The following is a 115,343-nucleotide window of genomic DNA, read 5'->3' on the forward strand; positions in this document are numbered from 1 at the left end:
CGGGTCATTAGCTCAGTTGGTAGAGCAGTGGACTTTTAATCCATTGGTCGATGGTTCAAGTCCATCATGACCCACCACTTCTAAAAAATCTCAACTCTTCTCTTATTTTATTTAAATCAGTTTCTTATTTTTATTTATAAACAGCATGCCCAGATAGCTGTTATTTGCCCGTGTATTCTCGTATAATTTGCCGTAATTAATGCACTGTAGATGAAGTGGTCGAGAACATGAGTCTAGCTCAAACTATTATGCCTGAAGGTTATATCTTTCCTCCTAAGCCAGCGCCGTTGACTAAAGACGAGCAAGGCGAATATAAAGCACGTATTAAACAACTACTGCAAGATAAAAATGCAGTGCTGGTAGCCCATTACTACACAGATCCTGAAATTCAGGCACTTGCCGAAGAAACAGGGGGCTGTGTTGCCGACTCATTAGAAATGGCACGTTTTGGTGCTCGCCACGATGCAGACATGATCATCGTTGCAGGCGTACGTTTTATGGGTGAAACCGCTAAAATTCTAACGCCAAACAAAACAGTTGTTATGCCAACGCTAGAAGCAACTTGTTCGTTAGATATTGGTTGCCCTATTGACGAGTTTTCAGCGTTTTGCGATCAGCACCCTGATCGTAAAGTTGTAGTGTATGCAAATACCTCTACAGCGGTTAAAGCCCGTGCAGATTGGATTGTAACCTCATCGTGCGCGCTTGAAATTGTAGAGCACCTAGATGAGCAAGGTGAAAAAATTATTTGGGGCCCAGATAAACACCTTGGTAGCTACATTCAAAAAAATACTGGCGCCGATATGATCATGTGGAACGGCGCATGTATCGTACACGATGAATTTAAAACAAAAGCGCTTAAAGATATGAAAGCCCTGCACCCAGACGCGGGTGTATTGGTGCATCCAGAGTCACCTGCAGAAATAGTGGCACTAGCAGATGCGGTTGGCTCAACCAGTCAACTAATAAAAGCTGCGCAAACAATGGATAACGATAAGTTTATTGTAGCGACAGACCGCGGTATTTTTTACAAAATGCAGCAGCTATGCCCAGAAAAAGAGTTTTTTGCAGCCCCCACAGCGGGTGAAGGCGCGTCATGTAAAAGTTGTGCACATTGCCCGTGGATGGCAATGAATGGCTTAAAAGCGATTGAAGAAGCCCTGATAGACCCTCGCGGTAAAGAAGTGTTTGTAGATATGGACTTACGCGAAGGCGCGCTCAAGTCACTTAATCGCATGTTAGACTTTACAGCTAGCATGGCTAAGTAATTAGCCTAATGCATAAAAAACGGTTAAACCCTAAGGTTTAGCCGTTTTTTTATGCCTAAAGTAAATTGCTGATTGATTATTAGACACTTAACAGCACAAATTTAAAAAGACCTTGCACCTGTGTAACCTATTTCATACTATAACGCGCTGTTGCTAAGCAACACCGTGGAGGAATGGCTGAGTGGCTGAAGGCGCACGCCTGGAAAGTGTGTTTAGGTTAATCCCTAACGAGGGTTCGAATCCCTCTTCCTCCACCATTATTCTTGAACCCAGTTATTGAATATCAATAACTGGGTTTTTTAATGCCTGCTGCCCAAACCTTAGTTATACGCTAATAGGCATGTATTTAGTGGGTAATCTCAGTCGGCCCTTAAAGTCGCTCCCTTAAATACGTGACATGTTATAAGCCCCGAATTTATTGGTACTCAAATAACGCGTTTTCCCATTCTTGAATGATTATTTGGCGCTTCATCTGATCGTCTATCACTAATATTTCTATGCCAAGGGGGACGGGGCGAAGCTGACCTTCTGATATATCAAGTAAATGTTTTTGTTTAATTCTTACTTCGTTATTTATTGGCTCAAAATTAGTGAAGTTGGCCATGTCTGTTTGTCCTTGTACAGACACTAAGTAATCAATAAACAGCTGTGCACCAATTACATTTTTAGCATGTTTAGGAATAATGGCGCTGCGCATAATAACCGAGGTGTAGTCTTTAGGTTGCACCACAATAATATTAGGGTGCTGCGCCGCCCATGTGCGCGCATAAGAGCTTAATATGTTATAGCCAACAGTGAGTTCACCCGTTGAAAGTGCCTTAAGTATGTCGGCGCTGCGTCTAAATACACGCGTGCTGTGATAGCCAAACGATTCTAGCATTCGGCCATAGCTTGAGCTTTGCTCGCGGTCATGAGCCCACAGCAAATAACCTATGCCCACTTGAGTAATATCGTAAATGCCAATGCGGCCTTTAATTTGCTCACTGCGCCTACGAATTAGCTCTAATAATTCGTTGCGGCTACTTGGTGCGACCTCTTCGCCTAAAAATTCTTTATTAAATGCAATTACCGCTGTTTCATAGGTAAAGCCAAATACTTCATTTCGCCATTTAGCCCATGCAGGAAGCTTATTTGTTTGCTCAGAGCTGTAAGGTTGTGCATAACCATCGTTAACTAACTTTACTTGCAAGTTCATTGCTGAACTTAATAATACGTCGGGCGGGTTTTTAACGTCGGCTAAAAATTCGCTATACACTTCGAAAGTACTCAGCTCGTAGTAGTCAATTTGTACAAAAGGGTATTTTTTTTGAAAGGCCGATAAAAAAGGGGCAATTTCCATTTTGTCAGCGCCGCCATATATTTTAAGCACGGATTTATTTTCGCTTTGTGCCGGAAATACTAAAGGGGTTTTTGCTGCAACGAATGGCGAGCCTACAAAGCACGTAAAAACAACGGCAATATAAATCAGCGATAAAAGTTTCAATGTTCGTCCTCGGTCAGCATTAACGGAAAGTTTATTTCAAAAATAAGCCCCGACGGGGTGTTATCAAGCAGCTTAATAGCAGCGTTATGATGCTCTGCTACCTCCTTTGCAATGCTTAAGCCTAGGCCACTGCCGGCACGTGGGTCGCCTTTACTTTTGTAAAACCGCTCAAACACATGTTGTTTTTGCGCATCGGGTACACCTACGCCTTGATCAGCCACGCATAATCGGGCTATGTAACCACTGTCTGTACTGTGAAGCTCGGTAGACACATTAACTTCTTTGTTTTGCGGGCTAAATTTAATCGCGTTTTCTAAAATGTTGCGTAGCATTTGGCTAAGTGCAAACGAATCACCATTGATCATTAAATTATCATCACCTTGATATGTGATGATCACGCCGCGTTGAATCGCCGATACCGCTACATCTCTACACACAGACTTTACCAGCTCCGGCAACGAAAGCGTTATTAAAGGCTGGCTATGAAAGCGGTGCGCAAGAGTGGCTTGGTTTAACAGTTGCGTAACGGTGCTGTCGAGTAAATCTGTTGAATATAAAACACGATTTAACTGCTCTGTTCTTATTTTTTCATCGCTTTCTTCAATGGCATTTTGCGCCTGGCTTTTAAGGCCTGCTAGGGGCGTTCTTATTTGATGGGCGACTTCGCCGGTAAAGCGCTTTAAATGATTAAGCGAGACTTCTAATTGCGATATAAAATGGTTAATGGTTGAAATTAAATCGGCCATTTCTTTAGGAACCGACATATCAATAGGGCGTAGATCAGTGGGGGAGCGCCGACGTATTTTTTTATTTATGCTGTAAATAGGGCGCAAAATTTGATTTACTCCCAGTAATATAAGCACAATAGCTATTACAAACGTTAAAATAACCATTTGTATTACATTTAAATTCATTTCATAGGCGAGCTGATCGCGAGCTTGGGTGGTTTGGCCTATTAAAATATTTACATCAAACGATTCGCCCACTTCATAAAGCTTATCTGAGAGTAGAATAAAGCGGTAGTTTTCGCCTTTGTAATCACCTTCCCAAAATTGTATCAGCAGGTTATCTCGCGGGTCATATTCTGCACGTTGCCACTGAGTGTCGGCTTTTTGCAAAATGTGTTGATATAAGCCATTGTAGCCGGTTAAGTGCTCCCCTTGATTTTGTGTTATTTGATACACCAATCTGTCATTTGAGGCCATCGAGAGAGTTTCGAATGTAGCGCTGGGTAAATCAACAATAATTTCGTGGTAATCAATGTGGGTATTTTCAAAAATTTGTAAAGCAGCACTGGCAAGTAGCCTATCGTATGAAATTTGGGCGGCGTTTTTACTGTAATTATTAGCCATAAAATAGGTTATAAGTGTAATTATAACCATTAAAGCAATGGTTATTGTAAGCAGCTGTCGGCGAATTGAGGGGAGGGTTTTGCTACTCATTCGGCTCTGCTAAAAGGTAGCCTAAACCACGCAGTGTTTTTATATCAACACTGCTATTTACAAGCTTTTTACGAAGCCTTGCTACGTAGGTTTCTATGGCGTTGGGGCTAGGTGAATCATCAAACGAATATAAGTGATCGAGTAACTCATCTTTATTAAGCACTTTGCCTTGATGCGTTAAAAATATTTCTAGCAACCTAAACTCTCGTTGTTTTAAGTCAATAAGTTCTTTAGCAATAGTGACCGTGCATGATTTTCGGTCAAAATCGAGGTTGCCATAACTTATAATGTCTTTACCTAGGCCTTGGTTACGCCTAAGTAGGGCGCGGCAACGGGCTTCTAATTCGCCAAAATCAAAGGGTTTAGTGAGGTAATCGTCGGCGCCTAAGTCGAGTAATTCTATACGGTGCTCTACTTGAGCGCGTGCCGTTAAAATTAATACAGGCGTATTTGATGAGCGAGCCCTGAGCTTTTTTAATATTTGCTCACCGTTTAAATTGGGCAAGTTTAAATCAAGTAAAATAAGGTCGTACTCATGGCGTTTTAACAGCGAATTAGCCACATCACCACTGGTTACAAGGTCTATACCTTGGCCCATTTTGGTGAAGCGTTGGCAAATTGCTTCTCCTAACACTTCGTCGTCTTCAACTGCTAAAATTCTCATTAAGCACACCCGCAAAGTCGCAATTAAAAAATATAATTTTAAGTTGTGCAAGACACTAAACAATTACTGCAACGTTTACAATACGCAAATGCCTTCGTTTATAGCAAGATAAGCTATAGTTTTAATTTAATAGCCAAAAAATACAATTGCCTAAAATGTAATTATCTTGTGACAGGTTTGTGACAGGTTTGCCGTGTAAATTGCAACATGAATAAACTGATACACACTACACACAACTATAAATTTAATTAAACAAGGTAGCGGAGACAACTATGGCTCAACGGTTCTCTAAAATATTTGCAGTAACAGGCGCAGTATTAACTTGTGTTTCTATTCCTTCGTACGCTTCTTTTAATGGGCTTACAGAGCAAGACGAATTTAATATTAAGCTAAGGTCAATTTACTTTGACCGCGATTACGATAACGACGCCAGCGACGACTCAACATTTGCACAAGGCATAGAGCTCAATTATCAATCGGGCTATTTTAATGACTTAATTAGCATGGGTGTCTCTACTTATACCGTACTTAATTACAACTCAACCGGCAGCGCACAAAATAATATTTTACCCGCAGGGGATGAAAAAGGTGGCGTTGACGATAGTTTTTCTAAATTTGGTCAATATTTTATCGACGTTAAACTTGGCGACAATGGCCATGTAAAAATAGGCGGGCAAAAAACCAAAAGCATGTTGTTAAAAAGCTCAGGTAGTCGCGCAATTCCCAATACTTTTAGAGGCGTATTTGGTGACTACAAGTTTGGCAATACCAAAGTATATGGTTACGCCTACGATAAATGGAGCCGCCGCCACGACGACAAGTGGGAAGATTTTTCTACCGATCAGTCAGATAACGGCGCAATTAGTGTTATTTGGGGTGTGGGCGCAAGCTACAAAAAAGATGCGCTAAAAATAGACGCAGAGTATTTAAATTCTCATGACTACTTATCAAAGCTTGGGCTTAAAGGCAGTTACGCTATAAAGCTCGATCAAAGTAAGTTAACCCTTTCAAGTGGCATATTTACCTCACAAGACGATGGCGATTTATTTGTAACCGGCGCAGAGGGTGGTGATTTAGATGATGAAGATGCACTTGGTGCGGTTTCAGGCGTTACTAAAAGTGAAAACGATGGTTTTGCCTATTACCTAGATGCCAATTGGAAAAAAGATATTTGGACACTAGGCGCCGCATTTACCAAAGTGAACGATGCCTGGATTGAAGATAACTTTAGTGGCGATCACGGGACTAACCCGTTTCCCACGCGCTCATTAATTGGTGCCGATTTAACAAACCAAAATGAGTCAACTTGGCAGGCTCGCTTAGGTGTTGACCTAAAAGCAGTGGCACCGGGTTTAACCACAAAATTTTATTACACCAGCGGCAGCGATGCAGAAAATTCAAGCTTAGGTAAAGCAGGTGGCACAGCCGATGAAAAATACTGGGCCATTGATACACGCTACAAAGTAGCCGCTGTAAAAGGCTTAAGCCTACGTTGGTTATTTTTAGATTACACCACAGATGAAACCGGCAGTGTTGATGGTGTAAAAGGAGATAGAGCAGATCACCGTGTATATGTAGATTATACCATTAAGTTTTAAACGCCCCCTTCGATTGGCTTTTAACGCGCAGCATGAAAATGCTGCGCGTTTTTTAATGTTTAAAAGTTATTTTTTAATCAATTTTTATTTCGTGACAGGTTAGTGACAGTTTGGCTCCTTACTCTTAAAAAAAGGGCAACGTTTTGATAACGACGTTACTTGTTTTTAATTGCATTGAAAGGGCGAAACGATGAACTCAACACACGCTACACCTCAGTTAAAACCTACGCCGAGAGCCATTCACTTTCGTGCAAATAGCCACCAAACAGCCACGGCTGCTAGTGCAACAAGTAATACTAATTTTGCCCCTCAATCTTTGCAAAGTAAGCAAGAGCAAGTGCAAGAGTGCGTGGTTATTTTAAGTAATAACTAACCCGTTACTGCTCATTTAAATTGATTTAGAAGCTGGATTATTATGACTATTCAAAAAAAAATACCTTGTGTCATTATGCGCGGCGGAACGTCTCGCGGGACTTATTTTTTAGCCAACGATTTACCGAGAGAGTGGGATAAACGCAAAGAAATTTTAACTGCAGCAATGGGCTCAGGCGATCCACTGCAAGTAAACGGCGTTGGTGGAGGAAACTCACTAACCAGTAAAGCGGCCATTATCTCACGCTCAACCGACCCCGATGCAGACATTGATTACTTATTTGCGCAAGTTGCTATTGAGCAAAATGAAGTCGATATAACCCCTTCGTGTGGCAATATTTTATCTGGTGCAGCACCTCTGGCAATTGAATACGGATTGGTTACTGCAAACGACGGTGAAACAACGGTACGGGTTAAAAATGTAAATACCAATACCCTGATTGAAGTTGTGGTACAAACGCCTAACGGCTTTGTAGAGTACGAAGGCGATGCCACTATTGATGGCGTACCGGGCTCTGGTGCGCCTATTTTACTTAAGTTTTTTGATGTGTGTGGCACTAAAACCGGTGAATTACTGCCTACTGGCTCTGTACGCGATACCTTTGATGGCGTAGAAGTAAGTTGTGTAGATGCTGCCATGCCAATGGTACTAATACCTGCACCATCACTGGGTGTAAAAGGCTCTGAAACTAAACAAGAGCTTGATGCAAATACAGAGTTACTGCAAAAAATAGAAAGCATTCGCCTGCAGGCGTCACTAAAAATGGGCCTTGGCGATGCAACCGGAAAAGTCATTCCTAAAGTCGGTTTACTGTCGGTGCCGCAATTTGGCGGTACGATAACTTCGCGCTACTTTGTGCCGCAAAATTGCCATACCAGCCATTCTGTTACTGGGGCAATTTGCGTGAGTGTTAGTTGCATGTTGCCAGGCAGCGTGGCGTACGACTTAATTACCCCACAAAGCTCAGAGCAGCAAAATATAGTGGTTGAACACCCCAGTGGTAAAATAGATTTGCTACTTGAGGGGCGCTTTGAAAACGACACGCTAGATATAAAATCGGCGGGTTTAATGCGCACAGCCAGAATGTTATTTAAAGGTGAAGTACACATACCTGCAAAAGTATGGGATGAAAGCAAAATAGCTTAACTTATACCAATGGGCAAAATAGCTCACTTAATTAAGAGAATTGGTATTAAGCCTTAGTAAACCAACCGAAAATGCGATAGCAGATTGTCTGTTATCGCTTTTTTTATGCTTTAAATAAATAAAACTAAATTTATTTTTATTTAAATACAATGCCTTATAAATAATTTTAAATTAATGGATAGTTTGGCGTCGATGACAGGTAGATGACAGTTTCGGTTATTAGTCTAGCTGTTGTTAACTTCTTTTAACGAAATACTTTCATCTACGTAATAGATGCAATGACGTTATTAGGACCTATTTAAATAATTGCAGCGAATAACAGAGGTCAAATTATGAAGATTAAATTAAGTACTTTTGCACCTAATCGACTAAAAGCAATGCTTGTTGTGTTAGCAGCAAGCACTTGTATCAGCTCAGCTTATGCAAACAATAACGACGAAGTAAGCTTTGATGGTGAGCGAGTAGAGTGGGTTGTGCCTTTTAAAGAAGGCGGCGGCTCTGACACATGGGCACGTTTTTTTGGTCCGCGTTTTTCTCAGCATTTAAATGGTAAACCTGTGGTTGTGGTTAAAAACATTCCAGGTGGTGGCTCTACCAAAGGTGCTAACCGCTTTGAGCGCCGCGCTAAAGCAAATGGTTTAAATGTATTTAGTACTTCTGCCTCTACACAAATCCCTTATTTACTTGGCGATTCACGCGTTAGATACGAAGTAAAACGTTGGAACGTGATTATGGCAACACCGACTGGTGCGGTGGTATATGTGCGCCCAGAGCTGGGTATTAAAAACGCATCAGAGCTTGCCAAATTGCAGGGTCAAAAACTTAAATTTGGTAGCCAACGCGCCGCGTCAATGGACTTGGTTGGGTTATTAGCCTTCGACATGCTTGATTTAGACATTCATGCCATTTTTGGTATGAAAGGCCGTGGCAGTGCGCGTTTATCGTTTGAACGTGGCGAGGTGGATATCGACTTTCAAACTACCTCTGCCTACTTAAAAAAAGTACAGCCGCTAGTTGATGAAGGCAAAGCGATTCCGCTTATGTCGTTTGGCGTACTTAATAAAGAAGGCAAAATTGTACGCGACCCAACGTTTCCTGACTTACCACACGTAGGCGAAGTATACGAAATGATTCACGGTAAAAAGCCAACAGGCGTTGAATACAACGTATGGAAAACCTTTTTTGTAGCCGGTTTTGCCGCGCAAAAAGGACTGTTTTTACCTAAAGGCACCCCTGATGACGTTATTGCAGAGTGGCGCAATGCAGCACAACGCGTCATTGATCAAGACAACTTTAAAGAAGAGTCTGAATTAGTACTTGGCCAATACCCACAACTTGTAAACGAAGATGCAGTAAACACACTGAGCTCAGCACTGACAATTTCTGAAACTGACAAACAATGGGTAAGAAATTACCTAACCGAAAACTACAACGCGCGTTTTTAAAAACCCATGTTGATTTGTTGTACACACAGTGGCTCGCATTTAGTGAGCCACTTTTTTAATCTAAGGAGAGCAGTATGTTAGATGCATTTTTAATTGCGCTACAAACTATTCTTACCCCCACACACTTAATGTATTTATGCGGCGGCGTTTTTTTAGGCTTGCTGATTGGTATTTTTCCGGGTTTAGGCGGCATAGCGGGTTTATCGTTATTACTGCCATTTTTATATGGTATGGACCCAATTTCAGCGCTTGCTATGCTTATTGGCCTAGTGGCGGTTATTCCAACCTCTGACACCTTCACCTCTGTATTAATGGGTATTCCAGGCTCCAGTGGCTCACAAGCCACAGTGCTTGACGGCTTCCCTCTGTCTAAAAAGGGTCAAGCAGCGCGTGCGCTTTCAGCAGCGTTTGCTTCGTCATTATTTGGCGGCCTTTTTGGCGCCATTATTTTAACGCTGTTTGTACTGATTGCCCGCCCCGTTATTTTAGCGTTTGGCTCGGCCGAATTATTTATGCTTACTTTGCTAGGTTTAAGCATGGTGGGTGTATTGGCCGGTAATAGCCTAGTAAAAGGCTTAAGCGCATGTGGCTTAGGTTTATGTTTAGGCTCACTTGGCGGTGCTCCTGCAACCGGTGAATACCGCATGGTATTTGATAACGGTTACCTTATGGATGGTATTCCGTTAGTGGTTGTTGGTTTAGGTATATTTGCATTACCAGAAATTATCGATTTACTGCGTCAAAACCGCTCTATTTCAGAAGCTTCTGAGCTGGGTCGTGGGTGGTTTGAAGGCGTAAAAGATGTTGTTAAAAATAAATGGCTAGCTACGCGCTGTGCTGCCATTGGCTGTGTTGTTGGCGCACTACCTGGCCTTGGTGGCAGCGTAGTTGATTGGATCTCTTATGGTCATGCGGTACAAACCTCTAAAGACACCGAAAACTTTGGTAAAGGCGACATACGCGGTGTTATTGCCCCTGAGTCATCAAATAATGCCAAAGAAGGCGGTGGCTTAATTCCGACCTTATTATTTGGTATTCCAGGTTCCGGCAGCATGGCTGTATTTTTAGGTGGCATGGTATTAATTGGCTTAGAGCCAGGGCCTGCGATGATCACCACCGACCTTGATGTTACTTACACCATTGTATGGTCACTGGCACTTGCTAATGTAATTGGCGCGGGCGCGTGTTTACTAATTTCTAAATGGGTAGCAAAGGTAACAACTATTCCTTACACGCTCATGGCACCATTTATGGTTATGGTGATCTTTTTTGCGGCGTTTCAGGCAACCCGTGATTTAGGTGATTTAGTCGCACTTATTGGTATTGGTATTTTAGGCATATTAATGAAGCGCTTTGGATGGCCACGACCGGCATTTTTAATTGGCTTTGTACTAGCAAGCGGCATGGAAACTTACCTTTATCAAGCTATTCAGTTTGACGGCATAGAGTTTTTATTAAAACCGGGTGTGATTATTATTGGTGCATTAACCGCGCTTTCTATTTTCTTTGCAGCACGCCACTCTATTAAGGCAGCTAAAAAAGAAAAAGCCAATAAAAACAAAGCTAATGCTGAGCTAAAACCAACTAACCTTAAACCACAAATCGCGTTTTCTGGCTTTGTTTGTTTAGTGTTTGCATACGGTTTGTATGACTCGTTCCAACGCACATTCTTAGGTGGAGTATTTCCTGCCGTGGTGTGCTCGTTCATGCTAATACTCTCTGCGGTTGTGCTGATCAAGCTGCTACTTAATAAAGTAGACGATGCTGTAAATTACGATAATGAGGTCTCTGCGGGGTATGTAAACGACTCAAGCGTGACTGGCCTTTGGCATTATGTATTTTGGCTGTGTGGCTTATTATCTGGGTGTTTTTTACTGGGCTATGTGATTTCTATAGCGTTGTTTTTCATAATATTTTTACTTGTAAAAGCACGTATATCAATTGCTAGAACATTAACACTGACAGTGTGTGCGTTAGCATTTTTACTTACTTTATCGCACTTTATGGTATTGGATTTACCAAGCGGTTACCTACAAGAAGTGGCAAGCTTTACACAGCTGTAAACGCCGCCGTGCTAAGCAAAACAAGCAGCGCTTAGCACGGTTTACATTCGCTCTAAAAGGCACTGGCTTAAGAAGGATATAATTATGATTTCACCTAAGCTTATTTTAATGCCGCTTTCTACAAGTGGGCATGTAACAGAGCGCTTAAAAGGGGGCTTAGCCGTTGCTAAGTATTTTAATGCGCACCTTGATGTTTATCACACGCACTTAGACCCAAAACGCTTTTTGCCAACAGGGCAGCTTGGCTTACCAACTAAATTGGTAAAAGAGTTAGACTCTGTAGCAGGGCGCTTTGCAACAACCGAATCGGCAAATTTAAAAACCGAATTTGTTAGTTTATGTGCCCAGCAGCAAGTTAAATACACTGACGACAGCGCAGAGCATCCCACGCACCCAAGCGCTTCATGGCATATTAATATAGGTGTGCGCAGCGAAATAATCGCAGAGCAAGGCAAAGTCGCTGATTTAATTATTATTCCGCAGTCTAAAAGTGGTAAATCAACCTCAACCTTTGAGGCATCGGTAATGCGAAGTGGTAAACCTATATTATTGGTACCACGGCAAATGACCCACTTTGATATAAAAACAGTGGTGATTGGCTGGAACGCCAGCACCGAGGTATCGCGTGCGCTCACATACAGTTTACCGCTTCTAAAACAAGCTCAAAAGGTTGTTATTTGCACCAGCGCAAGCAGCGCCGATAAAATGCCAAACGGCCATGAAGTGGTTAAATATTTAGCTCAGCACGATATTAAAAGTGAGTTTGTAACATTTAATAATGGCAGGCAATCGACCGCTAAAGCGTTTATGTCGGTAGCACAAATGCATAATGCTGATTTAGTGGTGATGGGCGCATTTACTCACAGGCGAATCCATGAGCAAATTTTTGGTGGTATGACTAACTACATGCTAGCAAACACCACCTTGCCAATACTTATGGCGCGATAACACTTAAAGCTTAAAAACTAAATTTTACCCAAAAGCCGATATTTACGTTTAATATCGGCTTTTTATTAAAGCTCAATGTGATAAAACTAACCATTACAATAATAAAAGTTAATGGGTAGCAGCCTATGTATACGCTTTCGCAGTGGCAATCAAACGGGCGGTTTATTGATATAAATGCCAAGCAAATTTTTACTAAAACAGCGGGGAATGCTAATAACCCCGCTCTCCTTTTGATACACGGCTTTCCTAGTGCAAGCTGGGACTGGGAAGGTATGTGGGATGAGCTCAAAAAACACTACTTTTTAGTTACACTTGATATGCTGGGTTTTGGCCTTTCGGATAAACCAATAAATGCTGCTTATAACATTACAGAGCAAGCTGATTTATACACGCAATTTTTAAAGCGTTTAAATATTACCAATGTACACCTATTAGCCCATGATTATGGTGATACCGTGGCTCAAGAGCTATTAGCAAGGCAAGTTGCTGCTCAAAGCGACATACGCATACACAGTGTATGTTTTTTAAATGGCGGGTTATTTCCACACATACATAAACCTTTATTTATCCAAAAGCTGCTACTTTCAAAACTTGGTTGGCTAGTACCTAAGCTAATGAGCAAACAAAAGTTTGCTAAAAATTTAATCACTATTTTTGGCAAAAACACGCCACCAGCCCCTATGGTAATTGATACCCTTTGGGCGTTGTTAATTTATAACAAGGGTTTACGTGTGATGCCCAAGCTAATTAAATATATTACACAGCGAAAACAAAACGAACAGCGCTGGGTTGGGGCAATGATTAATAGCGATATACCGGTTACGTTTATTGCAGGTGAGCAAGACCCAATATCGGGTAAACACATGCTTGAGCACTATAAAAAAACAATACCTAATGCGCGCGTACAAGGGTTTGTTGAACTTGGGCACTACCCACAAATAGAAGATGCCAAGGCTATAACCGAGGCTTATTTAAAATTTAGAAAGCAGATATAAAAAACGCGGCTATTTTAGGCCGCGTTTATAAACTAAATAGCGTGATGCTGGCTACTTAGTACTTTCTTTTTTTAGGAATTTTTAACTGGCTTTCAAATTCATCAGGAAAAAGCACCGTGCCGTCGTCCTCTTCGGTAGGGAACACCGCAATCAGTAAGTCGTCTTCTTCAAGGCCGGGTGTCCAGCGGCTAAACCAATCTTTAGTCGGAATGGCTTTTGGGGTACAGCCTTCCCATTCGCCCGTGGCCCAAGCTTGTGCAAAATCGCGGGTTGGCCACACTGGTACACAGTCGTCATCTTCGTTGGCAAGCATTACGCAGCCATCATCGTCGTTTAAAATCCATACTTGTTTGTACTGTTGTACGGTTTCAAACATAAAAGCGAGTCGTTTTTTTGCCCCTAGCCCTAAAATTACGGTTTGTTCTTCAGTCGCATTTGCAGTTGTCATAATTGGCTCACTCTTTATTGCTTCAAATTTGAATTTTACTGTTACAAGTATATCGAGTTATGTGACAGTGTGTTGAAAAATTATTATTTAACCTGAACTCTGGATAATAAATCTATCACTAGCAGCTATTTTAAGCGCTAACTGCGTTGAATTTACTGAAAATCTCTGGCTAGAGAAAATAAGCTTAACTATCATCATGATAAAATATGTTAGTAAATCTCTTAACCAGAGTTCAGGTTATTTAATTTTGTAATTCAGATCTGTTTTGGTACTCCCTAAGTATATTTTGAGCGAGCATTCAAAATTGCCCTTGAATGTTGTTAAAAAGGCCGCATCTCATATGCATACTCTTAATGAAGGATTTAACAATGACCACAGATTTACTGGCCCCGTATAAATTAAACGACTCACTTGAACTTAAAAATCGCGTTTTTATGGCGCCTTTAACCCGTTGTATGGCTGATGATAATTTAGTACCCACGCAAGATATGGTCGAATATTATGCGCGCCGTGCCGATGCCGGTTTAATTATTAGCGAAGCCACTATCATTCGCCCAGATGCACAGGGCTACCCAAATACACCGGGGTTATTTACCAGCGAGCAAATTCAAGGTTGGAAAAAAGTAACCGACGCCGTACATGCAAACGGCGGTAAAATGTTTGCACAGCTTTGGCATGTTGGCCGTGTTGCTCACCCTCATTTTTTTGACGGCGAAGTATTAGCGCCATCGGCAATTGGTGTTGAAGGCTCTGTACCACGTATGCGTGAACTGACGTACATTACGCCAAAAGCGGCCACTAAAGAGGATATTAATTCACTGATAGCCGACTTTGCTAAAGCGGCCGAAAATGCCATTGAAGCTGGTTTTGATGGTGTAGAAATTCATGGCGCAAATGGTTATTTAATTGATCAGTTTTTACATTACGCTGCAAATGAGCGCACAGATGAATATGGCCAAACACCTGAAAATATGGCGCGTTTTGCAATAGAAGTGACCGATGCGGTTGTTAATGCAGTAGGTAATGAGCGTACGGCAATTAGGTTATCGCCAGGTGCTTATTTTAATATGGAAGAAGATAAGCGTGATAAAGCGGTATTTGATTATTTATTAGCGCAGCTAGATGACAAAAAACTGGCTTACATTCATGGCGGTATTTTTGATGACAGCACTCAGTTTGACTCTTTAGAAGGTAAAACAACCTCGCAGTATTTGCGCGCTAACACTAAAACCAGCCTTGTAGGGGTAGGTAGCTATAGTTTTGATGATGCAAAACAAGCAATAAACAATGACCAGTTTGATTTAATTGCGATTGGTCGTCCATTTATTGCTAATCCAGATTACATTAGTAAAGTGGCTAATAATGAAGAGCTTGTTGCTTATAGTGACGAGATGTTAGCTAAACTATTCTAATTAATTAGGGCGTGTTGACCTTTGGCGTTTGAATTTGCAGCAGTATGTTTGGTTTTTAGGCAAGGCAGAGCCTATGAAGTGTGGTTACTCCCCATAAATAGGCGATAACGCAGCATAAATGCCAAACATGCGCTGCCCTTCGGGTTCTGCCTAGGGGCGATAAACTCTTTGTTGCCTACATGGATGTAGGTAAGGGGCGTGAGCAGGACGCGGAAGCTTTACTCGGTTTTTACTTAGCCCACTAGGTTACAAACCTCGTGCCGCGATTTAATCACCCCTAGATTGAACAAATTTCAATCCGCAAAGATCAACACGCCCTAGTATTTATATATAAATCAGCCTAGGTTTTTGTGCTTAGGCTGACTTACAAATGACATAACAAAGCCATAAAAACCCCACATTTTTTTAACACCCCTGTAAATAAACTTCATTTTTGTTGTCATAATTCGAAATCATACTGTGCCCGCTTTCATAATTACTTTAGATAATTAAAACCAAACGGGATCACAATGTACGCTTTAACTAATAAATCGATTTTGAGCATGGCAATTGCTATGGCTGTATCAACGTCAGCTTATGCAAATGACAACGAAATAGAAGAAATAACCGTTACTGCAAAACCAACCAGTTACGCAAATAATGTGATTGAGCCTGCAATGCTTGATCAACAAACAACGGTTTCGAGTGTGTTATCGGTTATCGATAACTTACCTGGCATTAGCATAAACGAAGGCGATGCATTTGGTGGCGATGACTGGTCTACCACAATTACTATGCGTGGTTTTAGTATTGACTCAAACCAACAGCAATTAGGGATGACCGTTGATGGTATTCCTAACGGTGGCTCAAACTATGGTGGGGGCGCTAAAGCAAACCGTTACCTAGACACTGAAAATTTAGCCACTGTAGAAGTAGGCCAAGGCACCTCAGATATTAAATCGGCATCGCTTGAGGCACTAGGCGGTACATTTAACTTTGTAAGTAAAGCGCCAAGTCTTGATAGCAGCACCACTTTTGCTTACACCTCGGGTAGCCACGATGCGACCCGCTTTTACGTTAAGCACGAAACGGGTACTTTATTTGATAATACACAAGCGTATGTAAGTTACTCGCAAACTGATACTAGCCGCTGGATTGGCTCGGGTAGCAATGGCGGAAAAGATAACCAACACGCAGAGCTTAAATTTGTAACAACGCTTGCTGATTTAACAATTACAGGGCGTTTATCTTACGATGATGTAAGTGAGACTAACTACAACAGTGTAAGTCTTGCGCAATTTGAACAAACGCCAGAGTGGGATCAGTTAACGTGGAACTGGACAGGCGTTCCACATTACGACCAAATGTTTGCTGAGGGCTGGGGTACACTGCGTGAAAATACACTAGCGTATTTAAAGTTTGAGTATGCGCTTTCGCCAACATCGCTTATTACAGTGAGCCCTTATTATCATAAAAACTCGGGCCGTGGCGATTGGATCCCACCGTATTTAACAACTCCAGTAGATGAGAACGGCAACCCAACCACAGAGGGCGGCACTAACGCAGGCTCTTACGGTTTTGTAGATAGCGCAGGTAACGCACTGGCACCAAACGAAGGTTGTACGGCAAGTTTAAGCTGGCCGTGGGAGTCGGGCCCTGGTTTAAACCCAGCATGTTACGACGATACGGCAATACCTGTAATGTCGTATCGTCATACGCATTACAAAAAAGACCGCTTAGGGGTTACTGCCAACTACCAAGCTACATTTGGCATGCACGACATAGAAGCCGGTTTTTGGTATGAGCAAAGCGACCGTGACGAGTCTCGCGATTGGCACAAAGTAATTAATGCCAGCATTTACCACCACTTTGATAGCACGCCATACTGGACCCAGTATAAAAACACCTTTGAGACCGACACCCTTAAATGGTACGCGCAGGATTCAATGGCCCTTGGCGATTTCACGCTTAACGTAGGTGTTAAAAAGTACCTTGTTGATATTGAAAAGTACGACCATTATCAAAATGCCACAACCGCTAAAGTTAATAGTGACTCTGATGTGTTATTTAGTGGTGGTATTTTGTATCAGCTAAATAACTCAACCGAGCTATTTACCAGCTACAGCGAAAACTTTGCAGCCATAAAAGACGGTGTACTTGAGCGCGACAGCTCTGATTTATCAGCCATTGAAGCTGAAACCGCTGAAAACATCGATTTAGGTGTACGTTATCAAAATAATGCGCTAAACCTGACCGCAACAGCGTATTCAATTGAATTTGATAACCGTATTACGTTCATTGCCCCAGGTAGTGACACTGGCGGTATTGATTACACCATAGGTACAAATGGCTCTTACTTAAACGTAGGGGGTATTGAATCGCAAGGTTTAGAGCTGTCGGCAAGTTACATGCTAAGCCCACAATGGAGTGTATATAGCTCGTACACGAATAATGATTCAGAGTACAAAGGCGATGCACCTGGGTTTGAAGCTGGTGAAAAAGTAATAGACTCAGTAGATGACTTATTTGTGCTATCGACCGATTACTTTAGCGGTGATTTCCGCTTTGGTTTATCGGCTAAATACACCGGTGAGCGTGGCGAAGTTGATGGCTATACCGTGGTTGATTTAAACGCAGGTTACGCAACCGATATAAACGCAGGACCATTTAAAGCTATTGATGTTGCCTTTGTTGTTTATAACGTTACCGATAAAAGCTATTTAGCGGGTGGTACGGGCAATGGCAGCACTTACTTTATTGGTGCACCACGTACAGCAGCACTGACGTTATCGGCTACGTTTTAATAGCCATAATGTACAGTAAATAATTAAAAGCCCATCTTTGATGGGCTTTTTGTTAAATGTACACAGTAATTAGGTACACAGTAATTATGAACTCAATTATAAAAGCCACGGTATTTAGCATCATTGTATTAATCAGCAATACCGCAAGCGCAGCGCAAAATGTAGTGCTAGTGACCCTTGATGGTGTGCGCTGGCAAGAGGTGTTTAGCGGCGCAGATAAAAACCTCATTAATAATGCCGATTTTGTTAAAAACCCAACGCAATTAAATAAGCAATTTTGGGCGCCTACCGCCAATGAGCGTCAGCAGTTACTCATGCCATTTTTAACTCAGCATGTGGCTAAAAAGGGCGTAATTGTAGGTGATAGAGCAAAAGGCTCTAATATGTCGGTGAGCAACCCTTGGTATTTTTCATACCCTGGGTATAACGAAATTCTCACCGGCGAAGTAGATGAAAAAATTAATAGTAACAATAAAGTATTAAACGCAAATAAAACCATTTTAGAGCGCCTAGATGAGCGTGCAGACTTTAAAGGTAAAACCGCTTTGTTTGGGAGTTGGGATGTATTTCCTTACATTGTGAATACTCAGCGTAGTAACGTGTATGTGAATGCGGGTTTTATGCCCATAGAAAACGATTTATTTGCTGATGCTAAGCTTTTAAACGCGTTGCAAAATGAAATTCCAAGCCCATGGGAAAACGTACGCTTGGACAGTTTTACTTACCGATTTTCCAAAGGGTATATGCTGGCAAAAACGCCGCGCTTATTAGTTATTAGCTTAGGTGAAACCGATGACTTTGCGCACGATGGCCATTACGACCAGTATTTAAAATCTGCAAGGCAAAGCGATGCGTTTATAAAAGACTTATGGAGCACAATTCAAACTACACCGGGCTATAAAAACAACACAACGCTTATTGTTACCACCGACCACGGCCGCGGAAGCAGTGCAAGTGACTGGCAACATCATAGCTCTAAACGTGTGTTGGCTGAGCTGCATTTAGCGGGTAATAAATTTCCTGAGGGCATTGTCGGCTCTGAGCATATTTGGCTTGCTGCCATTGGCCCTGCAATAAAAGGGCACGGCTTAATTAAAACACAAAATGAGCTTAAACAAGCGCAGGTTGCAGCCACTGTTTTAAGCGCATTGGGTATAAACCCTAAACACCTAAATTCAAACATGGCATCGCCAATAAGTGAGATTTTAAAATGAAGCAGTTAGTAAAACCTATTACACACGCCGTATTAGCATTAGGGTTAGCGTTTAGCGCAAATACTATGGCAGCCCCTTCAAAAATTTTATTTGGCTCGTGTGGGCATCAAGATAAAGACATCCCAATATTTGACACCATTAATAAAGAGCAGGGCGATTTATTTATATTTTTAGGTGACAATATTTACGGCGACACCAACGATATGACGGTACTTGCCAATAAATACCAAAAATTAGGTGCAAAACCAGGCTTTAAAACGCTAAAAGCGAATACGCCAATCATTGCGATGTGGGACGATCACGACTTTGGTCAAAACGATATTGGTAAAGACTACCCACATAAAGAGCAGTCTCGCCAAATTATGCTCGATTTTTGGGGCGAGCCTAAAAGCTCACCTAGGCGCACCCGCACGGATGGCATTTACACGTCGTATATGTATGGCCAGGATGAGCAAACCGTACACGTTATTATGCCCGATTTACGCTGGAACCGTGATGCGCTTAACCACGTAAGCGAGCTTGAATATTACACTAAGCGTAAGCTTAATAACCAAGGCCCGTATAGCCCAACAGAAGTGAAAGGTGCCTCTATGCTAGGAGAGGCGCAGTGGCAATGGCTTGAGCAAGAGCTTAAAAAGCCTGCGGCTATAAAGCTAATTGCCTCAAGCTTGCAGTTATTACCCGATTTTACAGGGTGGGAGTCGTGGGCTAATTTCCCAGAGGATCGTAACCGTTTATTTGCGTTAATTAAAAAGCATCAAGTGAATGGGGTTATTATCATCAGTGGCGATACGCACTGGGGCGAAATATCAAAGTATCAACAAAACCTTGATTACCCTTTAATAGAAATGACCAGCTCAGGCCTCACTGAAAAGTGGAAAGACGTAAGCCCAAATAAACACCGTGTAGGTGATTACACTCACAATGTGAATTACGGCGATTTAAGCATAGATTGGCAACAAGCAGATCCGGCCATCTCACTTAAGCTTAAAGGAATAGATGGTAAAGTGATTATGCAAAGCGCATTTATCTTATCAAGCATTAGCCCTTATAAATAAAGTGACCTGAGCAATAAAACGCACAGTGATTAAAATTAACGCTGTGCGCTTAAACTCCCTGCTAACCCGCTGATTTATTAGTGCCAATTTGCTGATTGCGCTACCCCTATAAATGAAAATATCTTAAACTGGTTTTACTTCAAGTAAGGACTCCAGTTGTATGCTCAATATTATTCAATCAAACCGTATGGAAGCGCTGCAGGCTCAGTTTAATCAGCTGTTAAAAGTAAACCCGTTGCAAAGCCCATTCGATAAAGAAGTGGTATTAGTGCAGTCGCCGGGTATGTCGCAGTGGCTGAAAATTGGTTTAAGCGAAAACCTAGGGGTAGCCGCGCAGGTCGATTTTCCGCTGCCATCGAGCTTTATATGGCAGTTGTATCAGCAGTTATTGCCCAATGTGCCCAAAGAGTCGGCTTTTAATAAGCCTAACCTTGCTTGGAAATTATTTGCAATACTGCCCAGCTGTATTGATGAACCGCTTTATTTGCCCTTAAAAACCTATTTAGAAGGCGACCTAGACGGGCAAAAAACCTTTGCCCTGTGTGAAAAAATTGCCGATGTGTACGACCAATATTTAATGTACCGCCCGCATTGGATTGCCACTTGGGATAGCGGCAAAGACGAACTTGACGATGTTGATGTAAGCATTGCCCCGTGGCAAAGCGATTTATGGCGAAAGTTGGTGGCGCACAGTAAAGCGCTTGGGCAAAGCCAATTTCATCGTGCTAATATGCAAGGGCAGCTACTCGCTGCGCTTGAGAATATGGATAATAGCTTATTACCTAAGCGCATTAGTTTATTTGGTATATCGGCGATTGCGAGCTCGCAGCTTGAGGTGTTTGAAGCCTTGAGCAAAAAAACAGAGGTGTTTTTATTCTTTTTTAATCCTAGCGAGCATTATTGGGGCGATGTGGTTGATGAAAAAACAGCAGCCAAAATAAATGCCAAATACGCCAAAATGCCGCTTTTAGAAGCGCAGCAAAAAAAACAAACTAACCCTGATGAAGAGTACTACTTTATAGGTAACCCGCTTTTATCGTCATGGGGAAAACTAGGGCGCGACTACTTTGAGCAACTCGTACAACTTGATGCGCGTTGGATTGATGGCTTTATAGATGCGTTTGACGAAAGTTTACTGGGTCAAATTCAAAGCGAGATTTACCAACTGGCATTTAAAGGTGAGTCGCTTACCGATAATAAACAATGGTTTATAAATGATGAGGGTAAATTGCCCATTAGCGACAGCGACACCAGCATTACTTTAAGCGATTGCCACACACCGCTTAGAGAAGTTGAGCGCTTGCACGACTATTTACTTACTTTGTTTAATCAAAACCCGTCGCTCACTCCCAAAGACATTATTGTAATGATGCCTGATGTAGGTACGTACAGCCCGTATATTGAAGCGGTGTTTGGCGGCGCGCAAAACACCAGTCGCTTTATTCCTTATGCATTGGCCGATTTAGCCATAGAGCAAGAAAAACCGGTGCTGAGCTCGTTTGCCAGCTTAGCCAATTTGCCGTTTTCGCGTTTTGGTGTTTCGGATATTCTTGATTTACTGCAAGTAACACAAATTGCCGAAAAATTTGCGCTAGAGGCGCACGAGTACGAACAAATTCAATATTGGCTTGAGCGTGTAGGGGTTAAATGGGGTATAAATGCTGAGCACAAAAGTAGCTTTGATTTACCCGCAATAGATTTAAATACCTGGCAGCATGGTTTAAACCGTTTACTGCTAGGCATAGCCCAGCGCGATGAACAATGCCCGTTTAACGGCATTTATAGTGCCGATGAAGTAGAGGGCATGGCGCTTGATACCCTTAATAAACTGGTGCATTTTATTGATGTACTGCAGCGCTTTAAAGATGAGCTAACCCCTGATGATACTCTTAGTAATAAAGCGGATATTTTATCTGAGCTAATAAATGCTATTTATTACAATGAAGGCGACGACAGTTGGGATTTACTGGTACTGCAAAATGTTTTAGAGGAGCTTAAAAAGCACCACGATAATGGCGATTACGATAAACATGTATCGCAACGAATTGTAAGTTACCTGATAAAACAAGGCATTCAAGAAAAAGGCGTAGGGCAGCGCTTTTTAGTGGGGCAAGTTAACTTTTGTACACTAATGCCTATGCGCGCTGTGCCGTTTAAAGTGGTGTGTATGCTTGGCTTAAACGATGCCGATTACCCACGTACGGTGCAGCCAATAGGGTTTGACTTAGTGCCGTATTCTAAAAAACAAAAAGGTGACCGTTCACGTAAATTAGATGACCGCTACTTATTTTTAGAAGCCCTCCTGAGTGCCCGCGAAAATTTATACATAAGTTACATTGGCCGCTCGTGTTTTGACAATCAACCACGTATGCCCTCGACCTTAGTAAGCGAGCTTTTAGAGTACATAGGCCGCAGCTTTACGTTAGCAAATGACAGCGAAAAAACGCTGCCTGAGTGTTTAATTAATCAGCAGCACTTACAGCCTTTTAATCGTGCGTATTACACAGCAGACAGTGAAGCTGAGGCTAAGCTGAGTAATCACAGTTTTAATCCTATTTGGCTACCAAGCGAGCGCATAGACGCGCAGCCGCTAACAGCCATTGATGTAACAGCGCCCGCGGAATTAGAGCTTGATGTATTTATTCGCAGTGTGTGCAACGCTCAAGAGAGCTTTTACCAGCAAACATTAGGTTTACGCCTACCTGAATTTAACGAAGTAGCAAAAGATGAAGAGCCTTTTAGCCTAGATGCGCTGCGCCGCTACTTTTATTTAGACGAAATACTGCAAGCCAACATTAATGAGCAACCTTTAAGTACAGAGCAAATATTGCAACGGGGGGAGCTGCCACAAGCCAATGTGGGCAATTTAGTGTATGAGAGCATGGCGCACCGAGTAGATGCACTAGCAGGGCAAGTAAAAGAGCATATTAAAAGCGGCAAAACCGACCCGCTTGAGGTGTCTTTGCGCATAGAAAACACCACCATTGAGGGCTGGCTTAATCATATTTACCTTCAAAAACAAGTGTTTTATCGAAGTGCCAGTATAAAGGCCAAAGATTTAATTAAGGGCTTTATATATCATCTTGTTGCACAAAGTATGGAACAAAATGTTGAAACCCTATTACTAGGGCTTGATAAGCAAATTAGCTTTGCACCACTGAGTAAAAATGAGGCCGATGCCTTGCTCAATGATTGGTTTTCGTTATATCAAGCCTTGCGCAAAGAGCCTGTGGCATTTTATCCGGTAAGTGGCTATGAATACGTTAAAAGTGGTGGCGATATTGGTAAAGCCATTAGCAAGTTTAACCCACAATACATAGGGCGCGGCGAGGGCGAAAACCCGTATATTCGTTTAACGGTGCAATCGCTCAATGACTGCCAAGAAGAATTTATTAAGTGGAGCGAAAAATTACTCTCCCCATTACATGCACATGCAAAGGAGAGTGACCATGCAAGCGCTTAATCCGCTAACAATGCCGTTAAAAGGGCAAAGTTTAATAGAAGCCAGTGCGGGTACAGGTAAAACCTACACCATTACCGGGCTTTATTTACGTTATTTATTAGGCTTGCAAATACCAGGGGAGATAAACACCCCGTTAAGCGTTGAGCAAATACTTGTGGTTACCTTTACCGATGCTGCAACGCAAGAAATAAAAGACCGCGTACGCAGCCGTATTATTGCTGCGCGCGATGCATTACTTGGCCAAAACCCAAATGATGAATTAATAGAAGGTGTAATAGCCGCAGTAGATGATAAACATCGCGCCTTTGATTTACTCGATGCCGCCGCTAAATCTATGGACGAAGCCGCTATATTTACCATTCATGGTTTTTGCCAACGCATGTTAAAGCAGCATGCGTTTGAATCAGGCGTTGCCTTTAACCTTGAATTTATTTTAGATGAGCGCGACATACTGCTCGACACAATTAAGGATTTTTGGCGCGCCTTTGTATACCCACTTAATAAAGAACGCACTGATGCTATTTTAGAGGTGTTTGCAGCCCCTGAATCGCTATTTAGCCAAGTCAGTAGTGTGCTAAATAAAGCCAATGCGAACATAGTGCCGCAAATAAACTTAGATGACGTATTTAAAGCTCGCGATGAGTACATTGCTAAAGTACCCGCTTTTAAAAAAGCAGTGCTGGAGCAAGAGTTTATAGCTGCAATAAAGGGCTCGGGTTTAAGTGGCTCTAAAACACCCGGGCGAAAAGGCAGTTTAACGGCCCTTGAAGCATTTTGTTTAGGTGATGAGTTATTTTTTGAATTTGGCACCAATAAATACTCGTTTGAGGTGTGGAGCAGCGAAAACTTAAGTGATGCCAGTAATTATAAAAAAAATCAGCCATTATTTAGCCACCCTCTGCTTAGCCTGTTTGATGAGCTCAGTGCACTTAATACTAAAATTAATCAGGGCCTTAAAATTGCCGTTGTACAAACCGCAGCTCGGTGGGTTAAACAGGCAATTGTAAAACGCAAGCAAGAGCAAAGTGTGATCACCCCAGATGATTTACTGACTAATTTACACAGTGCTTTAAATGCCGAGCAGGGCGAGGCTTTATCGCAAAAAATAGCGCAGCTATTTCCTGTTGCCATGATTGATGAGTTTCAAGATACAGATCCGATTCAGTACGGAATTTTTAGCAAAATATATGGCCAAGAAAAAACGACGCTTGCCATGATAGGCGACCCAAAACAGGCTATTTATGGCTTTAGGGGCGCTGATATTTTTACCTATATTGGCGCAAAAGAGTCAGTAGAGCCTGAGCAGCAATTTACTTTAGGTACTAATTTTCGCTCAAGCACCGATATAGTAAGCAGTGTAAACAGTTTGTTTTCTAAACATGCCAATAGCTTTATTTATAACGATGCCATACCGTTTAACGCAGTAGCAGCAAAAGGCAAAAAAGCCGATGAAACATTTACAATAGATGGCAAACCTGCCACCGCGTTTGAATTTAATGTATTTGTAGATGAAGCTGCAGATGAAAAAAACAAACCCACCAGCAAAGGCGTCGGGCAAGGGCATTTGGCCAGCTATTTTGCCAATAAAATAGTGACATTGCTTGAGCAAGCCGAGCAAGGGCGAGCGTGCATTGGTAAGCATAAGGTGACCGCTGCCGATATTTGTATATTGGTGCGCGACCGTGTAGAAGCGCAAATAATGAAAAAAGCACTGAGCAATGCCAATATTGCTAGCGTGTATTTATCGCGCGACAGTGTTTTTAGCCAAGAGCTTAGCCACCATTTACTTAACTTTTTAACGGCATTGCATGGCCAATACAACGAGTCATTACTGCGCGGCGTATTAGCTGGGCCGTTATTTTGTTTAAGCTACAACGAAATTTACGCCCTTGCTGATGATGAAAATAAATGGCAAGAGCACTTAAACTTTTTTGCTCAACTTAGCCATATTTGGAACAAGCAAGGCGCAATGGCGATGCTTGAACGTTTGTTAAGCCATAATCAGCTGAGCGCTAAGTGGCAAGGCCTTGGCTATAACGTTGAGCGCTGGTTAACCGACTTTAGACACTTAGGTGAAATACTGCAGCAAAAGCAAATAGAGCTAGAAGGCACTTTGCGCTTGCTACGTTGGTATGCACAAAAAGTAAGCCAGCAAGATGGCGAAACCGTGCAAGTACGCCTAGAGAGTGACGCCAACTTAGTTAAAATTGTGACTATGCATGCCTCAAAAGGGCTCGAGTATCCGCTGGTATTTATGCCTTTCGCCAGTGGCTATCGCGAAACAAAAGAAGCGCTTTATCACCAAAACGGCCAGCTAGTTTACGATTTAAGTAAAAACGAAGACGCCTTAGCACAAGCCGAGCAAGAACGCCTAGCTGAAGACTTACGCTTACTTTATGTTGCCCTTACCCGCGCGGTACATTTTTGTGCACTTGGGGTGTATAACATAGGGCAAGGGCAAAGTAGCCGTTTGGCTATACAAAGTAGTGCATTAGGGCATGTGTTATTTGCAGGGCTTGAGCTTACAAGTAGCCAAACGTGGCGCACCCACTTAAGTGAATTTTGCGACGCTCACACCGAAATGCACTATCAGCAATTTACGGCTGAGCAATTGGCCGAACAAGGCCAATTAACACTTAATAGCGCAGTGCAGCAAAGCCAAGCGTTAAGAGTTAATACGGTTACAGCTAACATAGAGCGAGATTGGCGAGCAACCAGCTTTAGTGCGCTGAGCTTTAAAAAGCACACCGATCATATTGAGCCTGGGCGCAGCGATGAAGATCATGAAAAAGATGAATTTGCTAACAGCCAAGATGAAATACCATCGCCTTACAGTTTCCCCAAGGGGGCGAAGCCTGGAAGCTGTTTGCATGAAATATTTGAGCAAATAGACTTTACCAGTGCGCAAGTACACCCTACAAATCCAGAGCAAAATTTAGCAGAGGTAGTTAAACATGCACTGGATAAATACCATATTAGCGAAAGCTGGCAACACGTGACCGAGCAATGGGTGCTTGATTCGTTAACCTGCCCCTTAAACAATGAAGGATTAAGCTTAAGTCAATTAGCCCCGACAGATTGCCTAGTCGAAATGGAATTTAATTTACCTTTAGATAGTTTAAGCGCGCCTAAATTAAACGAAATACTGGTTAAGCATTTTGGTTTTACCCAAAGTAAACTCGAGTTTTCTCATGTAAAAGGTCTGTTAAAGGGATTTATAGATTTAATTTTTTGCTATCAAGGGAAGTATTATATTTTAGATTATAAGTCTAATTACTTAGGTAATACGCCCGCTGACTATGAAAGCGACCTGCTAGAGCAAGCCATGAATAGCCATCAGTATCATTTACAGTATTTAATTTATAGTGTTGCGCTGCACCGATTACTCAAACAACGCATCAGTGATTATGCAATAGAAACCCATTTAGGCGGGGTTTATTATACGTTTTTACGCGGCATGCCGGCGGGCAAAGGGGTGTATTTTAATAAGCTTAGCGCAGAGCAAATCACACTATTAGATGGCTTATTTAGCCAAGGAGCCATGTTATGAGTGACTACCCTATGCAGCAAAGCCTGTTTGATGAGCCGCCAGCACCTGCCCAACCGTTAAATACGGTGGAGCTGCTTGACTACTTATTAGATGAAAAACGCATAAGAATGGTAGATGTAAAGCTTGCCTTAATGCTGTGCTATAACCAGCAAAACGACGTGTTTTATATAGTGTTATTGCTGTGTTTAGCACAGCAAAGCCAGCATAGCTGTTTAACATTAAAAGAAGTCGACTGGCAAAACCCGTTTAATTTACGCCAAAGCGACTTTACTAAAACCGAGGGCAATGTACCAAATATTACATCGCCTTTTAACGAAGCCTTTAACTACCTCGATGCGCTTAGCTGTTTAAGTGCCCATAACAGTGTGGGCGAGGCCAAACCCTTACAGTTATTTAACGAACGGCTTTATTTTGCGCGCCTAGCTGATTATGAGCACACCTTAGCTACGCGTTTGCTTGCGATGAGTGAGCGCCATTTAAATATAAATACACAGTTACTCAGCCAGTTGTTAAATGACTACTTTGTTGATAATTCAGCGCTTGCGATTGATTGGCAAAAAGTAGCCTGCGCTATTGCCGCAACAAAAGGCTTTAGCGTTATTACGGGCGGGCCAGGGACAGGTAAAACCACCACCGTGACTAAGCTATTAGCTATTTTACAGTCGCTTTATAAAAGCGCACCTTTAAGCATTAAACTGGTGGCGCCTACAGGTAAAGCGGCAGCCCGTTTAAGTGAATCAATTTTAGGTGCAAAAGAGCAACTTAAAATTATTCCTGAGGATATAAAGGCCTTAATTCCCGATAGCGCGCAAACCATTCACCGGCTTTTAGGGGTTAAACCCTTTACTAATAAATTTAAGCATAACAGCACCAACCCGCTGCATTTAGATGTACTTATTATTGATGAAGCCAGCATGGTTGATTTATCACTCATGGCTAAATTAATAGAAGCACTGCCTGCGCATGCGCGTTTAATATTGCTTGGCGATAAAGACCAACTTGCCTCGGTAGATACCGGCAGTGTAATGAGTGATTTATGCCAAGGGTTAGCATTGGGTGAAACGCCTAATTACTCGCAAGCACGATGTGATGAGCTCAATGCTTTATGTTTTAAAGGAGAGGCTAAATTAGCGGCGCCTGGGCATAGCGAATTTAAACTAGCCGATTGCATTGCGTTTTTACAACACAGCTACCGGTTTGATGCACAAAGTGGCATTGGCCAGCTTGCGCTGGCGGTTAATACTAACCATAACGGTATTTTAAAATACGTAGAGCAGCAAAGCACACAAGGGCAATTTAACGATGTTATTTTAGATTATGACTTTGTTGCAAAACCCATAGAAAAATTAATAAACAGTGCTGCTAAGCATTACGCTCATTATTTAAATTTAATTGCACAAGGGGCAAGTGTTGCAGATGTTCACGCGGCGTTTTCTCAATATCAATTATTAGCGGCCGTGCGTGAGGGTGATTACGGTGTAAATAGCTTAAACAGCCGCATTGAGCGCGCACTTGTGCAACAAGGGTTAATATCGGTAAGCCCAAACCAGCGCCATTACAGTGGTATGCCTATTATGGTGAGCCAAAACGATTATCAACTTAAGTTGTTTAATGGTGATATTGGTATTTTAATGCCCGATGAAAGCGGGCAGTTAAAAGCGTTATTTATTGATGAGCAAAACACGGTTCGGGCGTTTTCACCTGCGCGCCTGCCTGCTCACGATAAAGTGTATGTAATGACCATACATAAATCGCAGGGCTCGGAGTTTAGTTATACGGCTATGGTTTTACCGCCGCTTAAACACGCTAGTATGGGTGTAAATAGGCAGCTGGTGTACACAGGAATAACACGTGCTAAAAACACCTTTGAGCTGGTGGCCGATAAAAAAGTACTGCAATTGGCCATGAGCAAAAGCGTATCAAGAGCCTCAGGATTGTATGAAAGACTAAAGTAGTTAACCTACTTTACTGATGATTATTTATTCTAATTACCTTTTATAATGTGGGTTAATGCTTTAAAAAATGTAGTAGTAAATTTAATGTTTCTCGGAATCAGAAAAATAGCGACTTCTGTACTTTAATCTTCATAACAGTTTGATGGGCTTAAAATCATTCAAAAATACTGTAGTAATGATTGGTTTGGTTATAAGCGCAGCTACTAACGAATTATAATTAACTTAGAAAAAAAGGGTTACGATAAATTATAACTTTGGTGATTTTTAAAAGCGAAATATGAGTTGCATCTAATAAGCTGTATAGGGAAACATCTACGGCAATATGTATAACTAACCCGCAGCACTCATTGGAGGCATCTCTAGCTGTGTAAAACTCTTATTTAGAACAAATTTTTGTCTGACTATTAACGCAATCACCCTAGCCCAGCATAGCTTACTTAATTAGCAAATTAGTATAAGTTTATACTGAACTTACTCTTTTTATAAAGCCGGTTTATTTATAAAATTTTTAAGAAAAGTTAGTTTTATACTGCTGTAAGTTTAAAGCAGAGAGAAAATTATTTTATTAATGGTTCTCAAGGTTGGTTATTGTTATGTTTATATATAATAAATAATAAGAAAAGACTCTATTGAAAGTTAATATTCATTAGGGTATATTTTTCGCTCATTTAATTTATATGGAAATTTATTCAGTTATGCTAAAAAAAATTATTATCAGTGTTTTACCCGTACTTGCTCTAGCTGGTTGTGGGTCAACACCGCCGATTCAAGCACAAGAAAAAACTATTGCATATCAAGGACAAACTTATGTGTTTGGTGGTCAGTATGATGAGAATCGCAACGAATTACAACTTACTGTAAATGGAGATCCTTTATTGAAAGGGCGCTTTCCCCCATATACTCCTACACTAAACTTAGCAAGTGACTATCAAGATGTACATATTTCTAGTTATTGTTACTTTGGCTCAGTTTTGAGTAGCAAAGGAGGGGTTTTTGGTGCAGTGGCTGGTGCAATTCAGTCATCAAACTCAAAGTCTGGCGATAAGTGTGATATTAAAATCGGTGGTGAAACAATAGAAAGCCTATATTTTTAGTTCAGCTTAAGAATTATCATCTTAGATCAAGTGTTCTGCTTGATCTCTCAACTTAGCATTTCCACTTCGATATTTCCTTCAAAATACAATTTAGATAGCTTTTATTAATGTAAGCTTCTCTTAAAAGAGTAGATTTATTAGTGACTTAGATTACTAGTAAATATTAGTCATTTTAAAAAAGAAAAATATATTTAAGTATACATTAATTCACTCACCAAAGTGTTAAAAATAGATGGTAATTCTATTATTATAGAATCGTTACAGTCCTAAATATTGCAATTATTTAAATTTAAGTAATTGAATATTCAGTCAATATAGATTTAGCAGAATTTAAATGATAATAAATTGTTGCGTTTTTGAGCGTTGTTCCTAATACTGGTCAATGCATGTGCGCCTGCACATGTGTAAATGAATACCTTAAGTACATAGGCATAAAAATAAAACACTGAACACATTAAGGATTTATATGAACAACTCTAAACGAACACACACACTTAAATATCTACTTTTTGCCAGCGCTGCGTTTTTAATGAGCTTTTCTGCACTGAGTAAAGATCACAAAATTATACTGATCCACGGCTTGCAGGTATCGCAAATAACCAATAAGTCGGGCAGCGATGTAATAAACGACGGTGAAACCTATTGGCAAACCTATTGGAATAACCGTGCTGATGAACGTATTGATTGGCCTGCCTATGAGCGCATTGAAGGTAAAATTGCGACCGATTGGGTATGGCCTAAATTAAAGCAAATATCGCGTTCTAACTTATGTGCTGATGGCTGTGTGTTAGTGACGCATTCAACAGGCGATTTAGTTGCTCGCCATATTATTGATAACCAAGCTAATTGGCTTGAAAATGCAGGCCTTACACCACTTAATATTGTAGCGACCTTTGATTTAGCGGGAGCAGGGGGCGGCAGCGAGCTTGCCGATATTGCTGTAAGTGCTTTAACTGGCGCAGCATGGAACTTTGCAGTGGATGCTGCACTCAAATGGTGGTTAGGCAGCGATGTAACAGAAGCGGTGGGCGTATTACACGATTTAAAAGTAAATAACGCACGCAAAATTTCGCCGTTTCCAGATGCGCGTACGCCGCGTTTACGTTTTGTAGCCGATGGTAATGAGTACCTAGGTTTAACGGGCGGGTTTTTAAAAGGTAATGATGATTCGGTGGTGGCATCGCATTCATCGTGTGGAGCAAGCGCGGCTAAATCGTTTGGTAGTTGTAGTAGCAGTATTGATACTAATGGCCAGTTAAAATCACAAGGCGATGCCGTTAATAGCTTTATGCCGCACCATTATCCAATGATGATGAGCGACAGTTACAGCCACAACGAGATCCATAATGCGCAGCGCAAAGGGAATGTCACAATTGCCATGAACAATATAAATGTAGATAGTCAAAATGTCGGCTTTAACACATTTGATAAAACAACGGGTACTTGGTTTTGGAAAAAACACTACCGCTATATTAAGGATTCAAACACGCAAAGCGCCTCGGCACTTATTTATAACGTGATCCCTTAATAAGTACCTAAATTTTATAAACGCGTTAGGTATTAAACGCTAGAGCGTGTAGTTATTTGCTGCACGCTTTTAAAGGATTGATGCAACATGAAAAAGTTTTACATTGGTGCCGCTGTAGTCAGTATTGCGATGTTTTTACTGTGGTTTACAAATAAAAATGAAGTTAAAACGCTTGAGCCTCCTGCTGCACTGGCAATAAAAAACAAGACAGATCCAGCAAGCCCAGATAAAAACACGGTAATAACCATTGATGTGCCAAAACAAAAACAGGTAAAAAGCCCTCCCAAAATACATTATGATCAGCACTTAGCCAGTGCTGCTGAGCATGTGGCAATGCAATACCAAAGCGCTCTAAAATACCCGCCATATTCGCAGCCTTTAAGCGCACTTGATGAAGACCGTTTAAAGCCCAATCAGTTTTACCCAGTTACAAGCCCCATTGACGATGCGGGTAATGCCCTCGTAGTTAGTTTAGATAAATATCGGTTTGTATACCCGCAAGAAATAACCGTTAATATTGCTGCGCAAAACCTAGCAGAGGTAAATGTAGCGCTAAGCAATACCGATACTAAAGCGTCAATCAGTTCAAAAACCACCACAGCTCAGCAGGGTGAAGCTACGGTTAAATTTAAAGCCCGTGAAGACTACCCGCGAAATTTACAGTTATTTGTAGAGGCAAATGTTGCAGGTAAAAAGGTACCTGCAGTAGCACAAATTCAGTATATGCCACCCAGTGCGACGCTTATTGATTTTGATAATGCCTATGCACAAAACGAAAACATGATAGCCACAGCTCATTTAAAAGTGCTTAAAAGTGGCTTATATAGAATTAGAGCTAATTTATACAGTGATACGACCCCACTTGCACATTTGGTGACTAAAAAGAAACTTTCACAAGGCAGTCAAACGGTGGATTTAAAGGCGCATTGGTCGGTATTACCACAAGGGGTGGTTAACATGCGTTTAAGTGACTTTGTGATAGAGCGCATGTCGCCAAGCCCAGGTGAGCGTAATAGTTTTGGTAGCAGTGAGATTACTGAGTTTGAAATTACAGATTTTGCCTACGATAGTTTGCAACAGTTGCCTTATCAAGCAAACGAGCAAGAGCGAATGAGTTTAGAGTTTTTAAAAGGGTTAGCTGATAAAGGCGCTTAGCAGGATTAATGAGTATAAAAAAAGGGGCGAGTAGCCCCTTAACTGTATTTTTAAAACCGTTAGCTTAGCTTAGGTTAATAGTAACCACATCAGCTTGTTGCTGTTGGTTTTCATCTTCATCGCTTACAGGCGCGTTAGGTATATCTGGTTTATCGAGTGCTATATCGCCGCCATCAATAACGTCGCCGGTTTTTAGGTTTTCAAAGTCAAATAGTTCTGTATCGGCTAAATGCGAAGGCACCACATTTTGCATTGCAGTAAAAATACTCTCAATACGCCCAGGGTGGTCTTTATTCCACTGCGCTAGCATGCTTTTAGTATGTTTACGTTGCAGGTTTTCTTGTGAGCCACATAAGTTACACGGAATAATAGGGTAGCCTTGGCTAAATGCGTATTTACTTATATCGGCTTCTTTACAATAAGCGAGCGGACGGATAACCATATGCTCGCCGTTATCGCTCATTAATTTAGCCGGCATGCTTTTAAGTTTACCGCCGTAAAACATGTTTAAAAAGAGTGTTTCGATCATGTCATCGCGGTGATGGCCAAGGGCAATTTTAGTTGCGCCCATTTCTTTGGCTGTACGGTACAAAATACCACGACGTAGGCGTGAGCAAAGCGAACACGTGGTTTTACCCTCAGGGATGATATCGGTAACAATGCTGTAGGTGTCTTCTTCTACAATTTTGTATTCAATATCTTGTTTATCAAGGTACTCAGGTAAAACGTGTTCAGGAAAGCCTGGTTGTTTTTGATCGAGATTAACAACAAATAAATCAAATTTAATAGGCGCCACACGCTTTAAATGTTTAAGCATATCAAGCATGGTGTAACTGTCTTTACCACCCGATAGGCATACCATTATACGGTCGCCTTCTTCTATCATGTTAAAGTCCATGACGGCTTGGCCAGTAAGACGGCGTAAACGCTTTTGTAGCTTATTTAAGTTGTATTGAGCTTTGGCTTGAGCTGAGTGAGACACTACGCCCCCTTATAAAACAATGCGGCAAATTATTTGCTGAAAATAAAGGGGCGTATTATATACCCAAGTACTATGGGTATTAAAGCGCTAGTTAAGGCTTTGTTTAACTTTTGGCAAGCGGGCTTACGTAGCCATCAGGTTTTAATGCCAAGACATCGCAATCTAGGCTATCAATTACGTGCTCGGCAGTGTTGCCAACCAATGCGGCACTTAGCCCCGTACGCCCTACGGTGCCAATCACCACCAGTTCGCTATTTAAGCGATTTGCTACATCGGGGATCACATCCTCCGGTAGGCCTTCTTCTATAAAGCATTGCTCCTTAGTTAAACTAAAAGTTTTAGCAAGCTCGTTGGTGGATTCTATGTGGTGTTTTTTTACAGATTCGTTATAAAGCCCAGGGTTGAATTCTGGTATCTCTATGGCAATATTAATGGGTGTAGCAGGGTAGGCATTAACTAAGTTAAGTTTAGCGTTGGCAAGTTCACATAAAAATTGTGCATCTTTAATAATGCGTTTATTAAGGGCTACATGCTCATCGTTTTCACTAACCGCATTGACCGCGGCTAAAATATTACCTTGCTCAGGCCAAGCCATTTCTTTTACAAATAACACAGGTGTGGGACATTTACGTACTAAGTGCCAGTCGGTAGGGGTAAAAATAACCGATTTTAGCGCACCATGCTGATGGGTACTTTTAACCACTAAATCGTATTCTTGTTCAATAACGGTATTAATAATGGCTTCAAAAGGGCGGTTATGCCAGACCACCTGGGCGGTGATATTTACATCTGGGTAGGAAGAAATTATATCCTTAAGCCATAATTCTCTATCGTTTATAACGGCTTTTCGCATTGCTTCGCGCTCTTCAAACGATAACATGGTGGTCATTTCGTAAGAAAAGTCGTAAACAGTCATAAAGGCGGTAATACTGGCGCCTGACTTTTTGGCTAAATCAATCGAGCGAGCTAAACCGTGATGGTCATCCTTAGTGGGATCAATAACGGCTAAAATACGTTTAATAGTGTTCATATGCTACTCCCTTTTTAACTTACTTTCAGTGTAACGTAAATACACAGCAGTTAAAGGGGTAGCACTCAAATTGTTGTTCTAAATCAAAGTTACAACACCTATTAGCTTAGCAAGGCTTAATTATTGCTGCCGTTTTGGCGAGTGCGTCGCTGTCTAAAATAGTAATAAATTTACCTTCTACCTTTATTAAGTCCGCTTTTTGAAAACGACTTAATAAGCGGCTGATGGTCTCAACGGTTAGGCCTAAGTAGTTACCTATTTCACCACGAGTCATGGTAAATCTAAACTCTTTACGCGAAAATCCGCGCTCGCCAAAGCGCTCCGAAAGGTTATAAATAAAGCTCGCTAGGCGCTCTTCTGCCGATTTTTTATTAAGAAGTAGCAGCATTTCTTGATCGTAGGTAATTTCGCTACTCATTAAACGCATAATTTGTTGGCGAAGTTTGGGTAATTTACCTGCTAACTCATCGAGTGTATCAAACGGGATTTCGCAGACCATTGATGTTTCAAGTGCTTGCGAAAAGCTCTGATGAGCCATTTTACTAATAGCATCAAAGCCGACTAAATCGCCGGCTAAGTGAAAACCGGTAATTTGCTCATCACCTTGTTCAGACAATGTGTACGATTTAAATGAGCCTGAGCGTACTGCATAAATTGCATTAAGCGCAGCACCTGATTCAAACAAGTAGTCGCCTTTGTGTAGGGGCTTTTTGCGCTCAATGATTTCGTCAAGTTTATCCATTTCTTGGCCATTTAACGAAAACGGCAAACACAATTGGCTGATGCTGCAGTTGTTACAGCTAATTGCACAATTACTTTTAGCGCGACTTTGAGAGAAATCCATAATTTAATCCGTTTTAATTTTTATACACAGCAGTGAAAATAAACCAAGTGGCTTAATACAGCTGACGATTAATGTACTAGTTTGTCGATGGCAATGATCAACAGGTACATACCATACCAAATTATAATACTGCCTAACACAATTCGCGTCCATGGGTGGTTAATAACACTATTAAGTTTTTGGGCGGCCAGGCCTAAGGTGATCATGGCCGGAAAGGTGCCAAGCGCAAAACAAAGCATCACTAAGGCACCATCAAATGCGCTAGGGCTGGTCATTGCCCATGTGAGCGCTGAATAAACCAAACCACAGGGTAGCCACCCCCACAACGCGCCGTAACCCAATGCTTTAGGCGTTGAATCTACTGGCATTAAATATTTATTAAGCTTAACAATATGCTGCCAAATAAGTGTTTTACCTATTTTTTCAAGCCATTGCAAAGTGGGGCCTAAGCGCATTATATACACGCCTACCAGCAGCATAAAAATAGCCGCAATGAATGAAAGGGTTACAGAAAAAAACGTATTTTGCTTTGCAAATTGGCTACTTATACCCGCAACGAGTGCGCCAGCTAGCATGTAGCTAAATGCTCGGCCAATGTTATAAGCAAATGAATAAATAACAGATTGGCGCTTGTTACTGGCCAATTGCAATGAGCTGGCAATACCACCGCACATGGCAAGGCAATGCCCGCTACCAATTAAGCCCATTAAAAAGGCGCTGGTGTAAAGTGGGTCAATCATTACTTTTGTTGTGCTGTTCTTTATCATCTTCAAACAAAATACTATGACCTTGTTTGTTTAAATCAGAGAATTGCTCGCTTTTAACGGCCCAAAAAAACACGCCAATGGCAATAATCACAAATAATATGGCAATCGGGATTAAAATATAAATTATGCTCATAACTTTAAAAGCCTTAGTGAATTACTAATCACAATAATTGAGCTGGCAGACATACCAATAACGGCCATCCACGGTGCAACAAGCCCAAGCGCTGCAAGCGGTAAAATAGAGGCATTATACAACAAAGACAGCGTCAGGTTTTGCTTAATGATTCGCCTGGTTTGCTTAGCAACATTGAGTAGGTGCGCAATTGAGGCTAAATCACTGTTTAACAGCACTACATCAGCACTGTTTTTAGAAATGTCGGCTCCGGTTTCCATTGCAATGGACAAATGGGCACTGGCAAATACTGGGCTGTCGTTAATGCCATCGCCTACCATGGCAACTACTTCGTTTTGTGATGACCATTGCTCCACGGCGGTTTGTTTATCTTTAGGAGACAGGGCGCTTTGGCTGCTGTTGAGCTTTAATTGTTTTGCTATTTTTTGCCCAGCATCTGATGCATCGCCTGTGAGCATATGACAGCTCAAGTTTTGTGCTTGTAAGGTACTTATAAGCTCACTGGCACCGGGTTTTACTTTATCTATAAAGTAAAAACGAGCAACTACGCGTTTATTTATAAATAGGCTTGCTTGGGCATTTGTTTTTTTACTGTCAAACCAGCCGCTTTTACCAATAGCGTAATGTTCATCTGCGCTTTGTGCACTAATGCCCATACCTGGGTGTACAGTAATGTTTGTAAGGGCAAGCTCGGTGGTGGCGTATTTATTAAATGCACTGGCTATGGGGTGCTCAGAATAACGCTCTAACTGGGCTGCAATATTAAGCGCTTGCTCTTTAGAGATTGTGTCATCGAGTATATCAATGGCATCTAAGCTAAATTTACCCTGTGTGAGGGTACCTGTTTTATCAAAGGCAAACAGCGTTAATTGCGAGAGGGTTTCAAGCACATGTGCTTGTTTAATTAGCACCCCTTTGCGGGTGAGCGTGGCTACAGCGCATGTTAATGCGGTAGGTATAGCAAGGCTAAGTGCGCAAGGGCAAGTGGCAACCAATACAGAAATAGTGATCCAAAATGCGTGCTCTGGGTCAATTTGGTACCAGCCAATGGCCGTTATAGAGGCAAAAACTAGCAAGCAGGCAATAAACCACTGGGCAACTTTATCGGTAATTTCTACCAGTTTAGGGCGCTTGGTAAGCGCAGTGTGTTGTAAGTGTATAATTTGGTTTAGTAGGGTGTTTTGGCCAATTTTATTTATTTTTATTTCTATTACGCCATCGTGATTAACACACCCGGCATACACATTGTGGCCAATAAACTTATTAACGGGCTGATGCTCACCGGTCATCATCGACTCATCAACGCTTGTTTGCCCCTTGATAAGCTCTCCGTCAGCGGGGATAGTTTCGCCAGCTTTTATGAGTACAACATCATTAAGTTTAAGCTTTTTTGCAGCAATAATATGCTCTTGGCCGTTATCATCAAGGGTGCGGGCGGTTAAAGGTAGCAGTTTTTGTAAGTTGGCAGTAAACTCGCTGGCTTTTAATCGGGCCCTAAATTCTAGGTATTTCCCTAATAATAATAAAAAGGTAAACATACATACCGATTCAAAATACACTTCGCCTACTTGCATAAATGTGGCATAACAGCTGGCGCTATACGCCCCAAAAATAGCCAGCGAAACGGGTAAGTCCATATTTAACTGTTTTGCTTTTAAGCCATTAATAGCGTTAGTTAAAAAGGGTAATGCGCTGTATAAAATAACGGGGGAGGCAAGTACTAGGCTTATCCACCTAAAGTATTGCTCAAAGTTATTATCCATACCCGAGAACATGCCAAAGTACATGGCAAAGGCAAACATCATCACTTGCATGGTCATCAGCCCTGCAACACCTAAGCGGCGTATATAGGCTTTTGCTGTTTGTTGCTTTTGTTGGGCTTCGTCATCGGCTTGAAACGGGTAAGCTTTATAGCCAATTTTGGCTAAGGAAGTAATAATTTCGCTCAGCGGGGTTTGGGTTTTATCCCATTGGATCATGGCACGGTTAGTTGAGGTATTAACATCAACGCGCTTTACCGTTTTTAAGCTAAGTAATTGCTTTTCGATAAGCCATGCACACGCGGCGCAGGTAATGCCTTCAACACTTAAAAGTACTTGGGATAAGTTATCGGTTGTGGCTATAAACTCATCTTGTATGTCTTCGTTGTCGTAGCTTTTAATAAACGCGAGTTGCTCAGGGACTAACTGCTCTACTTTACCAGCGCGTACGGTGCGGTATTTGTAATAGTCGGTCATGCCTTGGTCAACAATGTTTTGCGCAACTGCTTGGCAGCCAATACAGCACATAGGCTGTGGCGTGTTATCTATTGTTACGGTTGCGCGAAATCCATTTGGCACACTTTCAAGGCAATGAAAGCAAGAAACGCTCATAGTGGTGGCTACTTATAATTTGGGGTAACTAACAAAGGCTGCTCTGTAGGAAGAGTAATGTTTTCTTTTAACTTCCAACTACCATCCACCGGCTCTATAAAGACAGAGTAAGCACCTGGTGTGTAGTTATCTAAAAGGGCAGTAAATTCTTTATTTGCATTAGGGGTAAGCGTTGCTTCAAAGTCATGCGCTTTGATGGTGCGATGATAAAAAGACAGCTTTAAAGCGTGTACGTTACTATAATCGCCTTTGGTAAAGGCAAAACTGGCACGCTCGTTTGTAACATTAAGCTTGCCATGTAAAAACAGTGCTTTGGCTTTTTCAAACTTAGTAAGTTCTAAGTTTATTGCTTTGCCTTTTTTATAGTAATCATCAACCACCATATCTGGGCCGTTGCCCACAGCAGTAATAATTAAGGTTATGCACCCGATAATAGCCGCTAGCGGAAAAAAGATTAAAAACCAAGGCCAAAAATTTTTATACCACGGAGTAGGTTGCATAGTTGCTCTAAAATTAGTTTAGGTAGGGCTATTTTATAGCAAATATTTGTAAAAGACTAAAAAAAAGCCTCCGACTGGAGGCTTTTTTGATCTGGATTAATCTGTTGAAATAAAAAGATTAATTAATAGTTAACTCAGTGTTTATTTATCTTGCGATAAACTGTAAACATAGGCAGTTAACAGGTGAATTTTATCTTCACCTAAAATGTCTTTCCATGCTGGCATTACACCGGCGCGGCCATGGTTAAGAGTTTCTTCAACAGCGCGTTGAGAGCCACCGTATAACCAAATGTTATCTGTAAGATTTGGGGCGCCAAACGGTAAGTTATGTGCAACAGAGCCTTTACCATCTGCACCGTGACACGCGGCACACATCGCAAACTTAGCGGCACCTGCAGCGGCATCTTTTTGGTTAACAGTACGACCAGACAAGCTAAGTACGTGGGCTGTCATTTCTTTAACGCCTTGCTCACCAAGTGCTGCACTCCAAGAAGGCATTGCGGCTACACGACCATAAAGAAGCGTTTCCTTAATTTTGTCTGGTGAACCACCGTATAACCAATCTTTATCAGTTAGGTCAGGGAAGCCAGTTGCACCACGTGCATCTGAACCATGACATTGCGCACAGTTTTGCGAGAATAAACGCTGACCAATTTCAAGTGCTAACTGGCCGTCTGTTTGTTCATGCTTTTCGCCATTTTCAAGGGCTACTTGCTGCGCTGCATCACCTTCAAATTTAGAGTTAACTAAATCTAATACTGGTACTTGTGCAAGCTTGTTAAAAATAGGACCAAAGCGCTCTTGTGCTGCTTCGTATTCTTTATCAAGCTTTACATAGCGGCCTTCTTCTTTAGCATCCGCAACTGCTTTTTTAGATTCAGCTAAAGACGTAATACCCTGATTAGAGCTAGTCCATTTACCTAAGCCTTCCCAGTTACCTAAACCTGGATAAGCTGCTAAGTAATATACCGACCAAATAAATGTTGCGAAGAACATGTACGTCCACCATTTTGGTAGTGGATTATTTAGTTCGGTAATGCCGTCATATTCATGTCCGCAGTCTTCACCTTCTTTTACGCCCGCATAGTTTTTAAGGTTCCAAACTAATAAGCTAAAAATGATGATTAAGCAGGCTAGGGTTAATACAATAACCCAAATACTCCAAAAGCTAGTCATTTTTCAGACTCCTTTTCCTCGTTAGAGAGTGTGTTGTTATGTTTTTTTTCATCTTCGAAAATGGCATTAGCAGCGTCATCAAAACGATTTTTGCTACGCTTGCTGTAAGCCCATACAACAATCACAATAAACAATACTAAAATTACCAGAGTCAAAATGCCTCTGTATGTTCCGTAATCCATAATAATTACTTCAAGTGGGTGCCAAGTTGCTGTAAATACGCGATTAGGGCTTGCATTTCTGTTGCGCCTTCGCCGTTATTCATAGCGTTAACTTTATCAACATCTGCTTGTAGCTCTTCGTCGCTGCCATAACCTAAACCCGGGTGTTTAGGGTTTTCTGGGTTAATAGCAAAAGTATCACGGAAAATTTGTAGTTTTTTCAGAGTCAGGCTGGTATCAACCTTAGTCTCTGCTAACCAAGGAAAACCTGGCATGTTCGACTCAGGAACCACGGCGCGTGGGTCAACTAAGTGTGCATAATGCCAATCGTCCGAGTAACGGTTACCTACACGTGCAAGGTCAGGACCAGTACGTTTAGAACCCCATTGGAAAGGGTGATCCCATACTGATTCGCCCGCTACAGAGTAGTGACCGTAACGCTCAACTTCATCGCGAAAAGGGCGGATCATTTGTGAGTGACAGTTATAACAACCTTCACGTACATAAATGTCACGACCTTCCATTTCAAGCGCGTTAAGTGGGCGCAAACCTTCTACAGGTTTTGTTGTATCGTCTTGGAACATTAGCGGAGTAATTTCAACTAATGCACCAAAACTAATAGCAAAAACAGTCAGAATAGCCATTAGGCCAACGTTCTTTTCTACTATTTCATGTTTGTTTTGTGAATTTTTATTGCTCATCATCTCACTCCGTTATGCTAATTGTGCTTGCGCGTCTAACTTCAGTGATTCTTTCTCAGCTGAAATTGTACGCAGAACGTTGTAAGCCATAACTAACATACCTGTAACGATGAATACACCGCCTACAAAGCGCATAATGTAGAAAGGATGTGATGCTTCTAAAGACTGAACAAAGCTGTACATTAATGTACCGTCAGAGTTAACTGCACGCCACATTAGACCTTGCATAACACCTGAGATCCACATTGCAACAATGTAAAGTACAACACCTACTGTGTGTAACCAAAAGTGCGTGTTAACCAATTTAACGCTGTACATACGACCTTGTGCGAATAACGCAGGAATAAGGTGGTAAATAGCACCAATTGAAATCATCGCAACCCAACCTAGTGCACCTGAGTGTACGTGGCCGATAGTCCAATCTGTGTAGTGAGATAATGCATTTACAGATTTAATTGCCATCATTGGGCCTTCAAACGTAGACATACCGTAGAAAGACAATGAAACAACTAAGAAACGCAGTACTGGGTCGGTACGTAGCTTATGCCAAGCGCCAGAAAGCGTCATTATACCGTTAATCATACCACCCCAAGACGGTACAAATAGGATAATAGACATAACCATACCTAAACTTTGCGTCCAATCAGGAAGTGCAGTGTAGTGAAGGTGGTGAGGACCTGCCCAAATGTAAAGTGAAATAAGTGCCCAAAAGTGAACTACCGATAAACGGTAAGAGTAAACTGGGCGACCTGCTTGCTTTGGTACAAAGTAGTACATCATACCTAAGAAACCAGCCGTTAGTAGGAAACCTACAGCGTTGTGACCGTACCACCACTGAACCATTGCATCTACCGCACCTGCGTAGATTGAGTATGATTTAGTTAACGACACAGGCACTGCCATGCTGTTTACAATGTGTAGCACTGCAACAGTAATAATAAAGCCAGCGTAGAACCAGTTAGCAACGTAGATGTGCGATACTTTACGTTTGATTAGCGTACCAAAAAATACCACTGCGTAAACTATCCATACTACCGCGATTAAAATATCGATTGGCCACTCAAGCTCTGCATATTCTTTAGAGCTAGTAATACCCAGTGGTAATGTAATTACGGCTAATACAATAACAAGCTGCCAACCCCAAAAAGAAAAAGCGGCGAGTTTGTCTGAGAAAAGGCGCGTTTGACAAGTACGTTGAACGACGTAATAAGACGTCGCAAAAAGTGCACTGGTACCAAATGCGAAAATTACTGCGTTCGTGTGTAACGGACGTAGTCGAGAGTATGTTAACCATGGTGTATCAAAGTTAAGTGCTGGCCAAGCTAATTGGGCAGCAATCAGAACCCCAATACTCATGCCAACGATGCCCCAAATCACTGTCATAATAGCGAATTGGCGTACAACTTTATAGTTATACTCAGTTTGTGATGCTACTGTTTGGCTCATTTTCTGGCTTCCGCTGCAATAAATGCGTTTAGAAATGAATTACCCACCGTTTAAAGTGGGGCCTACTATTTTCCCCAAGCGTATTACCTAAAACGTTCAAAGCCTGAATGCTTCAGAAAACAAACTCGAGAAACCCTTATTTTTTGCGGGTGAAATGATAAATTTTTTGACCTAAAAAAGATAGGTCAATTACATAAAATTATGACATCAATCAAAGTTTGTGAGTTTGTTGTTTATTTTTTGATACAGATTGTACCTATATTAACCAAACATCACACTGGCTATTGTTATTTCAAAGCATGCTAATTAAGATTTGTTTTTATTTAGCGCGGATTTGTTATGCATATATATAGATTATCTTTGTTTTTAATGCTGTTTTTTGTATTAACAGGCTGTGACAATGCCAATCAAAAAGATCAAAAAGCACTGTTAAAAACAAATTGCGACACGAATCAGCGCTGTTTTTATAATACCGGTGTTAAAGTATGGTTAAGTGATAAAAATATTACCCCCGAAACCCCCTTTAGTATTTACCTTGATTTACCCGCCCACCTAAAAATAGATAACGCTAAGCTTGAAAGTATAACCATGTATATGGGTTTTATTCCGCAAAAGTTCACTAAAGAAGCAACTATTTATAAAAGTGACACTATGGTGGGCATATGCTCTGAGCAAAATATGCTGTGGCAACTGGTGCTTAATTTAAGCAATGTTCAAACTGGTGAGCAAATCACTCACTTTTATAATTTTTATGTAACGTATTAAGGCACCTTTTTCCTGCCAATCATTTTTTAGCTGGCGCATAACAAAAATCAGCTATTAATAAGGTATTACAATAATAAGCTATTCCTATAATAAGGCACTACTATTTAGCGGTACGTCTTATATATGCAGCGCTGCAATAGTAGGTGTATAAAATTGTATTTAAAGCACTAACACATATTTAAACCTCTTTGCTGCCTTGTATGCTGTAACCTTTTTTTTCATTCTCATCTGTTTTATGTTGGTGTGCTTGCTCGTTCTTGTTATGGAGTGAATTGCCTTACGGTAATAGGGGGGCTTCGTCATGTTTATAGTAAAAGCGTATTACTTGCATTACTGGGCATGTAAAAAAGTAAATCCTGCTTACTTTCATGATAACTATTTTAATAAAGCTAAACGCCCTCAAATTAAGACCCTCTAATGATTTGCTAAATCAAATAACTCCTCCCGATCCGAGCAAACGTTGAAGTCTCGCTGAACAAAAAATATTACCAAAAAAACTAAATAAATAGCTTAATAAGACTATTTAAGCGGTAAATCTGCATATTTATGGTTATTAATTTTATTACAGCTTTACGGTTTTACTAATGCGCTGTGATTAATATGTTAATTTTTCTAAAAAGGGTATATTTATCCATTAATTACATTTGATTACAATCTGCATAACTTTGATTTCAGGTGTGTTTTAATTGCTTTTCGTTTGTCTTATCTCAATGATTTTTAATTGTTTTTTTTAGTTAACACTGCAACAAGTTATAACCTTTGTACCTTTTTTGGTTGTTATTTTTTGGTGTTGTATATATAGCGATCTTCCATTAAGTTTTTGTTCAGTTAACTCAGCCTAAGTTGCCCCCCTGACTCACAATTCTTATAAAAAGTGAGCATTACCAATCAAGGTAAATTTCCAACAAGTAGGGTTTATTCATGAAAAAATCAACTCTTGGTTTAGCTGTAATCGCAGCAATCCCAATGTTCTCAAGTATGCAAATAGTAGCGGCCGAAGACGGCGCAAACGCTATTGAAAAAATTCAAGTAACGGGTTCTCGCATTAAGCGCGCAGATATGGAAACCGCTAGCCCAGTTACTTTAATCGGTGCAGATGACATTGCTGCAACCGGTGCAGTTTCGGTTGATGCCGTATTACAAAAAATGACTGCTACTGGTGGTGCAATGACCAACCCAGGTATCAATAATGGTTCTGGTGGTAATGCTTCTATCGATTTACGTGGTTTAGGTTCACAACGTACATTAGTACTTGTAAATGGCCGTCGTATGATCAACTCAGGCACAGGTGCTGCCTCTACTGTTGATTTAAACACTATTCCTGTTTCAATGATCAAGCACATTGAAGTACTTAAAGATGGTGCATCTGCAGTATACGGTACTGATGCGGTAGCAGGTGTTGTAAACATCATCTTAAAAGATGACTTTGAAGGTTTAGACTTAAATGTTAAATCTGCAATCACTACAGAAGGTGATGCTGATGAAACGTCTTTCGATATCACTATGGGTGGTAGCTTTGGTCGTGGTAACGTTGTAATTGGTCTTCAGTACACTGACCGTGGTGACGCATCTCAAGCAGATCGTAGCTTCTCTGATTGTCCATTAACTGAAGATGGCGACGGCAGTGCACCTTACTGTTCTGGTTCTTCATACACGCCAAATGGCCACGTATGGTCAGGTGATGAATCACTACAAGGTCAAGCAGACAACGGTTGGCATGACTTTGGTTCTGATGATGCGTACAACTACTCATCAGACAGCTACCTATACACGCCTATGCGTCGTTTAAACCTTACAGGTATTGGTAGCTTCGATTTAACAGATGACACGCGTTTATACTCAGAATTCACATACTCTAAGCGTTGGTCAGAGCAACAAATGGCACCACAGCCAGTATGGTTTGACTTTGATTACACTGAAGAAATGGGCGATTCACTAACAAGCCACAATATTAACTACGGTGATGAAGTTTCTTACGGTCGTCGTATGACAGACACAGGTACTCGTGATTTCTCACAAGTTGTTGACACTGTTCGTACTGTAGTAGGTGCTGCAGGTTACCTTGACAGTGGTTACGATTGGGATGTGTCTGTAATTTTTGGTCGTAACGATTCAGTTGACCGTTTAAGCAACCTTCACAACATGGGCTCTATCCAAGATGCAATCGAAGCGGGTGACTTTAACCCACTTATGCAATCTTCTTGGTCTGCTGAGAACTTAAGCGATTACGTTTACACTGAGCAAAACTCAGGTGGTAGCCAATTACTAATGTTCACTGCATCATTAGCTGGTGAAGTAATGGAACTTCCTGCAGGTTACGTAGGGTTTGCTGCTGGTGTTGAGCGCCGTGAAGAAAAAGCATGGTACATCCCAGATTCAATCACGTCACAAGGTCTTGCAAACGACCCACGTGTTGAGCCTACAAGCGGTCGTTTTGACGTAAACGAAGCGTACTTAGAGCTTGCAATTCCTTTAGTTAGCGATGCGTTCTTAGCGCAAAACGTTGAACTAAGCACTGCAATCCGTGCTTTCGATTACAGCACTTTTGGTTCTGACGAAACATGGAAACTTGGTTTAACTTGGCGTGTAAACGACGAAGTAATGCTACGTGGTGTTCGCTCTACAGCATTCCGTGCGCCAACAGTCGCTGAGCTATACTCAGGTAATTCACCTTCGTTTGAACAAGTTAGCTTCCCTGGTGCACAAGACCAAGCAGAAGTAACTGTAGGTGGTAATGACCAATTAACGCCTGAAGAAGCTGATACGCTAACAGCGGGTATTGTGTACGAGCCAGAGTGGTTTGAAGGTTTCTCAATGACGTTAGATTACTACGACATTGAAATTGAAAACGCAATTGCTACTGTTAACAACCAATACATTGTTGACTCTTGTTTAGCAACAGATGGTTCATTAGCTAACCAAAGTACTGCGTTATGTAGCTCTGCTGCGGTATCGTTTAACCAAAGCACTGGCCGTATTGCTTTTAATAACCAACTACAAAACGTAGGTTACGAGCAAACTAAAGGCTACGACTTAAACTTAAACTACACATTTGATGCAGCTGGTCTTGCGTGGAATACATCATTAGATGTTACTTACCTAGACGAGTACCTAGTAGATGTTGTTGAATCAAGCATTGATTACGCTGGTTTAATTACTTCTGGTATCGGTGGTTATGCAGATGTTAAAGCTAACTTTGAACTAACTGTGAAAGGCGATGCTTGGAACGCAAACTACAAAGCACGCTACATTGCAGGAATGGATAGCTACAGCTGTCAAGGTGATGAGTCATCATGTTATGCGCCTACAACGCCTTCAGTTGTATACCATGACATAAGCGGTGCTTACATCTTTAACGAGACTGTGTCAGTTACAGCAGGTGTTAACAACTTATTTGATAAGCAACCTCCTTACTACACAGGTAACAACGATTCTAACACTGACCCGTACACATACGATGTACTAGGTCGCCGTGTATTTGCTGGTGTAAACGTTAAGTTTTAATTAGCACATTAATCGTATTAAGGCTCAGTGTTTACTGGGCCTTTTTTATTGAACAAAATTAAGGAGACCAGTACACTTATACACTCAATAAAAGGAGAGTTGTTTGATAAAACAAGACGAAAATTTATCTTTTGTCATAGAACCAGAGTTATCCCCTCGCTCTGAGCAGCGTATCGACCTGTATTTTTCTATACCCAATGAAATGGGTATAAACGTGCAAACCCTCAGTGAAGAGTCTTATTTTAATAACCACTTTAAATCGCACTTAGCTTATAACGCTAAAAACATACACTTACCCTTAGTGCGTAGCCGCTTTGTTAGTAAAAACAAAGGTGAGCAACAAGATTACCGCCAAAACCTTAATTTGTACTGTTATCAGGTGCGTTTAGCGCTCGACGCTGATATTAAAGATGCATTAAAAATTCAAGAAGTGGATGCTTTTTATGCCCGTGCACAAGAGCTGTTTGAGCAAAGTGAAGGGCTACTAAAAAAGCTGCGCAGATATACCCCCGATGATGAAAAACTGGTGCCGTTTTACACCAATGCCGATAACTATTTAAGTTGGCATGTTGAGCAGTCGTTTTTAAAGCTATTAGATGAAGGCCCGCGCAGCAGTGACTTTGCGAAAGAGCGCAACGACTTACTGCAATTTTGTAAAAACGAAAATACATACCGGTTTGAGCAAAATTACAACTCAGAAACCACGTTGCAAGATGGTAACCGCATCACGAATAAAATGCGTTTACTGCAGCGCCTTATAGAGCACGGCGTTATTTTGCATCGCAATACGCGTTATTTAAATAGTTACTTAAAGCGTTTAGTAAAAGGCACGGTTACAGCTGTCATTATGGCATTTGTAATGGTGGTTATACTTAACGCGCGCTCAACCTTTACCGAAGTGACCGCTACCCTTATTTTAATATTAGGGGTTATTTACGGCTTGCGTGAAATATTTAAAGAAGACATTACACGGGTAATTTGGCGCGCTATTGTGCGGGGGCGTCCTAAATGGCGGTTTGTATTTAAAAACAGCATCACTAAAGACCGCGTTGCAAGTCAGTTTGTGTGGCTTGAGTATATGCGTTTTAAAAAAATCCCTAGTGAAGTAAAAACAATATTTTCAAAAAGGCGTCAGCAAAACAAGCTAGCCGCGCAGTGGCTGCATTTTGCCAGTGAAACACGTGTTTCAGCTAAAGAGTTTTTACCAGGCTACGATACTCTACAGCAAAGTATGCGTTTTAATTTGGCGCCTTTTGCACGGTATTTAAAACGCGGCGAGGGCAAGCTGTATCATCTAGATGGTAATAAAATATCAAAGCAAGCGGTTGAAAGGCGCTACCAGTTAAATTTGGTGATGGTATTAAAAGATGAGGAAAGAACCTTATACCAGCGTTACAAAATAACCCTCAATCGCAGTAAAATAGTTAATATTGAACTTATTTACTCTAAAAAATAGAAAATAAAAAAGGGATAGCAACGGCTATCCCTTAGTGTCATGTAAATTTAGCTAATTTAGCGCAGTATTACTGTGTAATACCGTGCTTAGAATAAATAGTTACCTTGTCTGAAACGAGTGTTATTTCAATGTTTTTAGACTCATCACCCCATACACAATTAGTATGTAGGGTTTTTTCTACGCAGTTATCAGCAGAGCCTAAAATAGCTTCTACTTCGGCTTTATCCATGCCAACTTCAATTTTTTCGTAGTTTTCTAGGCTTACTTTTGAACAAGCTGCCAGGCTTAGCGTTGCTGCGATGATCAGGAGTTTTTTCATTGTTATGTCCTATTGATTTAGTGTTTATACTTTCGTATTTGTACAATCATGCCCATACGAGGATGATCAAAGTAATGGATTTCACCACTAATTACACGTTTAAATTGTGAAAAGCGGGCCGATTCTATATCCCCATTAGGTAGTTTTTCGTTTACGTCAAAATCAGCGGTTATGTAAAGGTAGTGGCGTAAATGTATTTTAAATAAACCATCTAGCTCCCAATAGCTTAGGGGCTGCTCTGAGGTATCAAATAGCTGTGGCTTACTTTGTACTAAGCTAATAAAGTCGGGATTTGAATAATTAGGCGTAGTGTTAACGTCGCGTTTTATATGAACCCCAGAAATTAAATGTATGCTAGGCGCACGCGATTTACTTGCCCCTTCAAAGCGCCAGCCGGTATGTAGTAGCGGGGCTAAACCTTTTCTGTCTAAAGAGCGGCGCTGGGCAGTAAATTGTAATTGCTCTGGTGCGAGTAAATAGGGCTCATCCATCGTATCTTGTGCCGGTGCTAATGGCGTAACGGGCAACTCGTCGTAACTTTGCATAAAGTCGATACTGTTATCACACACACCCGATTGTGGGTTGGCATTAACTAAAGAATCGGTAAACGAGCGTTTTTGAAAGCGACTATCGCCATCTATACATGCCTGCATAGCTTGCTCTGTGTATAAAGGGGTGAGTAGCTCTAACGTATTTTTCGCCTTAATGGGCTCGTGCTTTAAGCTAAAGTCTTCTTGTAAATAGGGGGCAGGGCGCTGTTTAAATACCAGCACTTCTACTTCAAACCAACGTTCTGCAAATGCGGTGCTGCTAAATAAGCAACATAACACGATAAGCGATTTTTTTAGCAACATTAATGGCTAACCTTTTTTTCGAAATCTGCAATCATTGCAGTGACCATTTTTAAGCGTTCACGAGGGTTTACCTCATTAATTGCAAAGCGCAATTTATTTGCGCCATCCATTTTGTACACATGGGGTGCACTTTGTATCAAGCCTATGATGAAGCTAGGATTAACCTTCGTATTTTGGCTAAATTCAAAGTAGCCCCCTTTAGGGTTTGCCTCTATTTTTGTAATTCCTAAATCGCTAGCACGCATTTTTAGTTGCTGCATACTAAATAGGTTTTTAGTGGCATCAGGTAATAAACCAAAGCGGTCTATTAGCTCTACTTGTAATTCGTCCATATCGGCAAGGTTAGCACAACTTGCAATGCGCTTGTACATACCTAAACGCGCATTAACATCGTGTATGTAATCATCAGGTAGTAAGGCAGGTAGTTTTAAATCAACTTCAGTTTGCTGCTGAAGCAGGTTTTCAAGCGTTGGCTCTTTACCATTTTTAAGGGCATTAACCGCTTGCTCTAGCATTTCCATATACAAGCTAAAGCCAATGGTTTGCATTTGCCCTGATTGATCGTCGCCTAATAGCTCACCCGCACCACGTATTTCTAAATCATGTGTAGCAAGGGCAAAACCTGCGCCTAAATCTTCCAACGACTCAATTGCTTGTAAGCGTTTAGTGGCATCTTTAGAAAGTGCTTTAGCATCGCCTGTTAATAAATAAGCATACGCTTGGTGGTGGCTTCGCCCAACACGACCGCGTAACTGGTGTAATTGCGCAAGGCCAAGTTTATCGGCTCTGTCCATAATAATAGTATTAGCAGTAGGCACATCAATACCGGTTTCGATTATGGTGGTACATACCAGTACATTGTATTTTTGATGATAAAAGTCTGTCATTATTTGCTCAAGCTCTTGCTCGCGCATTTGCCCATGAGCAGAGGTGACACTAGCCTCTGGCACCCATTCGCTGATCTCTTGCGAGACTCGCTCAATAGTCTCAACATTGTTATGCAAAAAGTACACTTGGCCGCCGCGTTTAATTTCACGCAGTATGGCTTCGCGTATTAAGTCGCTGTCGCGTTGGCGTACAAAGGTTTTAACTGCTAAACGCTTAGCAGGTGGGGTGGCAATAATAGATAAATCACGCATGCCGCTCATCGCCATATTTAAAGTACGCGGAATAGGCGTTGCAGTAAGCGTTAATATATCTACATCAGCACGTAATGACTTTATTTTTTCTTTTTGGCGCACACCAAAGCGGTGCTCTTCATCAACAATCAGTAAACCTAAGTCGTTAAATTTAATATCTTGCTGAATTAATTTATGCGTTCCAATAACGATATCTAGTTTACCGTCGGCCATTTTTTCAAGCGTGTCTTTTTGCTCTTTAGTTGAATTAAAGCGCGACAACACTCCCACTTCGATAGGAAAATCGGCAAAGCGGTCTTTAAAGTTTTCATAATGTTGCTGAGCCAGCAGGGTGGTTGGTACTAACACGGCTACTTGTTTGTTATCGTTAACCGCTACAAACGCGGCGCGCATAGCCACTTCTGTTTTACCAAAGCCTACATCACCACACACTAAACGGTCCATAGCAAGTCTTGATTGCATATCACCAAGTACGGCTTCAATAGCATTACGCTGATCGTCGGTTTCTTCAAATGGAAAGCTGTCGCTAAATTGGCGATAGCTTTGCCCATCGAGTGCAAATTTATTACCTGGTTTTGCTTGGCGCTGTGCGTAAATATCTAACAGCTCCGCGGCTACATCACGTACTTTTTCGGCGGCCCGTTTTTTGGCTTTCTCCCAGGCATCTGAGCCAAGTTTATGAAGCGGGGCGCTTGCTTCTTCACCGCCCGAATAACGGCTTAGCATATGCAGTGCCGATACCGGCACATACAGTTTTGCTTCACCGGCATAGGTAATGGTAACAAACTCAGTGATTACGCCTGCTGCGTCAATTGTTTGCAGGCCTTGATAGCGGCCAACACCGTGGTCAAGGTGAACAATTGGCTGGCCCTCTTTAAGCTCGGCTAAGTTGCGAATTAACGCATCTTGGCTTGCTTCGTATTTATGTTTACGGCGCCTGCGTTGCGACACCTTAATACCTAACAGCTCTTGCTCGGTAATAATAGAAAGGCTAGGTTTTGTGCCCAGTACAACACTTTGCTCAAGAGGGCTTACAATTAAGCCTACATCACTTTGGCTTTGTGTAAATTTCTGTAAGCTTTCAAATTCTTTAAACTTTAAGCCGCTTGGCTTAAGCACACTTAATAAAGACTCGCGGCGACCATCAGACTCAACACTTAATAAAATACGGCTTTTCTTCTTTTTTTGTTCTGCCACATAGTTAATAAATGCGCCGTAGGGTTCGTGTTGTTTATGATCGATTCTTACTGCGGGCAGCTCGCTCACATTTAAGTTTTTATTGCCTGCTTTAGTGGGTAATTTAGCTTGCGATAAACGTATTCGTGCAAATTCACCTAAATTAGAAAACAACTCATTAATAGGTTGATACAACTCGCTGGGCGCCAGTAGTGGACGCAGGGGATCTACTTTACGGTTTTCGTAGCGTACGTTTACATCGTGCCAAAAGGTATCTGCGGCGTGTTCTAAATCACCTAGTTGCATAACCGTAGTGGTGTTTGGCAAGTAATCAAAAATGGTGGCAAGCTTTTCAAAAAACAGCGGCATGTAGTATTCAATACCGGCAGGCCAAGTACCTTTGCTTACTTGCATGTAAACAGAGTCTTGCTCTGAGCTGGCACCAAATTTATCGCGATAATTTATTCTAAAACGCTCAACGTCTGCTTCGTTGGTTGGAAATTCATGCGCGGGAAGTAACTCAATTTTCTCTACTTTTTCATCTGAGCGCTGGGTTTCTACGTCAAATAAACGAATAGAGTCGAGTTCATCGTCAAAAAAGTCGAGCCTAAATGGGTGAACACTGCCCATTGGATACAAATCAACAATAGAGCCACGTATTGCGTATTCGCCGTGCTCCATTACCTGTTGAACGTTTAAATACCCTGCTTGTTCTAAATTACTGCGCAGGTTATGGGTGTCGAGTTTATCGCCTACTTTAAAATTAAGGGTAGAGCCATAAATAAACGAAGCAGGCGCAGTACGTAGCATTAACGTAGATACAGGCACTATAAGTACGCTTTGCTGCTCGTTTTTTAAAGTGTTTAAAGTGGCTAAGCGCGCTGAAATAATATCTTGGTGGGGAGAGAAATGGTCATACGGCAAGGTTTCCCAATCAGGAAATACCATTACCGGGTTATCTGGCAATAAGTATTCGAGCTCGGTTTCAAGCCGTAATGCGCTTGGCGTATCTGGCGTAACTATAAGCACTAAATCGTTTTGCTGTTTTACACCTTCTGCAATGGCTATACTTAGTGCACTGCCAGTTAGCTGCCCCCATTGAATTTTATCTTTTTGAGATTTTACCCACGGCAAGGCTGCCCATTGCTCAAACGCCATTTAGTGCTCCATTTTTTAGTTGGCGTTTGCTCGCAAACGCCATGCAGTTATTTAGTCTCGGTAAATTTTTGTTAAGTCTTGATAGTGATCAATTCTGCGGTCGCGTAAGTACGGCCATATACGTCTTACGTTTTCAGAGGCTTTTTGATCAAGTTCTACTACTAAAATTTGCTCATCAATATTGTTCGCCTCTGAGAGCATTTCGCCCTGTGGGCCTGCAATAAACGAGTTACCCCAAAATTGTATACCTTCGCTTTGTCCGCTAGGGTCGTTTTCGTGCCCTACACGGTTACAGCTAATAACGGGGACGCCGTTCGCAACCGCATGCGCACGCTGGCTTATTACCCATGCGTCTTTTTGGCGTGTTTGCTCTGCGTTGTCATCACGTGGGTCCCAGCCTATTGCGGTTGGGTAAATTAGTACCTCTGCGCCAGCCATGGCCATTAAACGGGCCGCTTCAGGGAACCATTGATCCCAGCATACTAAAACACCTAATTTACCTACTGAGGTTTGAATTGGCTCAAAGCCTAAATCGCCTGGGGTAAAGTAAAATTTTTCGTAAAAGCCAGGGTCATCAGGAATGTGCATTTTACGGTATTTACCCGCAATGGTGCCGTCTTTTTCAAGTACCACCGCGGTATTGTGATAAAGCCCAGTGGCACGTTTTTCAAACAGTGAAGCCACAATAACGATGCCGAGCTCTTTAGCAAGCTCGCCCAGTGTATTTGTGCTTGGGCCCGGAATTGTTTCGGCTAAGTCAAATACATCCACATCTTCTGTTTGGCAAAAATACAGACTACGATGCAGCTCTTGCAAAACCGCAAGCTGTGCGCCTTTTTTAGCAGCATCACGAATGCCAGCAATCGACTTTGCCATATTTTGGCAGGCGTTATCACTGTTAGTTTGTTGCACTAAGGCAACGGTTAATTTTGCAGGGCTTGTCATTGTGCTGCTCCAGCTAAAAATCCACGAGGTAATTGCATGGTAATGCAATGTAAACTACCAAATTGTTCAATAATAGGTAGGCAATTAACGCCAATAATAGTGTGCGCTGGGTATGCTTTTTGAACTTGCGCTAGCGCCAGTGCGTCGTTGTCATCGTTATACGTCGGGACTAAAACCGTATTATTGATAATCAAGTAGTTTGCGTACGTTGCCGGTAAACGGGTGTTGTCATCATCAAACACAGGTTTTGGCCACGGTAAATCAATTAACGTATATGGGGTGTTATTTTGCGTTTTAAAGTTTTGCAGCTGTTTTTCCATCGCATCTAATGCGTTAAAATGCTCATCTTCTTTAGCATCGCACTTAACATACACAAGTGTATTATTGGGGGCAAAACGGACCAGTGTGTCGATATGGCTGTCGGTATCGTCACCGGCTAAGTAGCCATGATCTACCCATAAAAAGTCAGTTGCGCCTAGATGCGTTGTTAAAATTGACTCAATATCGCCTGATGATAAATCGGGGTTGCGATTTTTATTCAGTAAACATTCGCTGGTTGTAAGCAACACACCGTGTTCGTTAATTTCAATGCCGCCACCTTCAAGTACCACATTCAGGGCTTGGTAATCAGTGTTTGGATTACTTAGCTGGTTTACCAGTACTGCGTTAATTTTATTATCGAGGGCACTTTCGAACTTATTACCCCAGCCATTAAAGATAAAGTCGTAAATTTTAAGTTGGCGAGCGTCGTCAATATTCGCGCAGGTAATAGGGCCGTGATCCCGTGCCCAGGTATCGTTTGTTGGTGTAACAACAAAGTGCACGTGGCTTAAGTTTATATTCGCTTTTGTTAGCAAGGCAGTAATGTGGCTTTTAAGCGCCGTGTTATGGGCAACAATAACAAGCTGCTGCACGGCTGTGATATGCGTTGCAAGCTCAACATAAACAGGCTCTACGCGTTCAAGCGTATCAGCCCAGTCGGTCTGTGCATGGGGCCAGGTAAGCATAACGGCGTCTTGCTCAGCCCATTCAGGTAAAAGTCTAAAGTTCATGAAGTTTTGATACAAATTACGGTGGCGCTAGTTTAGCATTTTACATGCATATGTCAGCTATTTATCGCCGCTAGAATCATCGTCAATTTGCTCGAGTTCTTGGCGTTTTTTTAGCTGGCGTGTTTGTGCATGTAAGCTGGCTCTGACAACTAATTCTTGGTCTGTGGTTCTTATTGCAGTAAACAGTAATGTGTATTGGTAATGTTCGCTGTCTTGTTTTTCAACGGCCACAACTTCTGTATAACAGTAAACGGCTGAGGCTTCGTGGTGCAAAAATAGCTTTGTTCTAAATGCTTGGCCTATTGCGTATACATCAGGCGAAGTAAAGCGAATACCGCCTCCGCCGTAGCTATCGCACTGTATGGCGTTATCTTGAGCTTGCTCTGATGCTAAAATGTGGCTCATTATTAAATCGATTTTACGCGACTGTGCTTGTAAAAAAGCCGCCAGCTCTTGTGCTAAATCGCCTAGGTTTCTAAGGGGTCTTAAAGAGGCCTGTTCAAGCTCACTGACTTCGTTAGCTAGCTTAAATAGCGGAGGTATGTCGTCTTCAAGCGCGAGTTGAGATTGCGGCACTAACTGATTTTCTACAGCAAATAAGTTTACTCGAATGCTTTCATTTATTTGAAAGTATTCTTCAAATTCGCTTAATCTTTGACTGTTCATAATTATCTCCACTGCGTATTCATTAAATAGTAGCGTTGTGGGGAGTAAATTGCTAGCAGATAAAAATGCTAAATGGTTTGTTTATAAGCCAGTTTTTAAGAATGTTGATTAGGGCGTGTTGAACTTTGCGGATTGAAATTTGTTCAATCTAGGGGCGATTAAATTGCGGCGCGAGGTTTGTAACCTAGTGGGCATGATAACTGCTCCTGCGTTTCGCTTATTTATATGGAATAACTACACTTGATAGGCTCTGCCTTGCCTAAAAACCAAACACACTGCTGCAAATTTAACTATCAAAAATCAACACGCCCTAATAAAAAAGCGGCCAATGTCATCCTAACATCGGCCGCTTGGGTATTGATTAATTAGCGCTGGGAGTGCTTATTTAAGTAGAGCGGCTAATTCATGTAGATCTTTCACAACGTGGTCTGGTTTTTTTGCCAGTGGGTAAAGTGTTTTACCTGGGCGGGCGATAAAGGTTGTTTGTAACCCGGCTTCTTTAGCTCCTGCTACATCCCAACCGTGCGCCGCTACCATCATTGCTTCATTTGCTTTTACATTTAATTTTGTCAGCACCCACTCATAGGCACGTAAGTCTGGTTTATAAATTTTAATATCTTCAATGCTGTAACGCGCATCAAAGAACGACATTAATCCAGCGCTCTCAAACTGGGCTTTAACGCCTTTGTTTGAAGAATTTGTCAGACTTACTAACTTATAGCCCTGTGCTTTGAGTTTTGCCAGTCCTTCTTTCACATCTTTGTGAGGAGGTAGGGTTAAAAGAGGGGTGACAATGGCTGTTTTTGCTTGTTCATTAGTAATGGCTATGTTGTTATTTTTGGCAACCATGCGCAGCGATGCAACGCCAATTTGACCAAAATCGTGGTAATTGCCACTTACAGTATCAACGAGTGAATGATGCAACATGGTCGAAAACCAAAGTGGTAATAAATCCTCACGCCCGCCAAGCGCTTTACCAATAGAGGTGCGCATGGAGGTTAAATCTAACAAGGTTTCGTTTACATCAAAAATAAGTACTTTAGGTTTCGCTTGTGCCTGTGGCTCCTCAGCCATAGCGTAGCCAGAGGCAAGGCTAGTACCAACAAGAAGTGATAGGGTAAGGGTTTTTAACGATTTTAAAATAGACATTAGTGTTGCTCCGATTCAAGGGCGGCCAATACATCAGTAGGCTCTGCGCGTAGGGTATAGTCTTCGTTTAAAAAGGCATACGTAATTATGCCTTTTTGGTTAATTACATAGGTTGCTGGTAAAGGTAATGTATAACTTTTATTACCGTAGTACTTTTCAAAATCAATACCAAACTGGCTATAAAGCGCCACAATACGCTCATCTAAAGTAAACAGTAAACCAAATTGCTCGGCTACCTTGTTATTAATATCTGAAAGCACATCAAATTCAAGAGCATTTTTTTGTGCGCTAGATAACGTCTCGTCGGGTAATTGTGGCGATATCGCAACTAACTGCGCATTGTGCGTTTTAAATTCGGGTAAGTGATTATTAAGTGCTTTTAGCTCTAAATTACAATATGGACACCAGTTACCACGATAAAAGCTAATTATTACCGGGCCATTATTTAATAAATCAGCGAGCTCAACTTGCTCAGCGCTATGATTGTTTAAGCTGAAATTACTTACTTTAGCGCCTACCTGTAGCGCATTATTTTTTATATGCTGAGCAATGAGCTCTTCATTTGTCTGCGCCATAAGGGCTAATACATCGCCAGGTAGCTTCGCTTCTTTTTGCACGTTATAGGCATCAATCTGTGATTTTAAACTCATTATTAAATCTCGAATATAACTGTATGGCGATTATGGGTGTTTTAGTTATTTAAATATATATTGCAAAGCTGAAAGCTTCATTCGAAAATATTAAACACCAAAAACTGCCTAGCCAAATGTATGTATAATTTAAGTGACCTAGAAACATTTATTGCCGTCGTAGAAAATAAAGGGGTGCTTGCAGCTGCGCGTGAGCAACGTTTGTCGCCGGCAACAGTAAGCCACAGGCTAAGCAAGCTCGAGCGCGAGCTTTCAACCGTGTTAGTGTTTAGAGACAGCAGACGAGTAAGGTTATCGCCCGCCGGTGAGCTATTTTATCATCGCGTAGGGGCTATTATAGAAGCCTTGCACGATGCAGAGCACAGCATTGGCGCACGAAGCTCTTCGGTGAGCGGGTTATTACGCGTGACTATGCCACCGTGGGTTTTTTCAAAGTATGTTATGCCTAAGTTGACCGAGTTTGAAACCCAATACCCGCAACTAAAGCTCGACTTTTTAATTACTGATCATTTTGTCAATGTGGTCGATGATGCACAAGATGTGGCAATTAGAGTAGGGCAATTAACTGATTCAGGCCTGCTTTCTCGCAAAATTGTCAACAACTCCCGTATTTTATGTGCAGCACCAAGTTATATAAAGAAGCATGGTATGCCTTGTACACTAAGCGAACTGAGCACGCACTATTGGGTGTGTTTACCCTGGCAAAGGCAGTTAAAACTGTATGATGAAAATAATAAAATACACACCTTTAATGCCAAAACGCGCTTTACTATTTCTAATTCCGATAACATGACGCAAGCAGCGCTTGCCGGACATGGCATAGCCATTAAATCTAAAATAGCAATTAACGATGAGCTAAGCGCCGGAAACTTAGTAGAGGTGATGCCCAATGTAATGGCCCAAAGCGACGCGCCGGTGTGGTTTTTACGGCCTCAAAATAGTTTAACAACCCGAAAAACCGAGGTGTTTTATGAGTTTATGAAGTCTTTATTTGCCAGCTATGAATAAGCGGTAATACCCGCGCTTAATAATGAACAAGGTTACAAAGCCAATAAACTCAGCAAAAATAGCAATAATAATGGCGCAAACAAGCGCTGCTATTATGGAGTCTTTTTTTAACACTATTTGCCCTTCAAAGCGTTGCCATACTTGCTTTTTAATGGTGAGAAAGTCGCTGGTTAAAGTAAATAAATAGGGCGATTGGTTAAAGTTATTAACTGCCACTTGTAAAGAGTGCTGGCGATTATTGAGGTTTTTAATATGGGTAGCCCCCTTACCCACAATATCATCACCAATATTTTCATAGTGGGCAATTAACTTGTTTAAATCGTTGTTAAAGTAGTTTTGAGCATCTTTTTTAAAAGGGGCTAATGCGTTATTCGCTTCAATTAAATGTGCATCTAAAGCGTGCCCAAAGTCGCTTACAAAGGCCGGTATTTGTACCCCTAATAGTAAACCTGCTGCAAAAAAGCTGAGCCTTATGTAATCTAATAATTTACTCATTTGATCTCCTGTTTACTCAAAACCCACCTAAACAACGCTAAATTAACATTTGCGCTTGTTTTTATGCCAAAAACTCGTAATCTATCGGTAATAAAAATAACAATAGGCCTATGTTAAGGATGACTACCAAAGTAAATATGACATCAACGTTTGTTGATATCACTAAGCAGTTAAAACGCTTTGTGTCGCGTATTGTACAGCCCGATGACGTAGAAGACATTGTGCAAGAAACCTTTATTAAAAGCTACGAAGCTGATTTAAAACAAGATATTCAGTTTAGACGCAGTTACATGCTTAAAACTGCAAAGCACTTAGCGCTTAATCATATAGCCAAGTGGGATAACAAGTTTAATGACTCGTTAGAGCACAACGCAGAATTACCCCCGCTGCTTAAATCCTCACAACTTGAGGATGAGTACACCTCAAAAGAGCGTTTTTTACTTTTTTGCAGAGCAACGGATCAACTAAATTCTTCTATCCGTAAATGTTTTATATTTAAAAAAGTGTACGGTATGAGCCAAAAAGAAATCGCCCAGCACATGCAATTAAGTGAAAGCACAGTAGAAAAACACATTGCCAAAGGTTTATTACAAACCATGTTATACATGAAAGAACATGAACAAAATCATAACCAATCTGCGGCACATAATTCTGCTTGTAATTCGGCTCTATCAATTGAGAGGGCAGCAAAATGAGTAATGTTCATCAATTTACATCAAAAGATTTAATTTTAGAAAAAGCCTGCCAATGGATCAGCGCAATTGATAGGGGCTTAAGCGAAATTGAAAAAGAGCAATTTAAGCTTTGGATGATGCAAAGCACCGCCCATCAAGATGCCGTCTACGAACTTGCGCAGCTATGGGATGAATTGTCCGTATTAAACGAGTTAAGCAGTTTATTTCCGCATAGAAGTGTAAAACAGCCCCAGAAAAAAAGATGGGCGTTTTCTAGTGCGATTGCCGCGAGCTTATTTGCAGCATTAATGGTGTGTAGTTACTTATTAATTAACCTTGAAAACGGCTACAACGAAGAGCTGGCTAAAATAAATTACACCAAAATATATACAACGAAGGTGGGCGAACAAGCCACGTATGTTTTACCCGACGGCACCATAGTGCAATTAAACACGAATAGCCTATTAGAGGTAGCTTATAGCAAAGGGCGTCGTCAGTTATTACTGAGCAAGGGTGAAGGGCGTTTTAATGTAGCAAAAGATGCATCGCGCCCATTTAGTGTGATGGCTGGCGATAAGAGCTTTACGGCACTTGGTACTGTATTTAATGTACAACGCAATACCTCTTCTGATTTAGAGCTGGTTGTAACCGAAGGTAAAGTGATGATCACCGACCCAAGTGTTGCGGTAAGTGCCAACGATTTTAAAGACTACCAACTGGCTGATAATAACGCTAAAAAAGTACGTAAAATCAATGCCAATATTGTTATCTCTGGTGAAAAAGCAATTATAGAGCAAAGCATTACTAAACCTATCACACAGCTTTCTGTGGATGATGTACAGCGTGATTTAGCGTGGCAAAATGGCATGTTAATTTTTAATGGCGAGCATTTAAGCGATGCATTAAATGAAGTGAGCCGCTACACCTCTACCCGTTTTGAGCTTTCAAGCGATGAGCTTGCCAATATAAAAGTGGCGGGTGTATTTAAAGCTGGCGATGTTGAGGGGCTACTTGAGAGTTTACAGACTAACTTTGCAATTGAGCATGAGCGTTTAGGTGAACATATGGTGAGCCTAACACAGCAAACTAAATCATAAGAAATGTTATGCATATCAAACAAATGTTAGGTGAAGTTGCATCTTTAAATGTTATTAGTAAAAAAAAGTTTAAAAAAAAGATAAAAAACTATAGAGGAATTTTGTTTGTCAGCTGTTTATATAAATTGCGCAGTAACCAAACGCATTTATTTAGTGGTTTAAGTGTATTTGCTCCGGCTATTTTTAGCTTGAGTGTGCAAGGGGCAACACAGACCACTGGGCAAATGGTGCAATTTGATATACAAGCGCAGCGAGCAGACAAAGCCTTAATAGAATTTGCTAAACAAACAGAGCAAACCGTGGTGTTTTCTTATGAGTTGGCAAAAAATTACCAAGCAAATTCGGTTTATGGTTTTTATACCCAATTAGATGCACTGCAAGCATTATTAAGTGGGACTGAGCTCGATGCGGTTGTTGATCAAAATGGTTTACTGAGTATAAAACTCAAACAAATCAATAGGAAAGATAACAACATGATGAAGCTTTCAGGGGTTAGTGCAGCTGTATTACCAGCATTGCTTGCAGCAAATTCACACGGTGTGAATGCAGCAGAGGATGTTGCACAAGAGAAAATAGAAAAAATTGCTATTGTAGGTAGCCGCGTAGCAGGGCGCTCAGTAGAAGATTTACCCGTACCCGTTGATATTTTAAGTGCTGAAGCACTTGAAAACACAGGCCAAACCGAAGTTGGCCGTATGTTGCAATCTATTGCACCTTCATTTAACTTTTCAAGCTCGTCAATCAGTGACGGCACTGATGCCTTACGACCTGCAACACTGCGTGGTTTAGGGCCTGACCAAACACTTGTGCTTATTAATGGTAAGCGCCGCCATCAGGCAAGTATTATTCATATCAATACCTCAGTAGGGCGTGGTACCGCAGGTACCGATATGAATGCCATTCCAGCCTCAGCTATAAAACGTATAGAAGTTTTACGAGACGGCGCAGCAGCGCAATACGGCTCAGATGCAATTGCCGGTGTAATTAATATTGTACTAAAAGATGGCAGCGAAGGCGGCAAAGCAGCGGTTAATTACGGCCAATACTCAGAGGGTGATGGCGAAACAGTAAACGTTGATTTTAATAAAGGGTTTGCCCTAGGTGATAGCGGCTACTTAAATGCAACACTTAATTACCGCGACCGCTCGCCTACTAACCGCGCTGGTTTGCACGGCTCGTGTCAGTTTTATGGCTGTACAGAGCTTAGCGACGGTACTTTACTGGCAGGCGATCCGCGTGAACTGACCGCCGACAGAGACACTTTTCGTATTGGCGATGCCGACTCACAACAATTTGGCTTAACCGTTAATACAGGGTATGAGTTAGGTGATGGCGAGCTGTATGGCTTTATTACTTATTCAACGCGCGATAACGAATCAGCAGCGTTTTTCCGTCATAATGCAAATGCGGGCGGTAACCCTGTTTTACAAGACAACGACGCAACTATCCCGTTAGGCTTTTTACCTAAAATTAATACCACAATTGATGATATTTCTTACAACTTTGGTTACAAAACCGACTTTGATAACGATGCAAGTTTAGATGTATCGTATACCTACGGTGAAAACAGCATTGATTACACAACAAGTGACACAATCAATGCCTCGTACGCTAACTTTTTACGTTACGAGCAAGGTTTAAGTGCCGCTGATATTCGCAGTACTATTCCGCGTGAAGCCTATGCCTATGGCATGGAGTTATCACTGCAAACCATTAATATAGATTTTACACAAAACTTTGATGACTACTCACTGGCTATGGGTGCAGAAATTCGTACCGATGAATACCGTATTTTAGAGGGCAGCGAATATGCTTATCGTGATTACGACACCCTTGATGGGGTAAGTATTTATAGTGGTTTAAGTGGCGGTGTAGGCTCTGAAGATGCCTCTGGCGGTACGCAAGGTTTTGGTGGTTCTTCGCCGGCATCATCGGTTGATGAGTCACGCGATGTAATTTCGTTTTACCTTGATGCAGAAACCTACCTAATTGAAGATGTCATTTTATCAGGCGCACTGCGTTACGATAATTACAAAGGCTTTGGCGACACGGTAAACTTTAAGCTTGCGGGTAACTGGGCAATTACTGATGATGTGTCACTGCGTGGTGCATTAAGCTCAGGCTTTAGAGCGCCATCAATGCAGCAATTGTATTTTAACAATATCAGCACACAATTTGTTGTGGCTGAAGACGGCTCATTAGTTGCTGAAGAAGTAGGTACATTCAGAAACGATTCAACCCTTGCACAAAGTTTAGGTATTCCAAAACTTAAAGAAGAAAAATCGCAAAACCGCAGCTTAGGTATTGTCTACAACGTAACGGATAACATTAATGTTACTGTGGATTACTACTCAATTGATATTGACGACCGCATAGTAATTAGTAACCGTTTAGGTAAAGGGCTTTCTTCAAGCCTAGATGCTGCATTAATCAGCTCAGGCGCAGGTGCAGGGCAGTTTTTCTTAAATGGTGCAGATACCGAAACTTCGGGTATTGATTTTGTAGCTACTTGGAATACCGAAGGATTAGGTGGCACGCTTGATTTTACTTTAGCAGCTAACTTTACTGAAACTGAGGTGGTGTCGTTATTTACGCCATCGGGCTCAGGGCTTGAAACCGTACCTGTTGAAGATGTTTTCTCTGATCAAGAAATTTCAATTATTGAAGAGTGGCAACCAGAAGATCGCATCAACTTAAGTGCGCTTTACCAGCGTGGAGATTGGACTGTGAACCTTTCACTTAACCGCTTTGGTGAATACACAGTAGAAGATGGCGGACGCCAAACCTACGGTGCAGAAATTTTAACTGACGTTAAAGTTAATTACTTCGTGACTGAAGATTTATCTGTAAATATTGGTGCAAATAACTTATTTGACGTGTACCCAGATAAAAACACCATTGGTAACTCACGCTCGGGCACAATTGTTGATTCAAATGGCAATACGATTGTAAGCAGCGATGGGGTATTTGAATACTCTCGCCGTTCAGCGCCATTTGGCTTTAATGGTGCTTATTACTATGTAGGCGCAGAATACCGTTTTTAATAAATAACACTCCCTTATGTTATTTAAGTTCAAAGGGCCGTAAGGCCCTTTTTTTGTATTTAGGCTTTTTAGTATTTATTTCTCAACCGCGATTTTATTGTGTTGCGCCTTACCTCAGCGTTAAATTATACCAATTCGCTTAATTAAACATTATTACGGATTGGTTTAACCCCTGTATGGCTTTGATAATACTAAATGTGGCATTTTGGACTTGGCTATACATAGCAGGGTTTAAACTGGGTGTTGCAATTATTGGCTTATAGCCTTAAACCTTTTAATAATAAAAAACCCAGCGGCTAGGCTGGGTTTTAAATATATGCATTTGAAAATTAATGCTTTTGCATACGGCTCATTTCGGTGTGGCAGCTTTGCATCGTTAGCAAGGTTTTCGCTAAGGCTGCTTCACAGTCGGCTGGCTGTGGTTTATCCATCGCTGCTTTAATTTCTTCAAGGGTTTTATCTTCTACCTCTTCAAGCTCTTTAACGTATGTTTTATCGTTATGAGAACTAAATGAAGTGAGTAGGGCTGTGTAAGCTCTGCGTGCTTCTACAGCAAAAGAAGAGCCGTCCTCACGCTCACCTTTTTCGTTAACTGCATAAGGTTGTAAGCGCTCAACACTTACTTTTCGTGCGTCAATCATGCGTTGAAATAATGCGCCAATGGCTGGGTCTTCAACTTTCTCTTGCGCTTTTTGATAAAAATCAATGCCACTGTTCATTACTTGGATGATGTCAGTAATATGAGTTGCTTCTGTTCCTTGATGGGTATTCATAATGACCTCTCTTTACATGAATTTAAGTTTCACAGTAACTAAAGCAAAGGCCATTCCAATTTCATCTTAATTTTTAAGTTATTGTAATTATTGATTATTTCTTTATTTAGCAAGCTGCAAGGCTAGTTAAAATAAAATAACCTCGCAAATTTTACATGGCTTTTGTAATAAGGTTATTTAAGCTCATCCGCCACTTCGGCTACTTTTTGGCGTAACCAAATATGGCTTGCATCGCGATGCAGCAAAGGGCTCCAAATCATATCTAGTTCAAAAGGTGGTATAGGAAATGGAGGCTCTAAAATTTTAAGGCCTGCATCATCTAAGTAAATATTGGCAGCCTTTGAAGGTAAGGTCGCCACTAAATTTTGCTCTTTTGCTAAATGAATGGCTACGTGGTAATTACGGGTAAACGTGGCAATATTTCGGTGTTTACCAAAATGGGCAAGTGCTTCATCTACCCAACCTAGCTTTTGTACATCTTTAGGGTCCATACCTACGCCGACCCCAAAGCCGGTTTTACTGACCCATATATGGCGGGCTTTTAAATAGCTGTCTAGGCTAAAGTTTTCGATAATTGGGTTGTCGGCTTTTACTAAGCAGCAAAAGCTGTCTTTCCATATGCGTTTATGATGAAAAGATTGCGGAAGGTTTTCAAAGCGGTTAATTGCCATATCCACTTTACCATTTTCAACATCATGAAACGTTACATCACTAGGCGTAAGTATATCTAGGGTTGTATCGGGCGCTTCTTCATGAAGTTTACTTAAAAGCTTTGGCGCTAATGTACTGGCTGCATAGTCACTGGCCATTATTCTAAATACACGTTTACTTTGGCTGGCTTCAAATTCGCGATTAGGTGCGAGGGTTTCTTCTAGGGTCATTAATATACCGCGAATAACCGGTTGCAGCTCTATAGCACGCTCTGTGGGGACCATACCTTCACTGGTACGTACCAAAATTGGATCGTTAAACAAGTTTCTTAAACGCTTAAGGCCGTTACTCATAGCTGGTTGAGTAATACTTAACTGGTTAGCGGCGCGGGTTACGTTACACTCACGTAATAGGGTGTCGAGGTAAACCAGCAAATTTAAATCTATTTTACTTATGTTCATTGTGTGTCCTTTAACGCTTACCAGTGATGAATAAAGCGTTGTGCTGTCGGGTATGGGTATATGTGACTAACATGACCCTTTTTTATATTTTGCTGAGCTTGCTTCCAAAAACTAACATCAACAAGCTCGGGGTGTGTACTGAGCAAAAACTGTTTGTACTTTGGGTTTGGCATAACAAAGGTACAAAGTTGCTCAGGAAAAACATCTTGCGGCGCAACTGAGTAACTTTGTTCATCAGTTAAGTAATCATCATAGCTTTTGGCCTTAGGTAAGGCCCTAAAGTTCATATCTGTTAGGTATTGAACCTCATCGTAGTCGTAAAAAATAATGCGCTTGTGTTTGCTTACCCCAAAGTTTTTAAGCAGCATATCGCCTGGGAATATATTTACCGCAATCATTTCTTTAAGTGCTTGGCCGTACTCTTCTATTGCATCGGCAGCACTTTCTTCGCTGGCGTTTTCTAAAAATAAATTAAGCGGTGTCATGCGCCTTTCAATATATAAATGCTTGATAATAAGCCACGGGCCTTCAATTACCATAGATGAGCCAATGGTTTTATGTAGCTGCGCCAGTAAATTACTATCAAAGCGTGCCAAAGGAAATACGACGTTAGAGTATTCTATGGTATCGGCCATGCGGCCAACCCGATCATGGCTTTTTACCAGTTGATAGCGTTTAAGGACGGTATCGCGGCCAAACGGTTTGCTTTCGCCAAACTTATCTTTAATTACTTTAAATACATAGCCAAAAGAGGGCAGCGTAAATACCATCATAACCATGCCTGGTGTGCCCGGCGCTATAATAAAGTTATCGTCTGAGTGAGACAAGTGATGTAAAAATTCACGGTAAAACTCTGTCTTACCTTGTTTATGAAACCCAATGGCATTATAAAGCTCAGCGAGTGTTTTATTAGGCATAAGTTGATTTAAAAATCGCACCATGGCTGAGGGCGCATGGGTTTCAACCATAAAATAAGCCCGTGCAAAGCCAAAAATCACCCGCATTTGCGATGATTTGGTTAATAGCGCATCGAGGTATAAGCCTTTATTTTCATGGTGCAGTACTGCAATAATAAAAGGCTGCACACCGCTTTGAGAGACCACTCGGCCGACTATGTAAGCAGCTTTATTACGATAAAAAGGCGCGTGCAAAATATCAAAGCGCATTTGCCAAGGCTGGTGGTGTGTGTCGGGCGCTTGTTTGTAAAATGCCTTTACCAGCAAACGTATATCCCGCTCTAAATTTACAAACGGGGCTTTAAAATCAAAATGCTCAATAATACGCTTTATTGTGGGCTTTAAACCATCCACCACTGGAAAGTAGCTGCGGTACTCTGCCTCAACAGGAATGGCAGGGGCATCTTTTAATGTGGCTTGTACAAATATAAAGTCGTTATGAAAATAGCGTCTGTGGTACAAACGGCAAAATACTGAGTTATAAAATGTTTCGGCAAGTTCAGCTTGAGGATGAAAGCATAAAAAGCGTTGGTACAGTATTTTTACTTCCAGCCAAAGTTGCTCATTTAATTGCTCAGTTAACTGTGCTTGTTTTAATGCTTTAGTGGTTTCGTTTACTCTGTCATCGTAGTAACTAATACGCAGTTTACTAATTTCATTAATTTGCTGCCAATCGCGCTTTGCAAAGGCAAGCGGGGCTTGGGCGGTGGTTTTTTGAAACAGCTGATAATGCTTTTTAAAACCCGTTAAAATTAATTCAGCTATATGGCGTGGCTGCATAAACACTCCTTAAAAAAGTGTATATAACGATTTTAGTACAGCATTTATAAATGTTAGTGGTGCTGTAGTGTTATACACGTTAGAGCTTTAACTCTATAGTTGTTAAGGTTATGTTATTTTAAGTTTAAAACCAAGATAAATATTTTCAGTTTTTATACTTTTAGCTTAAAGCATAATTGAGTGTGATGGCAAAAGCCATGCTATTGGTAGGAGGCTATTTTTTTCTCTAATTTTTTAATGCGCTTTTCAATTTCGGTGGTTTGCTTTTTATGATCTTTATTTATTATTTTTAATTGCTTGGTAATATCTTTGCTAATTAACTTTTTGTCCTCGTCATCTAAGATACGGTTGAGGCGCTGTTGCTGGTTGTATTCTGCGCGGTCTTTTTTACGTTTTATAATCGCTAATTTATTAGTATTACTTCTCAGCTCTGCTTGCAGGTCAAGCACAATCCGTTCGCGCTCTAATGCGTTTAGCTCTTTTGTGTAATCTTGCGCCGGTGCAGTATTAATTCCCGATACTGTATTAATTGTGTAGGCGGTAGCGTTATCGTTACAAGGGAATTGCGAAAAGATAGTGCCGTTTTTTGTCACGCATTTATAGTAAGTTGTGGCATTTTGCGCATGCAGAGAAAGTGGGCATACCATTACTGCGCATAAAAAAAGTGTGTGTTTTTGCATTAATTTCATCCCTGAGCGTTTACTATGATTTAGTAAATATAACCTAGCTTGGTGTTATAGCAAGCTAGGTTAAGGGATAGGGCTATTGTGTGTAGGTTTTTAGCTTTTTAATACTTTGTACTAAAAACGGGATATCGAGGCTTTGCTCAATAGAAAAACCTTCAGCGGCAGATATATTTTTATAGTTACCGTCTGAATCTATTAGCGTAATTCTATCTTTTTTGTAAGCAATAACTACGCCTTGAGAGTAATTAACGCCAGTGTCCGTCTTTTTCTTATACAGGTTTTCACCTAGCATGGTTTGTTTAACCACAGACTTACAGTTTAAGTATTGGCCTACACTGGTTGCAATAATATCACTGGGTTGAATAAGTCCATCTACCTTGGCTATTCGCTTATCTGAGCTGTATAACACCGATGATGTAACTACTTCCGAGCTATTATTAGCTAAGCTAAACGCAAAAATATGGGTGTCGTCACTGCGAGGAGACGGATTATCTTCACCTTTAATGATTTTAATTGCGCTGTTTGAATGCGCTTGATCGTTTATAAAGTTTAGCTTTTCAATTCCAGCAAGCTCTATGCTTCTGCGCTGACTTTGCCACGCGGGCAAGGTTTGCTCTGATAAAATAGCCATTTTATAAAAAGAAGGTAAGCCATACACTAAACTAAACAAGCTATCGCCATGGTGTGTTGGCTGTAAAAACTGATCAGTTTTATGTAGGTTTTTATGCTTGGCAACGAAGCGTTTTAACTGCTCGTTGGTATCAAATACAAAAATATCGACTTGCTGCGCAGTGTAATCTTCACATTTTTGCATTGGCGCAGGTATTTGGTAATTAATATTTTGGTTATTAATTCTTACATTGTGAGCTTGTTTATAGCTTTCAATGTCGAGCAAATCATTTTTTGCTAATAAGCTTTTAGCGGTCGTAGGGTACGACAGCGGTAAAACGTTATCTTGCTTCGTTATATCAAACTTTAAATTTGCATCTGCCCAAATGTGAATACTGTGGCTGAGTGCAAAACATAATACTAAAAACGAGCTGGCAAAACGGGCAAACTTAAGTTGTTTTAAACGCGCTAAGTGCTGCCACGTATAGTTACTTACAACTAACTGGAAGCCTAAAATGAGTAAAACAATCCCCCCGGCTAACAATGTAGTAAGGGCGGGCGAGCTAGTTAGACGATGCCACAGTAAGGAAATGATTTCCGGTAGCGCAGAAGAGCTCAAATGATAGCCCAAATTAACGTATACATACGCATCAAGCGTTAAAATAGACGCCCCAAGCGTAGCAATAACGGCAGCCATACCTCGAATATGTCGAGGGTAGGGAAACACTAAGCTTAAAGGAAATATCGTCAGCACAAATGCTAAAAAAGCGATAAAGCTCGTATGGCTTAACCACGTCACTAACATATAGGTAATACCCATAAAGCTAGTTGGCGGTGAATCTGCAAATAAAAAGCTTAGGCTAATAAAAAGCGCTAAACCAATATTTGCAAAAGTGAACCAGTGGCCCCAACTTAATAACTGACTCGCTTTTGACGAAAACTGATTGTGCTGCGATAAATTCATATAATTTATTTAACCGACTGAGCAAGTGCTTTTGCAAAGTTCTCAGTTACGGCTTGTCTTTTCCCTGCAGATACATGCTCTTTTAGGATATGCGTGATAGAATTTCCTAAACACATAAGGCTTAAATCAACCGGCGCATTGTGTTGCGTTAGCACATCAATAAGCTGATCGACGATTTGTTCTACTTCTTCATTAGAGTATTTTGATAAGATTGGCATCAGTTGGTTCAATAAAAGAGTTATATTCTCGTATTTTAACACCAGAGGCGTGAAAAACAAAGATGACAACAGACGTTAAAAAATTAGTCGTTCATTATGTAGACAAAAAAGACGACGATACGCAAATTCACCTACGAAACGATGAAATGGTGATAAACGATAAAGTCGCTGTTTTTATCGAACAACTTCATCATGCATACAATTCAAAGCCAGGTAAAGGTTACTGTGCATTTAGTGGCGATAAAAACAGTGTTGTAGCCTCGGCAATGCAAAGCTATCGTAATGACGAGTTAGGCTTTTGGCACATGACCGAGCAGGCATCCACTGTTTTAAAAGAAGAGTTAGATAAATACGCCTTTAGCGAAACAGGCTACTTAGTATTTTGTCATTATCAGTATGTGGCTACTGATTACATGCTAATAGCTATGATCAATATTAAAGAGCACTACAGCATGACCTCTGAGCTTGATTTAGCAGCGTCTCGCCACTTAGATATATCGCGCATGCAACTAGCTGCACGTATCGATTTAACCGCGTGGGATACTCAAGCTGAGGACAATCGCTATATCTCTTTTATTAAAGGCCGAGCAGGGCGAAAAGTAGCAGACTTTTTCTTAGACTTTTTAGGTTGTGAAGAGGGCATAGACCCTAAACAACAAAGCCAAGTGATGCTTAATGCCGTTGAAGACTATTTATCGGAGCAATCATTCGATAAATCAGAAAAAGACGAGTTACGTAAGCAAGTATTTGATTACTGTAACGATTGCGTAACCACGGGTGAAGATGCAAGCGTTACTGAGCTCTCGGCTACGCTAACGAAAGGTGACGACAGCCCGTTTGATAACTTTTGCAAAGAGCAAAGCTACGATTTAGAAGACTCTTTCCCGGTCGATAAAAAAACGGTGACTAGTATGGTTAAGTTTTCGGGTTTAGGGGGCGGTGTTAGTGTTAGTTTTGAGCGTAAACATTTAGGTGAGCGCGTAACTTACAATGAAGCGACCGATACACTGGTTATTAAAGGCATCCCACCAAACTTAAAAGATCAACTACAACGCTTTATGGAAAGTGAAAGTGAGTAAACTCATTTGATCTAGTTAAAAGTCGATTTAAGAGCGCGATATTTATATCGCGCTTTTTTATTACCTTTAATTTAGTTTTATTAATGCTCTAAAGCGCAGCGCTTCTAAATCTCTTCGAGGATAAATCCTTTATTACGGGCTTTGCCCATCACGCCAACAAGCTGAGTGTACAATTTTAAATTCACTGTATGAAATTTCGCCCGTAGGCATGAAGCTTGCTCACGCGAGAATCAGCGTTTTGGTTTTTTTAATTTTTTACTAATAAAAACACTTAAAAATCTATTGCACAAAGAGAAGTGAAAGAGGAGCAAATGAGAAAATACCTTTCAGGACAAGACAGGTATTAAAACAAAAAAGCCGCGCTATTTTTACATAGCGCGGCTTTTTAATGAGGCTAAGGGTTACTCAGCGCTCATTGTTTTAGTCATGTCTGAACTAGCACGACCTGCAGGTTTAATTGACCCTGCGCGTAAGCCACTATCAGGAACTAACTCACGTTTATCGTGTGCCATGGCAACTGATGTATGCTTTACGTCGCTATCAGCAACAGGTGTCGGTTGAGCCATAGGTGCGCTTGCAGCCCCTTTGCTAATAACCGTTTTTGCATTGGCATCTTTTTGCTCAGCTACTTCAGTCTCTGCTTTAACAGGCTCAGGTTTCGCTGGTTGCTCAGCTACTTCAGGCTCTGCTTTAACAGGCTCAGGTTTCGCTGGTTGCTCAACTACTTCAGGCTCTGCTTTAACAGGTTCTGGTGTTGCTGGTTGCTCAACTACTTCAGGCTCTGCTTTAACAGGCTCAGGTTTCGCTGGTTGCTCAGCTACTTCAGGCTCTGCTTTAACAGGCTCTGGTGTCGCCGGTTGTTCAGCTACTTCAGGCTCAGCTTTAACAGGCTCTGGTGTTGCTGGTTGCTCAGCTACTTCAGGCTCTGATTTCACAGGCTCAGATGTTGTTATTGGTTGCTCAGTAACAACAACTGGCTCTTCAGCTGTTTCAGGATCAACAGTTTGTACTGCATCGTCATTGGCTGTTGGTTGCTCTGCTTTAGGAGCAGCTTCAACTTTAGCTAGGTCTTCTACAGCTAACGCTTGCTCAACATTTTCTGATGCATCGTTTGAGGTTGGCTGTTCAGCTTTTGCTTTTAGCTCTGCCTCATACTCAGCGGCAGCTTGATCTGCTACTGGCACAAATGCCGGTGCTTCATCTGCTTTTTCTTCTGTAGCTTCACCTTGTTCAGGACGACGGCGACGCTGGCCCGAAGCGCGAAGGTGACGAGGAGAACGGCGTGAACGCGTACGTGTTTGCCCTTGCTCATCTTCAGAGTTTGCTTCGTCAGTTGACGCTGCAGCTACTGGCTTTTCTTCTTGCTCAGGTTGTGCTTTAGGCGCTTGCTCTTTCACAGGTGCAGGTTTTGTTTGCTCTGACTTTTGCTCATTTGCAGTTTGCTTTGCTGCTGGCGCTTGCTCTTTAGGCTGCTCTACTTTAGCTGTTTCAGTGCTTTGCTGCGGTTGCTCAGTCGTATCAGATGCTTTTACTTGCTCAGTATTTTCATCTTGGATACGTACTTTTTTGCGAACATTACGACGTTGACGGCGAACTTTTGGCTTCTGCTCTTTAGGCTCAGTGCTTTGCTTAGCCTCAGTTTCATTCGCTTTTGCGTCTGTTTTAACTTGCTCTTTGTCGGCGGTACGATTGTCGTTATTACGGTTATCGTTACGCTTACGCGAGTTAGGACTACGACGGCGCTTATTGCGGTTCTCGTTTTTCTCTTGGCTTTCGTTCGCGGTAGATTCAGTTTTCACCTCTTCTTCAGCAGGACGTTCACCACGAGGTTTAGAGCGAGAGTTATTACGACGACGCTGGTTGTTATTGCGGCGACGGTTGTCACTGTTACCACGGCGATTGTTATTACGTGTTTGCTGTTGCTTTTCTTGCTCAGCTTTTTCTTTTGCTTGCTTTTCTTCTTCGCTTTCACCAGCAAATAACGACTTAAACCAATTACCAATAGCAGCCAATAGGCCACCTTCAACCTTAGGTACAGCAACAGGCGCTGCTGGTTTGTCTACTTTAGCTTGTGGCGCTGGCGTTGAAGGCATAACAACACCTTTAAGCATCGGCTCTTCACGAACAGGCGCAGCTGCTGGTTTAGCCATTTCGAACGATTCTGGCTCAGGTGCAACAACTTGCTCGTAACTTACTGTTTCTAGTGTTTCGTCTTTACGTAAACGCATCACTTCGTAGTGCGGTGTTTCCATGTGTTGATTAGGAATGATAACCACATCACATTTATGATGTTTTTCAATACGATGAACGCTTCTGCGCTGCTCGTTTAATAAATAAGCGGCAACCGCTACAGGCACTTGTGCATTTACTTGTGCTGTGTTGTCTTTAATTGCTTCTTCTTCAATTAAACGCAAAATAGACAAGGCGATAGACTCGTTAGAACGAATAGTACCTTGGCCACTACAACGCGGACATGGGCCTTGGCTTGCTTCACCTAGTGAAGGGCGCAAACGCTGGCGCGACATTTCAAGTAAACCAAAGCGCGAAATTTTACCAATTTGTACACGCGCACGATCTGGACGAGCGGCATCTTTTAAGCGGTTTTCTACTTCACGCTGATGGCGTGGCGGTGTCATATCGATAAAGTCGATAACAATTAAGCCACCTAAGTCGCGAAGACGTAATTGACGGGCAATTTCATCAGCCGCTTCTAAGTTAGTATTCAGTGCTGTTTCTTCGATATCTCCGCCTTTTGTTGCTTTAGACGAGTTGATATCAATAGAGGTAAGCGCTTCTGTTGGGTCAATTACAATTGAACCACCTGAAGGCAAACGTACTTCACGTTGGAACGCAGACTCAATTTGGCTTTCAATTTGGTAATGCGTAAACAATGGCGTGTCGCCTTGATAAAGCTTTACGCGGCTCATAAAGTCAGGGCGAAAACGCTCAATGTGCGCTTTAGCTTCTTCAAATACACGTGGTTTATCAATTAATATTTCACCAATATCACGACGTAAATAATCGCGAATAGCGCGGAAAATCACATTGCTTTCTTGGTGAATCAAAAACGGTGCTTTAGCACTGTCGGCTGCTTGTTGAATTGCATCCCAATGTACTAAAAGTGCTTTTAAATCGTAGTTTAATTCTTCAAACGATTTGCCAACACCTGCTGTGCGTACAATTAAGCCCATACCTTTAGGAAGTTCTAATCGGCTAAGTGCTTCTTTAAGGTCTGTACGCTCATCGCCTTCAATACGACGAGAAATACCGCCTGCACGAGGGTTGTTTGGCATTAGCACTAAGTAGCTACCCGCTACGCTGATAAAGGTAGTAAGGGCTGCACCTTTTTGGCCGCGCTCTTCTTTATCAACTTGTACAATTACTTCTTGGCCTTCTTTAATCACGTCGCGAATATTTGGGCGTCCATGAAAAGTGTAACCTTGTGGGAAGTAAGTACGGGCAATTTCTTTTAAAGGAAGGAAACCATGACGATCGGCGCCGTAATCTACGAAAGCCGCTTCTAAAGAGGGTTCAATGCGTGTGATTTTGCCTTTATAAATATTGGCTTTTTTCTGTTCGTGACCTGGGCTTTCTATATCTAAATCATATAGGCGCTGGCCGTCAACCAGTGCTACGCGCATTTCTTCTTGCTGCGTTGCATTGATTAGCATACGTTTCATATTGTTACTCTACTTATTTTTTGTCGCTGACATGACGAAACGTGTTCGCCTGTTCAGTTGTTCCTTTTTTTAGAATGTGCAGCCTCACGACTGGGTCTGTAACGGAACGCTCTGTAATGTGTATGCAGTATTTTTTAAATGCTGGCTAACAATAACGTACGCTTACGTTATTAAATTCTTTATGGTGCTAAAACTGTCGGCTCTTACGCTCTTTACAAGTTTTACCCAGAAGTTGGCCTGTCATATCAATCTTTTTAGTACGTTTATGTTAGGCGCGTAGGGCTCGTTAAGTAACTTAAATACGATGAGTATTTTCTAAGTACTTGCGAGCAAAGTTCGCTGCCGAATGTTAATAAACGCTTATTAGCTAGATTTTTAGTTCTAAATAAGCTGCTATACGGTACTACGTGTGAGCAAATGCTGAACAACGTTTTTACGTCGTCACTATCAAACAAATTATTTGTTCATTGCTTTTATTTTTACATTAAATGTAAATTCATGTTCAAACTTAACCAGTAATATATTACGCGCATTACTGTTAGTTGATCGCACGTGTTAACTGAGTAGGCATAAAAGCTTTGGAAAACTTAACTCGGATCTGTATGATCGGCTACCCAGAATGTGCATCACGAATGTTTTAATGTGTTAAAAAGCACCGTTGTTATTTGCAAATACTAAATATTTGCGCTGCTGATTATCCCACTATTATAACCGTGTTAGCAACTAAATTATTTTACTTAAATCAGTGATTAGGCAATGTCAGAAAAAACCGGCTTACAAGTAACTTTTGTCACAATCAACGAAGACCATTTAGGTCAGCGTATTGATAACTTTCTTATTACCCATTTAAAAGGGGTGCCTAAAAGCGCTGTTTATAAAATTTTACGCAAAGGCGAGGTACGCGTTAATAAAAAGCGTATTAAGCCCGTTTACAAATTACAGCTTGATGATGTAGTGCGTATTCCGCCAATTAAAGTAGCAGAGCGCGAAGAGTTTGTGCCTAAAAAGCTTGATAAAGTGAAGCAATTAGAAGACGCAATATTATTTGAAGACAAATACCTTATTGTAATTAATAAGCCCTCGGGTATGGCTGTACATGGCGGCAGTGGCTTAAGCTATGGTTTAATAGAAGCACTACGCGTATTACGCCCAGATGAGCGCAGTTTAGAGCTAGTACATAGGCTTGATAGAGACACATCGGGTTGTTTATTAATTTCAAAGCGTCGCTCGGTACTTACCGCATTGCATGAGCAGCTGCGTGAAAAAACAATGGAAAAAAATTACTGGGCGTTGGTAACAGGGCAGTGGGATTCGTCGGTTAAAAATGTAACTGAAGGGCTGCGTAAAAACACCCTCAAGTCGGGCGAGCGCGTGGTGCGTGTAGATAATAACGAAGGTAAACCTTCACATACTCGCTTTAGAGTACTTGAGCGTTTTAACGAGTGCTCGTTAGTGCAAGCCTCACCTGTGACTGGACGTACTCACCAAATTCGTGTTCATACACACTGTAAAGGCCACCCTATTGCATGCGATGATAAATACGGCGACCAAGGGTTTGATGTATCAATGCGCAAAATAGGCTTAAATCGCTTATTTTTACACGCTCACGATTTAAGCTTTTATCACCCTAAAAACGAAACTACCATGCGCGTAGAGGCGCCGCTTGATAACGCACTTAAAAGTTGTATTTTAAAATTAAGAGATGCTAAAGCGTAATGACCACCGCTGTATTAAAAAAATATAAACTGGTTATTTTTGATTGGGATGGCACTGTAATGGACTCAATTAGCAAAATTGTTAATTGTATTCGTCTCAGTGCGCTGGCGCTTAATATTGAGCCGCCGAGCGACACTGCAATTAAAAATATTATTGGTATGTCGCTTGAACTTGCTATTGAGGTGCTATTTCCTGACGAGGTAGCGCAGCATCCCGCTTTAATTAACGGCTATAAACAGCAATACCGTGTTGATACGACTGCCACTCCTGTATTTGATAATGTAGAAAATGTACTAAGTGCGTTAAAAGCACAAGGGGTTATTTTAGCGATTGCCACCGGTAAAGGTCGTGCTGGTTTAATGCGTTTATTAGAGCAAACTCAGTTAGGGCATTACTTTAGTGCCACGCGCACAAGTGATGAAGCACGCTCTAAACCTTCCCCCGATATGCTTGAACAACTATTAGTTGAATTAGCAATAAATGCCGACGAAGCACTCATGATTGGGGATACCAAAATAGATATGGCCATGGCACAGGCAGCCAACATAGATAGAATTGGCGTTACCATGGGCGTACACAGTGCAGCGCAGTTAAGTGAGTTTAGCCCCGTTGCAACCGTTGATAATTATCAGCAGCTGCAACGTATGCTACTTGGCTAAGGTTGAGCGGCGAGTATGTCGAGATTAAACTCAGCCAATAGCTGGCTGAGTTTAATAAGAGGCAAGCCTATTAAGCTATTAGGATCGTCTCCGTTTAATTTTTCAAATAAGCAAATCCCTAATCCTTCACTTTTAAAGCTCCCAGCACAGTTATAAGGCTGCTCTGCATCGCAGTAGGCTTCTATTTGCTCTATGGTGAGTGTTCTAAATACTACTGCAAAAGGCTCTATTAACGTTTTTGCTTTATCGCTAGCAATATCGTAAACACACAGGCCAGTTAAAAACGTGACAGTTTGGCCGCTAAACAAAGAAAGCTGCTTTATGGCGTTTTCTTTATTATGAGGTTTACCAAGTATTTGCCCATCAAATACGGCCACTTGGTCGGAGCCGATTGCAAGGCCTTTAACAAAATGATCGCAAGCGGCACGCGCTTTGCGCTCGCTTAGGCGCTTAACAAGTTGCTCTGGAGGTTCGTTTGGTATGGCGGTTTCGTCAATATCAGGCGAAAAAGTACTAAATGGCAGATTAAATTTTTGCAATAAAGACTGCCTAAATGGCGAGCTTGACGCTAATATAAGCGGGTGCTTCATAAATTATTATCCTAATTAAAATTAGTTTGAGTTAGGATAAATCAGATCCGTAATGAAAACACGTGAAAAACCATGTAAAAATGCTTTTTTGCTTTGACTAACCAATTAACTATCTATATGATGCAGCCCCTATGCAAAAGGTAAAAATTCCCATCACTCTTCATCCTGGGAAAGCAGCGCAACACCGTTTAACTTACGATGGTATTGTACCGCTTGAAAAACTTGCTCGTTTACGAGGTGTTGTACAGGAAGAAGTAGGTGAAATAGCGGTAAAAATTCAGTGCAAAACCGATGAGCAAGGTTTAGTTGTGATTAGTGGCAATTTGTCTACACACGTAACTGTAACTTGTCAGCGTTGTAATGATGATTTAGGGTTGGATTTGGATCAAGACTTTATGTATTCGCCTGTTGGTTTGGATGCTGAGTCAGATGATCTTCCTGAAGTCTACGATGAAGTAGCGCTTGATGAAAACGGTGAAATTAACGTGTTTGAGTTAATCGAAGACGAGCTAATTTTAGCAGTGCCATTAGTGCCTACACACAACGAAGCTTCGTGCAATTACTCATCAAAGCCTGCTAGCTTTGGTGTACTAAAGGCGGAAGATGATAAACCAAATCCATTTGATATTTTGAAACAACTTAAGAAAGATTCTTAGGAGAAGACTAATGGCTGTACAAAAAAGCAAAAAGTCTCGTGCAAGACGCGGCATGCGCCGTTCACACGATGCGATCAACGGTCCAACTTTAACAGTTGACCAAACTTCAGGTGAGACTCATCGTCGTCACCATGTAACTGCTGACGGTTACTACAAAGGCGTTCAAGTAATTTCTAACTAAGAGATTGCTTTATGCTGACTAATCTAACCATAGCGTTAGATATGATGGGGGGCGATTATGGCCCCCGTTCATCTATCCCCGCTGCCGTTTGCGCAGTAAATGCTCATGCCAATTTAACACTCATTTTATGTGGCAACGAGCAAGTAATTACTAATCAATTAGAATCCCTCGATTCACTTTCACACCCACGTTTAATTATTCGCCATTGCAGCGAAGTTGTCACTAATGCTTGCGAACCCGCTTTAGCTGTGCGTTCAAAAAAAGACTCCTCTATGCGTGTCGCCCTTGATTTAGTTAAATCGGGTGAAGCACAAGCCTGTGTAAGCTCGGGTAACACCGGCGCTTTATTTTTTATGGCTCATTACGTATTAAAAATGCTGCCTGGCGTTAAACGCCCCGCATTAATATCGGCCGTTCCTACAGAGCGAAAAAATCCAGTTTATCTGCTTGATTTAGGCGCTAATGTGCATTGTGATTCAGAAATACTTTATCAATTTGGCATTATGGGCTCGGTAGTAGCAGGCCAAGCTCTTGGCTGCGACAACCCTAAAGTGAGTTTACTTAATATTGGCTCTGAAGACATAAAAGGCCATGAAGGCATAAAGCAAGCAGCGCAGCTTATGCAGCAAAGCCCTTATATTAATTACACGGGTTACAGTGAAGGCAGTGATATTTTTTCGGGAAAAGCCGATGTTATTGTGTGTGAAGGGTTTGTCGGAAACGTTGCATTAAAAACCTGCGAAGGCATTGCTAAACTGATCATGAAAAAGTTTACAAGCGCCCTAGAAAAGCACTTAATTTACAAATGCATGGCGTTTATTTTAAGTCCTATCATAAAAAAACTCTATAATCGGGTGAACCCCGACCAGTATAACGGCGCTTCTCTGGTAGGATTGCGCGGTATTGTCGTTAAAAGCCATGGAAATGCATCAGCAAAAGCATTTCAAGCAGCAATCGATGAAGCGGTAAAAGAGGTTGAACGTCAACTTCCAGATAAAATAGCCGCTATTTTCGAAAAAACACATTCTAAAAACTCGGCGGCCGAATAACGTTTAGGTGCCGTAGTTACACTAAATTTTTGTTTAATTAAAAAGAGCAAAGTATGGCACAAAAAATTGCACTTCTATTTCCTGGTCAGGGCTCACAAAGCGTTGGCATGTTAAGCGAGCTACTAGAGAGCTCTGACATTGTAAAAGCAACCTTTAGCGAAGCGTCAAGCGCACTTGGCTACGATTTAGCAGCGCTTGTACTAAATGGCCCAGAAGAAGAACTTAATCAAACTCACCGCACTCAACCTGCTTTATTAACAGCAAGCGTGGCAATTTACCGCCACTGGTTAGCTGCAAACCCAGATGTGGATGTGGTTATGGCTGGTCACAGCTTAGGTGAATACTCTGCATTGGTATGTAGTGAGGTTATTAGCCTAGGTGAAGCGGTAAAACTTGTTGAAAACCGTGGCTTATACATGCAAGAAGCTGTGCCTGCGGGCGTAGGCTCTATGGCTGCCATTATTGGTTTAGGCGATGAGCAAATAAAAACAGCATGTGAAGAGTCTGCACAAGGCGAGGTTGTTTCACCGGTAAATTATAACTCACCAGGGCAAGTTGTTATTGCAGGGCATAAAGCTGCTGTTGATAGAGCTTCACAAGCGTGTAAAGATGCCGGCGCAAAACGTGCCTTACCACTGAGTGTAAGCGTGCCTTCACATTGTGAACTAATGAAACCAGCTGCGGAAAAACTTGCCAACGATTTAGCCGCTTTAACATTTAATACACCTAAGTGTGATGTAATTAATAATGTTGATGTAAAAGCACAAAGCTCGGCTGATGCAATTAAAGATGCATTGGTACGTCAACTATACAGCCCAGTTCGTTGGACAGAAACAGTACAGGCTTTAGTTGCTCAAGGTATTACGCAAAGCTACGAATTTGGCCCAGGTAAAGTATTAACTGGCCTTGCAAAACGAATTGATAAAGCAATGGTATGTGGCTCAGTAAATGACGCTGCTGCTATCGACGCTGCAAAATAAGAGAATATAAAATGACTAATTTATTTTCATTAGAGGGCAAAGTTGTCCTAATTACTGGCGCAAGCCGTGGTATTGGTAAAGCAATTGCAAACACTTTAGTAGCGCAAGGCGCAAAAGTAGCAGGTACTGCTACGAGTGAGTCAGGCGCAGCTAAAATTAGCGATTACTTAGGTGATAACGGTAAGGGTTATGCTTTAAACGTAACCGATCCTGCATCGATTGAGGCTACATTAGCGGCAATAAAAGCCGACTTAGGCGATGTTGACGTACTTGTAAATAACGCAGGTATTACCCGTGATAATTTATTAATGCGTATGAAAGACGGTGAGTGGGACGATATTATCGACACTAACTTAAGCTCTATCTTCCGTTTATCTAAAGCGGTATTACGCCCAATGATGAAGAAAAAGAACGGCCGTATTATTAATATTGGCTCAGTTGTGGGCGCTATGGGTAATGCAGGCCAAGCTAACTACGCGGCAGCTAAAGCGGGTGTTATTGGCTTTTCTAAATCGCTTGCACGCGAAGTTGCATCGCGCGGCATTACAGTAAATGTAGTAGCCCCTGGTTTTATTCAAACTGATATGACCGATGAGCTAACAGAAGATCAAAAAGCGGCCACCCTTGCTAATGTACCAGCAGGTCGATTAGGTCAGCCTGATGAAATAGCAGCGGCAGTGTGTTACTTAGCATCTGACGCGGCTGCGTATGTATCTGGCGAGACTTTGCATGTAAATGGCGCGATGTACATGGTTTAACCGCCATTGTTATAAGCAAATGCTAAAAATAACTTAAGTAAGTGACCTCAAAAACATTGAAATTTTTATGATCTTGCTTTAAACATACTTGAAATCGCTGTGAAAATAAGCGATAAAAGACAAAACAAACACTCAGAGGTTTGACCAGACAATTATTTATGGTCAAATCATTGAATCAGAGAATTATGCGGCGTAAACTACGCCGCAATCTGAAAATAACGCATTGGCGTTTTTAATAAAGGAAAGAAGAATGAGCGATATCCAAGAACGCGTAAAAAAAATTATCATCGAACAGCTAGGTGTTAAAGAAGAAGAAGTTAAAAACGAAGCTTCTTTCGTAGACGACCTAGGTGCAGATTCTCTTGATACTGTTGAACTAGTTATGGCTCTTGAAGAAGAGTTTGATACTGAGATCCCAGATGAAGAAGCTGAAAAGATCACTACAGTACAATCTGCAATCGATTACGTATCAGCTCACGCTGAGTAATTAATCGCATATTAAAGGCAGCATTCGCTGCCTTTAATCTATATATCCAAACCACCTCAAAGTTCATGATTCAAATTCACCCGCTTTTACTCTCTACTGCATTCATTTGTAATAGCACATCTTTAGTTGAATTTGAGACTCGCACTTTGAGGTCGCTTGGGTATGAATTCCCTTTGTAATGCCAATAGATTTAAACTTAGTGAGTTAAACGGCTTACTAAAGTAATACTATTTTAATCAATTGGTTTAAATATCCCTTATTGGAGGCAAACCGTGGCTAAACGTCGAGTCGTCGTAACTGGCTTAGGAATGTTGACGCCGCTAGGTAATGATGTGCAATCTACCTGGCAAGGCTTATTAGATGGTAAAAGTGGTATACAAAATATAACCCACTTTGATACATCAAAATTTGGTACTAAATTCGCTGGACTCATAAATGACTTTGATGCAACTGCATACATGTCAGCGAAAGATACTAAAAAAATGGACTTATTTATTCAGTACGGCATTGCAGCGGGTGTTCAAGCCTTTCAAGACTCAGGTCTTGAAGTAACTGAGCAAAACGCAACACGTATTGGTGTAGCAGTAGGTTCAGGTATTGGTGGATTGACCCTCATTGAAGAAAACCACATAAAACTGCTTAATAGTGGCCCACGTAAGCTTTCTCCATTTTATGTGCCATCAACAATTATTAATATGATCTCGGGCCATTTATCAATGATGCATGGTTTACGTGGTCCTAATATTTCTATTGTGACGGCATGTACTACAGGCCTGCACAATATTGGCCATGCAGCGCGTATGATTGCTTACGGCGATGCCGATGCGATGGTTGCCGGTGGCGCAGAAAAAGCCTGTACACCTATTGGTATGGGTGGCTTTAATGCTGCACGTGCGCTTTCTACCCGTAACGACGACCCACAAGCTGCGTCGCGTCCGTGGGACAAAGACCGCGATGGTTTTGTACTATCTGATGGTGCAGGTGTTGTTGTAGTAGAAGAGTATGAACACGCTAAAGCCCGTGGCGCTAAAATTTATGCTGAGCTTGTTGGCTTTGGTATGAGCGGTGATGCGTATCACATGACCTCGCCACCGGAAGACGGTGCAGGTGCGGCACTTGCTATGCAAAATGCATTAAACGATGCACAAGTAAATGCAGACCAAGTTGGTTACATTAACGCACACGGTACATCTACTAACGCAGGCGACAAAGCCGAAACGCAAGCTGTTAAAACTATTTTTGGCAGTGCAGCGCAAGATGTAATGGTAGGCTCGTCTAAATCGATGATGGGACACCTATTAGGTGCAGCGGGTTCTGTAGAGTCTATTATTTCTATTTTATCGCTGGCCGATCAAAAAGTATCGCCCACCATTAACCTAGACAACCCAGATGAAGGCTGTGACTTAGATTACATAGCCCACACTGCACGTGATGTAAAACTCGACTTTGCACTGTGTAACTCATTTGGTTTTGGTGGGACTAATGGCTCGTTGCTATTTAAAAAGGTATAATCCTTTTTAACAACGAACCACATTATAAGAGCTCAGTTGTTTAACTGGGCTTTTTTTATGCAAGCCATTCAATATGCAAACAATAATAACAACCGATGATACAAGTTCGATTAATACACGCGATAGAGGCCTTAACTACGGTGATGGTTTTTTTACCACAGCCAAAGTAATTGCTGGGCAGGTAGAGCATTGGCAGTACCATAAAGCACGTTTGGTAGAATGCGCAGAACGCTTAGCGTTTCCTGCAATTAACTTTACTGAGCTTGAGCAACACATTGCAAAGGCGATTACTGGCTGCCAATTAAATGTGCTTAAAATAGTGATCACCCGCGGAGAAGGTGGGCGAGGCTATGGATTGCCGCATCACACCCATTTAACCATTTTAATTACCGTGTTAGGGTTCCCACAAAGCTACCCAGCATTAGCTAAAACAGGGGTGAGTTTAGCCCTAAGCCCAATAAAATTAGCAGCCCAACCTTTATTAGCCGGTTTAAAAACACTTAACCGACTAGAACAAGTGCTGATTAAAAATGCCATGGCAAAACAACAATGTGACGATGTTTTAGTACTCGATCATCAAAACAATGTGATTGAAGCCTCGGCAGCTAATATTTTTGCTATTCGTGATAATAAAGTTTATACGCCAAGCCTTGAGCAATGCGGTATTAAAGGGGTTTATCTGCAGTCGTTATGTGATAAATTAGCGGTTGAATTTAAGCAAGTAAGCCTAAATGAATTAACCCAAGCTAGTGCTGTATTTATTTGTAATAGCTTAATGGGCGCTGTGCCCGTTAGTCGTATAGAACAACATACATTTAATGTTGAGCAAAGCATGTGTTTATTAAATGAATTATTAGCCAAGGAGGCTAAGTGTTAAAAGTTATTTTATCGGTATTATTGTTAGCTTTAGTTACAACGCTAGTAGGGTATCAGCAATTACAAGCAACAATAACTAGCCCGCTAAATATAACAACGCCTACCCAGTTTGAAGTTAAAAAAGGCATGGGCTTTAACCAGCTATGTAAACAATGGCAAGCTAATAATTGGTTAAAAAGCTGCTGGCGCTATCAAGTAATTGCAAAGCTTGACCCAACACTAACCGACTTAAAAGCCGGCTTGTACGAGCTAACGAATACAAGCGTTATTAATAATATAAAAAAAATAAACAACGGTGAGCAAATCAGTTTTAGCTTTACTATTATCGAAGGGCAAAACTTACGCGAAGTGATAGCAGCCATTAGTAGTGCGCCGCATTTAACTAATAACTTAAACACAGAGCAACTGGCGCAGCAAATAGTAGGTGAAAAAGGCCATTTAGAAGGGTGGTTGTTTCCAGATACGTATCATTATCACAGCGGTGATACTGCCAGTAGTTTATTAAAACGTGCGGCCGTTAAAATGCAGCAAACACTTGAGCAAGCATGGCCACAACGTGCAGAAAACCTACCGTATAAAAACGCATATGATGCACTTATCATGGCCTCTATTATCGAAAAAGAAACAGGCCTTGCCAGTGAGCGCCCGTTAATAGCCGCCGTATTTATAAATAGATTAAACGCAAATATGCGCCTACAAACCGATCCCACCGTAATATATGGCCTAGGAGAGAGTTTTGACGGTGACATTAAACGAAAAGATTTACGCGATTACACACCCTATAATACGTATCGCATTAAAGGGCTGCCGCCAACACCCATTGCCATGCCCTCAAAAGCGGCTATTTTAGCAGCGCTTAATCCGCCTAAAACACAGTATGTTTATTTTGTGGCGAAGGGCGATGGCAGTCACCAATTTTCAACCACGTTAAAGCAACACAACGCGGCAGTTAAAACGTATATATTAAATAAAACGAATTAAACTTTATATGAAACCAAAATTTATTGTTATTGAAGGCCTTGAAGGCGCAGGTAAATCAACGGCTATTTCGTTATGCCAAAACTTTTTAAATAAAAAACAAATAGACTTTATTAATGTACGCGAGCCAGGTGGGACACCGCTTGCCGAGTCTTTACGTACTTTAGTAAAAGCCGAGCATGAAGAAGACATAGCCTTTGAAACCGAACTACTTATTATGTACGCAGCTCGCTCGCAGCTTATGCATAATGTAATTAACCCGGCGCTTGATAAAGGGCAGTGGGTATTAGCAGATCGCCACGATTTATCGTCTCAAGCGTATCAAGGTGGTGGGCGCGGCATTAGCGCTAATACGTTATCGTCTTTGTCGTCTATGGTATTAAAAGGGTTAAAACCTGATTTAACCATTTACCTAGACATAGACCCCGTAATAGGCCTTGAGCGTGCTAAAGGCCGTGGAGAGCTTGATAGAATTGAGCAAGAAGCCATTGAGTTTTTTCAGCGCACGCGCATGCGTTATGTTGAGCTGGCAAATGACGATAGCTCAATAAAAACCGTAGATGCCAACCAAAGTATTGATAAAGTACACCGCGATATAACCAATGTACTACGCACCTTTTTTGAAGGGTTAAAATAACATGGCATTGCCATGGCTTAATAACGTAGAGCAACAGCTTGCGCAAAGTTATAAAGCGCAGCGTTTTCATCATGCGCAGTTGTTATGCGGGCCAAAAGGCGTTGGTAAGTTTGAGCTAAGCGAGCAATTAGCTAATAGCTTATTATGTCAAAATATTAATACCCACATGCAAAACGAAGGTAGCAAGTTAGCCCCGTGCGGGCAGTGTAAAAGTTGCTCATTAACACTTGCGGGTAACCACCCTGATAAACGGCTAACGCAAGTTGAAGGGCAAAGCATTGGTGTTGACGATATTCGTGCGATAAGCGATTTTATGAACCACTCTGCTGCACAAAATGGTAATAAAGTGGCTATTATTGAAAACTGCGAAAAAATGACCACGGCAGCAGCAAACGCGTTATTAAAAACCTTAGAAGAGCCTAGCAATAGCCGCTTTTTAATTTTAACCACAAGCCACACTGCGCAGTTACCTGCCACTATTTTAAGCCGCTGTGCCAAAACAGACATTAAAGTCGCAAACCCAGAAGCGGCTAAAACCTGGTTAGCCGATTTAAATATTAGTGACTATGTGTGGCTGCCTTTGTTTTATACGCAACCACTTTTAATTAAACAGTGGCAAGCGCAAGAGCAGCTGCAACACATTGATACTTTATATAAATTTGCAACTGAGTTTAAACAAAGCCATAATTTTAGTCCGCTTGTAAATATTATAAACAAACAACCTGAGCTAATACGCATTTTTACATTATTTTTAAGCGAGCAATTAAAACAGCAGCTTATAATGGGTTTAAGTTTTGACGCGTACCAAAGTGCTCAGCAAGCGTTGAATGAATTTTTACAAAATAGCACAGAGGTACTCGGGCTTAATTTACCTCTAGCAGTGTCGCGTTTAGCGCATGCCCTGCGTAACATTAAATAGGAATACATATGCAAGAGCTTTTAGTTGATGTAGATAACCTTGACGAACTTTATCGCTGCTACATGCCTTATTTAAAAAAAGGCGGCCTATTTGTACGTACCAATATGCGTTACGAAATTGGCTACTCTTTAGCGCTCAGAGTGACTTTACCTGATGCGCTAGAAGATGACGTGGTAACGGGTAAAGTTGCGTGGATAACACCTCAAGGCGCACAAAGCTCTAACCCACCAGGTATAGGCATTAGCTTTTTAGATGATAAAACAAATTTAAACGCTAAAATCGAAAAGCTATTAGGCACTATGTTAAACTCTGGTAATCCTACATATACCATGTAGTTTTAAACGCATTTGCTTAATAGTGATATGCATAAAGCAGCCGGTTAGCGAGCGCTTAGCTCTCGTTAACTGCAATACTAACTTGCTTATATCAATTCGTTTAATACCCATTCGCTTAATTAAGTGATTTACTTTGAGGCTGGAAAAACGTGTTGATAGCTAGGTAAAAAATTCGCTATTTAGTTATGCTCGGCAATTGCTCCTGCATTGCTCTGCATCCATGCAGTCGTAAATAAGCATTGTTTAACGCAGGTAGCGACACGTTTAGCCCCGCAAAATGATTAGGTATTATTGCAAATTGGTACAACTAGGTATTTTTGCAGGTTAGTATAATTTAACACCCAAAACCATACAGGCCGTATAGTGATTGTAGATTCTCATTGCCATTTAGATCGTCTTGATTTTGACAAATTAGATTTAAACCTAGATCAAGTACTCGACAACGCCCGCGCAAAGCAAGTAGAGCACTTTTTATGTGTAAGTGTAACGCTTGATCAATTCCCAAGCATGCTTGAAAAAATTAAACATTACGACGATGTATCGGCATCGTGTGGCGTGCATCCGCTTGATCAAAAAGATGCCCTTAATAAACAGCAACTCATTGGTTTAGCATCGCATGAAAAAGTAGTCGCGATTGGCGAAACAGGCCTAGATTACTATTATTCAAAAGACACGCACGCAGTACAACAAGCCAGTTTTGTTGGCCATATTGAAGTGGCAAACGAATTACAAAAGCCACTGATTATTCATACCCGTGATGCCAGAGCCGATACCATTAACTTAATGCGTGAACACAAAGCAGAAAACTGCGGTGGCGTACTGCACTGTTTTACCGAAGATTGGGATATGGCCAAAAAAGCGATTGATATGGGGTTTTATATCTCTATTTCAGGCATTGTTACCTTTAAAAATGCCGTAGAGCTTAAAGAAGTTGTAAAACAAATCCCACTCGATAGGTTACTCATCGAAACAGACTCGCCTTATTTAGCACCTGTGCCGTACCGTGGAAAAACAAATCAGCCTGCGTATGTAGAAGATGTTGCCTACTATATTAGTGAGCTTAAAGGTATTAGCTTTAACGAGCTTGCAAAAGCAACAACGGATAACTTTTATTCACTTTTTAAATTAGCGGCAAAAGGCTAACACATGACTACTCAATCGGCGCAACTCCCACTTTTATTAATGGGGCCTATGGTGCGCCGAGCTGAGCAAAGTGGTATATGTATACAGTTTGCTACTTCACGCCCTGGCAATTGCCAAATCACACTTGAAAACCAACAAAGCTACAGCGAGCAGCAAAGCATTGCATTAGGTAAATACCTTTACCTGCATTTTATAATTATAAAACCCGTTGATAGCCAGTTTCCGCTCGACACGTTATTAGCGTATACACTGCATATTAACGAGCAAAAAATTGACTTAACTCCATGGTGCTTTGAAGGGCAAACGGCTCCTTCGTTTGCAATTGCCAATAAGCTTACGCATATTTTACATGGCTCGTGTCGCAACGCACATCACCCCGCAAAAGACAGCTTAGTATCAGCAAGTGAATGGCAAAATACCCAGCGCAGTAATAACCTGCAGGGCGCACAGCTTTTACTGCTTAGCGGAGACCAAGTTTACGCCGATGATGTTGCCGGTCCTATGCTACTGGCTATTCATCAGCTAATAGATGCATTAGGTATTTATAAAGAGCAACCGCTTGAGCTCAATTTACCAGCAGATATAAATGAGCAGCTTTTTAACCGCCATCATTATTTACCTAAAACACCATGGCAAAAACGTTCAAAACTGGGCGTTGGGTACTGGCTAAAAAAAGACGAGCCTCATTTTTCTAGCGTAAAAGCGCATAATCACTTAATTCACTTTGAAGAATTTATAGCGCTGTATTTACTTAACTTTAGTGCCGCCGCGTGGCAATGCGTTGATATTAAAAATTGCCATTACACTCAAGGCAATGAAAAAAATAACACCATTTTTAACGCCGAAAAAAAGGCGTTAATTGACTACGCAAAAGGCTTAAATCGCGTAGAGCGTTTATTTGCTAATGTATCTACCTTGATGATGTTTGACGATCACGATATTACCGATGATTGGAACCTAACAGCAGGGTGGGAGCAAGCTATAAATCAAAACCCAAATAGTAAACGCATCATTAATAATGGGCTAATAAGCTATTGGCTATTTCAAGGGCTGGGCAACGACGCGCTACATAAAACCGGTGCGCTTATAGATGAATTTAAACAAAGTCGTAACGCCAACAATATTTGGCAGTTTAAAGCCTTTGATAAGCCTCTGAACGAGTTTAACTATTGGCATTATGAGCTTACCACCACGCCTAAAGTAGTTGTGCTTGATACCCGTACACACCGCTGGCGTAACGAAAGTAACTTTAATGAACCCTCAGGCTTACTTGATTGGGAGCGCTTAACAGAGCTTGAAGAAAGCCTACTGAGCCACAGCAAAGTAATTATTGTATCGCCAGCGCCAGTGTTTGGGGTTAAATCAATAGAAGCAATACAGGCGGCGTTTAATATGTGCGGGCAGCCGCTTATGGTTGATGTAGAAAACTGGATGGCACACGAAGGCTCGGCCAAAAAACTGCTTGATACCTTTAGGCGTACAGACACACCTAACGAAACGCTTATTTTATCGGGTGATGTGCATTATTCTTTTTGTTTTTCGGTGCAAAAGCGTTTTGGCGATCACCCAAATAGAATATGGCAGCTCACCGCCAGCGGAATTAAAAACGAATTTCCGCGTAAGCTAATTAATGTACTCGATAAGCTCGACTCAATATTGTACGGCCCCAAAAGCCCGCTTAACTTTTTCACCAAACGCTGGCACATGGAAGTAGATAAACACCAAACCAAAGGTGAAGGCCAAAAGTACCTAGTAAGCGACTCTGCCATTAGCTTAATTACACTGGAGCAAGGAGATTTAGCGCGTTATCAACTAATCCACGGCGACGGCCACACCACCGAGTTTGATTTAGAAGAGCAGTAAAGCCGCGAAAAATTTTTTGAGTGAAGTAAAAACCTTAATTGCACAAAGAGAAGCGAATGAGGAGTAAATGAGAAGACACAACCAATCCAGACATTTTACTTTGTTTATTACGACTCATAAGCGTAGCGTCTCTAAACCTCTTTGTGAAAAAGTAACTTAAGCTAATTGCACAAAGGGAAGAAAATAAGGAGTAAATGTGAAGACATAACCAATCCAGACATCTTATTTATCACTGCTCTACAGTGGAGCGTCTCAAAACCTCTTTGTGAAAAATAACTAAGTTCAATTGCACAAAGAGAAGCGAATGAGGAGTAAATGAAAAGACATAACCAATCCTGGCATTTTATTTATCACGACTCTAAAGCGTAGCGTCTCTAAACCTCTTTGTGAAAAAGTAACTTAAGCTAATTGCACAAAGAGAAGCGAATGAGGAGTAAATGAGAAGACACAACCAATGCAGACATTTTACTTTGTTTATTACCACTCTAAAGCGTAGCGTCTCTAAACCTCTTTGTGATTAAAATAACATAAAAATTTGCACAAAGAGAAGCGAATGAGGAGTAAATGAGAAGACATAACTAATCCAAACATTTTACTTTGTTTATTACGACTCTAAAGCGTAGCGTCTCTAAACCGCTTTGTGATTTAAACAATATAAAAATTTGCACAAAGAGAAGCGAATGAGGAGTAAATGAGAAGACATAACTAATCCAAACATTTTACTTTGTTTATTACGACTCTAAAGCGGAGCGTCTCTAAACCTCTTTGTGAGTAATGTTTAAGAATTATTCTTTTGAGAGTGAAGCTAAATAGAGTAACTGCAAATAAAATAGCTTAAAAATTAAATCTTTTTATACCGTCAATTAATTTTATAGTGTTAAAGTTTATTAAAAGACCAGCACTAACATTTGCAAGTTTCATATAGGTTATTAATTGTGCCGAATGAATCGGTAATAACTTTTCTACAGATTTAAGCTCGATTATTAATTTATTGGGCAACAAAATATCTAACCTGTAGCCAGCATTAATATGTGTGTCTTTGTAGAAAACAGGTAAGTCATGTTGACTCTTCGACGTTAGACCTAATTCACTTAATTCATATATTAAACAGGCTTCATAAGTCGATTCTAACAAACCTGGCCCTAAAGTTTTATGTACCTCTATAGCACAACCAATCACAGCATGTGTCAATTTATTAATATCCATATATATCCTTATAAAAACTTTAAGCTCATTAATTTAATATCATAGACAAAAAAAGATTACTTGCACAAAGAGAAGAAAATAAGGAGTAAATGAGAAGACATAACCAATCCAGACATTTTATTTATCACTACTCTAAAGTGGAGCGACTCTAAGCCGCTTTGTGATTTAAACAATATAAAAATTGCAAAAAGAGAAGTGAATGAGGAGTAAATGAGAAGTCACAACCAACCCATGCATCTTATTTATCACTACTCTAAAGCGCAGCGTCTCAAAACCTCTTTGTGAAAAATAACTAAGTTCAATTGCACAAAGAGAAGCGAATGAGGAGTAAATGAGAAAACATAACCAATCCAATCATCTTACTTTGTTGATTACGACTCTAAAGCGGAGCGTCTCTAAACCTCTTTGTGATTTAAATAACTTAAAAATTTGCACAAAGAGAAGTGAATGAGGAGTAAATGAGAAGTCACAACCAATCCAGACATTTTACTTTGTTTATCACGACTCTAAAGCGGAGCGTCTCTAAACCTCTTTGTGCAAATATTTTTAAAAATAGCTATTTAAAATCACGCCCTCGCTTAACAACTATTTTATTACTTAAAATCGCCAAACATAAAATAACCATAAACAACATTGAGTTAGCGCCTGCTTGGAGCGAGTAATCTACCGAAGAATGCAACAGCATATCTACAATAGCGATAGCACAGCCAAAAGCCACGCCCTGAAATAACGCTGTTTTGCGTTTTCGCATGGTTTGAATACATAACCATAAGCAATATAAAATAAGCGCCCCTAAAGCTGATGTTACGGGTATGCCTAGCTCTACAGCAAATTGAATATAGTCGTTATGAGCATTATCGTAATAGCCCGAATACGGCTCAGTTTGATACGCAGGGAAAGCAGTATAAAACGTACCACCACCAGAGCCTAATAAAGGCTTATCGAGTATTAACGGGATTGAATCACGAACTACTTCATCACGTGTTTCTGATTGAATACTGGTTTCGCTAATGCGTTGCTTGACTTTTTCTACATCAAATATTGCACCAATAATGATCAAATCAATTATAAAAAAACTAATAATAAGTAACTTAAACGCTTTAGGTTTTTTATTGTAAACAAACAAAGCCAACAAGCTAACAGCCATCAGTGCTATAAAAAAGGCTGAATTACCCATTCGACTGCGCGTTAAAATTAGCGCAATAATTATAATAATTAACGATATACGCAAAATTATTTTTGAGCTTAATAAAATCTCAGTCCAGGCGCGCAAAGTTTGTTTAAATGTAAGGTCACTTGCATGACTACCTCGCTTTAATTCACTCACTAATACACCAATACCCAAACATAAGCATAGCGCTAAATAGTTAGCTAAAAAGTTAGAGTAAGTAAACGTACCTATGGCGCGTTGCGTGTGCCTATATCCAAAAATAGGGCTAAGCATGTCAGGCGAAAGATTTAGGTAAGTTGCATACAAAGCTTGGAAAACACCCGCTGCAATAATGGTATAAATAAGCTTTTTTATACGCTCACTATTATTGCAATAAATAAATATAAGCCAACAAAAGCAAACCATAAAGCTCGTTTTTAACAGCATTTGTTTTGTTTGAAAGGGGTCTAAACTCACAGTAAAAAATTGCAAAGTACACATAGCGCATACTAATAATAAAGCAGAAATAATGGGTAAAGAATAGCGAGGAGGGTACAACGTTTGGTTATTTACAGCGCTATTAACCAAGTGAAAAACAAAGGTTATACAAATTAAAATACCCATTGCCATAATGGCCCAGGGTCGGTAGCTACCTAAAGGAAGGGGCAGCAAAAAAATAATTGCACATAGCAAAAAAAATATAAAACGGTTCACAGCTTTCTCAGAAAACGAGCTAATAGTTAAACAACGTATTTAAACACTTTGTTTAAAGTAAAAACGCAGCCATTAGGCTGCGTTTGTATTATAAAACTAATTATTATTTAGTTGCCAACTTCAGAAATACCAGCGTCACCACCGGTACCACCTGCGCCTTGAGGAACGGTTGTTGTAGGCAAGGTTACAATTACAGGGCCAGCTGGGGCGGTAGGCTCTGTAGGACCAGCTGCTGTTGCTTCTGACGCAATAGTTGCATCAACTCCAGCTGTTATTGCAGCAAGCGTTACTGCATCGCTATTAACGCCTGCAGTAACTAAGGCCGCTAAAAAATCAGAAATAAACGGGCTATCTGCGCCAATGGCTGCAATAACTGCATTCATAATTATATCAAGCTGCTCAGCAGAACACGTTCCATTAGCGATAGGAGAATCTAAATCAATTGGTCCGGTATTTTGGCAAAGTTGCTCAATTGCAGTTACTAAGTTTTGTTGCAACTCATCCGATGGAGTTTCTGCTGTGGCGTTGTTCAAAATACTAATTAAAGTATCTAGGTTACCAGTTTGCACAACTACATCGTTGTCTGCTTGAGCATAAACTGGAAGTGTAACAAAACTTGAGGTGCCAACAATCAAGCTAGCAAGTATAAGTGATCTCATTTTGAGCCTCTTTTAGAGGTTACTAATTACAGAACCTTAGCGTATTGGTACAAAAAGTAAACTGTTTATTCATACCACTACATTTAGTTTCTATAACTTTTGACGGTGGTATAATTAAGTTACCTTGTATACCGTCACACCCTAGGTTTTCAAGTGTATGTAATGTTTCAGGTTTTTCAATTAAACAAGCTACCACCTTTATACCAAAACCATGACAAATATTATTAACTGTTTGAATAAAAAATTGGCTTTGGCTGTTATCTAGTAAGTCTTGTATGTAACTACCGTCTATTTTTACATACTCAATATCTAAGCCTTGTAAGTATTTAAAGGAGGTGAGGCTAGTACCAAAATGCTCAATACATACATTAATGCCTATGTCTTTTATTATGTCTATATGTTGCGAGGCAATATGAACATTATAAAGCAAGCTGATCTCGTGTAGTTCAAATAACAAGTTAGTTTTTATAACAGGCTTTGTGTGTGAATAAAGCGTTAGCCATTCAATAAAATCAGTTGAATACAAAGATGCCTTACTCAAGTTGAGTGCAAATACATTATTTGGATATTGCTCTTTAACATTAACAAAATTACGAATTATTTTTTTATCAAGCTCTTCAGTTAAGTTGAGTTTTTCTGCCATAGCAAACAAATGCCCGTTACTCACTTTCTCGTTTTCATGAATAAAGTGAGCAAATACCTCAAAATAGCATTGCTTATTTTGTGAGTTAGCACGTTTTACAGGTTGCACTGAAAAACTCACTTCACCAGATGCTAAAATTGACTGAATAAGTGTGCGCCACTGATTAACACTAAATAAAGTGTCTTTATCTATTTTATTATTGTTTGTGTCACCAATTGTACAGCCCGTGTCTAACGCTGATAATACGCGACCTACAGGCATTCCTTTTTCTACACTTACTAACGCAAAGTTAGCAAAGCCATTAACATGCAAACTATTTTTTTGCTGGCTAAATGCATCAATAATTTCAAGGCGAGTTCTATTTAAAAAATCACTATCGTAGGGCGCAAGGGCAATAAAGGTACTGCCATTTAACCTAAACACTTTTGCATTAGTAAGCTCGCCAAACCTGGTTTTGAGTATGTTTGCCACTTCGTTTACGTGCTCATCACCGTCTTGATAACTTACTGTTTTATTGATGTTTGCAAGCGAGGGCAGGGTAATCATCATTGCGGTAATGGGAGTTTCATCGCTAATAGAATCAACTACCGAGTTAAAATGGTTATCAAACGACTTTCGGTTACCTAAACCAGTTAAAGGGTCTATATATACTTCTTCGGTAAGGGCTTGTGTTTGCTTAGTAAGTGAGTCAAACGTACTTTGCAGGTTCATAACCATATTATTAATAGCTTTTGTAACGGTGCGCAGCTCGCGGGCAACAGGTATTTCATCGTTGAGTGTAAAGCGTTTACGTGTAACTAGGTGGGCTTGGTTTTCTACAGCTTTTAGTGGTTTAAACACCGCGCGTAGTATTAAAAATGCAACAGCCAGTGACGCTATTAATAACAAAAACGACCCATAAAAGCTGCGTTTAGTATGTTCCCAAAGGGTTAGATACGATTGCCCAACATGGCTTGTTACTTCAAGCGTGCCCGCCATGACCCAGCCATTATTCAACTCCGAATGCCGACTTGGTGCATTAAGCTCAACGGCACCTATAAACCAATTAGGTACCGATTCAACACGTTTGGGGTTTACAAGTTCAAAAACCACTTCGTTCTGGGCATTAGTAAATTTTATTTGCTTATAATAACCCGAATCAAAAATGGCCGTTGCCATTGTTTGAGCAATCATTATGCTGTCTTCTTCAAGGTAGGGGGAAATAGAAAGCCCTAAACTTGTAGCGGTGTCTTGAGCGTGGCTGCCCATTTGGGTTTGCAAATACTGGCGAGTGGTATCTACATCGGTAACTACCCGAACACAAAAAGAAATTAATGAAATGACTATAATCAATCCATAAACTTGCGTTTTTAAACTCAAGCCATTTTTAAAAAAAGACGACATAACTAATAGTTCCTTTAACGTTATTCTATATGGGAGCAAGCTCACCTTGTTCAATTCGCTCTAGCATTGTATTCCAAGCAGATACACCACGGCTGTTTTTTACTTTGTTACCTAACCCCTTCGATTTAGCTAACCATAAACCTTGGCCATTAAAGCTGTATATTGGCGTTAAGTCGGTACGTTGAGTTGCTGGTAGTAATTTTGTATTGAAGTTTCCTAGCACATAAGGAATTTGCTTTGGCTGCTCAATATAAATTAAAACCATATGGGGTTGGTTAAGCTCCTTATGACGAACATACATTAACCGAATTTTATCTTCAGGAATACCTAAAGCGAGTAACGTAAAGTATTTCGCAATTACATAGTCTTCACAATCACCCATGCCAGTGCCAAGGCTTTCAAGTGGTGTTGCCCAATAATCAGCTTTCTGCCAAAGAGCTTGATCAGACTTGTATTTAATCTTTTCATTAAAAAAGTCATTCACAAGATGTATTTTTTTCCATTCATTTTTGTTGATAGCGTCATCTATAAAACTTAACCAGCTTTTAATACGTGCGTGTCCTTGGCTACCATACTGTTGCTGGGCAAATGAAATTATATCGTTATTACGCAAATTCGTAAGCATATCTTGGGAGTGCACAATAAAAGATGATACGAATAAAACACAAAAAATGAAGCGCACTACTATTCCCTTTTGAAGCATTCCTTTAAAAATGAGCTTTAGTATAGTTGCATTAACATTAAAAAGGTAGATAGTATAAAAGTATTGGAAGCACTAATTTAGTGCGTAAAAGTTTAATTTGTTGCAACATAAATTTAACAAAAAAACAGTTAAAAAGGATGTTTTTTTGGTTGAGTAGATTGTTTGGGCGTGTATACTGTAAGACACATAGGGTATGTGAGAACGTTAATGGGCTTTGCTTTGCGAGATCTTTTTTTGTTCTATATAAGATAAAAGGAATTAATGTGAAAGTTTTAAAAGCTGTTCTACCTGTTGCTGGCCTTGGTACACGTATGCTACCAGCCACTAAAGCTATTCCTAAGGAAATGCTCCCCTTGGTAGACAAACCACTCATTCAATATGTGGTAAATGAGGCAGTTGCTGCCGGTATAAAAGAAATAGTTTTAGTCACCCACGCCTCCAAAAATTCAATTGAAAATCACTTTGATACGAGTTTTGAGCTTGAAGCCACTCTAGAAGCGCGTGTGAAGCGTAGTCTTTTAGAGGAAGTACGCTCAATAGTACCAAAAGATGTAACGGTAATTTCTGTTCGTCAATCTGCCCCTTTAGGGTTAGGCCATGCCGTGCTTGCTGCGCGCCCAATCGTAGGAAATAGCCCCTTTGCAGTGATGCTCCCCGATGTAATTATTGATAAATATAAATCTAATCCAAAAACTGACAACTTAAGCCAAATGATCGACCGCTTTGATAAAACAGGCCATAACCAAGTTATGGTAGAGCCTGTACCGCAAGAGCAAGTTCACCAATATGGAGTGGTTGATTTAGCGGGTAAAAAAATAAAAGCCGGCGAGAATGCAGTTATAAAAAACATGATTGAAAAACCAAATAATGATCAAGCACCAAGTAATCTAGCGATTACTGGGCGCTATGTCGTGTCAGAAATAATTTGGGATTTACTTGAATACACACCACCCGGAGCAGGTGGAGAAATACAGCTAACAGACGCACTACTTCAACTTCGTCACTTAGAAACATTAGAGGCTTATCATCTAAAAGGGAAGTCACACGACTGTGGTTCTAAGTTAGGTTATATGTTGGCAAACGTTGAATATGCGATGAAATCAAGCCAATTGGGAGAAGCATTTACAAAGGAAGTGAAAGCACTCTTATAAAATGTAATGAGTAAAAAGCTACATAGCGAGTTCATCATTTTAAGTTTTTATGTTTATAAAAAAAGATCATTTATACGCCTCATTTTGGGGGGCCCTAGCTGTTGGTGCATTGTTATTTAATACGATGTTTGGCGCGTTTGCGGCTTTAACTTTTTTAATAGCTGGGACTGCTTATGCTGCATCAGGCATCAACTTTACCCTGAGAGTATGTAAAAAAAATTGGGAGTTGTTTTTAATACCAGCTTTATGCTTATTATCTGTTATTTGGTCAGATATTCCAGCAACGGCATTGCGGGCAAATATACAGCTTTTACTCACTACAATTTTCGCAGTTGTCATAGCTAGTCGCTTGGGGCTTAACTTATTTTTAAGGGCTGGCGCGTTTATTATGTTAATTGCTATGGTGATGAGTTTAGTTTCATCTCGCACTGCTCTAAATGGTATGACAGGTGAAATAAGTTTAATTGGTATTTTTGGAAGTAAAAACTATTTAGCTGCAAATACTTCTATGTGCATTGCATTAGCACTTACCTTATCGCTCAATAAAACGATTGATAGGTCCAGTCGTATATTAGGGGTTGTGCTATTAATTACTTCGACTTTAGTTTTAATTAAAGCTAAGTCATTAGGCGCAATGGTGTTTGTATTAGGTAGTATATTAATTTGTATTGTAATTATTTATTACCAAAATTTAGCTTTAAATAAGTTCACTAGAGGAAAACTGAACTGGAGTATCTTGTTAGTTTTTTTAACCGGTATGTTCCTTTTAGTCTATTCACTTATCAATGGCAGTTTTAATGAACTTATGTATAGCATTGGTAAAGATCCAACTTTAACAGGTCGCACACACTTATGGGCAAGAGGGATATCACTTATACAGGAAAATCCATTACTTGGAGTGGGTTTCCAGAGCTTATTTTATGTTGGAAATAATATAGCCGAAGATATATGGGCACTCCACCATGTCCCCTCTGGAGCAGGGTTTAATTTCCATAATATGTATGTAGATATGGGCGTTGAACTTGGCCTAGTTGGTTTGTTTCTTTACTTATATTTAATAAAGCTATTCATAAGTAGGATATTTGATTTACGAAACATTGCTTTTGGGAGTTCACATTTTTTTGCCATTTTAGTTTTAAGCTATATGTTTTTACAAACTTTTTTAGAAGCTGTTTGGTTTGAGCAGTTCACAGTTATTCATTTTTTTATGTGTGTATCTTGGGTTTATTTAAAGGAAGATGAGCGTTATGAGTAAAGAAATACCTAAAGGTGTAATTATATTTGGTGGCTCAGGTTTTATAGGCACACACCTTATTGATAAGCTTCTTATACAAGGTTGTACAACTATTATCTCTGTGGACATAAAAGAGCCAAAATCCCCACGCAAAGGGGTGAATTATATTGTAGCTGATGTGAGGGACTTATCATCATTAGAGCTATTCAATAACATCGATAAAATTTATAACTTTGCGGCGATCCACATGACACCAGGCCATGAACATCATGAATACTATGAAACAAACATCTGTGGAGCACTTGAAGTATGTAAGTATGCTGAAAGAGCGGGTATCAAAAATATAATTTTTACTAGCTCAATTTCAGTTTATGGTCCGGGCGAAGATCAAAAAACAGAAGAAACCGAATTACAGCCTACATCATCTTACGGATACTCGAAAATGATAGCAGAGAAAGTTCATAAAGAATGGCTTAATAAAAACTCTGCAATTAATAAGTTAGTGATAGTGCGGCCTGCAGTAGTCTTTGGGCCTGGAGAAGGGGGTAACTTTACGCGCCTAGCGACTTTACTTAGTAAGGGTTTTTTTATTTATCCGGGCAGGAAAAATACAATAAAAGCATGCATTTATGTAGATGATTTAATTGAAGCCATTAGCTTTGCTGAAGATCAAAGACAGACATTAATAACATTTAATGGAGCATACCATCAAGGTTATACACTTGAAGATATAATAGATATTTTTCAGGCTAACCACTTTTCAGACGTAAAAACAGTAATGCTACCAAAATTTATTGTGCTCGGGGTGGCTAAAGCTTTGCGTTTATTTAATGCGTTTAACATTGGAATTCACCCCGAGCGGGTAATGAAGTTAGTTAAATCAACAGACGTTTACCCTGGGTGGTTAGTATCTAAAGGTAAAAAGTTCGATGGTGGTGTAGAGGTCGCTTTAAGCAAGTGGTCATCCTCTACAGATGGAAAGTTTAATTAATAGGATCTCTCTATGGATATTTGCGTGGCAATTTGTACTTATAAACGAGATAGCCTTAAAGAGACTCTATATTCTATCTCAAAGCAATGCTTGCCAAGAGAAATAACGCTAAAAGTGCTTATAGCCGATAATGATAAGACCGATAAAGCAAGAGCTAAAATAGAGGGGTGGGCAGAAGAGTTTGGGTTGCGCTTAATTTATATCCATGCCCCTTCTCAAAATATCTCTATTGCAAGAAATGCGTGTTTAGACAATGCAGATAGTAATTGGTTGGCATGTATAGATGATGATGAAGTGGCTTCCATTAATTGGCTCTCAAACTTATATAAAAAAGCGCAGCAGGAAAAAGTAGCGGTAGTATGTGGACCTGTTAAAGCGATATATGACGACAGTGCGCCTAGCTGGATGAAAATATGTGATTTTCATTCTCAACAACCAGTTTTTGTTAAAGGGGTAATAAAAACAACTTCTACAGCAAATGCTCTGATTAACTTAAAGCACCAAGCTTGTAAGGGGTTGAGGTTTGATCTTGCTTTAGGTAAATCAGGCGGAGAAGATAGTAGCTTTTTTTCTTATGTTTATTCTAATGGTGGATGCTTTGCATTCGCAAAAGATGCATTGGTTACTGAAGATGTACCGCCTGAACGTGCCAACCTGATGTGGTTATTAAAAAGGAAGTTCAGGTTTGGACAAACATGCGGCGCACGTCTAATAACTAAAAATATCAGTGTACTAGATAAAATAAAATACAGCACTTTAGCTAGCTGTAAATTTTCATTTTGTATACTAATGTGCCTACTTTCAATACTAGGTAAAAACAAAAAATATCATTGGCTCCTTAGAGGCACGCTTCATGTTGGGGTGCTTGCAAAACTGTTTGGTAAAAAAGAAATAATTCAGTATTAGATAGTGATAAAGGGAGTATGTATTCAATGGATAACTGCAATAGGTTACTAGATGAAAGCTGATTTAAAAGTATCAGTTGTTATTGCTGCTTGGAATTCAGAAAAATTTATTAGCAAAGCAATAGATTCGGCGCTTCAACAAAAGGTTTCTCTTGAGGTTATCGTTGTTGATGATTTTTCAAGCGATAACACCTGTGAGGTTGTTGAGAATTATCGCGATGAGCGGGTTAGGTTAATCAAATCGAATAGCAATGGGGGGCCAGGTTATGCACGTAATATTGGATTTGAAGCTGCAAAAGGTAAGTGGATCGCAATTTTAGACTCTGATGATTATTTCTTACCTAATAGATTGAGCGAAATGCTTAATTCTGAAGATGATGCTACAGATATTCTTATAGATAATTTTTATATGTGCCGTGAGGGAGAGCAGGCGCTATCTCCTTTTTACACTAATGATGAACTCAAAACAGGCAACTTATCCTTAGCAGAATTTATAAGCGGGAATGCAGATTTCATGGGTAAAAAAACCACAGGTTACGTAAAGCCTCTTTTTTTAAAATCGTTTTTAGTAAAAACAAAAGTGGAATACTGGCCTGAAGTTCGAATTGGTGAGGATTACTACTTTTTAGCATCGTGTTTAGCGGCTAATGCAGTAGCAAAAGTTTTAGACTTTTTCGGGTATGTATACACCATTAGAGGCGACTCCATTTCTGGCCAGTTAACTGAAGGGCATATTTCAAGGTTTCAGTGGGGCGATAGAAAATTTGTAGAGATGTATGAACTTAATAAAAGTGAAAATGCAGCTCTTAAAATAAGAAATAGAAACTTATCAAACACTAAAGCTTATATTTTGCTTGTAAAATCAATAAAGCGTAAAAAGATTTTAAAATCACTTTCTATTGCAGTTATAAACCCAACAGCTTGCAGGCTGCTATGGTTACCAATACGTAAACGCTTATTAAGTTAAGAAAACAGGGAGAGTAATTTGAGAGTATTAGTAGCCGTGTTAACAACAGGAAGTAGAATCGCGACTTTCGAGCAATGTATTTTAAGTATCCTTGAACAAAGCTACATTAGCAGCATAGAGCTAAGTATATTAATTGTTGAAAATAATTCCGAATTGACTCAAGTAGTTAATAGCAGCGTGAGTAAGTTTACTAACAATAAAAAAATTAATCTAATACACGTTTTAGAAACTAAACAAGGGATACCGTTTGCAAGGAATAATGCACTAAATTATGCACAAAATAACCAGTACGACTACTTGGCGTTTATTGATGACGATGCTTATGCAGATAAAAACTGGCTGAACTTACTGTGTGATAAAGCGAAGGGCTATGATGTAGTTGCAGGCCCCCAAAAAGCCATATTTCCCAAAGGCACTCATAAATATTTTAACTTAGCCCGTTTGTACCACGAGCGTAAATTAAGGGATGGTGTGATGGTGAAATGGGCTGCTACCAATAATATCTTGATTAATGTTAATACACTTAAAAAACTGAATCTTAGCTTCAACGAGTCGCTTATTCACGGTGGAGAAGATAAAGAGCTCTTTTTGAGGTTAACAGCATGTGGTGGCAAAATTAAGTGGGTTAATAATGCAATAGTTCAAGAACATATCGTTATTGAACGCTTAACAACTAAATGGGCTTTACGTCGCTGCTTTAGAATGGGTGCTACAGGCTTTAAAATTGAAAGCTGTAATAAGACTTTCTTAGGAGCACTTTTTACTTGCTGCTTTAAAGGGGCTGCTTATTTGGCAAAAGGTTTACTTTCATTTTTGCCGTACTTTATTAGTTCGAAGCATACATGTTTAGATAGTTTATGTGACTTATCCCACGGTGTTGGTTTTTTTTATGGGCTCTTCTCCGGTGGTAATGTTAGGAGCTACGCGTGAAAATACACTTATTTTACTTCTTTTGCTTACAGGCTTTCTCTTGGCCACTCTATGCACAAGAGTACAATCAGTTAGTGTGGAGTGATGAGTTTAACAGCGATGGCCTACCTGCTAGTGAAAAGTGGGGGTACGAACAAGGCTATGTACGAAATGGTGAAAAACAGTTGTATGTAGCAAACAACCTTCATAACGCAAGAGTTAAAGATGGAATTTTAATAATTGAGGCAAGGAAGTTGGAGAGTGTAGAAACTAGTCTATTGGATGAATTATTTGACTCTCCAAAACCTATGTATACATCTGCTAGTTTATCTACACGTAATTTGCATTCATGGACGAATGCAAAAATTGAAGTACGTGCTAAATTACCCCATGGCATTGGAGTTTGGCCTGCAATATGGCTACTTGGAGTCGATAAGCAAGGCAAAGGCTGGCCAGCTAAAGGCGAAATAGACATGATGGAATATGTTGGTTACCAAAAAGATAAAGTGCATATAGCTCTGCATACTAAGATAAGAAATCACCAGAATAAAAAAGCGATAAATAAGGGGTTTACATTAAAAAATCTCTTATCTGAATATCATATATATGCTGTTGAAAAATATTCTAATGTTATTAAGTTTTTTATAGATGATAAGCTAGTTTTTAGTTATGAAAAAGAAGATGATAATACCGAATCATGGCCTTTTGATGAGCCGATGTATTTAATAATTAACTTAGCAATTGGTGGTTCTTGGGGAGGAAAACATGGAATTGATGATTCTATATTTCCTCAGCAGTTTTTAATAGATTATGTCAGGGTTTATCAGTAGGAATGTAATTGATAAAGTTTTGACTTTGATGCTTTTATATAAAAGCAAAGCAATGGATGGTAATGAGTGATGGTGATATTTTTTATTTCGGTATTTATTTTATTATATATATATGTTTTTTTTCCTTTAATCATATACATTTTTGGTGCTGTTAAAAAAGAGTATGTAAATACCACATTTACAGCTAATGATAAGAGTATTGTTATTGTCGTACCAGCTCATAACGAAGAATCAGTGATCAGCAAAAAAATCGAAAACCACTTGGCTTTAGATTACGATAAAGCGAGCTATAAAGTACTAGTAATATCAGATACGTCAACAGATCAAACTGTTTCAATAACCAAAAGTTATGTAGATAAATATCCTGGAAGAGTCGAATTATTTGAAGTAAGTGATGGCTTGGGGAAAACTAACGCAATCAATAAAGCTTTAGCTGGTGTTGAATGTGATTTTTTAGTTTTTTCCGACGCTAATGTTTATTTGAAAAAAGATGCATTATTGCAAATTTCAAAGTGCTATAAAGACGACGAAGTAGGTGGGGTTGCAGGTCAATTAATTTATACAAACGATGATCTTGAAGGAGCAGCACAAAGTAATGGCTTGTATTGGAAATACGAAGAAATGATTAAAAAATCAGAGTCTTTATCTGGCTCAATGATGGGTGCAGATGGCTCTATTTTTTCTATAAGAACAAGCTTATTAAGAGAGCTTCCAGTGCATGTGCTTGATGACTTCTGCTCGTCTATGGGCGTTATCAATCAGGGTTATAAGCTAAAGTTTGATGATACTATAGTTGCTTATGAAAAAGGTGCTGAAAGTACCGCAGAAGAATTCCCGAGAAAAATCAGAATTAGTAATCGCTCTTATAATAGCTATAAGCATTTACGATCAGAATGTTTAAATACTTTGTCGCTTTTTAATTTATGGAAGCTTTACTCACATAAAGTATTACGTTGGTATAGTTTATTATTTATGGTGTTGGCATTAGTTTCTAATGTGTATTTAGCGATTTTTGAGAGTGGTTATTTATTTAAAGTAATCTTAATAGCGCAAGTCTCGTTTTATATAATGGCTGTATTATCTTGGTTTGAAAAATTTCCTAAAGTGCCTGTTGTTTCAAAAATAGCTGCCATTGCAGAATACTTTACTATGGCGAATATTGCTGCGGGTATTGGTATATTACAGTCAATTACAGGTAAAAAAACGGTTACTTGGAAAAAAGCAAATTCTACAAGGTGAATATACGTTGTAAAGGCTAACAGTGTAAAAGTTAACAATAGGGATATATTTTGTCTGAGAACGATACTATAGCAGTTATTATTGCTGCTTATAATGCAGAAAAAACAATTACTAGAGCAGTAGAATCAGTAGTCAATGATAAATTTGTTAACCAAGTGATAGTTGTTGATGATTGCTCTACAGATAACACAATGCAAGTTTTAACCTGTTTAAATGCTAAGTTCTCTAAAGTAAGTATCTTTTCTACTGAAGTGAATAGTGGTCCCGGGAAGGCACGTAATATTGCCCTTTCTAGGGCGACTTCAAAATGGGTTACTGTGTTAGATTCTGATGATTACATTGAAACTGGTCGTTATGAAAAACTATTAGCTTATAGTGAAGGCGAAGACTTAATTGCTGATGATAAGTTTCGTATAAATGAAACTGACCCGCTAGCACGTAAAACAAAGATGCTTGGAGACAGGCAGGACTTTCCGGCAATAATATCTTTATCAGATTTTATTGAATCAAACATTACTAAAAAAGGTGAGTTTAGAAAAGAGCTCGGGTTTATAAAACCAATCATAAAGCGTCAGTTTTTAGAAAAATACAATTTAAGCTACCAAGAAAATATGCGTCTTGGTGAAGATTATGAGTTCTATTGCCGCTGCTTAATTTTGGGCGCAAAACTGAAGTTAATTGAAGCATCTGGCTATGTAGCTGTTGTTAGAGAAAATTCCCTCTCTGGCAACCATAGTAAAACTGATTTAATTCATTTAAGAGATTGTGACTACGCACTTGCAAAAATAAAAAGTTTATCGAGCAAAGAAAGAAAGTTACTACTACGTCACGCTAAAAGTATTAATATGAAAATTCAATGGATTTGCTTTTATTCATCTATAAAAAATAAGCGCTATAAAACAACAATTAAATCTATTACTAATTCCTTTTCAGCTTTTATTTTTATTTTAAAAAATTTAAGGACTCAGTTTTTCATTCGCGTAGTTAAAAGAAGATTAAATAAGTGAGCATAAATAAATCTTATGGAATTCTTTGGCTATTTGTCAGTAAGTTTTTTCCGCCAATAATTAATTTTGCTGTATTTACGTATTCAGCACGTATTTTAGCTCCAGAAGATTTCGGTCTAATCGCATTCTCACTGTCAATTATTTATATATCTAGTAGTTTTATGCCTGTTGGCTGGCGTGAATCGATAATAAAATACCAAATAGATGATACCTTAACGATTAGTAGTATTTTTTGGCTCCACTTTTTTGTTTCAATAATATTGGTGCTACTAATACTCGCTTTTTGTTTAGTTTCATTCTTCGACTTCCAGACAGAAATATTCAATATCGCTTTATCAATATTTTGCCTAAAACTAATTTTTGATGGGCTTTATGCTACATTAAATATAGTGCTTTTGAAGGAACAAAAGTATGCACATTTAGCTTTAAGAACATTTTTTTCAGGAGTTTTATCAGCTACTATAATAATAACATTACTTGTTTTAGATTATGGTATATGGGCATTAATTTGGTCACAGGTGGTGCTGTCCATTTTCAACTTTTTAGTAGTGTACATTCCAACCAGAGATAAAGTGAAATTTATATTCAAGTTTAATTGTATTATTAAGCTTAATTCATTTGCTATATATACCACTTTAACAAATGGCCTTACTTTTGCTTTAAGTCATTATGAGTCACTAATTATTGGTAGTATATTAGGTAATAGACAGCTTGGTTTTTACAGTGTGGCAAAAAGGTTATCTACTATAATGAATGAGGTTTTTATTGGTACAGTCTCAGAAGTTAGCTTCCCCATATTGGCGAAAACGCAAGCACAGAATGGCAACCTTAAAAAAGGTTTTTTAAACTCTGTTTATTTTTCAGTTTTGCTTCTATATCCTATTTTTATTTTTTTACTTGCATATTCAACTGATATTTTTGTTGTCTTATTTACAGAGAAATGGATTGAATCTGTATTAATATTTAAAGCGTTTTGTATCGTTTACATGATTGTGATATTAGGTATCCCACAGAAAAATATTATTTTATTAACCAACAATGCTAAATGGTGGTTTAAATTACAGCTAAAGTTGTCTTTAATCATAGTGCCGTTAACCACAATAAGTTTATTTTGGGGGCTTAATTACTTTTTAGCCGCTTTGATACTTGGAAAGTTAACCTATTGCAGTGCATCAATGGCGCGTTCTTGTAAATTATTAAATATAACTATTAGTGAATATCTTACAAGTCTTACATCACCTGTTATCTGTGCTGTCATAAGTATATTACTAACACTAAGTTTAAGTAACATCTTTTATTTAGGGACAACAATTTTAGAAATAGTTATAGAAGGGTTATTCTTTATAGTTATCTATTTCACATTAATGTACCTCTTTGACGGAGGTAAACTGACCTCAAGCGCCTTAAGTATTTTTCCAAAAAACAAAATTATTTTAAAATTAGCACATAAACAAAATTATAAGGAAATTTGAAGTGAAATTAACCTATTTTTCAGGTCACGTACCTAACTTCGGTGATGAGCTAAATAAATATATGTGGGATTCGCTAGTTTCACCTAGCTTTTTTGATGAAGACGACTCAAAGCTATTTTTAGGTATTGGCTCTATTTTGTGGGATTACTTACCTAAGAAACCAAAAAAAATAGTGATGGGCTCAGGTTATGGTGGTTATACCCCAAAACCAGACGTCCATGATAGCAGTTGGGATATTGCGTTTGTAAGAGGGCCAAGGACTGCTGCAGCTTTAAATATAAACCCTTCTTTAGCAATTACCGATGCCGCAATATTAACGCACTTTATGCAGCTACCTAAACAGAGTAAAAAGTATAAGGTTAGTTTTATGCCGCATTATGAAAGCATAACCCGTGGAAATTGGCAGGAAGTTTGTACACATGCGGGCATAAATTTTATAGATCCTACAAACCCTGATGTTTTATTTTCCTTAAGTGAAATAGACAAAACTGAATTACTTATTACTGAAGCAATGCATGGGACTATTTTAGCTGACACATTAAGGGTACCTTGGGTTGCACTAAAGCCAATACTTCCGATACACCATAATAAATGGTTCGACTGGGCTGAATCACTGGATATAAATTTAGAGTTTAGCCAAATGCCAAGTTCATCTATCAAGGACTCATGGTCTCAAATGACCGGTAAGCTAGGGGCTGGTAAACGAAGTAGACAATTCGCTAAAGTTTTGAGTTTTACAGACAAATATTACATTGATAATGCCAGCGATAAATTGTTGAAGTTAGCTAAAACGGGTGGCCAGTTGAGTGATGATAAAATATTTGAGTTAAAAGCTGATATGGCTTTGAGTAAGTTATCACAGTATTGTGATTTAATAATATAAAATTAGTATTAAAATAGAATTCATATGGGCTGTAATATAAAGGAATATATAATGGATATAGTAAATGTAGGAGTTGTTATTCCTTTTTATCAAAAAGAAAATGGACTTTTATTCAATGCGCTGAATTCAATTTTTAAGCAAAAAGTTGTCGGTGTAAAATTCATAATTACTATCGTAGATGATGGTTCACCTATTAAAGCACTAAGTGAAGTTAATGAGTTAATATTACCTCAAAACTGTACTCTAAAGGTTATCGAGCAACATAACCAAGGTCCTGCTGCGGCTAGGAACCGAGCCCTTGATTATCTAAGTGAACAGAATATATCAGTGGTTTCATTTTTAGATTCAGATGATTGTTGGGTAGACTTTCATATAGAGACTGCAATCAAAGCATTGTGTGCAGACAATGCTGATTTTTATTTTTCAGATCATAGTCGCTTTGACTCTGAGCATTCTTTATTTAAAGAAGTTGGCTGTTTTAATGATTTTGATAGAGCTTGCAAAGAATACAATATCCATATAGAAAAAGAGCTTGCAATACTCAGTGGTGAGGATTGTTTTAGCTTGTTTCTAAAATATTATATAAGCCAAACTTCAAGTGTAGTGTATAAATTTGATAACCTCAAAGATCACCGTTTTGATGAGTCATTACTTAGTGCAGGAGAGGATTATTTTCTTTGGTTACAGCTGGTAAATAGCTCTAATAAGGTTGTATTTTCTTTTAAAAAAGGTGTTTATTGTGGTAGAGGAGTGAACATATTTTTTGATTCATTTGACTGGTCAAAGAAAGAAGCTGCAAGCAGGATCGGGTACGAAGCTTTATTTTATAGAAAAATCTATACGCACTTTAATTTAAATTGTAACCAGAAAAAAATTGTTAAATCTAATGTTTCTCGACTTGAAGAACAATATTCATATTTATTAGTAAAGCATGTAATTACTGGTAAAGGTTTAAATAAAGGGTTGTTGATTAAAATATTTAGGACGAGTCCAGCTACCTTAATTTTATTACCCCTAAGGTTATTTAACTTTATATTAAAATGAAAATGTGATTTTTAATATAATATGGTGGCAGGCTCTGGGTAAGGTGAAGAAGTTTTGTTTGTACAACGTTTATAAATATTAGTTTATTTCAAGCTAAATAGAATTTTGAATGAAAGATTTGTTTAACTTTGTTTAGCTTAGTTTATATTTATTTTTATTTTGTATGTTTGCTGATTTATTTTTTTAATTCACGTATAACTGGATTGTATTATTGAATCTTTGAATATACTCATATAACATAATTTACGCTTTTGTAAGCATTCTCACTTCAAGATATCTATAAGGATTAATAGTATGACATCTTCAAGGACATTTAAACCAACTGGCTCTTCAGATGCTAATTTTTATCGGTTATTCGACATTTTTGCATTATTTATTGCTTTTCAATTCTCTGTTTTATTCTACGGAATTGACCTTACTCCTATATACATGGTTACTGCATTAACAGTAGCATTGAGTTTTTTATATTTCGCTGAAATTTTATCTGCATACAGGTCATGGCGTGCAGGGAAGTTTAGAACCATGGTAATGTGTGCTTGTGGGGCTTTATTTATCTCATTCTCATTTCTACTTTTAGTTTCTTTTATATTTAAATTCTCCGACTCGCTTTCTAGAATAGGCCTCGGGTTATGGTTTCTTCTAAGTGTAACATTTATGTATGGTTGGCGGCTGGCAGCATATTTATTTAAAAGAAATAGGAGAAAGTTAGGGATCAATTTACGTAACGTTGCAATTGTTGGGGCTACTGAGTCAGCCGTTCACCTATATAATGAGATCAACAAAAATGATGAATTAGGATTCAGGTTCTTAGGCTTTTACGACGACCGAAAACCAGAGCGTTTATTTGAGAACTCGATTAAATACGAAGTGTCAGGGAAAGTGCAAGATGCTGTAAGTGCTGCCCGCAATGGGGATATAGGTGTTTTATATATTGCACTACCAATGAAAGCAGATAAGCGAATTGCTGATATATTGTTACAGTTGGGCGACACTACGGTTGATGTACATATTATTCCAGATTTTTTAGTTTCTAACTTGATACACGCGCGAATTGAACATGTTGGAGAGCTTGATACACTAAGTGTGTTTGAATCTCCCTTTATAGGAGCACGAGAGTTTATCAAGCGCACTGAAGACATAGTAGTTGCGGTGTTGATTTTGATGCTTATTTCTCCTTTGCTAATTGCTCTAGCACTAGCAGTAAAACTAACATCTCAAGGACCTGTTATTTTTAAACAAGATCGCTATGGCCTCGATGGCAGAAAGATAAAGGTATGGAAGTTTCGCTCTATGAGTGTTACAGAAAACAGTGATGTGGTTACTCAAGCTAAAAGAAATGATGCTCGTATCACGCCACTGGGCAGCTTTTTACGTCGTACTAGTTTAGATGAGCTTCCCCAATTTATAAATGTATTAAAAGGCGATATGTCTATCGTAGGGCCTCGGCCTCACGCTGTTGCGCATAATGAGGAATATCGTAAAAAAGTAGAGTTTTATATGTTACGTCACAAAGCTAAGCCTGGTATTACAGGTTGGGCACAAATAAATGGCTGGCGAGGCGAAACTGATACCCTAAATAAAATGGAAAAACGTATTGAATTTGACCTCCACTATATTAAACATTGGTCGCTTTGGTTAGATATAAAAATTATTTTTATGACAATTTTTAAAGGGTTCAAAAATGCAAATGCATATTAAAACACTTTTATTTGTAGTTACCTTTTTCAACCTGTTTTTAGCTTTGCCTGCAATTGCTAGCTTTTCACATGGTAGTATTATAACTGAAAGTGGAGTCAAAATAACACCGACCATTCAGACCGGCTTCAGCAGTGATAATAACTTTTTCAGTACGCCAGAAGATGAAAAGTCACGCTTAATTTGGACTTTTGAGCCAAATTTAAAAGCTGCAATTGAAGACGGGCCTGATAGCTATAAATTAGATATCGGCACGTATAGCGCATTACATAATAAAGATTCGCTCGATAATTATACCCAAGTAAATATTGGAACAGCTATTCATAAAGAGTTTACCAGTAAACAGCGTCTTGATATGAAAGGTAATATAGATTGGCTATATGAAAAGAGGGGTCGTGGTTTAACAGAAGGTCTTGGTGATGATATTGATGAGTTAGTTAAGTATCAATTGAAAAATGCTTCTGCTCGTTACGAATATGGTGCGCAAAGCGCCAAAGCGTTAATTGCATTTGAGGGGGGGTATTTTAGTAAAGAATATCAAAATTTTAGAGAGCTCTCACAATATCGCGACTACGATAAATATTTAGTTGGTATTACTGGTTATTATAATACTCAAGCAGCTACTCGAATGTTTATAGAGGCTAAACAAGAAAACTATCGTTATGACGTATTAGCCAGTAGTGGTGTAACGAGAGATAGCAACGACCTGAAAATTCTTGGAGGCATACAGTGGGACGCTTCAGCAATAACTTCAGGAACATTCAAGTTAGGCTATCAGAATAAAGACTTTGAAGCTAATGAGCGTGAGAGTTTTAGTGGTTTAAGCTGGGAGGCTTCTGTCAGTTGGAAACCGCTTAGTTATTCTACGCTGCAATTAAGAACCAGTCGTTCAGCAAAGGATCCTCTTGTGCAAGGGGATTATATTAAAGAAAGTCTATATGGTGTGGACTGGAGTCATGATTGGAGCAATAAACTAAGCTCACTTGCTAGAGTTAGTTATATGAATGAACAGTATACAGGAAACATTGGCCGAGAAGATAAAACTAAAAATCTTCGCTTGGGTATAAGTTATATGGCAAATAAATTTGGTATGGTTTCCACATACGTAGACTTTGTTGATAAAAACTCTAGTCAATATTTAATTGAATATGACAGAGTAACTGTAGGAATTAATTTTACATTTGCATTAAAGGCTAATAAATGAAGTTTGTTTTTTTTTTAGTACTATCTCTAGTTTGTAATGTTTGCTTTGCCCAAAGTGACAAAAATTATGTCTTAGGTGCTGGTGATAAAGTAGAAATTAAGGTATTCGGCGAACCTGACTTAACGGTGACAGCACTCCTTGGCAATAGCGGGGAGGTTAATTATCCGTTTTTAGGAAAAGTAACGCTTTCAGGACTTAATACCTCAGAGGTTGAACATGTAATTGCTAAAGGTTTACGCCCAGATTATCTAGTTAACCCCAATGTTTATGTACAAGTAATTCAGTACAGACCCTTCTATATTCATGGTGAAGTTAAAAATCCTGGTGCTTACCCTTATCAACCTGCTATGACTGTGAATCAAGCTATAGCGCTTGCTGGCGGCTTAACTGAGCGAGCATCTGTCGATAAAATTTTTATATTTAAAGAGCAAACAAAACAGCAGCAACAAAAGGGAAATTTAAACAGCCAAATTGCAGCGGGCGATACAATTAAAATAGAACAACGCTTGTTTTAAAGCAGTTTACAAGGCAGTAATGAATGAACGAAATAAATGAAAAAAATAATAATGAAGATATTATTGATTTAGGCTCCTATTTAAAAGTCGTTATGCGTGCAAAATGGCGCATTATGAGTTTTGCTAGTGTGATTACTTTGCTCACGATCATGATAACTTTCACTTTAGTACCAAAATATATTGCAACAGCTACGCTACTTATTGAGGCTGAACAAGCTAAGGCAGTTAGCTTTGAAGAAATATATGGACTCGACTCTAATCAAAAAGAATACTACCTCACACAATTTGAAGTAATAAAGTCAGATAGTATCGCTCGCGAAGTTATCCGCAAGCTTGAGTTAAAAAGCCATCCAGACTTTATAGCTAAGCCTAGCGCTTTCAATCAATTAAAGACACTAATAAAACAAGAGTTAAAACCATATTTACCCATTAATAAAAAAGAAGCCACTATTTACTCGTCTGATGAGCAAGCCGAACGTGAAATGCTAAGCTTATTAGGGGCTTTTAAATCACGCTTGTCAGTATCTCCAATTCGAAATACACAGTTGGTACGTGTCAGCTTTGAATCGAGCGACCCTAAGTTAGCAGCACTGGTGGCCAATACTGTTGGGCAAGTGTATATAGATAGTCAAATGCGAGCTAAAATGGGAATCACACAGCAGGCTTCCAGTTGGTTGAACACCCGATTATCTCAATTACGTATTCAGTTAGATGACTCTGAAGTACGTCTGCAAGCTTACCGTGAGCAGCAAGAGCTAGTGGATATTGAAGGTATAGCTGGGCTTGCAACACAAGAGCTAGAACAAATATCACAGCAATTAATAGTTGCTCGTAATGAAAAAAATAATTTACAAAGTATCAATCGAGTAATTAGTGAATATGGCAATAATAATTTAGAGTTATTAGGAAGTATGCCTGAAATTACTTCGCACCAAGTCATACAAAATGTAAAACGAGACGTTGTTATTGTTGAGAGAAAGCTAAGTGAATTAGGTGAAGTGTATGGGCCAAAGCACCCTAAAATAATCTCCGCAAAAGCAGAACTTGCTACCGTTAAGAGTAACCTCAATAAGCAAATTAAAGGGCTTGTTACTGGTATTGAAAAGGAACTCAATCGTATAACGCGTACAGTAAGCGCACTTGAGCGTGATTTGATAAAAATACGCGCTGAATACCAAGACATCACTCGTAAAGAAACAAAATATAATCAATTAAAACGTGAGGTAGAGACTAACCGCAATATATTTAACACGTTTTTATCTCGTTCGAAAGAAACTGAAGTTACAAGCGATTTTAGCTCGGCTGCCGCTCGCTTTACAGATAAAGCATACGCTCCGAACAGTCCATCAAAACCGAATAAAAAATTAATTATTATTTTATCTTTTGTTGGTAGCTTTTGTTTTGCTGCTGTAATGAGTTTTGTATTTGATGCGTTAAACGATACTGTAAAAACAAAAAGTGATGTAGAAGATAAAATTGCTCAGCGCATGTTAGGCTTACTACCTCATGTGAAAACACCTAGGAAAAGTACTTTTCCTATTCATGCATATTTAGATGAAAAATACAGACTTTTTGCTGAATCAGTTCGTACTTTTCGTACAAGCTTACTGTTAACTCAGCTTGATCGTGAACTTAAAGTAATTGCAATCACGTCAAGCACTCCCGGTGAAGGTAAAACCACGACCTCAGCTAATTTAGCAATGTCATTAGCGCAGATGGGTAAAGTGTTATTAATTGATGCGGATTTACGTAAACCAAGTATCGCGAAGCGCTTTGATATCCCTGTATTCCACCCCGGCTTGAGTAACTTAATAGTAGGTACAGAGCATTTTAGCGAGTGTGTACATGTAGATGGGCAGTCTGGTGTGGCTATTATGCCGAGCGGACAAATTCCAGCTAATCCGCTTGAGCTTTTATCTAGCCAACGTTTTAATGAAGTGCTTGAGGTATTAAAAACAAAATATGACCACATAATAATTGATACTCCACCAACACAAGCGGTAAGTGATGCTTTAGTAATTGCTAAAAGTTCTGACTCCGTTATTTACGTTGTTAAATCTGATGTTACACGCATCAAACCAATTAAGGCTGGGGTTGAGCGTTTATTTGAAGCTAAGGCCCATGTTGCTGGAATAGTATTAAACCAAGTTGATATTAGTAAAAGAAAAGATGAGCACAGCCATGGGTATTACGATTATTACGATTATTCGCAAAAGCCAGCTCAATCAAGTTCTTAGTAGGTGATCGCGTATGTTTGATATTCATTCACATATTTTGCCTGGTCTAGATGACGGCG

The 115,343-nt window shown here is 40.1% G+C and carries 96 protein-coding genes and 2 tRNA genes (1 of these 98 only partly in view); 61 read left to right on the forward strand and 37 right to left on the reverse strand.

Annotated features, from left to right (window positions below):
- The first annotated feature begins 1 nt into the window (after position 1).
- The 3 genes from MTF64_RS08620 (at position 2) to MTF64_RS08630 (ending at position 1,525) form a co-directional block, all read left to right on the forward strand.
- Positions 2 to 77: transfer RNA gene (locus MTF64_RS08620), tRNA-Lys, on the forward strand.
- 150 nt (positions 78 to 227) lie between these two features.
- On the forward strand, positions 228 to 1,268 hold the full coding sequence (gene nadA / locus MTF64_RS08625) for a quinolinate synthase NadA (RefSeq protein WP_004589501.1): 1,041 nt from the start codon (positions 228 to 230) through the stop codon (positions 1,266 to 1,268).
- A gap of 167 nt (positions 1,269 to 1,435) precedes the next feature.
- Positions 1,436 to 1,525, forward strand: a tRNA-Ser gene (locus tag MTF64_RS08630).
- 158 nt (positions 1,526 to 1,683) lie between these two features.
- Here the strand turns inward: MTF64_RS08630 and MTF64_RS08635 are convergent.
- From MTF64_RS08635 to MTF64_RS08645, 3 genes are read right to left on the reverse strand one after another with little or no spacing between them, the layout of a single operon-like run.
- The gene (locus tag MTF64_RS08635) at positions 1,684 to 2,751 is read right to left on the reverse strand and encodes an ABC transporter substrate-binding protein (RefSeq protein ID WP_029774042.1); all 1,068 of its coding nucleotides are present in this window, start codon (positions 2,749 to 2,751) and stop codon (positions 1,684 to 1,686) included.
- On the reverse strand, positions 2,748 to 4,193 hold the full coding sequence (locus MTF64_RS08640) for a sensor histidine kinase (RefSeq protein ID WP_096739796.1): 1,446 nt from the start codon (positions 4,191 to 4,193) through the stop codon (positions 2,748 to 2,750). Before MTF64_RS08640 ends, MTF64_RS08635 begins: the two co-directional genes overlap by 4 nt.
- A complete protein-coding gene (locus MTF64_RS08645; protein ID WP_029774040.1) occupies positions 4,186 to 4,857 on the reverse strand; it encodes a response regulator transcription factor in 672 nt (223 codons plus the stop codon). The genes MTF64_RS08640 and MTF64_RS08645 overlap by 8 nt, the downstream gene beginning before the upstream one ends.
- A gap of 272 nt (positions 4,858 to 5,129) precedes the next feature.
- On the opposite strand from MTF64_RS08645, the gene MTF64_RS08650 reads away from it, so the two are divergent.
- From MTF64_RS08650 to MTF64_RS08680, 7 genes are all read left to right on the forward strand, one after another.
- Positions 5,130 to 6,455 carry an OprD family outer membrane porin gene (locus MTF64_RS08650; RefSeq protein WP_248451131.1) on the forward strand — a complete coding sequence of 442 codons (1,326 nt, stop codon included), beginning with the start codon at positions 5,130 to 5,132 and terminating at the stop codon, positions 6,453 to 6,455.
- 190 nt (positions 6,456 to 6,645) lie between these two features.
- Positions 6,646 to 6,828: a hypothetical protein gene (locus MTF64_RS08655; protein ID WP_024032566.1), complete on the forward strand. Its 183-nt coding sequence runs from the start codon at positions 6,646 to 6,648 to the stop codon at positions 6,826 to 6,828.
- Between the two features lie 42 nt (positions 6,829 to 6,870).
- Entirely contained in the window at positions 6,871 to 7,974 is a 1,104-nt protein-coding gene (locus MTF64_RS08660) for a 4-oxalomesaconate tautomerase (RefSeq protein ID WP_031289665.1), read from the forward strand.
- 332 nt (positions 7,975 to 8,306) lie between these two features.
- Positions 8,307 to 9,419: a tripartite tricarboxylate transporter substrate-binding protein gene (locus MTF64_RS08665; RefSeq protein WP_024032569.1), complete on the forward strand. Its 1,113-nt coding sequence runs from the start codon at positions 8,307 to 8,309 to the stop codon at positions 9,417 to 9,419.
- Between the two features lie 74 nt (positions 9,420 to 9,493).
- Positions 9,494 to 11,482, forward strand: coding sequence for a tripartite tricarboxylate transporter permease (locus MTF64_RS08670; protein WP_248451132.1), 1,989 nt, complete (start codon positions 9,494 to 9,496; stop codon positions 11,480 to 11,482).
- Positions 11,483 to 11,566: 84 nt separating this feature from the next.
- Positions 11,567 to 12,430: a universal stress protein gene (locus tag MTF64_RS08675; protein WP_096739791.1), complete on the forward strand. Its 864-nt coding sequence runs from the start codon at positions 11,567 to 11,569 to the stop codon at positions 12,428 to 12,430.
- A 125-nt stretch (positions 12,431 to 12,555) separates the two neighbouring features.
- Entirely contained in the window at positions 12,556 to 13,425 is an 870-nt protein-coding gene (locus MTF64_RS08680; RefSeq protein WP_248451133.1) for an alpha/beta hydrolase, read from the forward strand.
- Positions 13,426 to 13,480: 55 nt separating this feature from the next.
- Here the strand turns inward: MTF64_RS08680 and MTF64_RS08685 are convergent, their stop codons facing one another.
- The gene (locus tag MTF64_RS08685; RefSeq protein ID WP_004588808.1) at positions 13,481 to 13,873 is read right to left on the reverse strand and encodes a DUF2750 domain-containing protein; all 393 of its coding nucleotides are present in this window, start codon (positions 13,871 to 13,873) and stop codon (positions 13,481 to 13,483) included.
- Positions 13,874 to 14,241: 368 nt separating this feature from the next.
- Here MTF64_RS08685 and MTF64_RS08690 point away from each other — a divergent pair, with 368 nt between their 5' ends.
- The 10 genes from MTF64_RS08690 to MTF64_RS08735 all read left to right on the forward strand — a co-directional run bounded on the left by MTF64_RS08690 (position 14,242) and on the right by MTF64_RS08735 (position 33,085).
- Positions 14,242 to 15,285: an alkene reductase gene (locus MTF64_RS08690; RefSeq protein WP_121637301.1), complete on the forward strand. Its 1,044-nt coding sequence runs from the start codon at positions 14,242 to 14,244 to the stop codon at positions 15,283 to 15,285.
- 509 nt (positions 15,286 to 15,794) lie between these two features.
- The gene (locus tag MTF64_RS08695) at positions 15,795 to 18,068 is read left to right on the forward strand and encodes a TonB-dependent receptor (protein ID WP_055255334.1); all 2,274 of its coding nucleotides are present in this window, start codon (positions 15,795 to 15,797) and stop codon (positions 18,066 to 18,068) included.
- Between the two features lie 86 nt (positions 18,069 to 18,154).
- Positions 18,155 to 19,282, forward strand: a complete 1,128-nt coding sequence (locus tag MTF64_RS08700) for an alkaline phosphatase family protein (protein WP_248451134.1) — start codon at positions 18,155 to 18,157, stop codon at positions 19,280 to 19,282.
- Complete coding sequence (locus tag MTF64_RS08705; RefSeq protein WP_248451135.1) at positions 19,279 to 20,340, forward strand: alkaline phosphatase D family protein; 1,062 nt, start codon at positions 19,279 to 19,281, stop codon at positions 20,338 to 20,340. Before MTF64_RS08700 ends, MTF64_RS08705 begins: the two co-directional genes overlap by 4 nt.
- Before the next feature lie 160 nt (positions 20,341 to 20,500).
- Positions 20,501 to 23,803: an exodeoxyribonuclease V subunit gamma gene (gene recC / locus MTF64_RS08710; RefSeq protein WP_248451136.1), complete on the forward strand. Its 3,303-nt coding sequence runs from the start codon at positions 20,501 to 20,503 to the stop codon at positions 23,801 to 23,803.
- On the forward strand, positions 23,790 to 27,353 hold the full coding sequence (gene recB, locus MTF64_RS08715) for an exodeoxyribonuclease V subunit beta (RefSeq protein ID WP_248451137.1): 3,564 nt from the start codon (positions 23,790 to 23,792) through the stop codon (positions 27,351 to 27,353). Before recC ends, recB begins: the two co-directional genes overlap by 14 nt.
- Entirely contained in the window at positions 27,350 to 29,308 is a 1,959-nt protein-coding gene (gene recD, locus MTF64_RS08720) for an exodeoxyribonuclease V subunit alpha (protein WP_248451138.1), read from the forward strand. The genes recB and recD overlap by 4 nt, the downstream gene beginning before the upstream one ends.
- Positions 29,309 to 29,985: 677 nt before the next feature.
- A complete protein-coding gene (locus MTF64_RS08725; RefSeq protein WP_248451139.1) occupies positions 29,986 to 30,402 on the forward strand; it encodes a hypothetical protein in 417 nt (138 codons plus the stop codon).
- Positions 30,403 to 30,868: 466 nt separating this feature from the next.
- Positions 30,869 to 31,930 (forward strand): hypothetical protein, encoded by a 1,062-nt coding sequence (locus MTF64_RS08730; protein ID WP_248451140.1) that lies wholly within the window; start codon positions 30,869 to 30,871, stop codon positions 31,928 to 31,930.
- Positions 31,931 to 32,017: 87 nt separating this feature from the next.
- Positions 32,018 to 33,085: a hypothetical protein gene (locus MTF64_RS08735; protein WP_248451141.1), complete on the forward strand. Its 1,068-nt coding sequence runs from the start codon at positions 32,018 to 32,020 to the stop codon at positions 33,083 to 33,085.
- Positions 33,086 to 33,149: 64 nt separating this feature from the next.
- Here MTF64_RS08735 and ttcA read toward each other — a convergent pair whose 3' ends face one another.
- From ttcA to ccoN, 11 genes are all read right to left on the reverse strand, one after another.
- Positions 33,150 to 34,067, reverse strand: a complete 918-nt coding sequence (gene ttcA, locus MTF64_RS08740; RefSeq protein ID WP_248451142.1) for a tRNA 2-thiocytidine(32) synthetase TtcA — start codon at positions 34,065 to 34,067, stop codon at positions 33,150 to 33,152.
- Between the two features lie 103 nt (positions 34,068 to 34,170).
- Positions 34,171 to 35,097: a universal stress protein UspE gene (gene uspE / locus MTF64_RS08745; RefSeq protein WP_248451143.1), complete on the reverse strand. Its 927-nt coding sequence runs from the start codon at positions 35,095 to 35,097 to the stop codon at positions 34,171 to 34,173.
- A 106-nt stretch (positions 35,098 to 35,203) separates the two neighbouring features.
- Entirely contained in the window at positions 35,204 to 35,941 is a 738-nt protein-coding gene (locus tag MTF64_RS08750) for an FNR family transcription factor (protein WP_024032585.1), read from the reverse strand.
- A 68-nt stretch (positions 35,942 to 36,009) separates the two neighbouring features.
- Positions 36,010 to 36,681 (reverse strand): sulfite exporter TauE/SafE family protein, encoded by a 672-nt coding sequence (locus MTF64_RS08755; RefSeq protein ID WP_248451144.1) that lies wholly within the window; start codon positions 36,679 to 36,681, stop codon positions 36,010 to 36,012.
- Complete coding sequence (ccoS, locus tag MTF64_RS08760) at positions 36,674 to 36,841, reverse strand: cbb3-type cytochrome oxidase assembly protein CcoS (protein WP_002963071.1); 168 nt, start codon at positions 36,839 to 36,841, stop codon at positions 36,674 to 36,676. The genes MTF64_RS08755 and ccoS overlap by 8 nt, the downstream gene beginning before the upstream one ends.
- Positions 36,838 to 39,213, reverse strand: a complete 2,376-nt coding sequence (locus MTF64_RS08765) for a heavy metal translocating P-type ATPase (protein WP_248451145.1) — start codon at positions 39,211 to 39,213, stop codon at positions 36,838 to 36,840. Before MTF64_RS08765 ends, ccoS begins: the two co-directional genes overlap by 4 nt.
- Before the next feature lie 8 nt (positions 39,214 to 39,221).
- Positions 39,222 to 39,713 carry a FixH family protein gene (locus MTF64_RS08770; protein ID WP_004588822.1) on the reverse strand — a complete coding sequence of 164 codons (492 nt, stop codon included), beginning with the start codon at positions 39,711 to 39,713 and terminating at the stop codon, positions 39,222 to 39,224.
- A 141-nt stretch (positions 39,714 to 39,854) separates the two neighbouring features.
- Complete coding sequence (gene ccoP, locus MTF64_RS08775; protein WP_248451146.1) at positions 39,855 to 40,889, reverse strand: cytochrome-c oxidase, cbb3-type subunit III; 1,035 nt, start codon at positions 40,887 to 40,889, stop codon at positions 39,855 to 39,857.
- Positions 40,886 to 41,071 carry a CcoQ/FixQ family Cbb3-type cytochrome c oxidase assembly chaperone gene (locus MTF64_RS08780; RefSeq protein WP_004588824.1) on the reverse strand — a complete coding sequence of 62 codons (186 nt, stop codon included), beginning with the start codon at positions 41,069 to 41,071 and terminating at the stop codon, positions 40,886 to 40,888. The genes ccoP and MTF64_RS08780 overlap by 4 nt, the downstream gene beginning before the upstream one ends.
- A gap of 5 nt (positions 41,072 to 41,076) precedes the next feature.
- On the reverse strand, positions 41,077 to 41,751 hold the full coding sequence (gene ccoO, locus MTF64_RS08785) for a cytochrome-c oxidase, cbb3-type subunit II (protein WP_004588825.1): 675 nt from the start codon (positions 41,749 to 41,751) through the stop codon (positions 41,077 to 41,079).
- Between the two features lie 12 nt (positions 41,752 to 41,763).
- A complete protein-coding gene (gene ccoN, locus MTF64_RS08790) occupies positions 41,764 to 43,197 on the reverse strand; it encodes a cytochrome-c oxidase, cbb3-type subunit I (RefSeq protein ID WP_004588826.1) in 1,434 nt (477 codons plus the stop codon).
- 339 nt (positions 43,198 to 43,536) lie between these two features.
- On the opposite strand from ccoN, the gene MTF64_RS08795 reads away from it, so the two are divergent.
- From MTF64_RS08795 to MTF64_RS08805, 3 genes are all read left to right on the forward strand, one after another.
- Positions 43,537 to 43,962, forward strand: coding sequence for a hypothetical protein (locus MTF64_RS08795; protein WP_248451147.1), 426 nt, complete (start codon positions 43,537 to 43,539; stop codon positions 43,960 to 43,962).
- A gap of 921 nt (positions 43,963 to 44,883) precedes the next feature.
- Positions 44,884 to 47,466, forward strand: a complete 2,583-nt coding sequence (locus tag MTF64_RS08800; protein ID WP_248451148.1) for a TonB-dependent receptor — start codon at positions 44,884 to 44,886, stop codon at positions 47,464 to 47,466.
- A gap of 103 nt (positions 47,467 to 47,569) precedes the next feature.
- Complete coding sequence (locus tag MTF64_RS08805) at positions 47,570 to 48,922, forward strand: hypothetical protein (RefSeq protein WP_024032591.1); 1,353 nt, start codon at positions 47,570 to 47,572, stop codon at positions 48,920 to 48,922.
- A gap of 67 nt (positions 48,923 to 48,989) precedes the next feature.
- On the opposite strand, the gene MTF64_RS08810 is transcribed toward MTF64_RS08805, so the two are convergent.
- From MTF64_RS08810 to MTF64_RS08845, 8 genes are all read right to left on the reverse strand, one after another.
- Complete coding sequence (locus MTF64_RS08810) at positions 48,990 to 49,241, reverse strand: hypothetical protein (RefSeq protein ID WP_004588905.1); 252 nt, start codon at positions 49,239 to 49,241, stop codon at positions 48,990 to 48,992.
- 17 nt (positions 49,242 to 49,258) lie between these two features.
- Positions 49,259 to 50,095 (reverse strand): peptidoglycan binding protein CsiV, encoded by an 837-nt coding sequence (locus tag MTF64_RS08815; RefSeq protein WP_248451149.1) that lies wholly within the window; start codon positions 50,093 to 50,095, stop codon positions 49,259 to 49,261.
- Positions 50,095 to 53,568, reverse strand: a complete 3,474-nt coding sequence (gene mfd / locus MTF64_RS08820) for a transcription-repair coupling factor (protein WP_248451150.1) — start codon at positions 53,566 to 53,568, stop codon at positions 50,095 to 50,097. Before mfd ends, MTF64_RS08815 begins: the two co-directional genes overlap by 1 nt.
- A gap of 51 nt (positions 53,569 to 53,619) precedes the next feature.
- The gene (locus MTF64_RS08825; RefSeq protein WP_248442573.1) at positions 53,620 to 54,513 is read right to left on the reverse strand and encodes a carbon-nitrogen hydrolase; all 894 of its coding nucleotides are present in this window, start codon (positions 54,511 to 54,513) and stop codon (positions 53,620 to 53,622) included.
- Positions 54,510 to 55,565, reverse strand: a complete 1,056-nt coding sequence (locus MTF64_RS08830; RefSeq protein WP_248451151.1) for an agmatine deiminase family protein — start codon at positions 55,563 to 55,565, stop codon at positions 54,510 to 54,512. The genes MTF64_RS08825 and MTF64_RS08830 overlap by 4 nt, the downstream gene beginning before the upstream one ends.
- A 57-nt stretch (positions 55,566 to 55,622) precedes the next feature.
- Positions 55,623 to 56,231: a PilZ domain-containing protein gene (locus tag MTF64_RS08835; protein ID WP_054982349.1), complete on the reverse strand. Its 609-nt coding sequence runs from the start codon at positions 56,229 to 56,231 to the stop codon at positions 55,623 to 55,625.
- Between the two features lie 381 nt (positions 56,232 to 56,612).
- Complete coding sequence (locus MTF64_RS08840) at positions 56,613 to 57,380, reverse strand: haloacid dehalogenase type II (RefSeq protein ID WP_055255349.1); 768 nt, start codon at positions 57,378 to 57,380, stop codon at positions 56,613 to 56,615.
- The gene (locus MTF64_RS08845) at positions 57,380 to 58,030 is read right to left on the reverse strand and encodes a peroxiredoxin-like family protein (RefSeq protein WP_248451152.1); all 651 of its coding nucleotides are present in this window, start codon (positions 58,028 to 58,030) and stop codon (positions 57,380 to 57,382) included. Before MTF64_RS08845 ends, MTF64_RS08840 begins: the two co-directional genes overlap by 1 nt.
- Positions 58,031 to 58,150: 120 nt before the next feature.
- On the opposite strand from MTF64_RS08845, the gene MTF64_RS08850 reads away from it, so the two are divergent.
- Complete coding sequence (locus MTF64_RS08850; protein WP_024032599.1) at positions 58,151 to 59,038, forward strand: LysR family transcriptional regulator; 888 nt, start codon at positions 58,151 to 58,153, stop codon at positions 59,036 to 59,038.
- On the opposite strand, the gene MTF64_RS08855 is transcribed toward MTF64_RS08850, so the two are convergent.
- A complete protein-coding gene (locus tag MTF64_RS08855; RefSeq protein ID WP_248451153.1) occupies positions 59,018 to 59,533 on the reverse strand; it encodes a DUF2937 family protein in 516 nt (171 codons plus the stop codon). The two genes, MTF64_RS08850 and MTF64_RS08855, sit on opposite strands and share 21 nt — an antisense overlap.
- A gap of 119 nt (positions 59,534 to 59,652) precedes the next feature.
- Between MTF64_RS08855 and MTF64_RS08860 the strand changes: the two genes are divergently transcribed.
- From MTF64_RS08860 to MTF64_RS08870, 3 genes are read left to right on the forward strand one after another with little or no spacing between them, the layout of a single operon-like run.
- Positions 59,653 to 60,228 carry an RNA polymerase sigma factor gene (locus MTF64_RS08860; protein WP_126006612.1) on the forward strand — a complete coding sequence of 192 codons (576 nt, stop codon included), beginning with the start codon at positions 59,653 to 59,655 and terminating at the stop codon, positions 60,226 to 60,228.
- Positions 60,225 to 61,304: a FecR domain-containing protein gene (locus MTF64_RS08865; protein WP_055255352.1), complete on the forward strand. Its 1,080-nt coding sequence runs from the start codon at positions 60,225 to 60,227 to the stop codon at positions 61,302 to 61,304. The genes MTF64_RS08860 and MTF64_RS08865 overlap by 4 nt, the downstream gene beginning before the upstream one ends.
- Positions 61,305 to 61,312: 8 nt before the next feature.
- Complete coding sequence (locus tag MTF64_RS08870; RefSeq protein ID WP_248451154.1) at positions 61,313 to 64,348, forward strand: TonB-dependent receptor; 3,036 nt, start codon at positions 61,313 to 61,315, stop codon at positions 64,346 to 64,348.
- 329 nt (positions 64,349 to 64,677) lie between these two features.
- Here the strand turns inward: MTF64_RS08870 and MTF64_RS08875 are convergent, their stop codons facing one another.
- The 6 genes from MTF64_RS08875 to MTF64_RS08900 form a co-directional block, all read right to left on the reverse strand.
- The gene (locus MTF64_RS08875; RefSeq protein WP_004588918.1) at positions 64,678 to 65,121 is read right to left on the reverse strand and encodes a PA2169 family four-helix-bundle protein; all 444 of its coding nucleotides are present in this window, start codon (positions 65,119 to 65,121) and stop codon (positions 64,678 to 64,680) included.
- Positions 65,122 to 65,294: 173 nt separating this feature from the next.
- Positions 65,295 to 66,233: a LysR family transcriptional regulator gene (locus MTF64_RS08880; RefSeq protein ID WP_024032602.1), complete on the reverse strand. Its 939-nt coding sequence runs from the start codon at positions 66,231 to 66,233 to the stop codon at positions 65,295 to 65,297.
- Positions 66,234 to 66,250: 17 nt separating this feature from the next.
- The gene (gene aceK, locus MTF64_RS08885) at positions 66,251 to 67,969 is read right to left on the reverse strand and encodes a bifunctional isocitrate dehydrogenase kinase/phosphatase (RefSeq protein ID WP_248451155.1); all 1,719 of its coding nucleotides are present in this window, start codon (positions 67,967 to 67,969) and stop codon (positions 66,251 to 66,253) included.
- A 200-nt stretch (positions 67,970 to 68,169) separates the two neighbouring features.
- Complete coding sequence (locus tag MTF64_RS08890; protein WP_029772054.1) at positions 68,170 to 68,649, reverse strand: hypothetical protein; 480 nt, start codon at positions 68,647 to 68,649, stop codon at positions 68,170 to 68,172.
- 82 nt (positions 68,650 to 68,731) lie between these two features.
- Entirely contained in the window at positions 68,732 to 70,228 is a 1,497-nt protein-coding gene (locus MTF64_RS08895) for a DUF3413 domain-containing protein (protein WP_248451156.1), read from the reverse strand.
- Between the two features lie 5 nt (positions 70,229 to 70,233).
- Complete coding sequence (locus MTF64_RS08900; protein WP_248451157.1) at positions 70,234 to 70,446, reverse strand: DUF1414 domain-containing protein; 213 nt, start codon at positions 70,444 to 70,446, stop codon at positions 70,234 to 70,236.
- Positions 70,447 to 70,508: 62 nt separating this feature from the next.
- Between MTF64_RS08900 and yejK the strand changes: the two genes are divergently transcribed.
- Positions 70,509 to 71,525: a nucleoid-associated protein YejK gene (yejK, locus tag MTF64_RS08905; RefSeq protein ID WP_024032606.1), complete on the forward strand. Its 1,017-nt coding sequence runs from the start codon at positions 70,509 to 70,511 to the stop codon at positions 71,523 to 71,525.
- A gap of 401 nt (positions 71,526 to 71,926) precedes the next feature.
- Here yejK and rne read toward each other — a convergent pair whose 3' ends face one another.
- Positions 71,927 to 75,205, reverse strand: coding sequence for a ribonuclease E (gene rne / locus MTF64_RS08910; RefSeq protein ID WP_248451158.1), 3,279 nt, complete (start codon positions 75,203 to 75,205; stop codon positions 71,927 to 71,929).
- Positions 75,206 to 75,961: 756 nt separating this feature from the next.
- On the opposite strand from rne, the gene rluC reads away from it, so the two are divergent.
- Complete coding sequence (gene rluC / locus MTF64_RS08915) at positions 75,962 to 76,921, forward strand: 23S rRNA pseudouridine(955/2504/2580) synthase RluC (protein WP_248451159.1); 960 nt, start codon at positions 75,962 to 75,964, stop codon at positions 76,919 to 76,921.
- Positions 76,921 to 77,580 (forward strand): HAD-IA family hydrolase, encoded by a 660-nt coding sequence (locus tag MTF64_RS08920; RefSeq protein WP_248451160.1) that lies wholly within the window; start codon positions 76,921 to 76,923, stop codon positions 77,578 to 77,580. The genes rluC and MTF64_RS08920 overlap by 1 nt, the downstream gene beginning before the upstream one ends.
- Here the strand turns inward: MTF64_RS08920 and MTF64_RS08925 are convergent.
- Positions 77,577 to 78,170 carry a Maf family protein gene (locus tag MTF64_RS08925; protein ID WP_248451161.1) on the reverse strand — a complete coding sequence of 198 codons (594 nt, stop codon included), beginning with the start codon at positions 78,168 to 78,170 and terminating at the stop codon, positions 77,577 to 77,579. The genes MTF64_RS08920 and MTF64_RS08925 overlap by 4 nt on opposite strands.
- 131 nt (positions 78,171 to 78,301) lie before the next feature.
- Here MTF64_RS08925 and yceD point away from each other — a divergent pair, with 131 nt between their 5' ends.
- From yceD to MTF64_RS08995, 14 genes are all read left to right on the forward strand, one after another.
- Entirely contained in the window at positions 78,302 to 78,826 is a 525-nt protein-coding gene (gene yceD, locus MTF64_RS08930; protein ID WP_004587685.1) for a 23S rRNA accumulation protein YceD, read from the forward strand.
- A 10-nt stretch (positions 78,827 to 78,836) separates the two neighbouring features.
- Positions 78,837 to 79,007, forward strand: coding sequence for a 50S ribosomal protein L32 (gene rpmF / locus MTF64_RS08935; RefSeq protein WP_004587686.1), 171 nt, complete (start codon positions 78,837 to 78,839; stop codon positions 79,005 to 79,007).
- Positions 79,008 to 79,018: 11 nt separating this feature from the next.
- A complete protein-coding gene (gene plsX / locus MTF64_RS08940) occupies positions 79,019 to 80,056 on the forward strand; it encodes a phosphate acyltransferase PlsX (protein WP_004587687.1) in 1,038 nt (345 codons plus the stop codon).
- Positions 80,057 to 80,109: 53 nt separating this feature from the next.
- Positions 80,110 to 81,036 (forward strand): ACP S-malonyltransferase, encoded by a 927-nt coding sequence (gene fabD / locus MTF64_RS08945; RefSeq protein ID WP_054982359.1) that lies wholly within the window; start codon positions 80,110 to 80,112, stop codon positions 81,034 to 81,036.
- An 11-nt stretch (positions 81,037 to 81,047) separates the two neighbouring features.
- Positions 81,048 to 81,794: a 3-oxoacyl-ACP reductase FabG gene (gene fabG / locus MTF64_RS08950; RefSeq protein ID WP_248451162.1), complete on the forward strand. Its 747-nt coding sequence runs from the start codon at positions 81,048 to 81,050 to the stop codon at positions 81,792 to 81,794.
- A gap of 250 nt (positions 81,795 to 82,044) precedes the next feature.
- Positions 82,045 to 82,281, forward strand: a complete 237-nt coding sequence (gene acpP / locus MTF64_RS08955) for an acyl carrier protein (RefSeq protein WP_004587690.1) — start codon at positions 82,045 to 82,047, stop codon at positions 82,279 to 82,281.
- A gap of 272 nt (positions 82,282 to 82,553) precedes the next feature.
- Complete coding sequence (gene fabF / locus MTF64_RS08960) at positions 82,554 to 83,792, forward strand: beta-ketoacyl-ACP synthase II (RefSeq protein WP_248451163.1); 1,239 nt, start codon at positions 82,554 to 82,556, stop codon at positions 83,790 to 83,792.
- Between the two features lie 73 nt (positions 83,793 to 83,865).
- The gene (gene pabC, locus MTF64_RS08965) at positions 83,866 to 84,669 is read left to right on the forward strand and encodes an aminodeoxychorismate lyase (protein ID WP_248451164.1); all 804 of its coding nucleotides are present in this window, start codon (positions 83,866 to 83,868) and stop codon (positions 84,667 to 84,669) included.
- Positions 84,663 to 85,649 carry an endolytic transglycosylase MltG gene (mltG, locus tag MTF64_RS08970; RefSeq protein ID WP_004587693.1) on the forward strand — a complete coding sequence of 329 codons (987 nt, stop codon included), beginning with the start codon at positions 84,663 to 84,665 and terminating at the stop codon, positions 85,647 to 85,649. Before pabC ends, mltG begins: the two co-directional genes overlap by 7 nt.
- 7 nt (positions 85,650 to 85,656) lie before the next feature.
- The gene (tmk, locus tag MTF64_RS08975; RefSeq protein WP_248451165.1) at positions 85,657 to 86,283 is read left to right on the forward strand and encodes a dTMP kinase; all 627 of its coding nucleotides are present in this window, start codon (positions 85,657 to 85,659) and stop codon (positions 86,281 to 86,283) included.
- Position 86,284: 1 nt separating this feature from the next.
- Positions 86,285 to 87,202 (forward strand): DNA polymerase III subunit, encoded by a 918-nt coding sequence (locus tag MTF64_RS08980; protein WP_248451166.1) that lies wholly within the window; start codon positions 86,285 to 86,287, stop codon positions 87,200 to 87,202.
- Between the two features lie 8 nt (positions 87,203 to 87,210).
- The gene (locus tag MTF64_RS08985) at positions 87,211 to 87,537 is read left to right on the forward strand and encodes a PilZ domain-containing protein (protein WP_004587696.1); all 327 of its coding nucleotides are present in this window, start codon (positions 87,211 to 87,213) and stop codon (positions 87,535 to 87,537) included.
- A gap of 363 nt (positions 87,538 to 87,900) precedes the next feature.
- Positions 87,901 to 88,680, forward strand: a complete 780-nt coding sequence (locus MTF64_RS08990) for a YchF/TatD family DNA exonuclease (RefSeq protein ID WP_248451167.1) — start codon at positions 87,901 to 87,903, stop codon at positions 88,678 to 88,680.
- Positions 88,681 to 88,683: 3 nt separating this feature from the next.
- On the forward strand, positions 88,684 to 90,543 hold the full coding sequence (locus tag MTF64_RS08995) for an alkaline phosphatase D family protein (protein WP_248451168.1): 1,860 nt from the start codon (positions 88,684 to 88,686) through the stop codon (positions 90,541 to 90,543).
- An 834-nt stretch (positions 90,544 to 91,377) separates the two neighbouring features.
- Here MTF64_RS08995 and MTF64_RS09000 read toward each other — a convergent pair.
- The 5 genes from MTF64_RS09000 to MTF64_RS09020 all read right to left on the reverse strand — a co-directional run bounded on the left by MTF64_RS09000 (position 91,378) and on the right by MTF64_RS09020 (position 96,980).
- A complete protein-coding gene (locus MTF64_RS09000; protein ID WP_096739762.1) occupies positions 91,378 to 91,749 on the reverse strand; it encodes a GxxExxY protein in 372 nt (123 codons plus the stop codon).
- 556 nt (positions 91,750 to 92,305) lie between these two features.
- Positions 92,306 to 93,613: an O-antigen ligase family protein gene (locus tag MTF64_RS09005; protein ID WP_248451169.1), complete on the reverse strand. Its 1,308-nt coding sequence runs from the start codon at positions 93,611 to 93,613 to the stop codon at positions 92,306 to 92,308.
- A gap of 107 nt (positions 93,614 to 93,720) precedes the next feature.
- On the reverse strand, positions 93,721 to 94,272 hold the full coding sequence (locus MTF64_RS09010) for a hypothetical protein (RefSeq protein WP_248451170.1): 552 nt from the start codon (positions 94,270 to 94,272) through the stop codon (positions 93,721 to 93,723).
- A 22-nt stretch (positions 94,273 to 94,294) separates the two neighbouring features.
- Positions 94,295 to 96,298: an EAL domain-containing protein gene (locus MTF64_RS09015; RefSeq protein ID WP_248451171.1), complete on the reverse strand. Its 2,004-nt coding sequence runs from the start codon at positions 96,296 to 96,298 to the stop codon at positions 94,295 to 94,297.
- A gap of 25 nt (positions 96,299 to 96,323) precedes the next feature.
- Positions 96,324 to 96,980 (reverse strand): transglutaminase-like cysteine peptidase, encoded by a 657-nt coding sequence (locus MTF64_RS09020; RefSeq protein ID WP_248451172.1) that lies wholly within the window; start codon positions 96,978 to 96,980, stop codon positions 96,324 to 96,326.
- Between the two features lie 284 nt (positions 96,981 to 97,264).
- Here MTF64_RS09020 and galU point away from each other — a divergent pair, with 284 nt between their 5' ends.
- The 17 genes from galU to MTF64_RS09105 form a co-directional block, all read left to right on the forward strand.
- A complete protein-coding gene (gene galU, locus MTF64_RS09025; RefSeq protein ID WP_096739757.1) occupies positions 97,265 to 98,152 on the forward strand; it encodes a UTP--glucose-1-phosphate uridylyltransferase GalU in 888 nt (295 codons plus the stop codon).
- Positions 98,153 to 98,201: 49 nt separating this feature from the next.
- A complete protein-coding gene (locus tag MTF64_RS09030) occupies positions 98,202 to 99,407 on the forward strand; it encodes an O-antigen ligase family protein (RefSeq protein WP_248451173.1) in 1,206 nt (401 codons plus the stop codon).
- Positions 99,400 to 100,377, forward strand: a complete 978-nt coding sequence (locus tag MTF64_RS09035; RefSeq protein ID WP_248451174.1) for an NAD(P)-dependent oxidoreductase — start codon at positions 99,400 to 99,402, stop codon at positions 100,375 to 100,377. Before MTF64_RS09030 ends, MTF64_RS09035 begins: the two co-directional genes overlap by 8 nt.
- 12 nt (positions 100,378 to 100,389) lie before the next feature.
- A complete protein-coding gene (locus MTF64_RS09040; protein WP_138577736.1) occupies positions 100,390 to 101,283 on the forward strand; it encodes a glycosyltransferase family 2 protein in 894 nt (297 codons plus the stop codon).
- Positions 101,284 to 101,334: 51 nt separating this feature from the next.
- Positions 101,335 to 102,249 (forward strand): glycosyltransferase, encoded by a 915-nt coding sequence (locus MTF64_RS09045; protein WP_004587718.1) that lies wholly within the window; start codon positions 101,335 to 101,337, stop codon positions 102,247 to 102,249.
- Between the two features lie 18 nt (positions 102,250 to 102,267).
- Positions 102,268 to 103,179 (forward strand): glycosyltransferase family A protein, encoded by a 912-nt coding sequence (locus MTF64_RS09050; protein WP_248451175.1) that lies wholly within the window; start codon positions 102,268 to 102,270, stop codon positions 103,177 to 103,179.
- Positions 103,176 to 103,988, forward strand: coding sequence for a glycoside hydrolase family 16 protein (locus MTF64_RS09055; protein WP_248451176.1), 813 nt, complete (start codon positions 103,176 to 103,178; stop codon positions 103,986 to 103,988). Before MTF64_RS09050 ends, MTF64_RS09055 begins: the two co-directional genes overlap by 4 nt.
- A 69-nt stretch (positions 103,989 to 104,057) precedes the next feature.
- On the forward strand, positions 104,058 to 105,227 hold the full coding sequence (locus tag MTF64_RS09060; protein ID WP_248451177.1) for a glycosyltransferase: 1,170 nt from the start codon (positions 104,058 to 104,060) through the stop codon (positions 105,225 to 105,227).
- 50 nt (positions 105,228 to 105,277) lie between these two features.
- Positions 105,278 to 106,234, forward strand: coding sequence for a glycosyltransferase family 2 protein (locus MTF64_RS09065; RefSeq protein WP_248451178.1), 957 nt, complete (start codon positions 105,278 to 105,280; stop codon positions 106,232 to 106,234).
- On the forward strand, positions 106,231 to 107,706 hold the full coding sequence (locus tag MTF64_RS09070) for an oligosaccharide flippase family protein (RefSeq protein WP_096739748.1): 1,476 nt from the start codon (positions 106,231 to 106,233) through the stop codon (positions 107,704 to 107,706). Before MTF64_RS09065 ends, MTF64_RS09070 begins: the two co-directional genes overlap by 4 nt.
- 1 nt (position 107,707) lies before the next feature.
- Positions 107,708 to 108,589 carry a polysaccharide pyruvyl transferase family protein gene (locus tag MTF64_RS09075; protein WP_096739747.1) on the forward strand — a complete coding sequence of 294 codons (882 nt, stop codon included), beginning with the start codon at positions 107,708 to 107,710 and terminating at the stop codon, positions 108,587 to 108,589.
- Positions 108,590 to 108,640: 51 nt separating this feature from the next.
- Positions 108,641 to 109,633: a glycosyltransferase family A protein gene (locus MTF64_RS09080; protein WP_248451179.1), complete on the forward strand. Its 993-nt coding sequence runs from the start codon at positions 108,641 to 108,643 to the stop codon at positions 109,631 to 109,633.
- A 294-nt stretch (positions 109,634 to 109,927) separates the two neighbouring features.
- Positions 109,928 to 111,331: an undecaprenyl-phosphate glucose phosphotransferase gene (locus MTF64_RS09085; RefSeq protein ID WP_248451180.1), complete on the forward strand. Its 1,404-nt coding sequence runs from the start codon at positions 109,928 to 109,930 to the stop codon at positions 111,329 to 111,331.
- Positions 111,315 to 112,532: an outer membrane beta-barrel protein gene (locus tag MTF64_RS09090; protein WP_096739744.1), complete on the forward strand. Its 1,218-nt coding sequence runs from the start codon at positions 111,315 to 111,317 to the stop codon at positions 112,530 to 112,532. The genes MTF64_RS09085 and MTF64_RS09090 overlap by 17 nt, the downstream gene beginning before the upstream one ends.
- Positions 112,529 to 113,047 (forward strand): polysaccharide biosynthesis/export family protein, encoded by a 519-nt coding sequence (locus MTF64_RS09095; RefSeq protein ID WP_096739743.1) that lies wholly within the window; start codon positions 112,529 to 112,531, stop codon positions 113,045 to 113,047. Before MTF64_RS09090 ends, MTF64_RS09095 begins: the two co-directional genes overlap by 4 nt.
- Before the next feature lie 23 nt (positions 113,048 to 113,070).
- Positions 113,071 to 115,284: a polysaccharide biosynthesis tyrosine autokinase gene (locus MTF64_RS09100; protein WP_096739742.1), complete on the forward strand. Its 2,214-nt coding sequence runs from the start codon at positions 113,071 to 113,073 to the stop codon at positions 115,282 to 115,284.
- A 13-nt stretch (positions 115,285 to 115,297) separates the two neighbouring features.
- Positions 115,298 to 115,343: the 5' end (the start) of a CpsB/CapC family capsule biosynthesis tyrosine phosphatase gene (locus MTF64_RS09105; protein ID WP_096739741.1), read on the forward strand. 683 nt of this gene lie beyond the right edge of the window; the window shows 46 of its 729 coding nt (coding positions 1-46); it begins with the start codon at positions 115,298 to 115,300; the stop codon falls past the right edge of the window.

This window comes from Pseudoalteromonas sp. 2CM41L, from assembly GCF_023161905.1.
In the GTDB taxonomy this organism is placed as follows: Bacteria; Pseudomonadota; Gammaproteobacteria; order Enterobacterales; family Alteromonadaceae; genus Pseudoalteromonas; species Pseudoalteromonas atlantica.

Excerpts from the sequence above, each read along its gene's own strand:
- MTF64_RS08995 (WP_248451168.1), top strand. The coding sequence starts at position 88,684 with ATGACTACTCAATCGGCGCAACTCCCACTTTTATTAATGGGGCCTATG.
- MTF64_RS09040 (WP_138577736.1), top strand. The coding sequence starts at position 100,390 with ATGGATATTTGCGTGGCAATTTGTACTTATAAACGAGATAGCCTTAAA.
- MTF64_RS08655 (WP_024032566.1), top strand. The coding sequence starts at position 6,646 with ATGAACTCAACACACGCTACACCTCAGTTAAAACCTACGCCGAGAGCC.
- MTF64_RS09010 (WP_248451170.1), bottom strand. The coding sequence starts at position 94,272 with ATGAGATCACTTATACTTGCTAGCTTGATTGTTGGCACCTCAAGTTTT.
- MTF64_RS08920 (WP_248451160.1), top strand. The coding sequence starts at position 76,921 with ATGACCACCGCTGTATTAAAAAAATATAAACTGGTTATTTTTGATTGG.
- fabG (WP_248451162.1), top strand. The coding sequence starts at position 81,048 with ATGACTAATTTATTTTCATTAGAGGGCAAAGTTGTCCTAATTACTGGC.
- acpP (WP_004587690.1), top strand. The coding sequence starts at position 82,045 with ATGAGCGATATCCAAGAACGCGTAAAAAAAATTATCATCGAACAGCTA.
- MTF64_RS08845 (WP_248451152.1), bottom strand. The coding sequence starts at position 58,030 with ATGAGTTTAAAATCACAGATTGATGCCTATAACGTGCAAAAAGAAGCG.
- plsX (WP_004587687.1), top strand. The coding sequence starts at position 79,019 with ATGCTGACTAATCTAACCATAGCGTTAGATATGATGGGGGGCGATTAT.
- MTF64_RS08695 (WP_055255334.1), top strand. The coding sequence starts at position 15,795 with ATGTACGCTTTAACTAATAAATCGATTTTGAGCATGGCAATTGCTATG.
- aceK (WP_248451155.1), bottom strand. The coding sequence starts at position 67,969 with ATGCAGCCACGCCATATAGCTGAATTAATTTTAACGGGTTTTAAAAAG.
- MTF64_RS08810 (WP_004588905.1), bottom strand. The coding sequence starts at position 49,241 with ATGAAAAAACTCCTGATCATCGCAGCAACGCTAAGCCTGGCAGCTTGT.
- recD (WP_248451138.1), top strand. The coding sequence starts at position 27,350 with ATGAGTGACTACCCTATGCAGCAAAGCCTGTTTGATGAGCCGCCAGCA.
- MTF64_RS08795 (WP_248451147.1), top strand. The coding sequence starts at position 43,537 with ATGCATATATATAGATTATCTTTGTTTTTAATGCTGTTTTTTGTATTA.
- MTF64_RS08890 (WP_029772054.1), bottom strand. The coding sequence starts at position 68,649 with ATGCAAAAACACACACTTTTTTTATGCGCAGTAATGGTATGCCCACTT.
- pabC (WP_248451164.1), top strand. The coding sequence starts at position 83,866 with ATGCAAACAATAATAACAACCGATGATACAAGTTCGATTAATACACGC.
- yceD (WP_004587685.1), top strand. The coding sequence starts at position 78,302 with ATGCAAAAGGTAAAAATTCCCATCACTCTTCATCCTGGGAAAGCAGCG.
- MTF64_RS08750 (WP_024032585.1), bottom strand. The coding sequence starts at position 35,941 with ATGGATTTCTCTCAAAGTCGCGCTAAAAGTAATTGTGCAATTAGCTGT.
- rpmF (WP_004587686.1), top strand. The coding sequence starts at position 78,837 with ATGGCTGTACAAAAAAGCAAAAAGTCTCGTGCAAGACGCGGCATGCGC.
- MTF64_RS08800 (WP_248451148.1), top strand. The coding sequence starts at position 44,884 with ATGAAAAAATCAACTCTTGGTTTAGCTGTAATCGCAGCAATCCCAATG.
- ccoO (WP_004588825.1), bottom strand. The coding sequence starts at position 41,751 with ATGAGCAATAAAAATTCACAAAACAAACATGAAATAGTAGAAAAGAAC.
- ccoS (WP_002963071.1), bottom strand. The coding sequence starts at position 36,841 with ATGAGCATAATTTATATTTTAATCCCGATTGCCATATTATTTGTGATT.
- MTF64_RS08880 (WP_024032602.1), bottom strand. The coding sequence starts at position 66,233 with ATGAACATAAGTAAAATAGATTTAAATTTGCTGGTTTACCTCGACACC.
- MTF64_RS08680 (WP_248451133.1), top strand. The coding sequence starts at position 12,556 with ATGTATACGCTTTCGCAGTGGCAATCAAACGGGCGGTTTATTGATATA.
- MTF64_RS09095 (WP_096739743.1), top strand. The coding sequence starts at position 112,529 with ATGAAGTTTGTTTTTTTTTTAGTACTATCTCTAGTTTGTAATGTTTGC.
- rne (WP_248451158.1), bottom strand. The coding sequence starts at position 75,205 with ATGAAACGTATGCTAATCAATGCAACGCAGCAAGAAGAAATGCGCGTA.
- MTF64_RS09045 (WP_004587718.1), top strand. The coding sequence starts at position 101,335 with ATGAAAGCTGATTTAAAAGTATCAGTTGTTATTGCTGCTTGGAATTCA.
- MTF64_RS09085 (WP_248451180.1), top strand. The coding sequence starts at position 109,928 with ATGACATCTTCAAGGACATTTAAACCAACTGGCTCTTCAGATGCTAAT.
- MTF64_RS08755 (WP_248451144.1), bottom strand. The coding sequence starts at position 36,681 with ATGATTGACCCACTTTACACCAGCGCCTTTTTAATGGGCTTAATTGGT.
- MTF64_RS08700 (WP_248451134.1), top strand. The coding sequence starts at position 18,155 with ATGAACTCAATTATAAAAGCCACGGTATTTAGCATCATTGTATTAATC.
- MTF64_RS08835 (WP_054982349.1), bottom strand. The coding sequence starts at position 56,231 with ATGAACAGTCAAAGATTAAGCGAATTTGAAGAATACTTTCAAATAAAT.
- MTF64_RS08830 (WP_248451151.1), bottom strand. The coding sequence starts at position 55,565 with ATGAACTTTAGACTTTTACCTGAATGGGCTGAGCAAGACGCCGTTATG.
- MTF64_RS08675 (WP_096739791.1), top strand. The coding sequence starts at position 11,567 with ATGATTTCACCTAAGCTTATTTTAATGCCGCTTTCTACAAGTGGGCAT.
- MTF64_RS08875 (WP_004588918.1), bottom strand. The coding sequence starts at position 65,121 with ATGAATACCCATCAAGGAACAGAAGCAACTCATATTACTGACATCATC.
- MTF64_RS08765 (WP_248451145.1), bottom strand. The coding sequence starts at position 39,213 with ATGAGCGTTTCTTGCTTTCATTGCCTTGAAAGTGTGCCAAATGGATTT.
- MTF64_RS08850 (WP_024032599.1), top strand. The coding sequence starts at position 58,151 with ATGTATAATTTAAGTGACCTAGAAACATTTATTGCCGTCGTAGAAAAT.
- MTF64_RS08780 (WP_004588824.1), bottom strand. The coding sequence starts at position 41,071 with ATGGATTACGGAACATACAGAGGCATTTTGACTCTGGTAATTTTAGTA.
- MTF64_RS08735 (WP_248451141.1), top strand. The coding sequence starts at position 32,018 with ATGAAAAAGTTTTACATTGGTGCCGCTGTAGTCAGTATTGCGATGTTT.
- ccoP (WP_248451146.1), bottom strand. The coding sequence starts at position 40,889 with ATGACTAGCTTTTGGAGTATTTGGGTTATTGTATTAACCCTAGCCTGC.
- MTF64_RS08855 (WP_248451153.1), bottom strand. The coding sequence starts at position 59,533 with ATGAGTAAATTATTAGATTACATAAGGCTCAGCTTTTTTGCAGCAGGT.
- MTF64_RS09000 (WP_096739762.1), bottom strand. The coding sequence starts at position 91,749 with ATGGATATTAATAAATTGACACATGCTGTGATTGGTTGTGCTATAGAG.
- MTF64_RS08725 (WP_248451139.1), top strand. The coding sequence starts at position 29,986 with ATGGAAATTTATTCAGTTATGCTAAAAAAAATTATTATCAGTGTTTTA.
- MTF64_RS09060 (WP_248451177.1), top strand. The coding sequence starts at position 104,058 with ATGGTGATATTTTTTATTTCGGTATTTATTTTATTATATATATATGTT.
- mfd (WP_248451150.1), bottom strand. The coding sequence starts at position 53,568 with ATGGCGTTTGAGCAATGGGCAGCCTTGCCGTGGGTAAAATCTCAAAAA.
- MTF64_RS08685 (WP_004588808.1), bottom strand. The coding sequence starts at position 13,873 with ATGACAACTGCAAATGCGACTGAAGAACAAACCGTAATTTTAGGGCTA.
- rluC (WP_248451159.1), top strand. The coding sequence starts at position 75,962 with ATGTCAGAAAAAACCGGCTTACAAGTAACTTTTGTCACAATCAACGAA.
- MTF64_RS08770 (WP_004588822.1), bottom strand. The coding sequence starts at position 39,713 with ATGCAACCTACTCCGTGGTATAAAAATTTTTGGCCTTGGTTTTTAATC.
- MTF64_RS09100 (WP_096739742.1), top strand. The coding sequence starts at position 113,071 with ATGAACGAAATAAATGAAAAAAATAATAATGAAGATATTATTGATTTA.
- MTF64_RS08660 (WP_031289665.1), top strand. The coding sequence starts at position 6,871 with ATGACTATTCAAAAAAAAATACCTTGTGTCATTATGCGCGGCGGAACG.
- MTF64_RS08645 (WP_029774040.1), bottom strand. The coding sequence starts at position 4,857 with ATGAGAATTTTAGCAGTTGAAGACGACGAAGTGTTAGGAGAAGCAATT.
- MTF64_RS08690 (WP_121637301.1), top strand. The coding sequence starts at position 14,242 with ATGACCACAGATTTACTGGCCCCGTATAAATTAAACGACTCACTTGAA.
- yejK (WP_024032606.1), top strand. The coding sequence starts at position 70,509 with ATGACAACAGACGTTAAAAAATTAGTCGTTCATTATGTAGACAAAAAA.
- MTF64_RS08730 (WP_248451140.1), top strand. The coding sequence starts at position 30,869 with ATGAACAACTCTAAACGAACACACACACTTAAATATCTACTTTTTGCC.
- nadA (WP_004589501.1), top strand. The coding sequence starts at position 228 with ATGAGTCTAGCTCAAACTATTATGCCTGAAGGTTATATCTTTCCTCCT.
- fabD (WP_054982359.1), top strand. The coding sequence starts at position 80,110 with ATGGCACAAAAAATTGCACTTCTATTTCCTGGTCAGGGCTCACAAAGC.
- MTF64_RS08665 (WP_024032569.1), top strand. The coding sequence starts at position 8,307 with ATGAAGATTAAATTAAGTACTTTTGCACCTAATCGACTAAAAGCAATG.
- MTF64_RS08980 (WP_248451166.1), top strand. The coding sequence starts at position 86,285 with ATGGCATTGCCATGGCTTAATAACGTAGAGCAACAGCTTGCGCAAAGT.
- MTF64_RS08840 (WP_055255349.1), bottom strand. The coding sequence starts at position 57,380 with ATGTCTATTTTAAAATCGTTAAAAACCCTTACCCTATCACTTCTTGTT.
- MTF64_RS09030 (WP_248451173.1), top strand. The coding sequence starts at position 98,202 with ATGTTTATAAAAAAAGATCATTTATACGCCTCATTTTGGGGGGCCCTA.
- recB (WP_248451137.1), top strand. The coding sequence starts at position 23,790 with ATGCAAGCGCTTAATCCGCTAACAATGCCGTTAAAAGGGCAAAGTTTA.
- MTF64_RS08640 (WP_096739796.1), bottom strand. The coding sequence starts at position 4,193 with ATGAGTAGCAAAACCCTCCCCTCAATTCGCCGACAGCTGCTTACAATA.
- MTF64_RS09035 (WP_248451174.1), top strand. The coding sequence starts at position 99,400 with ATGAGTAAAGAAATACCTAAAGGTGTAATTATATTTGGTGGCTCAGGT.
- MTF64_RS09015 (WP_248451171.1), bottom strand. The coding sequence starts at position 96,298 with ATGTCGTCTTTTTTTAAAAATGGCTTGAGTTTAAAAACGCAAGTTTAT.
- MTF64_RS08815 (WP_248451149.1), bottom strand. The coding sequence starts at position 50,095 with ATGTTGCTAAAAAAATCGCTTATCGTGTTATGTTGCTTATTTAGCAGC.
- MTF64_RS08985 (WP_004587696.1), top strand. The coding sequence starts at position 87,211 with ATGCAAGAGCTTTTAGTTGATGTAGATAACCTTGACGAACTTTATCGC.
- MTF64_RS08825 (WP_248442573.1), bottom strand. The coding sequence starts at position 54,513 with ATGACAAGCCCTGCAAAATTAACCGTTGCCTTAGTGCAACAAACTAAC.
- MTF64_RS08650 (WP_248451131.1), top strand. The coding sequence starts at position 5,130 with ATGGCTCAACGGTTCTCTAAAATATTTGCAGTAACAGGCGCAGTATTA.
- tmk (WP_248451165.1), top strand. The coding sequence starts at position 85,657 with ATGAAACCAAAATTTATTGTTATTGAAGGCCTTGAAGGCGCAGGTAAA.
- MTF64_RS09090 (WP_096739744.1), top strand. The coding sequence starts at position 111,315 with ATGCAAATGCATATTAAAACACTTTTATTTGTAGTTACCTTTTTCAAC.
- ccoN (WP_004588826.1), bottom strand. The coding sequence starts at position 43,197 with ATGAGCCAAACAGTAGCATCACAAACTGAGTATAACTATAAAGTTGTA.
- uspE (WP_248451143.1), bottom strand. The coding sequence starts at position 35,097 with ATGAACACTATTAAACGTATTTTAGCCGTTATTGATCCCACTAAGGAT.
- MTF64_RS08895 (WP_248451156.1), bottom strand. The coding sequence starts at position 70,228 with ATGAATTTATCGCAGCACAATCAGTTTTCGTCAAAAGCGAGTCAGTTA.
- MTF64_RS08860 (WP_126006612.1), top strand. The coding sequence starts at position 59,653 with ATGACTACCAAAGTAAATATGACATCAACGTTTGTTGATATCACTAAG.
- MTF64_RS09080 (WP_248451179.1), top strand. The coding sequence starts at position 108,641 with ATGGATATAGTAAATGTAGGAGTTGTTATTCCTTTTTATCAAAAAGAA.
- MTF64_RS08900 (WP_248451157.1), bottom strand. The coding sequence starts at position 70,446 with ATGCCAATCTTATCAAAATACTCTAATGAAGAAGTAGAACAAATCGTC.
- MTF64_RS08705 (WP_248451135.1), top strand. The coding sequence starts at position 19,279 with ATGAAGCAGTTAGTAAAACCTATTACACACGCCGTATTAGCATTAGGG.
- MTF64_RS08925 (WP_248451161.1), bottom strand. The coding sequence starts at position 78,170 with ATGAAGCACCCGCTTATATTAGCGTCAAGCTCGCCATTTAGGCAGTCT.
- MTF64_RS08670 (WP_248451132.1), top strand. The coding sequence starts at position 9,494 with ATGTTAGATGCATTTTTAATTGCGCTACAAACTATTCTTACCCCCACA.
- MTF64_RS08870 (WP_248451154.1), top strand. The coding sequence starts at position 61,313 with ATGCATATCAAACAAATGTTAGGTGAAGTTGCATCTTTAAATGTTATT.
- MTF64_RS08865 (WP_055255352.1), top strand. The coding sequence starts at position 60,225 with ATGAGTAATGTTCATCAATTTACATCAAAAGATTTAATTTTAGAAAAA.
- recC (WP_248451136.1), top strand. The coding sequence starts at position 20,501 with ATGCTCAATATTATTCAATCAAACCGTATGGAAGCGCTGCAGGCTCAG.